At 59.6% G+C, this 115343-nt stretch carries 97 protein-coding genes, 2 tRNA genes, 1 pseudogene and 1 riboswitch (2 of these 101 only partly in view); of the genes and pseudogenes, 33 read left to right on the forward strand and 67 right to left on the reverse strand.

Features of this window, described 5'->3' with window-relative positions; all coding sequences use genetic code 11:
• The 3 genes from AB7M26_RS02395 to AB7M26_RS02405 all read right to left on the reverse strand — a co-directional run.
• Positions 1 to 216: the 5' portion of an esterase/lipase family protein gene (locus tag AB7M26_RS02395; RefSeq protein WP_123499782.1), read on the reverse strand. Its footprint begins 675 nt before the window's first position; 216 of the gene's 891 nt are visible here — the first part of the coding sequence; it begins with the start codon at positions 214 to 216; its stop codon lies off the left edge, out of view.
• Positions 217 to 322: 106 nt separating this feature from the next.
• Positions 323 to 628, reverse strand: coding sequence for a DMT family transporter (locus AB7M26_RS02400; protein WP_123499784.1), 306 nt, complete (start codon positions 626 to 628; stop codon positions 323 to 325).
• A complete protein-coding gene (locus AB7M26_RS02405; RefSeq protein WP_123499786.1) occupies positions 629 to 1267 on the reverse strand; it encodes an FMN-dependent NADH-azoreductase in 639 nt (212 codons plus the stop codon). It abuts the gene before it with no gap.
• A 123-nt stretch (positions 1268 to 1390) separates the two neighbouring features.
• Between AB7M26_RS02405 and AB7M26_RS02410 the strand changes: the two genes are divergently transcribed.
• Positions 1391 to 2332, forward strand: coding sequence for a LysR substrate-binding domain-containing protein (locus AB7M26_RS02410; RefSeq protein ID WP_123499788.1), 942 nt, complete (start codon positions 1391 to 1393; stop codon positions 2330 to 2332).
• A 203-nt stretch (positions 2333 to 2535) separates the two neighbouring features.
• On the opposite strand, the gene AB7M26_RS02415 is transcribed toward AB7M26_RS02410, so the two are convergent.
• The gene (locus AB7M26_RS02415) at positions 2536 to 4611 is read right to left on the reverse strand and encodes an AsmA family protein (protein ID WP_123499790.1); all 2076 of its coding nucleotides are present in this window, start codon (positions 4609 to 4611) and stop codon (positions 2536 to 2538) included.
• Positions 4612 to 4998: 387 nt separating this feature from the next.
• Between AB7M26_RS02415 and AB7M26_RS02420 the strand changes: the two genes are divergently transcribed.
• The 7 genes from AB7M26_RS02420 to AB7M26_RS02450 all read left to right on the forward strand — a co-directional run bounded on the left by AB7M26_RS02420 (position 4999) and on the right by AB7M26_RS02450 (position 10230).
• Entirely contained in the window at positions 4999 to 5427 is a 429-nt protein-coding gene (locus AB7M26_RS02420) for a hypothetical protein (protein ID WP_123499792.1), read from the forward strand.
• Between the two features lie 156 nt (positions 5428 to 5583).
• Positions 5584 to 6216 (forward strand): TetR family transcriptional regulator, encoded by a 633-nt coding sequence (locus AB7M26_RS02425; protein WP_123499794.1) that lies wholly within the window; start codon positions 5584 to 5586, stop codon positions 6214 to 6216.
• A 260-nt stretch (positions 6217 to 6476) separates the two neighbouring features.
• Complete coding sequence (gene ureE, locus AB7M26_RS02430; RefSeq protein ID WP_123499796.1) at positions 6477 to 6977, forward strand: urease accessory protein UreE; 501 nt, start codon at positions 6477 to 6479, stop codon at positions 6975 to 6977.
• The gene (locus AB7M26_RS02435) at positions 6974 to 7648 is read left to right on the forward strand and encodes an urease accessory protein UreF (protein WP_123499798.1); all 675 of its coding nucleotides are present in this window, start codon (positions 6974 to 6976) and stop codon (positions 7646 to 7648) included. The genes ureE and AB7M26_RS02435 overlap by 4 nt, the downstream gene beginning before the upstream one ends.
• 37 nt (positions 7649 to 7685) lie before the next feature.
• Positions 7686 to 8300, forward strand: a complete 615-nt coding sequence (gene ureG / locus AB7M26_RS02440; protein WP_123499800.1) for an urease accessory protein UreG — start codon at positions 7686 to 7688, stop codon at positions 8298 to 8300.
• A gap of 28 nt (positions 8301 to 8328) precedes the next feature.
• Positions 8329 to 8901: a HupE/UreJ family protein gene (locus tag AB7M26_RS02445; protein ID WP_123499802.1), complete on the forward strand. Its 573-nt coding sequence runs from the start codon at positions 8329 to 8331 to the stop codon at positions 8899 to 8901.
• Between the two features lie 201 nt (positions 8902 to 9102).
• Positions 9103 to 10230: an AGE family epimerase/isomerase gene (locus AB7M26_RS02450; protein WP_123499804.1), complete on the forward strand. Its 1128-nt coding sequence runs from the start codon at positions 9103 to 9105 to the stop codon at positions 10228 to 10230.
• A 118-nt stretch (positions 10231 to 10348) separates the two neighbouring features.
• Here AB7M26_RS02450 and AB7M26_RS02455 read toward each other — a convergent pair whose 3' ends face one another.
• From AB7M26_RS02455 to amaB, 8 genes are all read right to left on the reverse strand, one after another.
• Positions 10349 to 11116: an SDR family oxidoreductase gene (locus tag AB7M26_RS02455; protein WP_123499807.1), complete on the reverse strand. Its 768-nt coding sequence runs from the start codon at positions 11114 to 11116 to the stop codon at positions 10349 to 10351.
• A 747-nt stretch (positions 11117 to 11863) separates the two neighbouring features.
• The gene (locus AB7M26_RS02460; RefSeq protein ID WP_007902726.1) at positions 11864 to 12580 is read right to left on the reverse strand and encodes an ABC transporter ATP-binding protein; all 717 of its coding nucleotides are present in this window, start codon (positions 12578 to 12580) and stop codon (positions 11864 to 11866) included.
• Positions 12577 to 13449, reverse strand: coding sequence for an ABC transporter ATP-binding protein (locus tag AB7M26_RS02465; RefSeq protein ID WP_123499809.1), 873 nt, complete (start codon positions 13447 to 13449; stop codon positions 12577 to 12579). The genes AB7M26_RS02460 and AB7M26_RS02465 overlap by 4 nt, the downstream gene beginning before the upstream one ends.
• Entirely contained in the window at positions 13446 to 14729 is a 1284-nt protein-coding gene (livM, locus tag AB7M26_RS02470; RefSeq protein WP_038978730.1) for a high-affinity branched-chain amino acid ABC transporter permease LivM, read from the reverse strand. Before livM ends, AB7M26_RS02465 begins: the two co-directional genes overlap by 4 nt.
• A gap of 3 nt (positions 14730 to 14732) precedes the next feature.
• Positions 14733 to 15647 carry an ABC transporter permease subunit gene (locus AB7M26_RS02475; RefSeq protein WP_123499811.1) on the reverse strand — a complete coding sequence of 305 codons (915 nt, stop codon included), beginning with the start codon at positions 15645 to 15647 and terminating at the stop codon, positions 14733 to 14735.
• 240 nt (positions 15648 to 15887) lie between these two features.
• Positions 15888 to 17021: an ABC transporter substrate-binding protein gene (locus tag AB7M26_RS02480; RefSeq protein WP_123499813.1), complete on the reverse strand. Its 1134-nt coding sequence runs from the start codon at positions 17019 to 17021 to the stop codon at positions 15888 to 15890.
• Positions 17022 to 17384: 363 nt separating this feature from the next.
• The gene (gene amaA / locus AB7M26_RS02485; RefSeq protein ID WP_123499815.1) at positions 17385 to 18668 is read right to left on the reverse strand and encodes an L-pipecolate oxidase; all 1284 of its coding nucleotides are present in this window, start codon (positions 18666 to 18668) and stop codon (positions 17385 to 17387) included.
• Between the two features lie 158 nt (positions 18669 to 18826).
• On the reverse strand, positions 18827 to 20317 hold the full coding sequence (amaB, locus tag AB7M26_RS02490; RefSeq protein WP_095634030.1) for an L-piperidine-6-carboxylate dehydrogenase: 1491 nt from the start codon (positions 20315 to 20317) through the stop codon (positions 18827 to 18829).
• Positions 20318 to 20501: 184 nt separating this feature from the next.
• Between amaB and AB7M26_RS02495 the strand changes: the two genes are divergently transcribed.
• The 3 genes from AB7M26_RS02495 (at position 20502) to nadE (ending at position 23642) form a co-directional block, all read left to right on the forward strand.
• Positions 20502 to 21410, forward strand: a complete 909-nt coding sequence (locus tag AB7M26_RS02495) for a LysR family transcriptional regulator (protein ID WP_123499817.1) — start codon at positions 20502 to 20504, stop codon at positions 21408 to 21410.
• Between the two features lie 173 nt (positions 21411 to 21583).
• A complete protein-coding gene (gene pncB / locus AB7M26_RS02500) occupies positions 21584 to 22810 on the forward strand; it encodes a nicotinate phosphoribosyltransferase (RefSeq protein ID WP_123499820.1) in 1227 nt (408 codons plus the stop codon).
• 4 nt (positions 22811 to 22814) lie between these two features.
• Complete coding sequence (gene nadE / locus AB7M26_RS02505; RefSeq protein ID WP_123499822.1) at positions 22815 to 23642, forward strand: ammonia-dependent NAD(+) synthetase; 828 nt, start codon at positions 22815 to 22817, stop codon at positions 23640 to 23642.
• 191 nt (positions 23643 to 23833) lie between these two features.
• On the opposite strand, the gene azu is transcribed toward nadE, so the two are convergent.
• Positions 23834 to 24280 (reverse strand): azurin, encoded by a 447-nt coding sequence (gene azu, locus AB7M26_RS02510; protein WP_123499823.1) that lies wholly within the window; start codon positions 24278 to 24280, stop codon positions 23834 to 23836.
• Positions 24281 to 24624: 344 nt separating this feature from the next.
• Here azu and AB7M26_RS02515 point away from each other — a divergent pair, with 344 nt between their 5' ends.
• Together AB7M26_RS02515 and AB7M26_RS02520 are read left to right on the forward strand one after the other, a co-directional pair.
• Entirely contained in the window at positions 24625 to 25212 is a 588-nt protein-coding gene (locus AB7M26_RS02515) for an LOG family protein (RefSeq protein ID WP_123499825.1), read from the forward strand.
• Between the two features lie 68 nt (positions 25213 to 25280).
• Positions 25281 to 25469, forward strand: coding sequence for a hypothetical protein (locus tag AB7M26_RS02520; RefSeq protein WP_007902706.1), 189 nt, complete (start codon positions 25281 to 25283; stop codon positions 25467 to 25469).
• Between the two features lie 223 nt (positions 25470 to 25692).
• On the opposite strand, the gene AB7M26_RS02525 is transcribed toward AB7M26_RS02520, so the two are convergent.
• The 11 genes from AB7M26_RS02525 to rnr form a co-directional block, all read right to left on the reverse strand.
• Positions 25693 to 26583 (reverse strand): transglutaminase family protein, encoded by an 891-nt coding sequence (locus AB7M26_RS02525; RefSeq protein WP_123499827.1) that lies wholly within the window; start codon positions 26581 to 26583, stop codon positions 25693 to 25695.
• Positions 26583 to 29069 carry a circularly permuted type 2 ATP-grasp protein gene (locus AB7M26_RS02530; RefSeq protein ID WP_123499829.1) on the reverse strand — a complete coding sequence of 829 codons (2487 nt, stop codon included), beginning with the start codon at positions 29067 to 29069 and terminating at the stop codon, positions 26583 to 26585. Before AB7M26_RS02530 ends, AB7M26_RS02525 begins: the two co-directional genes overlap by 1 nt.
• A gap of 88 nt (positions 29070 to 29157) precedes the next feature.
• Positions 29158 to 32433, reverse strand: coding sequence for a transglutaminase family protein (locus AB7M26_RS02535; RefSeq protein ID WP_123499832.1), 3276 nt, complete (start codon positions 32431 to 32433; stop codon positions 29158 to 29160).
• A gap of 302 nt (positions 32434 to 32735) precedes the next feature.
• Positions 32736 to 35039, reverse strand: coding sequence for a YgiQ family radical SAM protein (locus tag AB7M26_RS02540; RefSeq protein WP_123499835.1), 2304 nt, complete (start codon positions 35037 to 35039; stop codon positions 32736 to 32738).
• A 190-nt stretch (positions 35040 to 35229) separates the two neighbouring features.
• Positions 35230 to 36624: a replicative DNA helicase gene (gene dnaB / locus AB7M26_RS02545; RefSeq protein ID WP_008068885.1), complete on the reverse strand. Its 1395-nt coding sequence runs from the start codon at positions 36622 to 36624 to the stop codon at positions 35230 to 35232.
• 123 nt (positions 36625 to 36747) lie between these two features.
• The gene (gene rplI / locus AB7M26_RS02550; RefSeq protein ID WP_003197251.1) at positions 36748 to 37194 is read right to left on the reverse strand and encodes a 50S ribosomal protein L9; all 447 of its coding nucleotides are present in this window, start codon (positions 37192 to 37194) and stop codon (positions 36748 to 36750) included.
• 19 nt (positions 37195 to 37213) lie between these two features.
• A complete protein-coding gene (locus AB7M26_RS02555) occupies positions 37214 to 38107 on the reverse strand; it encodes a YybS family protein (protein ID WP_007902692.1) in 894 nt (297 codons plus the stop codon).
• 36 nt (positions 38108 to 38143) lie between these two features.
• Entirely contained in the window at positions 38144 to 38374 is a 231-nt protein-coding gene (gene rpsR, locus AB7M26_RS02560; RefSeq protein WP_002551829.1) for a 30S ribosomal protein S18, read from the reverse strand.
• Between the two features lie 28 nt (positions 38375 to 38402).
• The gene (gene rpsF / locus AB7M26_RS02565) at positions 38403 to 38825 is read right to left on the reverse strand and encodes a 30S ribosomal protein S6 (protein ID WP_095052890.1); all 423 of its coding nucleotides are present in this window, start codon (positions 38823 to 38825) and stop codon (positions 38403 to 38405) included.
• Between the two features lie 310 nt (positions 38826 to 39135).
• Positions 39136 to 39903 (reverse strand): 23S rRNA (guanosine(2251)-2'-O)-methyltransferase RlmB, encoded by a 768-nt coding sequence (gene rlmB, locus AB7M26_RS02570; protein ID WP_123499837.1) that lies wholly within the window; start codon positions 39901 to 39903, stop codon positions 39136 to 39138.
• Entirely contained in the window at positions 39900 to 42530 is a 2631-nt protein-coding gene (gene rnr, locus AB7M26_RS02575) for a ribonuclease R (RefSeq protein WP_123499839.1), read from the reverse strand. Before rnr ends, rlmB begins: the two co-directional genes overlap by 4 nt.
• A 226-nt stretch (positions 42531 to 42756) precedes the next feature.
• On the opposite strand from rnr, the gene AB7M26_RS02580 reads away from it, so the two are divergent.
• The 4 genes and pseudogenes from AB7M26_RS02580 (at position 42757) to AB7M26_RS02595 (ending at position 46006) form a co-directional block, all read left to right on the forward strand.
• Positions 42757 to 42843, forward strand: a tRNA-Leu gene (locus AB7M26_RS02580).
• A gap of 165 nt (positions 42844 to 43008) precedes the next feature.
• Positions 43009 to 43095: transfer RNA gene (locus tag AB7M26_RS02585), tRNA-Leu, on the forward strand.
• A 334-nt stretch (positions 43096 to 43429) separates the two neighbouring features.
• The gene (locus tag AB7M26_RS02590; protein ID WP_123499843.1) at positions 43430 to 44440 is read left to right on the forward strand and encodes an iron ABC transporter substrate-binding protein; all 1011 of its coding nucleotides are present in this window, start codon (positions 43430 to 43432) and stop codon (positions 44438 to 44440) included.
• Positions 44440 to 46006: pseudogene (locus AB7M26_RS02595) on the forward strand (ABC transporter permease). The gene AB7M26_RS02590 and the pseudogene AB7M26_RS02595 overlap by 1 nt, the downstream one beginning before the upstream one ends.
• A gap of 96 nt (positions 46007 to 46102) precedes the next feature.
• On the opposite strand, the gene AB7M26_RS02600 reads toward AB7M26_RS02595, so the two are convergent.
• The 12 genes from AB7M26_RS02600 to AB7M26_RS02655 form a co-directional block, all read right to left on the reverse strand.
• The gene (locus AB7M26_RS02600) at positions 46103 to 48037 is read right to left on the reverse strand and encodes a methyl-accepting chemotaxis protein (RefSeq protein WP_123499869.1); all 1935 of its coding nucleotides are present in this window, start codon (positions 48035 to 48037) and stop codon (positions 46103 to 46105) included.
• Positions 48038 to 48186: 149 nt separating this feature from the next.
• A complete protein-coding gene (locus AB7M26_RS02605) occupies positions 48187 to 49479 on the reverse strand; it encodes an adenylosuccinate synthase (RefSeq protein WP_008068879.1) in 1293 nt (430 codons plus the stop codon).
• Between the two features lie 54 nt (positions 49480 to 49533).
• Complete coding sequence (locus tag AB7M26_RS02610; protein ID WP_008068877.1) at positions 49534 to 50721, reverse strand: ATP phosphoribosyltransferase regulatory subunit; 1188 nt, start codon at positions 50719 to 50721, stop codon at positions 49534 to 49536.
• Positions 50722 to 51038: 317 nt separating this feature from the next.
• Positions 51039 to 51908: a protease modulator HflC gene (gene hflC, locus AB7M26_RS02615; RefSeq protein ID WP_123499847.1), complete on the reverse strand. Its 870-nt coding sequence runs from the start codon at positions 51906 to 51908 to the stop codon at positions 51039 to 51041.
• The gene (hflK, locus tag AB7M26_RS02620) at positions 51908 to 53080 is read right to left on the reverse strand and encodes an FtsH protease activity modulator HflK (protein ID WP_401174957.1); all 1173 of its coding nucleotides are present in this window, start codon (positions 53078 to 53080) and stop codon (positions 51908 to 51910) included. Before hflK ends, hflC begins: the two co-directional genes overlap by 1 nt.
• 96 nt (positions 53081 to 53176) lie before the next feature.
• Entirely contained in the window at positions 53177 to 54478 is a 1302-nt protein-coding gene (hflX, locus tag AB7M26_RS02625; protein WP_008009827.1) for a ribosome rescue GTPase HflX, read from the reverse strand.
• A gap of 12 nt (positions 54479 to 54490) precedes the next feature.
• Positions 54491 to 54751 (reverse strand): RNA chaperone Hfq, encoded by a 261-nt coding sequence (gene hfq, locus AB7M26_RS02630; protein ID WP_007902656.1) that lies wholly within the window; start codon positions 54749 to 54751, stop codon positions 54491 to 54493.
• Between the two features lie 94 nt (positions 54752 to 54845).
• Positions 54846 to 55817, reverse strand: coding sequence for a tRNA (adenosine(37)-N6)-dimethylallyltransferase MiaA (gene miaA, locus AB7M26_RS02635; RefSeq protein ID WP_123499849.1), 972 nt, complete (start codon positions 55815 to 55817; stop codon positions 54846 to 54848).
• A complete protein-coding gene (mutL, locus tag AB7M26_RS02640; protein ID WP_185022217.1) occupies positions 55817 to 57715 on the reverse strand; it encodes a DNA mismatch repair endonuclease MutL in 1899 nt (632 codons plus the stop codon). Before mutL ends, miaA begins: the two co-directional genes overlap by 1 nt.
• 8 nt (positions 57716 to 57723) lie before the next feature.
• Positions 57724 to 59154 (reverse strand): N-acetylmuramoyl-L-alanine amidase, encoded by a 1431-nt coding sequence (locus tag AB7M26_RS02645; RefSeq protein WP_123499853.1) that lies wholly within the window; start codon positions 59152 to 59154, stop codon positions 57724 to 57726.
• Entirely contained in the window at positions 59155 to 59625 is a 471-nt protein-coding gene (tsaE, locus tag AB7M26_RS02650) for a tRNA (adenosine(37)-N6)-threonylcarbamoyltransferase complex ATPase subunit type 1 TsaE (protein ID WP_123499855.1), read from the reverse strand. It abuts the gene before it with no gap.
• Positions 59613 to 61112: an NAD(P)H-hydrate dehydratase gene (locus tag AB7M26_RS02655; protein ID WP_123499857.1), complete on the reverse strand. Its 1500-nt coding sequence runs from the start codon at positions 61110 to 61112 to the stop codon at positions 59613 to 59615. The genes tsaE and AB7M26_RS02655 overlap by 13 nt, the downstream gene beginning before the upstream one ends.
• 63 nt (positions 61113 to 61175) lie before the next feature.
• Between AB7M26_RS02655 and queG the strand changes: the two genes are divergently transcribed.
• A complete protein-coding gene (queG, locus tag AB7M26_RS02660; RefSeq protein WP_123499859.1) occupies positions 61176 to 62240 on the forward strand; it encodes a tRNA epoxyqueuosine(34) reductase QueG in 1065 nt (354 codons plus the stop codon).
• A gap of 101 nt (positions 62241 to 62341) precedes the next feature.
• Here queG and AB7M26_RS02665 read toward each other — a convergent pair whose 3' ends face one another.
• On the reverse strand, positions 62342 to 62953 hold the full coding sequence (locus AB7M26_RS02665) for a trimeric intracellular cation channel family protein (RefSeq protein WP_030128339.1): 612 nt from the start codon (positions 62951 to 62953) through the stop codon (positions 62342 to 62344).
• A gap of 223 nt (positions 62954 to 63176) precedes the next feature.
• The gene (orn, locus tag AB7M26_RS02670) at positions 63177 to 63719 is read right to left on the reverse strand and encodes an oligoribonuclease (protein WP_008068863.1); all 543 of its coding nucleotides are present in this window, start codon (positions 63717 to 63719) and stop codon (positions 63177 to 63179) included.
• Positions 63720 to 63826: 107 nt separating this feature from the next.
• Between orn and rsgA the strand changes: the two genes are divergently transcribed.
• The 4 genes from rsgA to AB7M26_RS02690 all read left to right on the forward strand — a co-directional run bounded on the left by rsgA (position 63827) and on the right by AB7M26_RS02690 (position 66927).
• Positions 63827 to 64858 (forward strand): small ribosomal subunit biogenesis GTPase RsgA, encoded by a 1032-nt coding sequence (rsgA, locus tag AB7M26_RS02675; protein WP_007902636.1) that lies wholly within the window; start codon positions 63827 to 63829, stop codon positions 64856 to 64858.
• A gap of 213 nt (positions 64859 to 65071) precedes the next feature.
• A complete protein-coding gene (locus tag AB7M26_RS02680; protein WP_008009843.1) occupies positions 65072 to 65479 on the forward strand; it encodes a TIR domain-containing protein in 408 nt (135 codons plus the stop codon).
• Between the two features lie 3 nt (positions 65480 to 65482).
• On the forward strand, positions 65483 to 66442 hold the full coding sequence (locus AB7M26_RS02685) for a caspase family protein (RefSeq protein ID WP_123499861.1): 960 nt from the start codon (positions 65483 to 65485) through the stop codon (positions 66440 to 66442).
• Positions 66442 to 66927, forward strand: a complete 486-nt coding sequence (locus AB7M26_RS02690) for a toll/interleukin-1 receptor domain-containing protein (protein ID WP_123499863.1) — start codon at positions 66442 to 66444, stop codon at positions 66925 to 66927. Before AB7M26_RS02685 ends, AB7M26_RS02690 begins: the two co-directional genes overlap by 1 nt.
• Positions 66928 to 67313: 386 nt before the next feature.
• Here AB7M26_RS02690 and AB7M26_RS02695 read toward each other — a convergent pair whose 3' ends face one another.
• The 10 genes from AB7M26_RS02695 to motA all read right to left on the reverse strand — a co-directional run bounded on the left by AB7M26_RS02695 (position 67314) and on the right by motA (position 78046).
• Positions 67314 to 67583 (reverse strand): hypothetical protein, encoded by a 270-nt coding sequence (locus AB7M26_RS02695; protein ID WP_123499865.1) that lies wholly within the window; start codon positions 67581 to 67583, stop codon positions 67314 to 67316.
• A gap of 169 nt (positions 67584 to 67752) precedes the next feature.
• Entirely contained in the window at positions 67753 to 69003 is a 1251-nt protein-coding gene (locus AB7M26_RS02700) for an IS256 family transposase (RefSeq protein ID WP_123501454.1), read from the reverse strand.
• A gap of 142 nt (positions 69004 to 69145) precedes the next feature.
• On the reverse strand, positions 69146 to 69580 hold the full coding sequence (locus AB7M26_RS02705; RefSeq protein ID WP_148050161.1) for a hypothetical protein: 435 nt from the start codon (positions 69578 to 69580) through the stop codon (positions 69146 to 69148).
• Positions 69581 to 69628: 48 nt separating this feature from the next.
• A complete protein-coding gene (locus tag AB7M26_RS02710; RefSeq protein ID WP_123500133.1) occupies positions 69629 to 70561 on the reverse strand; it encodes a hypothetical protein in 933 nt (310 codons plus the stop codon).
• Positions 70552 to 71130, reverse strand: coding sequence for a hypothetical protein (locus AB7M26_RS02715; RefSeq protein ID WP_429387810.1), 579 nt, complete (start codon positions 71128 to 71130; stop codon positions 70552 to 70554). The genes AB7M26_RS02710 and AB7M26_RS02715 overlap by 10 nt, the downstream gene beginning before the upstream one ends.
• On the reverse strand, positions 71127 to 73244 hold the full coding sequence (locus AB7M26_RS02720) for a toxin VasX (protein WP_429387812.1): 2118 nt from the start codon (positions 73242 to 73244) through the stop codon (positions 71127 to 71129). Before AB7M26_RS02720 ends, AB7M26_RS02715 begins: the two co-directional genes overlap by 4 nt.
• A complete protein-coding gene (locus AB7M26_RS02725; RefSeq protein ID WP_429375535.1) occupies positions 73241 to 73807 on the reverse strand; it encodes a DUF4123 domain-containing protein in 567 nt (188 codons plus the stop codon). The genes AB7M26_RS02720 and AB7M26_RS02725 overlap by 4 nt, the downstream gene beginning before the upstream one ends.
• Entirely contained in the window at positions 73804 to 75897 is a 2094-nt protein-coding gene (locus AB7M26_RS02730; RefSeq protein WP_429387814.1) for a type VI secretion system Vgr family protein, read from the reverse strand. The genes AB7M26_RS02725 and AB7M26_RS02730 overlap by 4 nt, the downstream gene beginning before the upstream one ends.
• A gap of 271 nt (positions 75898 to 76168) precedes the next feature.
• A complete protein-coding gene (gene motB, locus AB7M26_RS02735) occupies positions 76169 to 77191 on the reverse strand; it encodes a flagellar motor protein MotB (RefSeq protein ID WP_123500127.1) in 1023 nt (340 codons plus the stop codon).
• 3 nt (positions 77192 to 77194) lie between these two features.
• On the reverse strand, positions 77195 to 78046 hold the full coding sequence (gene motA / locus AB7M26_RS02740; RefSeq protein ID WP_008009851.1) for a flagellar motor stator protein MotA: 852 nt from the start codon (positions 78044 to 78046) through the stop codon (positions 77195 to 77197).
• A 155-nt stretch (positions 78047 to 78201) separates the two neighbouring features.
• On the opposite strand from motA, the gene AB7M26_RS02745 reads away from it, so the two are divergent.
• From AB7M26_RS02745 to AB7M26_RS02760, 4 genes are all read left to right on the forward strand, one after another.
• Positions 78202 to 79734: an HDOD domain-containing protein gene (locus AB7M26_RS02745; protein ID WP_123500125.1), complete on the forward strand. Its 1533-nt coding sequence runs from the start codon at positions 78202 to 78204 to the stop codon at positions 79732 to 79734.
• A gap of 260 nt (positions 79735 to 79994) precedes the next feature.
• A complete protein-coding gene (locus AB7M26_RS02750) occupies positions 79995 to 80810 on the forward strand; it encodes a rhodanese-like domain-containing protein (protein ID WP_185022227.1) in 816 nt (271 codons plus the stop codon).
• Between the two features lie 18 nt (positions 80811 to 80828).
• Positions 80829 to 81689: an archaetidylserine decarboxylase gene (gene asd, locus AB7M26_RS02755; protein ID WP_185022225.1), complete on the forward strand. Its 861-nt coding sequence runs from the start codon at positions 80829 to 80831 to the stop codon at positions 81687 to 81689.
• A gap of 232 nt (positions 81690 to 81921) precedes the next feature.
• A complete protein-coding gene (locus tag AB7M26_RS02760) occupies positions 81922 to 83712 on the forward strand; it encodes a molecular chaperone (protein ID WP_123500123.1) in 1791 nt (596 codons plus the stop codon).
• A 99-nt stretch (positions 83713 to 83811) separates the two neighbouring features.
• Here AB7M26_RS02760 and serB read toward each other — a convergent pair whose 3' ends face one another.
• Entirely contained in the window at positions 83812 to 85026 is a 1215-nt protein-coding gene (gene serB, locus AB7M26_RS02765) for a phosphoserine phosphatase SerB (protein WP_123500121.1), read from the reverse strand.
• Between the two features lie 134 nt (positions 85027 to 85160).
• On the opposite strand from serB, the gene AB7M26_RS02770 reads away from it, so the two are divergent.
• Positions 85161 to 86690, forward strand: a complete 1530-nt coding sequence (locus AB7M26_RS02770; protein ID WP_123500119.1) for an AhpA/YtjB family protein — start codon at positions 85161 to 85163, stop codon at positions 86688 to 86690.
• A 377-nt stretch (positions 86691 to 87067) separates the two neighbouring features.
• Here AB7M26_RS02770 and AB7M26_RS02775 read toward each other — a convergent pair whose 3' ends face one another.
• The 9 genes from AB7M26_RS02775 to AB7M26_RS02815 all read right to left on the reverse strand — a co-directional run bounded on the left by AB7M26_RS02775 (position 87068) and on the right by AB7M26_RS02815 (position 96501).
• Entirely contained in the window at positions 87068 to 87781 is a 714-nt protein-coding gene (locus AB7M26_RS02775; RefSeq protein WP_008074671.1) for a PqiC family protein, read from the reverse strand.
• Between the two features lie 176 nt (positions 87782 to 87957).
• Complete coding sequence (gene parC, locus AB7M26_RS02780) at positions 87958 to 90225, reverse strand: DNA topoisomerase IV subunit A (RefSeq protein WP_123500118.1); 2268 nt, start codon at positions 90223 to 90225, stop codon at positions 87958 to 87960.
• A 10-nt stretch (positions 90226 to 90235) separates the two neighbouring features.
• Positions 90236 to 90757, reverse strand: coding sequence for a retropepsin-like aspartic protease family protein (locus AB7M26_RS02785; protein ID WP_123500116.1), 522 nt, complete (start codon positions 90755 to 90757; stop codon positions 90236 to 90238).
• Positions 90754 to 91743 carry an esterase-like activity of phytase family protein gene (locus AB7M26_RS02790; RefSeq protein WP_123500114.1) on the reverse strand — a complete coding sequence of 330 codons (990 nt, stop codon included), beginning with the start codon at positions 91741 to 91743 and terminating at the stop codon, positions 90754 to 90756. Before AB7M26_RS02790 ends, AB7M26_RS02785 begins: the two co-directional genes overlap by 4 nt.
• Positions 91743 to 93647: a DNA topoisomerase IV subunit B gene (gene parE / locus AB7M26_RS02795; protein ID WP_123500112.1), complete on the reverse strand. Its 1905-nt coding sequence runs from the start codon at positions 93645 to 93647 to the stop codon at positions 91743 to 91745. Before parE ends, AB7M26_RS02790 begins: the two co-directional genes overlap by 1 nt.
• A 54-nt stretch (positions 93648 to 93701) precedes the next feature.
• Positions 93702 to 94310, reverse strand: coding sequence for a YqiA/YcfP family alpha/beta fold hydrolase (locus AB7M26_RS02800; protein WP_123500110.1), 609 nt, complete (start codon positions 94308 to 94310; stop codon positions 93702 to 93704).
• A 203-nt stretch (positions 94311 to 94513) separates the two neighbouring features.
• Positions 94514 to 95329, reverse strand: a complete 816-nt coding sequence (cpdA, locus tag AB7M26_RS02805; protein ID WP_123500108.1) for a 3',5'-cyclic-AMP phosphodiesterase — start codon at positions 95327 to 95329, stop codon at positions 94514 to 94516.
• Positions 95330 to 95440: 111 nt separating this feature from the next.
• Positions 95441 to 95893 carry a DUF1249 domain-containing protein gene (locus tag AB7M26_RS02810; RefSeq protein WP_123500106.1) on the reverse strand — a complete coding sequence of 151 codons (453 nt, stop codon included), beginning with the start codon at positions 95891 to 95893 and terminating at the stop codon, positions 95441 to 95443.
• Positions 95884 to 96501 carry an NUDIX domain-containing protein gene (locus AB7M26_RS02815; protein ID WP_123500105.1) on the reverse strand — a complete coding sequence of 206 codons (618 nt, stop codon included), beginning with the start codon at positions 96499 to 96501 and terminating at the stop codon, positions 95884 to 95886. Before AB7M26_RS02815 ends, AB7M26_RS02810 begins: the two co-directional genes overlap by 10 nt.
• A gap of 229 nt (positions 96502 to 96730) precedes the next feature.
• Here AB7M26_RS02815 and AB7M26_RS02820 point away from each other — a divergent pair, with 229 nt between their 5' ends.
• Entirely contained in the window at positions 96731 to 97477 is a 747-nt protein-coding gene (locus AB7M26_RS02820) for an RsiV family protein (protein ID WP_123500103.1), read from the forward strand.
• On the opposite strand, the gene cytX is transcribed toward AB7M26_RS02820, so the two are convergent.
• Entirely contained in the window at positions 97446 to 98738 is a 1293-nt protein-coding gene (cytX, locus tag AB7M26_RS02825; RefSeq protein WP_123500101.1) for a putative hydroxymethylpyrimidine transporter CytX, read from the reverse strand. The two genes, AB7M26_RS02820 and cytX, sit on opposite strands and share 32 nt — an antisense overlap.
• A 152-nt stretch (positions 98739 to 98890) precedes the next feature.
• Positions 98891 to 100780 (reverse strand): phosphomethylpyrimidine synthase ThiC, encoded by a 1890-nt coding sequence (gene thiC / locus AB7M26_RS02830; protein WP_123500099.1) that lies wholly within the window; start codon positions 100778 to 100780, stop codon positions 98891 to 98893.
• A gap of 166 nt (positions 100781 to 100946) precedes the next feature.
• A riboswitch (TPP riboswitch) is annotated at positions 100947 to 101052 on the reverse strand.
• Between the two features lie 194 nt (positions 101053 to 101246).
• On the opposite strand from thiC, the gene AB7M26_RS02835 reads away from it, so the two are divergent.
• The gene (locus AB7M26_RS02835; protein ID WP_123500097.1) at positions 101247 to 102689 is read left to right on the forward strand and encodes a TolC family outer membrane protein; all 1443 of its coding nucleotides are present in this window, start codon (positions 101247 to 101249) and stop codon (positions 102687 to 102689) included.
• 160 nt (positions 102690 to 102849) lie between these two features.
• Here the strand turns inward: AB7M26_RS02835 and waaA are convergent, their stop codons facing one another.
• A complete protein-coding gene (waaA, locus tag AB7M26_RS02840; RefSeq protein WP_429387827.1) occupies positions 102850 to 104130 on the reverse strand; it encodes a lipid IV(A) 3-deoxy-D-manno-octulosonic acid transferase in 1281 nt (426 codons plus the stop codon).
• 22 nt (positions 104131 to 104152) lie between these two features.
• Positions 104153 to 105043 carry a LysR family transcriptional regulator gene (locus tag AB7M26_RS02845; RefSeq protein WP_063341763.1) on the reverse strand — a complete coding sequence of 297 codons (891 nt, stop codon included), beginning with the start codon at positions 105041 to 105043 and terminating at the stop codon, positions 104153 to 104155.
• A gap of 103 nt (positions 105044 to 105146) precedes the next feature.
• Between AB7M26_RS02845 and AB7M26_RS02850 the strand changes: the two genes are divergently transcribed.
• From AB7M26_RS02850 to AB7M26_RS02865, 4 genes are all read left to right on the forward strand, one after another.
• Positions 105147 to 105479: a DMT family transporter gene (locus AB7M26_RS02850; RefSeq protein ID WP_008004867.1), complete on the forward strand. Its 333-nt coding sequence runs from the start codon at positions 105147 to 105149 to the stop codon at positions 105477 to 105479.
• 198 nt (positions 105480 to 105677) lie between these two features.
• A complete protein-coding gene (locus AB7M26_RS02855; RefSeq protein ID WP_123500093.1) occupies positions 105678 to 106853 on the forward strand; it encodes an NAD(P)/FAD-dependent oxidoreductase in 1176 nt (391 codons plus the stop codon).
• Positions 106850 to 107665: an aldo/keto reductase gene (locus tag AB7M26_RS02860; protein ID WP_123500092.1), complete on the forward strand. Its 816-nt coding sequence runs from the start codon at positions 106850 to 106852 to the stop codon at positions 107663 to 107665. Before AB7M26_RS02855 ends, AB7M26_RS02860 begins: the two co-directional genes overlap by 4 nt.
• 79 nt (positions 107666 to 107744) lie before the next feature.
• Positions 107745 to 108710: a metal ABC transporter ATPase gene (locus tag AB7M26_RS02865; RefSeq protein WP_123500090.1), complete on the forward strand. Its 966-nt coding sequence runs from the start codon at positions 107745 to 107747 to the stop codon at positions 108708 to 108710.
• A gap of 153 nt (positions 108711 to 108863) precedes the next feature.
• On the opposite strand, the gene hldE is transcribed toward AB7M26_RS02865, so the two are convergent.
• From hldE to AB7M26_RS02890, 5 genes are all read right to left on the reverse strand, one after another.
• The gene (gene hldE / locus AB7M26_RS02870; protein WP_123500088.1) at positions 108864 to 110285 is read right to left on the reverse strand and encodes a bifunctional D-glycero-beta-D-manno-heptose-7-phosphate kinase/D-glycero-beta-D-manno-heptose 1-phosphate adenylyltransferase HldE; all 1422 of its coding nucleotides are present in this window, start codon (positions 110283 to 110285) and stop codon (positions 108864 to 108866) included.
• A 76-nt stretch (positions 110286 to 110361) separates the two neighbouring features.
• Positions 110362 to 111783: a PIG-L deacetylase family protein gene (locus tag AB7M26_RS02875; RefSeq protein ID WP_123500086.1), complete on the reverse strand. Its 1422-nt coding sequence runs from the start codon at positions 111781 to 111783 to the stop codon at positions 110362 to 110364.
• 16 nt (positions 111784 to 111799) lie between these two features.
• Positions 111800 to 112696, reverse strand: a complete 897-nt coding sequence (locus AB7M26_RS02880) for a GNAT family N-acetyltransferase (RefSeq protein ID WP_123500141.1) — start codon at positions 112694 to 112696, stop codon at positions 111800 to 111802.
• A complete protein-coding gene (gene msbA / locus AB7M26_RS02885) occupies positions 112696 to 114486 on the reverse strand; it encodes a lipid A export permease/ATP-binding protein MsbA (protein ID WP_429387833.1) in 1791 nt (596 codons plus the stop codon). The genes AB7M26_RS02880 and msbA overlap by 1 nt, the downstream gene beginning before the upstream one ends.
• Positions 114487 to 114587: 101 nt before the next feature.
• A protein-coding gene (locus AB7M26_RS02890) for an O-antigen ligase family protein (RefSeq protein ID WP_429387836.1) crosses the window boundary here: on the reverse strand, positions 114588 to 115343 show its 3' portion. Its footprint extends 456 nt past the window's final position; only the last 756 of its 1212 coding nucleotides appear in the window; its start codon lies off the right edge, out of view; its stop codon occupies positions 114588 to 114590.

The following is a 115343-nucleotide window of genomic DNA, read 5'->3' on the forward strand; positions in this document are numbered from 1 at the left end:
GGTTTCACGCAAAATCTCCTCGATCCGTGCCAACAATTGTTCGCCGCGCACCTCGGTGGAGTTGAGCGGCGAGACCTGCACCGCAATCACGGTCGCCCCATCCCGGCGCAGCGCCGAAATGATTCCGTACCAATAGGGATAGAGCAACAAGCGGATAAACCCGAGCATCCCCGGGACCAATACCAACGGGTAACGCGTGGCGGAACCTTGCGACATGGATGAACATCCTTGTGATCGGTGAGATGAAGCAAGGCTGGATGCAAGGCGTCAGCCAAGCATCGTCACCCAAGATGACAACTCAACGACCAGTCTATGACATCGCTTACTTCAACCCCACCACGCCCGTCACTATCAGCCCGACCGACACCAGCTTGAGCGCGGTCAGGCTTTCGCCAAGCAGCGCAAAGCCGAGAAACACCGTGCCCAGTGAGCCGATGGCGGTCCAGATCGGGTAGGCGATGCTCACCGGCAATTCGCGCATGGCCAGCGTCAGAAAGTAAATCCCGCCCACCGCCGCCGCCACCGTAATCACCGAGGGCCAGAGCCGGGTGAAGCCTTCGGCGTACTTCATGCCCATGGCGAAGGTGACTTCGAACCCGGCGGCGATCAGCAAGAACAACCAGGCCATCTAGAACGCCCTGGCCAGCGCCAGCAAACGCTGCTCGGCCTCGGCCACGGACACCTGGAAGGTGCGTTCGGCGGACTCTTCGCCTTCGGCGGCAACAACGGTGACGTCGGTGATGCCGATGAACCCCAACGCGGTGCGCAAAAACGGGTCGGCATGGTTCATCGCCTCAAGTTCACCACCCGGCCCGAAGCCGAACCCGCCGCGACTGGTGACGATCAACGCCTTTTTGCCCTGCACCAGCGGTTCGTACTGCGCGATGCCGTTGTCCAGAGTGTGATTGAACGTCAGCCCGAGCCGCACGATCTGGTCGACCCAGGCCTTGAGCCCGCTGGGCACGTTGAAGTTGTACATCGGGGTGGAAATCACCAACAGATCATGGCCGAGTAACTCCCCCACCAATTCATCGCTCAGTGCCAGATCGGCCTGCATCGACAGCGTTCGCGCCTCGGGTTCCGGGTGAAAAGCGGCTGCCACAAACGCTTCGTTGACGGCCGGAATCAACGCCCGACCGACTTCACGGCGGGTCAATTGCGACTGTGGGTTGCGGACCTGCCAGGCCGAAAGAAACACCTCGGCCAGACGCCGCGAATGAGAACGTTCGCCACGGGGGCTGGCGTGAATGGCAAGAATTCTGCTCATCTGAATCTCCTTGAAGGGCTAAACTGAAACGGCTTGTGGTTGCAGCTTGAAGCGCGTGACCGTCTATCTTCAAATGAACAAAAATCAGTCTGGATGAATCCATTTCATCCATGGAGTTTTAAAATGTTTGCCTCGTTGCCGCTGACCGCCCTACGCGCCTTCGAATCCGCCTCGCGCCTGTTGAGCTTCAAGGCCGCCGCCGAAGAGCTCTCCGTGACGCCGACGGCGGTTTCCCATCAGATCCGCTCCCTGGAAAACTGGCTCGGCGTGCCGTTGTTCGAACGACTGCCACGGCAGGTGCGCCTCACCGAGTGCGGCGAACGGCTGTTCCGCAGCCTGCACGGTGCCCTGCTGGAAGTGGCGCAAAGCGTCGATACCTTGCGCCCGCAACGCAGCGGCACAAACCTGACGATTTCCACCACAGCCGCGTTCGCCGCCCTCTGGCTGGTGCCAAGGCTGGGCCGGTTTTACGCCCGCCATCCAAACATCAGCCTGCGCCTGGACACTCACTGCGAAGTGATCGATTTGCATCAGGACGCCAGCGTCGATCTGGTGGTGCGTTACAGCCTCGACGATTACCCGAACCTGTATGGTTTGTGCCTGTTCGACGAATCCTTCGGGGTCTATGGCTCGCCTGAACAAGTGGCCCTGGCGCCCAGCCGGGTACCAACCCTCATCAGCGTGCGCTGGCACAATTCCAAGCTGTACGCCCATGGCTGGGAGGCTTGGTGCGCGCAGTCCGGCGAAACCTGGCTGGCCGCGCAACCGACGGTTCGTGAGTACGACGAAGAACATTACGCCTTGCAAGCCGCCATCGCCGGGCAAGGCCTGGTGCTGGCGAGCAACATTCTGGTGTCGGAAAGTGTGGCCAGCGGTTTGCTGCTGCCTTATCGAGGGAATATTCAGGTCGACGGGGCCGGATACAGCGCACTGTGCGTACCGGGCCGCGAACGGCATCCGCCGGTGCGGGCATTTTTTGCGTGGCTGCAGGAGGAGGCTCGATTGTCTGGTCTATTGCCAAGATCGCAGCCTTCGGCAGCTCCGGCAGAACGCATTCCAATGTAGGCGCATCGAAGACATCCTGACCTGGGGCGTAGAGCATGCCGATGACAGGGCCGATATTCTGAAAGATCTATAGCGGCTATTGAACCGCCTTCGCGGGCAAGCCACGCTCCCACAGGTTTTGTGTCGCATGCCGACGATAGGCACGACGCAAAACCTGTGGGAGCGTGGCTTGCCCGCGAAGGCGTCATAACAGACGCTGAAAGTTACTGGGTGGGCTTGACCGTCACCGGCGCCTTGCCCGCCTTCATCTGCTCCAGCAACGGCGCACACTGATTTGGCTCACCACCGCTGGGCGCTATCAGCGCCAGCAAGCCCGCCGCCGGCGCGGCAATCACACCCAGCGCAACCATCCCGGCCCCGCGCAGCATCAGCGGCACCGGTTTCACGCCGGCATCCGGCTTGATGAACTTGCCCCGCACATACAGCGGCGAACGCAGCGAAATCAAACGCCAGCCCTTGGATTCCGGGGAGATAGTCAGGTCCAGTTGCTCGGTCGCCATGTTCGCCGTGCCGTCGACATAGACGATTGCATTCTCGGTATCGAAGACGAACAGCCGCGTGGTCGCCAGACCGGCCTTGATCTCGAAATCGGCCGCCGCGCAGTTGATCTTCACTTCCTTGTCGCCAAAGATCTTGCCCACTACATAGTTGCCGACGTTGAGCCCCGCCAACTCCATCAACTCACGACTGATCGCGCCGTCATTGATCAGCATCTTCAAATTGCCATCGGCAGTGCCCAGCAGTTTGGCTACCGAGTTGCCCCGACCGACAAGATCGGCGTCGCCATTAAGCTCACCGAAACTGGTTTTCATCCGCTCCAGGGTGGGAAACAGCTGCTTGAGCTTGAACTTGCGCGCGGTCAGTTTGGCCCGGCCTTCCAAAGGCTCGGTGCGCCCGTCCAGACGAATCTGCGCATCCAGATTGCCGCCAGCCACGCCGAAACGCAGAGGCTCGAGGCTGAGCACACCATCGGTCAGCACCACATGGGTATAGAGATCGTTGAATGGCAGTCTTGCGCTGTGGACGATGCGTTTGCCGGTGAATTCCACGTCAGCGTCCATGTCGCGCCAACGTTCAGTCCTGAACTCCTCGACCGGTAGCAGCTTGTCCGCCGGCTGCTTGCTTTCGCCGCCGCGGGCCTCTTGCCTGGCGTTGGAATCGGCACCGATCAATGGGGCCAGGTCGGTAAACAGCAGTTGATTGGACTCCAGCGCCCCGCTGAGTTTGGGCCTCGGCTGGCTCGCCACGTAGGTCAGGTTGCCATGGATGTCACTCTCGCCGATCTTGCCGTTGAACGCCTCATAGCGGTACACCGCCCCGCCCGGCTCTTGCAGCTTGGCAATCAAGTGCCCGTCGGTGGCATAAGGCGGAGTATCCGGCAGGGTTACGCCGATCAGCGGATAGAGATTACCCAAGCTGGCACCGGCCAGTTTCAGGCGCAGATCCAGGGCGCCGAGGTGCAATGGATCGGTGAGCGTACCGGCCAGCTCCACACTGGTATCGGCGACCTTCATTTGCGCCTGAAGCGGGAACGGCTTGGAGGCGTCCTGTAAAGCCAGCAAACCGCCGGTCTTGCCCTCGCCCGCGAGATTCTGACCGTGGTATTGGCCTTTGACCTTCCATGCGAAGGCGTAATCCTGCGGTGAACCACCCTTCTCAAGGGTTTTTTTTGCCGCTTTGTCGCCAACAATGTCGCTGAACGGAATCGGTTTGCCCAACGGATCGATAAGCAGATCAAGCTGAGTCTTCAGCTTCTGGTCGTCGAGCATGACCTGGCCCTTGTCGAAGCCGATGGCCCCGATGTCCAGCACCCAGTTCGAAGGCTCGGCGTTTGGGTCTTTGGGGTCGAACTTGAACGTCCAGTTGGCGCGACCGTCGGGCAGACGTTGCAGATTCGCATTGGGTTCGCTCAGGTCGATACGCGGGATCACCACCCGCTGCGCCAGCAAGGCCAGCGGCGAAATCCGCAGTTCGACGCGTTTGAGAGTGGCCATCTGCGGTTGTTTCGACCAGTCCGGATTGCCCAGGGTCAGGTCCTCAGCCACCACATGCGGCCACGGCACCCAGGCCCGCCAGCCGCCCTGGTCAGTCTGGCGCTGCCAGATCACCGCAAGATTGCCATTGATGGCGAACGGACGATGCAGTTCTTCGGACACTTTGGCGTTCAGGGGCGGCTTGATCCGGTTCCAATCGTAGAACGCGATGATCAATACCAGGACGGCCAGCAGGACAACAAGGCTGGCGAAGGTCCAGGCGAGAATTTTACGAGTGCGCGTCATTGCACAGGGCTCCTGAATACGACTGAGCGTCCCGACAGCGACGCACTGATGAAACGTTAGGCCAGAACCGGCCTGCCATGAAATCTAGGACTGGGAAATGGCGCGCAGGTTTAACCGAATAGGCACTTAACACTCAAATAATCGGCCGGGGACATCCTGCCCCCTCATCCGGCGTTACCGCACCCGCACTTTTGCGAAGCGAGAGTGGGTCGAAAACACCCACCTCAGTGCAAAAAAGCTCGCCGGAAACAACCGTTCTAGAGCGCTGCGGTCGAACAATCAATTCTGTTGATTATTACCATTGCGGTTATGAACTTTTATATCGATTTCTCGAGAGTAGCATTGTCCTCGTACCCACTTTATCGCCCTCCCAAGGAGCAACCCATCATGAAACGCGAATTACTGCTTAGCCTGACCCTCTCGATGTTAGCCAGCACTGCTTTTGCTTTGCCGGCCGCTGATCAGGCCACTCCACAAGTCAAAGACAGCCACTCGGTGTTCAGCCAGACCGTTGCCGCTGATGGTTCCGACCGCACACCACAAGGTCAGACCCTGGCCGAAGGTGGTAATGATCGCCTGAAAGAAAAAGGCCTGATCACTCAAGATGGCTCGGATCGCACTCCACAAGGTCAAACTCTGGCCGCTGACGGTTCCGACCGTACTCCACAAGGCCAAACCCTTGCTGAAGGTGGTTCCGATCGCACGCCACAAGGCCAAACTCTTGCTGAAGGTGGTTCCGATCGCACTCCACAGGGTCAAACCCTGGCTGAAGGTGGTGGTGACCGTGTGATCGAACGCAACAGCGCTGTGAGCTAAGCCCATGGCGGCCCCGAAAAAAAGCCCAATCCCCGGATTGGGCTTTTGACTTTATAGACGCTGCATTTCCCCGCGTGATCTCCCGATAGTCGTTCGACGCCAGTGAAGCCGATTTGCTAGAGTGCGCCGCTGTCCTGTCCAGAAAACACCCTTGCGATGCTGCCCCGCGCCGAACAGAAACAACAGACCCGCAACGCCCTGATGGACGCCGCCCGCCACTTGATGGAAAGCGGCCGAGGATTCGGCAGCCTGAGCCTGCGCGAAGTGACCAGAACCGCCGGGATCGTACCCACCGGTTTCTACCGGCATTTCGCCGACATGGATGAACTGGGCCTGGTGCTGGTGAGCGAAGTCGGTCAGACCTTCCGTGAAACCATCCGCCTGGTGCGCCATAACGAGTTCGTCATGGGCGGCATCATCGACGCCTCGGTGCGGATCTTTCTCGATGTGGTCACCGCCAATCGCTCGCAGTTCCTGTTTCTTGCCCGCGAGCAGTATGGCGGCTCGCTGCCAGTGCGCCAGGCCATTGGCCGCTTGCGCGAAGACATCAGCTCGGACCTGGCGGCGGACTTGTCGCTGATGCCGAAACTGCAGCATCTGGACATCGCAGGCTTGAGCGTCATGGCTGATCTGATCGTCAAAAGCGTGTTCGCCACCTTGCCGGACATCATCGATCCACCGGCTCAGGCGTTGCCGGAGCATCTGACACCTCAGGCGAAAATCACTCAGCAGTTGCGGTTTATCTTTATTGGCCTCAAGCACTGGCAGGGATTGGGCAGCACCGAGTAATCCCTGTGGGAGCGGGCTTGCTCGCGAAAGCGTCGGTACATCCAGCATCTATGTGACTGGAAGACTGCCTTCGCGAGCAAGCCCGCTCCCACATGGACCCTCAACTTCGCTGCAATTTGGTGCGCTCAACAATAATTCGCACCAAGTTAATCCAGCTTCCCGCCCTCCCACTCCGCCCCGACAGGCATTTCCTACGCTTCACCCGATTGGCAAGCCCCTTGCTCTATCCCTGAGCATTGTCCATTGCTGGAAGCCTTCCGATGCTGGTGATTCATCGCAGAATCGACCCTCAACCCGTCTGGGCCGCCGAGTTGCACCTGACCTTCGAAGCCCGGAGCAAAAGCCGCTTGCGCTGTTTCAGTGCCGAGAATGAAGACGTCGGGTTGTTTTTGGAGCGCGGTCAGCCACCGCTGTATGACGGCGAATGCCTACAGGCTGAAGACGGGCGCGTGGTTCGCGTCTGCGCTCGCCCCGAACAACTGCTGCACGTCACCTGCGCCAACGCTTTCGAACTGACCCGCGCCGCCTATCACCTGGGCAACCGCCATGTGGCCCTGCAAGTCGGCGATGGCTGGCTGCGCCTGCTCGACGATTACGTACTCAAGGCCATGCTCGAGCAACTGGGCGCCAATGCCGAGAACATTGAAGCGCCGTTCCAGCCGGAACATGGTGCCTACGGCGGCGGCCATCACCATTCGCGGCACGGTGACGAGGATTTCAACTACCCGCCGAAACTGCACCAGTTCGGCGTGCGCTTATGAACCCGGCCTGGGCGCTGCTGCGTCTGGCCAGCCCGCAGCTGCCGATTGGCGGCTACAGCTATTCCCAGGGTTTGGAGATGGCTGTGGATAACGGCCGAGTGGACGATCCCGACAGCGCGCAGCGCTGGATCAGCGATCAGTTGCTGCTGAACCTGGCGCGTTTCGAAGCACCGTTGCTGCTCGCCCATTGCATCGCCGCGGCAGAGGAAAACTGGGGTGAGTTGCTGCAACGCTGCGAAGAACATCGCGCCAGCCGGGAAACCCGTGAGCTGCATCAGGAAAGCCGGCAGATGGGCTATTCGTTGAAGCAACTGCTCAACGGTTTACCGGAACTGGATGCGCCGGCCCGGGCCTTTCTCGACCAATGCCCTGAACCACACCTGGCCCTTGGCTGGGCGCTGGCGGCCCGCGCCTGGCAGATCAGCCCGCACGACGCGCTGGCCGCCTGGCTCTGGAGCTGGCTGGAAAACCAATTGGCGGTGTTGATGAAAACCCTGCCCCTTGGCCAGCAAGCCGCGCAGCGCCTGACCAGCCAATTGCTGCCGTTGCTGCAACAGGCGCAGCAAGACGCCACCCGAATCAACCCCGAACACTCTGGCAGCGCCGCTTTCGGCCTGTCCCTGGCGTGCATGGCCCATGAGCGCCAGTACAGCCGTCTGTTCCGTTCCTAGGGCCTGTTATTTTGGGCCTTTTATTTTGGAGAACCACATGAACACACAACCTCTGCGCGTCGGCATCGGCGGCCCGGTCGGTTCCGGCAAAACCGCCCTGACCCTGGCCCTGTGCCTGGCCCTGCGCGACCGCTACAACCTGGCCGTCGTGACCAACGACATCTACACCCGCGAAGACGCCGACTTCCTGGTGCGCAACGAAGCCCTGGCGCCCGAGCGGATCATCGGTGTGGAGACCGGCGGCTGCCCGCATACCGCGATCCGCGAAGACGCCTCGATCAACCTCGAAGCCGTGGATCAACTGAACCGGCGCTTCCCGGGGCTGGACCTGATTCTGGTGGAGTCCGGCGGTGACAACCTTTCGGCGACCTTCAGCCCGGAATTGTCGGACCTGACTATCTACGTGATCGACGTTTCGGCCGGCGACAAACTGCCGCGCAAGGGCGGGCCGGGGATCTGCAAATCCGATTTGCTGGTGATCAACAAGATCGACCTGGCGCCGCTGGTAGGCGCCTCGCTAGAGATGATGGACAGCGACACCCAACGCATGCGCAACGGCAAACCATTCGTCTTCAGCAACCAGAAAACCGGCCTGGGTCTGGAAGCAATCATTGCCTTCATTGAACGCCAGGGCTTGCTGACTGCGGCCTGATCACACTTATCAACAAGGAAGCTTATCCATGACACTGAAACGCATTCTGGGCGCCATGGCCCTGCTGCTGACCCCGGCCATCGCATTCGCGCATCCTGGGCACGGCGACAATGGCTTGGTCGCCGGCATCAGCCACCCGATGGGTGGTCTCGATCATTTGTTGGCGATGGTTGCCGTAGGGTTGTGGGCTGCGCAGCAGAAAGGTGCCGCGCGCTGGGCGCTGCCCTGCACATTCGTGGGCACTATGCTGATCGGCGGGCTGCTGGGCTTTGAAGGGTTGAACCTGCCGGCGCTGGAGGGCGGGATTGCGGCATCGGTATTGGCGTTGGGCCTGGCAGTGGCCTTGGCGGTGCGTCCGCCGTTGAGCCTGGCGGTGGCTGCGACTGCGTTGTTCGCACTGTTTCATGGCGTGGCTCATGGTCTGGAACTGCCGGAGATGTCGAGCCCTTGGGCGTATGCGGCGGGGTTTGTGGTGGCGACGGCAGCTTTGCATGCAGCGGGATATGCGGTGGTTCGCGTCTTGCCTCAGGCCGCCGCACCACTGGTTCGACTGGCGGGTGCGGCTTCGGCGGCGACAGGGGTGTGGTTGCTGGCGGGTTGATTCTCTAGCGCCTGAACCGGCCTCATCGCGGGCAAGCCCGCTCCCACAGGATATTCACCGCCAGCACAGATGATGTGAATACCGATGATCCCTGTGGGAGCGGGCTTGCCCGCGATAGCGTCCGATCAGACACCGCCTCTCTCAAGCCTGCCTCTCTGCTACCATGTCGCGCAATCGCCCCTGCCGTGACGACGCCAGCCAATGCCGCATGTTTCCCGCTCCGCTTTCCAGCCTGAATTGACCGCCCTGTTCGCCTCGGTGCAACAGCACTTTGAGGACGTGATCGTGCCGCTCTGGCAAGGCCCCGGCTGGAACGCCGACATGGCATTGCCTTATGAAGCGCTGGACGCCGAGCATCAGCCGCTGCCACCGCAGCGCTACCGGGCCATGGCTTGCGCGCGGCAGCTGTACCTGTTTTCCAGCCTGATCGGCCAAGTACCTGAGGCCGAAGAGCGTGCAGCGGCGCTGTTCCGCTCCTTGCAACAGCATTTCCACGATGCCGAGCATGGCGGCTGGTTCTACAGCATCGACCCGCAAGGTGAGCCGCTGGATCAGCGCAAAGACCTCTACACCCACGCCTTCATCCTGTTCGCCTGCGCCCATTATTGGGACAAGGTTCGCGAACCGCTGGTGGAGTCGGTACTCAACGCCACGCTGGAAGTGTTGGCGCAGCGCTTCGCCACAGGCGACGGCCTGTACGAAGCCAGCCTGGACCGTGATTGGTCCTCGCTCAACGCCGGGCCGCTGCAAAATCCATTGATGCATTTGGCCGAAGCCTTCCTCGCCATCCTTTCGGTGCGTGAGGACGTTACTGTGCAGGGCGCGCTTGTCGAGTTATGCACAGCCATGCAACAGCGTTTCATCGACCCGCAACACGCGGTGTTGATGGAAAAGCCGCTTGGGGCTGTGGATAACTGGTTCGAGCCGGGCCATCAGTTCGAATGGTACTTCCTGCTGGAGTCCTCACCCTTGCTGCGCGGCTCCAAATTGCATGCCTCGCTGGATCGCGCCTTTACGTTCACCGAGCAATTGGGTGTGGATCAGCAGACCGGTGCGGTGCGCGCGATGCTGGAACTGGACGACCATCCTCGTGATGCGACCCAACGCATCTGGGCCCAGGCCGAATACCTGCGCGCCCTGACCTTGCGCCCGGGCAGCGAAGCCTCTGTGCAGCGCCAATTGCAGGCGCTGCAACAGCGCTTTTTGCATGCGGGCGGCTGGTATGAGTGTCGCGATGAGCAGGGCGAAGTGAGCCGCAAGGACATGCCTTCGACTACGCCTTATCACTTGGCGACCTGCTATCGCGGGCTGGCCGACTATTTGCGCTGACTGAGAGATAGCTATCGCGAGCAAGCCCGCTCCCACAGGGTTTGTGTCGTTCGCAAAATGGCGATTCAACACAAACCCTGTGGGAGCGTGGCTTGCCCGCGATGGCCGTTACGCGGTCTTAAGCCTTCGTATTACGCTCAATCGCAAACCCGCTCCAGGTCTGGCTCACCGGCATCAGCTCAAGGCTGTTGATGTTGATGTGGGCCGGTGCGTTGAGCACCCAGAAAATGGTCTCGGCGATGTCTTGCGGCTGGATCGGCTCGGCACCCGCATAAGTGGCGTTATAACGCTCCTGATCACCGGCGAAACGCACCAGCGAGAATTCACTCTCGCACAGGCCCGGCTCGATGTTGCTGACCCGCACGCCAGTCCCTTGCAGGTCGCAACGCAGGTTCAGGGAGAACTGTTTGACGAACGCCTTGCTCGCGCCATACACGTGGCTGCCCGGGTACGGGTAGTTGCCGGCGATGGAACCGAGGTTGACGATGCTGGCGCCACGACCGTGAGCGATCAGACGCGGCAACAACAGGCGAGTGCTGTACATCAGGCCTTTGATATTGGTGTCGACCATGGTGTCCCAATCATCAAGATCGCACTTGGGAGCCGGGTCCACGCCCAAGGCCAGGCCGGCGTTGTTGATCAGCCCGCGCAGCTTGGCGAAGGACGGCGGCAGGTTGACAATCGCTTGCTCCATGGCCTTGCGATCCCGCACGTCGAGCACCAGGCCATGAACCTCGGTCTGCTTCGACAACTCGGCGCACAGGGCATTGAGGCGCTCTTCACGACGACCTGTCAGCACCAGTTTCCAGCCGGCTTCGGCAAAACGACGGGCGCAGGCTTCACCAAAACCGGAAGTCGCGCCGGTAATAAACAGGGTGTTGGACATCGTGTTCTCCTTGCTTCGGCTGATCGACAGCCCTTGGAATAGAAAATCAGTTGCCAGCATGCCCGGCCTTGTCCATAGCGGCAACCATCGCAAAAACCGTACAAAAAACAATCAACACCGGCAACGCCATATGGGCTGTGGCTTGCAGCCATGTACGCGCACCTTATCCACAGGCCGGTCCACAGTTTCCGGGGGCAAGTGCAAAAGCTGCAAGCCGCTGCCTATAAGGCTTTGCGGGCAGATTAGAAAGTTTTTTGCTTGACCCTCAGGTGCCTGCTGTGTAACCCCGGGCAATTTGCACGACCGGGCGGTCAAACCGACGATGGCTCCAAGCCAGTAACTACGGCCCTCAGCCGACTCTTTCCAGAGTTTAACCACAGACTTATCCACAGACTTGTTCACCTCGATTCATGCCAGGATTGCCCCTAACAAAAAGGTTGACAAAGTCGGCTCGAGGTCCAGCAAAAACACCTGATCAAAAAACAATCACATCGCTGCAAGCCTCGGATTCAAAGGCTTGCAGCCAGCTACTCCCACGTTATTCACAGCCAGCTCCACAGCAAACGGGGACAAGTCAAAACCGTGATAAAACAGCAATTTGCAGCGGCTTTATGTCGCGCTTTGAGAGGTCGTGAATATTGTTTTCCACAATTTCCAAAAAGCACACGCAGCCGTGTGGGAGGTGTTGTACAGATGTAAAAAAGCCCCGGCGATTCCTCGTCGGGGCTCGTTGTTGCAACGCAGAACTCAGTGCCCGCCAAGGTAGGCGTTACGCACCTCATCGTTCACCAGCAGCTCCTTGCCGGTGCCGCTGAGGCGGATCTCGCCGTTGACCATCACGTAGGCCCGGTCCGACAACTTGAGGGCGTGGTTGGCGTTCTGCTCCACCAGGAAGATGGTCATACCGGTACTGGCCAGTTCCCGCAGGGTCGCGAAGATCTGTTTCACCACAATCGGCGCCAGACCCAGGCTGGGCTCATCGAGCAGCAACAGCTTTGGCCGGCTCATGAGCGCCCGGGCGATGGCGAGCATTTGTTGCTCGCCGCCGGACATGGTCATGGCGCGTTGGGTACGCCGCTCTTCGAGCCGTGGAAACAACTCGAACATGCGCTGCATGTCTTCCTTGGCGTACTTGTCACCGATTGGAATCGTACCCATCAACAGGTTTTCCTCGACGGTCATGTCAGGGAACACCCGCCGACCTTCCGGCGATTGAGCGATACCGTTGGACGCGATGTAGTGGGACGACTTATGGGTGATATCCACACCCTGATAGACGATTTGCCCGTCAGCGGCCCGCGGCTGGCCGAAGATCGACATCAGCAGGGTCGATTTGCCGGCGCCGTTGGAGCCGATCAGGCTGACGGTTTCACCTTCATTGATGTGCAACGATACTTTCTTCAGGGCCTGAATCGGCCCGTAGAACACGTCCAGATCCTTGAGTTCGAGGATGGGTTTACTCATACCACTTCCTCTTCTTCGGCGCCCAGGTAGGCGGCAATCACTTTCGGATCGTGTCGAATCGCTTCAGGCCCGCCCTCGGCAATGACAACGCCGTGGTCCAGTACAACGATGTGGTCGGAAATACTCATTACCATGCCCATGTCGTGTTCGATCAGCACCACGGTCAGATCGTGCTCGTCGCGCAGCAGCCGGATCATCGCGCTCAGCGCTTCGGTTTCCTGAGGGTTGAGGCCGGCGGCCGGTTCGTCGAGGCAGATGATCTGCGGCCGGGTACACATGGCCCGGGCGATCTCCAGACGGCGTTGCTGACCGTAGGACAGCTCACCGGCCAGGCGGTTGGCGCAGTCCACCAGATCCACCACTTCCAGCCAGTAGAACGCATGGTCCAGCGCATCGCTTTCGGCCTTGCGGTAACCCTTGGTGTTGAGGATGCCGGCCAGCATGCCGCGGTTGACCCACATATGCTGGGCCACCAGCAGGTTTTCCAGCACCGACATTTCCCTGAACAGGCGAATGTTCTGGAAAGTCCGCGCCAGACCGGCACGGTTGATCAGGTGCGTGCCGCCGAACATCTTGTAGCGGAGTCGGTTGATAAAGCTTTTGGGTGAAACGAAATCGACGGCCTTGAACGGTTCCCCGAGCATTTTGATGACGTCGGTTTTCACACCGCGGGTGTTGAGTTCGATATGCCCGCCGGACGCTTTGTAAAACCCGGTCAAGCAGTTGAACACGGTGGTCTTGCCGGCGCCGTTGGGGCCGATCAGGGCGAAGATCGAGTTGCGCTTGACCTTCAGGCTGACATTGCTCAGAGCCTTGATGCCGCCAAAGTGCATCATCAGTTTGTCTACCGAGAGTACGACTTCGCTCATGGCGCTACTCCTTTACGCGGGGTCACACCGGTACGGCTGATCCGGATCAGGCCGCGCGGTCGCCAGATCATCATCAACACCATCAGGATGCCGAACAGCAGCACGCGATATTCCGCGAAGCCACGCAGCAGTTCCGGGGCGACGGTCAGCACGAACGCCGCAATCACCACGCCGATGGTCGAGCCCATGCCGCCGAGCACCACAATGGCGAGGATCAGCGCCGACTCGAAGAAGGTGAACGAGGTCGGGTTGACGAACCCCTGATAGGTGGCGAAGAACACACCGGCCAGGCCGGCAGTCGATGCGCCGATAGTGAACGCCGACAGCTTGACCAGTACGTGATTCAGGCCCATGGAACGGCAGGCGATTTCGTCTTCGCGCAAGGCTTCCCACGCGCGACCGACCGGCATGCGGGTCAAGCGGTGCTTGATGTACAGCACGGCCAGAACCACCAGGAACAACACCGCGTATATGAAGTAGTACTTCACGTCCGGGTTATAGGCGATGCCGAAGAACTCATGGAACGGGACGCCTCCCTCCTTCGCTCTTTTGCCAAACTCCAGGCCAAAGAACGTTGGCAACGGAGCCGCCATACCGTTCGGGCCGCCAGTCAGGGACAGCCAGTTATTGAGGATCAAGCGGATAATTTCACCGAACCCCAGGGTCACGATCGCCAGGTAGTCACCGTGCAGGCGCAGTACTGGAAAACCCAGGATGCAACCGGCCAGCCCGGCCGTGATTGCCGCCAGCGGCAGCACCGTCCAGAAACCCAGCCCCAGGTATTGATAACCGAGCGCCAGGCCGTAGGCACCAATGGCGTAGAACGCCACGTAACCGAGGTCGAGCAGGCCGGCCAGGCCGACCACGATGTTCAGCCCCAGGCCCAGCAGCACATAGATCAGCCCGAGGATGACCACGCCCAGCAGGTAGGAGTTGGAGAAAAACGGGAACACCACGGCGATGACGATCATCACCGGGATGATCCAGCGCAAGCGGGATTTGTAATCAGGCGGCAGTACATGAACCCCGGAGCCAGTGCTTTCAAAGCCTTCGAGAATTCTCAGGCCCTTGGGGGTTTGCAGGAACAGGCTCAAGGCAAAGCGGCCGGCCATGACGATGGCGACAATCCATGCCACCCGGGTCGCTTCCAGGTTGAAGCCGTAGCCGTCGAGGACCACGCCAACAATCGGGCCGAACACAATCAGGGCCACCAGGCCGGCAAGAATCGCGTCAACCAGGCTTCTTTTGAGATCAATGGTTTTTTTAGTGGTTGAAGACATCGCTTACACCTTCGACACAAGAGGACGGCCGAGCAGGCCTTGGGGCCGAAAGACCAGAACGAGAACGAGCAGCGAGAAGCTGAAAACGTCTTTGTAGTCCGAGTTGACCAAGCCAGAGAACAGCGACTCGGAGATCCCGAGAATGATCCCGCCAAGCATTGCCCCTGGCAGAGAGCCGATCCCGCCAAGTACCGCGGCGGTGAACGCCTTGATGCCAATGATGAAGCCCGCGTAGAAGTCGAATGTGCCGTAGTTCATGGTGATCAGCACGCCGGCCAGGGCCGCCATCGCCGCACCGATAATGAACACGTAGGAAATGACGCGATCGGTGTTGATCCCCAGGATCGAGGCCATCTTGCGGTCTTGCTGGGTGGCGCGGCACATACGGCCGAGCTTGGTGTACTTGATGATGTAGGTCAGCAGGGCCATCCCGACAAACGCTGCGACCAGAATGAAGATCTTGGTGTAGGTAAGCTGGACGAAGCCGGTCCCGACTTCAACTCGCCATGCACCGGTCAGCAGTGTCGGTACGCCTTGTTGACGGGCGCCCTGGGAAATCTGTGCATAGTTTTGCAGGATCAGCGAAATACCGATGGCGCTGATCAGGGGTGCGAGTCGGGTGGAGTTGCGCAGCGGTTTGTAGGCGACGCGCTCGATGACCCAGCCATACACCGCCGTGACGATGATGGTGAAAACCAGGGTGCCAAGCATCAGCAGGGGGAAGGATTCAATACCGAAGTAAGCCAGCAGAGCCAGACTGATTGCCGCGAGGTAAGCGGAAATCATGTAAACCTCGCCGTGGGCGAAGTTGATCATGCCGATGATGCCATAGACCATTGTGTAGCCGATGGCGATCAGGCCATAGACCGACCCGAGGGTCAGGCCGTTGACCAGTTGCTGCAGGAAAATACCATCCATAACGCAATCTCACGCAGTGAGAACCTGCACACCAGTGATGTGCGATTCTTCTAGGAAAAATACAGATTTACGTCGGAGTAATGTCAGCCACGATCAGCCTGGCCCCACTGATTCCGTGTGGGAGCGAGCCTGCTCGCGAAAGCGGTTGAACATTCAACAAATCTGCTGTCTGTCAGTCCGTCTTCGCGAGCAGGCTCGCTCCCACAGGGACTTGTGGGGTTCAACTGATCGTGTCAGCCCTTACTTCTGTTTTTCCAGCTGGTGGTATTTGCCATCCTTGTCCCACTGGTAAACCACGTAGTCGGAGACTTTCAGGTCGCCCTTGGCGTCCCACTCTTTCTTGCCCATTACGGTCTGGACCGAGTTGGCCTTCAGCCATTTGGCCGCCGCTTCGCCATCATTCTTCTTGGCGCCATTGAAGGCAGCCGCGAGGGTCTGGACCGAAGCATAGGCGTACAGGGTGTAGCCTTCAGGCTCGGTGCCCTTCTTGCGGAACTCGTCCACTACGGTCTTGCTGTCTGGCAGCAGGCGTGGGTCGGCACCGAAGGTCATCAGTACGCCGTCAACGAATTGCGGACCGCCAGCGGTGGTCACCAGTTCGTCGGTTACGATACCGTCGTCGGACATGAACTTGACGTCTTTGAGGCCTTGCTCACGCAGTTGACGAACCAGAGGACCGGCTTCCGGGTGCAGGCCACCGAAGTAAACGACGTCGGCGCCAGCGCCGCGGATTTTGGTGACGATGGTGCTGAAGTCTTTTTCGCCGCGGGTCAGGCCTTCATACAGCACTGGCGTTACACCGCGCTTGGCCAGTTGAGCCTTGGTAGCATCCGCCAGACCTTGGCCGTAGGTGTCCTTGTCGTGCAGGACCACCACTTTCTTGCCCTTGAGCACGTCGACGATGTAGTCGCCGGCCACGATGCCTTGCTGGTCATCACGCCCGCACATACGGAACATGGCACTCAGGCCACGCTCGGTAACCGCCGGGTTGGTGGAACCTGGAGTGATCGCGATGATGCCCGCTTCGTCGTAGATCTCGGAGGCCGGGATGGTCGACGAGGAGCAGAAGTGACCGACTACGCCAGCGACTTTCTGGTTGGTCAGGTCCTTGGCGACCGTCACAGCCTGTTTCGGTTCGCAGGCGTCATCGCCTTTGACCAGTACGATTTTTTCCCCGTTGACACCGCCAGCGGCGTTGACTGCATCAGCCGCTGCCTGCGCACCCTTCATGTACTGCTCGCCAAATGCGGCGTTGGCGCCTGTCATCGGCCCCGCCACACCAATTTTCACATCAGCCTGTGCAAACGCAGAAACACCCAACGCAGTTGCCACTGCGAGGGCCAGAAAGCCTTTCTTGTAAAACGTCTGGGACATGAGGTGGTGCTCCAAGGTTTTTTTTAGTTGGCACTGCGACTTCTCTGAATGCTCAGAGCAAGGGCCGTGCCATCGGTTTTTTATTCTGAAAAAAGTCGCTGCCTTATTGTTATTTCGACTGTTTCGGGCCCATTTTCATTGGGCGTGCAACCGTCTAAACCGCGGGAGGTGAAACCTTTTACATTTAAAGGCGCAACCCGTATGCGCCATCATTGCAACCGCAGCGCCAAACGATGTGCAACCAGCCTGTAACAGCCCGCGTCACCGAACTGCACACTGCTGGTGCGGGACTGCTACAACCCGCACCATTACAGGCTAGCCGCTTCGCTGAAAAGCGCCGCTTCCAGCAACATATTTCAACAATCAGATGACGATCCGCAGGCACTGGCCCGCGTGATACAGCGAAAACCCAGCCTCATAAAGGCAGCTTCGCAGCCCCACACCCGCCAATGGCTGCATGGGTGCGAAAGGAATCGGCAAGGCCCGAGGATTTCCATTACACAAATAATCGGCAAAGGCTTTGCCGACGACTGTGCCGGTAGTCACGCCTCGACCGTTGTAGCCGGTGACGGCCACCAGACCCGGTGCCGGCTCAAACAGGCGCATCAAATGATCCGGCGTGAAAGCGATACAACCGGTCCAGGTGCATTCCCACTCCACCGGTTTCAGATACGGAAAGTAATGCTGCTGAACCCGGTCGGCCCAGGCTTTCAGGAACCAGGTCGGTTTCTGGTTGCCATTGCCGAGACTGCCGAGTAACAGTCGCCCGTCCTTGTCTCGCCGAATACTACTGAGCACTTGTCGGGTATCCCAGGAACCCTGGCCGCCGGGCAGAATCTGCTTCGCGGCGTCTTCGGTCAGCGGCACCGAGGCCACTTGATAGTAATAACCGGGGAAGAAATTGCGCCGCAGCTCTGTCCAGTCACCTTCGGTATAGGCGTTGGAGGCGATGACCACCTGTTCGGCCAGCACCGAACCCTGGGCGGTTTGCACCGACCAGCGCTGACCCTGACGTTCGAGTCGGGTGACCGGGGAATGATCGAACAGCTGACCGCCGAGACTGATGGCCGCGTTGGCCAGCCCCGTGGTGTAGGCCATCGGGTTGATCGTGCCGGCACGCCGATCGAGCAGAGCGGCGGCGATCTTTTTTGTGCCGGTGGCTTGTTCGCAGGCTTGACCGGTCAACAGTTCCACCGGTGCGCCGCGACGTTTCCATTGTTCTTCGCGACTGCGCAGATCCGCCTCGCCACGCGCGTTGTGCGCCATGTGCAGGGTGCCTTCGCGGCGTAACTGGCAATCGATGTTGTATTTGTCGACCAGGCTGAAAACCAGCGACGGCGCCGCACCCAGCATGCGGTTGAGCTGACTGCCGACCGCCTCGCCAAAACCGGCTTCGATTTCATCCGGTGGAATCCACATTCCGGCATTGACCAGCCCGACGTTACGCCCCGAACCGCCATGCCCGGCGCGATGCGCTTCCAGCACACAGACACTTTTACCTTGTTCCAGCAGATGCACCGCCGCCGACAAACCGGTGAAACCGGCACCGATGACGCAGACATCCACCGTCACCTCGCCCTTGAGCGCCACGTTGTCGGGCCTTTGCGGCGTCAGTTTTTCCCACAGACACTCTTCGCGTAACGGCATTGCCAGACTCCAACAGAAACCTAACCAACACACCATTCCTCTGTGGGAGCGGGCTTGCCCGCGATAGCGTCAGCACATTCAACATCTGAGTGACTGACAGATTGCTATCGCGGGCAAGCCCGCTCCCACAGTGTTCTTCATGGGTTCAAAGGAGGCCGTCAGTCGAACGTAATCCCCTGAGCCAACGGCAACTCCAACGAATAGTTCACGGTATTGGTCTGACGACGCATGTACCCGCGCCATGCATCCGAACCGGATTCACGACCACCACCGGTCTCCTTCTCGCCGCCAAACGCACCTCCAATCTCCGCGCCGCTCGGGCCGATGTTGACGTTGGCGATCCCGCAATCACTGCCCACCGCCGACATGAACCGCTCGGCTTCACGCACGTCGGTGGTGAAGATGCACGACGACAGGCCTTGTGGTACGGCGTTGTTCAGGCGCAGCGCCTCTTCGAAATCGTTGTAACCAATCACGTACAGAATCGGCGCGAAGGTTTCGCTGCACACCACATCGCTCTGCTCCGGCATTTCGACGATCGCTGGCGAAACGTAGTAAGCGTTGGGGAATTTGTCTTCCAGCTGACGCTTGCCGCCGAATACCCGGCCGCCTTCACTCAAGGCCTGCTCCAGCGCGTCCTGCATGTTTTCGAAGCTGTGTTTGTCGATCAGCGGCCCAATCAGATTGCCTTCCAGCGGATGGCCGATGCGCACCTTGGAGTAAGCGGCTTTGAGGCGGGTGACGATTTCCTCCTTCACCGACTCATGGGCGATCAGGCGACGCAACGTGGTGCAACGCTGACCGGCGGTGCCGACGGCGCTGAACAGAATCGCCCGTACGGCCATGTCCAGATCGGCGCTTGGGCCGAGGATCATCGCGTTGTTGCCGCCCAGCTCGAGAATGCTGCGGGCAAAACGTGCCGCGATTTTCGGCGCCACTTCGCGGCCCATGCGGGTGCTGCCGGTGGCGCTGACCAGCGCGACACGTGGGTCATCGACCAGCGCTTCGCCGGCATCGCGGCCGCCGATAATCACTTGGCTCAGGTGCGGTGGTGCGTCGCTGAAATTTTTCAGGACGCGGTCGAACAACGCCTGGCAGGCCAACGCGGTCAGCGGGGTTTTCTCCGACGGCTTCCAGATCACCGGGTTGCCGCAGACCAGCGCAAGCGTGGCGTTCCAGGCCCAAACGGCGACCGGGAAGTTGAACGCGCTGATCACGCCGACGACGCCCAGCGGGTGCCAGGTTTCGCGCATGTGGTGGCCAGGACGCTCGGAGGCGATGGTCAAACCGTACAGCTGACGGGACAGACCGACCGCGAAGTCGCAGATGTCGATCATTTCCTGAACTTCACCCAAACCTTCCTGAGTGATCTTGCCAGCTTCCCAGGACACCAGTTCACCGAGGTCGGCCTTGTACTCGCGCAAGATGTCGCCCAATTGGCGCACCAATTCGCCACGGCGCGGCGCCGGAACCTTGCGCCACAGTTCGAACGCATGATCTGCGCGACTGATGTGCTGCTCGACTTCAGCGGCGCCTTCCCAGTTCACGGCAGCGATACGGCTGCCATCGATAGGCGAATGCACCGGCACTTTGCCGTTCTGGTACAGGGCCGGGTTCACACCAAGACGATCAAGCAATGCGGCAACCATGGGTCACTCCTCAAGCAAAAAACAGAAAACGTGCAGCCGGATTCATTCGGCTGATCAGACCTGTAGTTTTAGCTCCCCGGAGGTTACCCAACAAACGACCTTTAAGAGAGATATCATTCCGTTTATTCATGCTGCGAATCTGCCGGTAAAAAAGAGCATAGAGAAACAAGAAAAAGGACCACCCATGCTGAATAAACGCTACTTGCCGTCGATCACCGCGTTGCAGTGCTTCGAGGCCGTGACCCGGCATTTGAGCTTCACCCGTGCCGCCGAAGAGCTGAACCTGACGCAGAGCGCTGTCAGCAAACAGGTCGCGCAACTCGAAGAGTTGTTGCAACACCTGTTGTTCCGTCGGGTGCGCCGACGTCTGCAAATGACCCCCGCTGGCGATTTGTACCTGGTGGAGGTGCGAAAAATCCTCACCCAAGTCGAAATGTCGACCCATTACCTGCGCTCCTACGGCGGTGATACCGAAGTCTTGCGAGTCTCGACACCTCCGACCTTCGGTGCACGCTGGCTGGTGCCACGCTTGAAAGGCTGGCGCCTGCGCCATCCGTCGATCCATCTGGATCTGTGCAGCGAACAGGAAGCGGATGATCTGTTGCAAGGTCGCAGCGACTTGGCGTTCTACTTTGGCCAGGGCTCACGGCCCGGCACCGAATGCCTCAAGCTGTTTGGCGAGGAACTGGTGCCGGTCTGCGCACCGGGCAGCCTGCCGGATACGCCGTTTACCGACCCTACGCAACTCACCGACCTGGTCCTGCTGCAGAACGCTTCCCGGCCTCAAGCCTGGCACGACTGGTTCGACAGCCAGGGCTACCACACCGAACACAGCTACCACGGCCCGCGCTTCGAAACCTTCTACATGTGCATCCGCGCCGCCCAGGTCGGCTGCGGCGTGGCGCTGCTGCCGAAGTTTCTGGTGGAAGAGGAATTGGCCGACGGCAAACTGGTCATTCCCTGGAAGCATGCGATGCCCAGCACCGACGCCTATTACCTGGCGTATCCGGAGCATTCGGCGGAAGTGCCCAAGGTGCGGGATTTTGTGAAGTGGATGCTGGAGCAGATCGATAATTCCACATCTAACGATTAACTCTCCGCAGGCGCTATGTAAGAGCTGTGCACTCGACAGCTCCTACAGAGGCAATTCGCGCTGATGCAAAAATCGCTGGCAATCCTCACCGCTGATATGCGCCACTAGCCCCATTCATTGAAACAGCTGCAACGTCGCTGCCACGGGCCGCGGCCAGCCTGGAGAACCCCGTTATGAGCGAGAGTGTGTTTGCCGATCGCATCGTGCAGAACCTGCTCGACACCGACTTCTACAAACTGACGATGATGCAGGCGGTGCTGCACAACTACCCTAATGTGGAAGTCGAATGGGAGTTTCGTTGCCGTAACAGTGAGGATCTGCGCCCGTACCTGGCGGAGATCCGTTTCCAGATCGAGCGCCTGGCCGAGTTGAGCCTGAGTGCCGATCAATTGAGCTTCCTGGAGCGCATCAGTTTTCTGAAACCGGATTTCCTGCGGTTTCTCGGACTGTTCCGCTTCAACCTGCGCTATATCCACACTGGCATTGAAAACGGTGAGTTGTTCATCCGTCTGCGCGGGCCGTGGTTGCACGTGATTCTGTTCGAAGTGCCGCTACTGGCCATGGTCAGCGAAGTACGCAACCGTTATCGCTACCGGGAAATCATTCTGGAACAGGCCCGTGAACAGCTCTATCGCAAGTTCGACTGGCTGACCGCCAACGCCAGCGCGGACGAATTGTCCGAGTTGCAAGTAGCCGATTTCGGCACTCGCCGTCGCTTCTCGTACCGTGTGCAGGAAGAAGTGGTGAACGTGCTCAAGCATGACTTCCCCGGTCGCTTCGTCGGTACCAGCAACGTGCACCTGTCCCGGGAGCTGGACATGAAGCCGCTGGGCACCATGGCTCACGAATGGATCATGGCCCACCAGCAACTCGGTCCACGGCTGATCGACAGCCAGATTGCCGCCCTCGACTGTTGGGTCCGCGAATACCGGGGTTTGCTGGGCATCGCCTTGACCGACTGCATCACCTCCGATGCCTTCCTCAACGATTTCGACCTGTTCTTTGCCAAGCTCTTCGACGGCTTGCGCCACGATTCCGGTGACCCGGTGCAGTGGGCGGAAAAAGCCATCGCCCACTATCACAAGCTTGGCATCGACCCGATGAGCAAAACCCTGGTGTTTTCCGACAGTCTGACGCTACCCAAATCTCTGGAGATTTTTCGGGCATTGCGCGGTCGGATCAATGTCAGCTTCGGTATCGGTACTAACCTGACGTGTGACATTCCGGGTGTCGAACCGATGAGCATCGTGCTTAAAATGACGGCCTGCAACGGCCAGCCAGTGGCCAAGATTTCTGATGAGCCTGGCAAGACTCACTGCAAAGACCCGAATTTCGTCGCCTACTTGCGACATGTTTTCCAAGTACCTGCCGCCATTTCCAGCCCATCTAGCAAGGAGTGAATTCATGCAAGCCGTACAGCGTGAGATTGCTGAACAGCTCAAGGTCCAACCGCCGTTTGCGGATCAACTCGCCCTCGAGGTTGAAGTTGCCCGGCGGATCACCTTCATTCAGGACTGCCTGGTCAATGCCGGGCTCAAGACGCTGGTGCTGGGCATCAGCGGCGGCGTCGACTCCCTGACCGCCGGCCTGCTGGCCCAGCGCGCCATGCGTGAACTGCGCGAGCGCACTGGTGATGCCAACTACAAGTTCATCGCCGTGCGCCTGCCTTATGGCGTCCAGTTCGACGAACATGATGCCCAGGCCTCAGTGGACTTCATTGCCCCCGATGAGCGCCACACTGTAAACATCGGCCCGGCGGTCAAATCCCTGGCCAGCGAAGTGGCGGCCTTCGAGGGTAAGGAGGCGGTGCAAAAGGATTTCGTGCTGGGCAACACCAAGGCGCGGATGCGCATGGTCGCGCAATACACCATCGCTGGCGCGGCTCACGGCCTGGTGATCGGCACCGATCACGCGGCAGAAGCGGTGATGGGCTTCTTCACCAAATTCGGTGACGGCGCCTGCGACCTCGCACCGCTGAGCGGCCTGGTGAAAAATCAGGTCCGGGCGATTGCCCGCAGCTTCGGCGCGCCGGAGTCGCTGGTGGAAAAAATCCCGACTGCCGACCTTGAAGACCTGTCGCCGGGCAAACCGGACGAAGCGTCCCACGGGGTGACCTATGCCGAGATCGACGCCTTCCTGCACGGCGAGCCGGTGCGTGAGGAAGCGTTCAAGATCATCTGCGACACGTACAAAAAGACCCATCACAAGCGCGTGATGCCGTTTGCGCCTTGAGGACGTCGGCGTCTGTACCGACGCCTTCGCGGGCAAGCCACGCTCCCACAGATTTTGTGTCGGACGCCGGTAATGGGCACGACGCAAATCCTGTGGGAGCGTGGCTTGCCCGCGAAGAACGATGACGCGGTCAACCGTCAGACACAAAAAAAGCGTCCCTAGCGGACGCTTTTTTTATGCGCTTGATTCGATTACTTCAGGGTAACCGTACCTTTCATCATCGAGATGTGCCCCGGGAACGAGCAGAAGAAACCGTATTTTTCAGCAGCATTGAGCTTCGACACGTCGAAAGTTACCGAGTCGGTTTCCTTCGCGCCGATGACTTTGGTGTGGGCGATGACGCGGGTATCGCCGTCTTTCAAGTAGTTCTTGTCGATGCCTGCCGCCAGGCCGTCAGTGGCGATCGGCTGCATGTCGGCTTCTTTGCTCAGCACCCAGTTATGGCCCATGACGTTTTTTGGCAGGCTGCCAGAATGTTTCAGTTCCACGGTGAACGTCTTGCAGCTCTTGTCGATGGTGATGTCCTTGGTATCGAAGGACATCTGGTCAGTGGAGTCGACAGTGACCTTGCATTCCGCGGCCATCAATTGGCTGCTGGCCAGTGTCAGCAGGGATACCGCAACAAGTTTGGCAAACATGGTGAATCTCCAAGGCAGGGTTAACAAAAGTGCTTATGGACAGAAGACTGCCTGAAATCTTCGCAAGTTCCTATGACCTGAATCAAAAATTGTATACAACTTTCGGGCTATGACCCTCATCGAAACAATCTACCAGCCAGACGTCTGGCACGGCCCTATCATCAGGACCGTCATCTCTCATCCGGAGCGTCTGTCATGTCTTTCAACAGTTTATTGAGCAGTTTGCTCGCCGCTTATGCCTGTGGCGCCAGCGGTACCTACGAAACACCAGAACACGAGGTTTAACCCTTGGAACGAGGCAGGCCTGCCTTTACTCTGTGGCCCTGATGACCATGGAGTAAGGCATGTCTTTAGCGTCCGTTTGTGTATTTTGCGGTGCCAGCACTGGCACTAACCCGGTTTATCGTGAAGCGGCTGTCGCCTTGGGGCGAGCATTGGCCGAGCGCAAGCTGACTCTGGTCTATGGCGGCGGCGCCGTCGGGCTGATGGGGATCGTTGCCGATGCCGCGCTGGCGGCCGGCGGTGAAGTGATCGGGATCATCCCGCAGAGCCTCAAAGACAAGGAAATCGGCCACAGCGGCCTGACTCGCCTGGAAGTGGTCGACGGCATGCATGCGCGCAAGGCGCGAATGGCCGAGCTCAGCGATGCCTTCATTGCTCTGCCCGGCGGCCTGGGCACACTGGAAGAGCTGTTCGAAGTCTGGACCTGGGGCCAGCTCGGCTATCACGGAAAACCGCTGGGTTTGCTGGAAGTGAACGGTTTCTACAGCAAGTTGACGTCTTTTCTTGATCATATCGTCGGCGAAGGCTTCGTTCGCGAAGCGCACCGTGACATGCTGCAAATGAGCGAATCGCCGCAAACCCTGCTCAATGCACTGGACGCCTGGCAACCCTCGGTACCGCCAAAATGGACCGAGCAAAAACCCAGCTAACGGCTCGGCATCGATACAGGGCAGAATATGCGCCGCTCAACCTCACCTTCGACCCCAGAGGATCGCCCATGGCTAAACCTAATTATTCCTTCGCCAAACGTCAGAGAGACTTGGCCAAGGAGCAGAAGAAAGAGGAAAAGCTTCAGCGCAAGAAAGCTACAGCTGAAGAAGAAGCAGCAGCACTGAACCCGGATACCGAAGGCGAAGTGGCTACAGACGAAACTGAAGCACCGAAAGATCAGGCGCCCGACGCCTGAGACCCTCAGGGCCCGATGATCTGATCAGGCCCACCGGATCTGTGTCCAGGGTCAGCAACGATGTTGCTGACCCTCACAGACCAATCTGAAAATTCCCCATCCAGAACTGACTTGCACATCCCCATGTGGGAGCGAGCCTGCTCGCGATGACGGCGGCAATTTAGCAATTATTTGACTGATACACCGCTATCGCGAGCAGGCTCGCTCCCGCACTGGATCTCCACTATTCCAATGGCATTACCGTGACCCGAACCTCCGGATCATGGCTGCCACCGCCCAGGATCACCCCACGCAACGGCGACACATCGGAAAAATCCCGGCCCCAGGCCAGGGTGATGTGTTCCAGCGCTGGTTGCACATTATTGGTCGGGTCGAAATCCACCCAGCCCAGCACCGGACAAAATACCGACACCCAGGCATGAGATGCATCGGCGCCGATCAGCCGAGGCTGGCCCGGTGGTGGCTGGGTCAGCAAGTAGCCGCTGATATACCGCGCGGCTAATCCACGGGAGCGCACACAAGCGAGCATCAAATGTGCAAAGTCCTGGCAAACCCCGCGCCGCCTCTCCAGCACTTCCACCAGCGGCGTCGCCACTTGGGTCGCTTCAGCGTCGAAGGTGAATTCGCTGAAGATCTTCTCCATCAACGCCTGAACCCCCAGCAGCAATGGCCGGCCAGGAGGAAAACAACTTTCCGAGAACTCGACGAAGTTGCGCTTCAAGTGCACATAGGGCGATTCGAACCGGTAACGGCAGGCTTCAAGTATCTCGGATGACAGCGGCTGACTGCTGTAGGTCAGTGCGTTGCAGGTCTCTTCCCAGGCTGGCGATTGATTGAAGTCCAACGATGGCCGGGCCAGCACTTCGACCGTCAGGCTGGCATTGACCAGCAACTCATCGTGCGGCCGCTCGAATGCCAACCGGGTCAGCGGATTACCAAACACATCCAGCTCATCCCGGCGCGAGGTCGGATCGGGACTGATCTGCAATTGCTGATCGGTGCAGCGCTGCCAAACGCAAGCCCGCGGCCACAGGTGCGCCAGTTGCTGGGCCAGGGACACCGGGCTGTCATAGTGATAGTGGGTGTCGTGGAAAATCTGGTAACGGGCATTCATCAGACGGACACCGTGCGCTGGCTGACATCATCGACATGGGCGAAATGGCGCAACGCCAGGCGATCCGATACTTGGCCGCTGGCATCGGCGATCTCCTGCAACAGATCGGCCAGCCCCTCTATGGCGGCGCGAACACTGGCCTCGCCAAACAGTGGGTTTTCCAGGCAACCCAGATCGAAGCGCGCCAGCCGCTCCACCAACTGCGGCAGACCTGTTTCGCGCGGCGCACCAAAGTCGTCGTTCAAGCGTTTCAACGTGCGGGTCACCAGTTTCAACTGGAACAACACCGCGTGAGGGTTCTGCTCGTCGAGTAGCAACAGGTCCAGCACCGGGATCAATTGTGCCATCGCCAGATACCGCGAGCGGTAGGTGATGCTGCTGTTGCCCAGCTCCAGCAGCCATTCCAGCCCGGCCTGATCGAAAGCCCCGGCGCCACGCAGAAACGCTGCCAGGCTGCCGCTGAGAAACTGCAGCCGTTCGATCCGCCGCCCCATCATCAGGAAACGCCAGCCTTCGTCCCGGGTCATGTCGTCGAGGGCAAAACCGGACAGCGCCGCCAGCGACATCACCAGTCGGTTGAGGAAATCCAGCAGCTCGCCGAAATCCGGCTCTTCGGTTTCCAGTTCCATGGCCTCGCGCTGCAATTCCACCAGCGCTTGCCAGTTCTCTCGCGAGAGCTTGCCGCGTACTTGCGAAGCGGCCCACTGCAAGCGTTGCAGGTTGGAGCGCAGGCTGAACGGCCAGTCATCGCCGAGCAGCGCCGCCAGCAACCGCTCCGGCAACTCGCCCTCCTCCGGCAACAGATTCAAGCGTTCACCGAGATCGACTGCCGCCTCCAGGGCCTGCGGATCATCGCCATCGACATAGCGCGCGAGCATAATGCGCAGCAGCCGTGCACTGTCATCGCAGCGCTCGCAGTAACGGCCGAACCAGAACAGGTTCTCGACCACCCGCGATGGCAGATACGGATCACGTCGTACCAGATCGTGAACGCCAATGTTGCGCTGGGCTTTCCATTGTTCGCCGTTGGGCGGGCGATCGCCCAACACCCAAGTGTCCTTGCTGGCGCCGCCGCGCTGCATCGACACCACTTCGGCGTCGGCTTCGGCGGCAACCCGCGTCAGCCCGCCGGGCAGTACTCGATAGCCGTCCCGACTGGCCACCGCATACACGCGCATGCCAATGGCCCGCGGTTGCAATTGACCACCTTCGGCCTGCCAGATCGGCGCCTGGGACAGTTGCGCCAATTCTTGCGCAACATAGGCGTAAGGCCGTGCCTGCATGCGCTCAGCCAAGGCTTGACGCTGTTTTTCACTCAAATCACGACCAAACACTGGGGCGAAGCTCTGCGACGGAAACGCCGGTTTGATCAACAGCTCCGGCAGCTTTTCCAGGGCCTGGGCCAGCACCGGCGCTTCGCCGCACCACCAGGTCGCGATGGACGGCAGAATCAGCTCTTCGCCGAACAGATACTGATTAATCTTCGGCAGGAAACCCAGCAACCCTGGCGACTCCAGCACGCCGCTGCCGAGGGCATTGGCCACCAGCACCCGACCCTGACGCACCGCTTCGAGCAGCCCCGGCACGCCGAGGGCCGAGTCGGTGCGCAGCTCCAGCGGGTCGCAGAAGTCATCGTCGAGCCGACGCATGATCGCGTGGACCCGACGCAGGCCGCTCAAGGTTTTCAGGTAGACCGTGGCATCCCGGACGGTCAGGTCGCCGCCCTCTACCAATGGATATCCGAGCTGGCGAGCCAGGTACAGGTGTTCAAAATAGCTTTCGTTGAAACGCCCCGGCGTCAGTAGCACCACCAGTGGCGCTTCGTCATCGCTCGGCGCCTGACGAGCGAGCGTTTCCTGGAGCGTGCGAAAGAATCCGGCCAGGTGCTGCACCTTCAAATCGCGGTACAGCTCGGGAAAGGCCCGGGACACGATGGTGCGGTTTTCCAGCGCGTAACCGGCACCGGATGGCGCTTGCGTGCGGTCCGCCGTCACCCACCAGCGACCATCAGGCGTGCGCGCCAGATCCACGGCATACAGATGCAAAAAGGCCCCGTCGGGCGGCGCAATACCCTGACAGGGCCAGAGGAAGTTGTTGTGACCGAACACCAGCTCAGCCGGCAGCAGGCCTTCGGCGATCAAGCGCTGAGGGCCGTACAAATCCGCCAGCACAGCATTGAGCAAGCGCGCCCGCTGAGCGATCCCGGCCGATAACTGTTCCCACTCATCGGCGGCGATCACATGGGGCAACAGGTCCAATTCCCAAGGTCGGTCAGCGCCCTTGGGGTCGGCGTAGACGTTATAGGTCACGCCGTTTTCCTGGATCTGCCGGGTCAGCAGCGCCTGACGCTGCACCAGTTGCGCTGGCGTGCTGCGTTGCAATTGATCGAACAGCCGCCGCCAATGCGGGCGCACGGCGCCGCTGTCGTCGAGCAGTTCGTGATAAGTTCCCGCGGTCAGCGGGTAGCGATCAAGCAGGTCAGGCATGGAAAGCTCGGCAGACAGCAAAGAACGGTCAGACTAACGCAGGCTCATGACGCCCGGATATACGAAAAATCCGAGCGTCGTGTACGGTTTAGAAACGTCGCAAATCGAGAGTCATCGGCAGCTCGTCATTGATTTCCAGATTCGGTATAGGAAGTTTCCCTGGCGTGTGTCCGAGACGGAAGAAACGCGCCATCCGCCGGCTCTCGGCCTCATTGGCGTTCACCGGCAGGCTGTCGTAGTTGCGTCCGCCCGGGTGGGCCACGTGGTACTGACAACCGCCCAGCGAACGCCCCATCCAGGTGTCGAGCAGATCGAACACCAGCGGCGCGTGGACCGGGATGGTCGGTTGCAGGCAATTGGCCGGCTGCCAGGCGCGAAAGCGTACGCCGGCGACGAACTCACCGACCCGCCCCGTGGGTTGCAACGGCACCGGAATGCCGTTACAGGTCAGCAGATATCGCTGAGGCGGCAGGCCGCTGAGTTTGACCTGCAAACGCTCCAGCGACGAATCCACGTAACGCACCGTGCCACCTGCTGCGCCTTCCTCGCCCAGTACATGCCAAGGCTCCAGCGCCTGACGCAACTCCAGCTCAATCCCGCTGACCGCATAGTCGCCGACCTTGGGAAAACGGAATTCCAGATGCGCTGCGAACCACTCGGCCCGCACGGGATAACCGGCGGCATTGAGGTCGACAATGACGTCAGCGAAATCCTGCTCGATAAAGTGTGGCAACAGGAACCGGTCGTGCAGCTCTGTGCCCCAGCGCGCCAGTTTCGGCGGCGCATAAGGCTCGCGCCAGAACCGCGCCACCAGCGCCCGCAGCAACAACTGCTGAGCCAGGCTCATGCGCGCATGGGGCGGCATTTCAAAGGCCCGCAGTTCCAGTAATCCAAGGCGCCCGGTGGCGCCGTCCGGCGAATAGAGTTTGTCGATGCAAAACTCAGCGCGGTGGGTGTTACCAGTCACGTCGATCAGCAAATTGCGCAGCAAGCGATCCACCAGCCAGGGTGGACACTCCTCGCCCGGCTTCGGCATCTGGGCGAAGGCGATTTCCAGTTCGTACAGCGAATCGTTGCGCGCCTCATCCACCCTCGGCGCCTGAGACGTCGGGCCGATGAACAATCCGGAAAACAGGTAGGACAAGGACGGATGGTTGTGCCAGTAACTGATCAGGCTGCGCAGCAGATCGGGACGGCGCAGAAACGGTGAGTCAGCCGGGGTCGCGCCACCCAAGACGAAATGGTTGCCGCCGCCGGTGCCGGTGTGCCGGCCGTCGATCATGAACTTCTCGGTGGTCAGTCGCGTCTGGCGCGCCTCTTCATAAAGAAACTCGGTGCGCTCCACCAACTCATCCCAGGTGGCGGACGGCTGGACGTTGACCTCGATCACGCCCGGATCCGGAGTAATGCGAAAGTTGCTCAGGCGCGGATCGCTCGGCGGCTCATAGCCTTCCAGCAACACCGGGCAATGCAATTCCTCGGCGGTGGCTTCGATGGCGGCGACCAGTTCCAGATAGTCCTCGACCCGCTCCAGTGGCGGCATGAACAGGTACAACCGGCCTTCTCGCGCTTCGGCGCAGAAGGCGGTGCGGGTCAGCCAGTCGGCGGACTCGTCGATCTTCGGCGCACGCTCGTTGGCCGTTTGTGGTTGAGCGTGATGCTGTAGCTGGTCGGTGCCTGGCAGCTCAGGGAAATCCTGATTCGGGTCGACAGGGTGAATGAACGGATACTCCGCCGCCTTCACCCAAGGCTGCGAACCGAGTGGCAAGCGATACCCCAACGGCGAATCCCCCGGCACCAATCGGCAATGCTCTTCCCGCAGATACCAGCGACCGCTCTGCCACTGATCGCCCTTGGCGGTGCGCGCCAGCGGGAGGACCTGGCCAATCACCTTATCCAGCCCCTGGCTGAAGACTTTGCGCAGACGCGCCCGCTCCAAAGGCTCTTCCAGCCGTGAGTCTTCGGCGCTGACGTTCTGCGGCAAAGCGCCTTCGCGCCAGAGGTAATAGAAATTGTCTTCATAGGCCGGGAACACAAAGCGTGTCGGAATTTTCAGGCGTTCGGCGACACTCGCCAGAAAACGCCCGGCCAACTCGCCATCGGCGCCATAGTCTTCCTGCTCATCGGCGATCAATGCGCTGTTGTGCCAGATCGGTACGCCATCGCGGCGCCAGTAGCAGTTCAGCGACCAGCGCGGCAGTTGCTCGCCCGGATACCACTTGCCCTGACCAAAATGCACCAGTCCCTTGGGCGCGTAATGCTTGCGCATGCGCTGGAACAGCTCGGCCGACAGCCTACGCTTGTCTGGCCCGAGCGCCGCGGTATTCCACTCGGCGCCGTCAGGGTCATCGATGGAAACGAACGTCGGCTCGCCGCCCATGGTCAGGCGCACGTCGCCTTCAAGCAGGTCGACATCGATCTGCCGGCCCAATGCCTGAATCGCCAACCATTGGTCTTCCGTGTAGGGCTTCGTGACTCGCGGCGCTTCCCAAATCCGCTCGACCGACATTTCGTGGGTGAATTCGCACTCGCACGGTTCCACCAGGCCACTGATCGGTGCCGCAGAGGACGGATCGGGACTACACGCCAACGGAATGTGTCCTTCGCCGGCAAACAGCCCAGAAGTCGCATCCAGGCCGATCCAGCCAGCGCCAGGCAAATAGACCTCGCACCAGGCGTGCAGATCAGTGAAGTCCACTTCGGTGCCCGAGGGGCCGTCGAGGCTTTTGACATCGGCGGTCAACTGAATCAGGTAACCGGACACGAAACGCGCCGCCAGGCCGAGGTTGCGCAGCAACTGCACCAGCAACCACGCCGAGTCGCGGCAGGAACCGGAGGCATGCTCAAGAGTGTGTTCCGGGGTCTGTACGCCTGGTTCCATGCGAATCAGGTAGCCGATGTCTTCGCTGAGGCGCTGGTTGAGCGCGACCAGGAAATCCACGCTCGGTAGCGGCGTGCGATCGATGCCGTCCAGATAGGCCTTGAATTTCGGCGTCAGGGGCAAGGTTTCCAGGTACGGCGCCAGCTCTTTGCACTCATCCGTGGCATAGGCGAAAGGGATCTTTTCGGCGTAGGGCTCGAGGAAGAAGTCGAACGGATTGAACACCGCCATCTCCGCCAGCAAGTCGACCTCGATCCGCAGCTCATCGGTTTTCTCCGGGAACACCAACCGCGCCAGGTAATTGCCCTGGGGGTCCTGCTGCCAGTTGATGAAATGCTGCTCGGGCGAGACTTTCAGCGCATAGGACAGTATCCGCGTGCGGCTATGGGCAGCCGGGCGCAGGCGAACGATCTGCGGACCGAGCTCGACGGCGCGGTCGTAGCGGTAATGCGTGACGTGATGCAATGCGACATGGATCGACACGGCGTGCCTCCTGCGAGCCTTAAGCGTTATCGAAAGCGCGCAAGACTTATGCCATCCGGCAGGCTGGCGCTTTCACAGATTTGCTCAGGGCAGTACAGCACCAAAATCGGGCGGGAGGAGATTTTGCGTTGGGGCATTTGCACATAATTGTGGCGAAGATCAAAAGATCGCAGCCTTCGGCAGCTCCTACGCAGGAATATGCGTTTCCATGTGGAGCTGCCGAAGGCTGCGATCTTTTGATCTTCAGGCCCAACGCAAAACGCCAACCCGAAGGTTGGCGTTCTGTTCAGCTCAAACGAGACTTAGCGCGGCACTACCGGCTTGCGCGCAGGCTTGGGCCCCTTGCCTTTGGCCGCATCCTTGCGCTCCTTGGCCGCCTGCTGGTTGCGGGCGAATGCCGCAGCCTTGGCCTGTTCACGCTTGTCCCACGGGTTACCGCCATCGCTGGCACGCGGTGGCAGGCCAGTGTGCTGGGTCAGGATCTTGGTGGTCTTTTCCCCGGCCACTTTGTGGCTGCCGGCCGGCGTCGAGTTCTTGCGACGGGCGCTCTGGTAGCTGTCGGTCGCCGGTTGATGCAGCGGGATCAACTGGTTCTTGCCCGGCCCGATCAGGTCGGCGCGGCCCATGCGGGTCAACGCTTCACGCAGCATCGGCCAGCCTTTCGGGTCGTGATAACGCAAGAACGCCTTGTGCAGGCGACGCTGTTCTTCGCTCTTGACGATGGTCACGGCGTCACTCTTGTAAGTGACCTTGCGCAACGGGTTCTTGCCCGAGTGGTACATCGCGGTAGCGGTAGCCATCGGCGACGGGTAGAACGCCTGCACCTGGTCGGCACGGAAACCGTTGCCCTTGAGCCACAGGGCCAGGTTCATCATGTCTTCGTCGGTGGTGCCCGGGTGAGCGGCGATGAAGTACGGAATCAGGTACTGCTCTTTCCCGGCTTCCTTGGTGTACTTCTCGAACATGCGCTTGAACTTGTCATAGCTGCCGATGCCCGGTTTCATCATCTGGTTGAGCGGACCTTCCTCGGTGTGTTCCGGGGCGATCTTCAGGTAACCACCAACGTGGTGGGTCACCAGCTCCTTGACGTATTCCGGCGACTCGACCGCGAGGTCGTAACGCAGGCCGGATGCGATCAGGATCTTCTTCACACCCGGCAAGGCACGGGCGCTGCGATAGAGCTGGATCAGCGACGAGTGATCGGTGTTGAGGTTTTCACAGATGCCCGGGAACACGCAGGACGGCTTGCGGCACGCGGATTCGATGACCGGGCTCTTGCAGGCGATGCGGTACATGTTCGCGGTCGGGCCGCCGAGGTCGGAGATCACCCCGGTGAAGCCTGGTACCTTGTCGCGGATCTCTTCGATTTCGCGAATGATCGACTCTTCGGAACGGTTCTGGATGATCCGGCCTTCGTGCTCGGTGATCGAGCAGAACGTACAGCCACCGAAGCAGCCGCGCATGATGTTCACCGAGAAGCGGATCATGTCGTAGGCAGGAATCTTTTCCTTGCCATACGCCGGGTGCGGAACCCGTGCGTAAGGCATACCGAAAACGTAGTCCATTTCTTCGGTGGTCATCGGAATCGGAGGCGGGTTGAACCAGACGTCCACTTCGCCATGCTTCTGCACCAGCGCACGGGCGTTGCCCGGGTTGGTTTCCAGGTGAAGCACGCGGTTGGCGTGGGCGTAGAGCACCGAGTCACCACGGACTTTTTCCATCGACGGCAGGCGGATGACCGTTTTCTCCCGGGTGAGGCGCGGGTTCGGCAGCAATTGCACGACCTTCGCTTCGTTCGGATCTTCCGTCGGACCCTTTTCCTGCTCGATGGCGCAGGCCTGGGTATCTTGGGTGTTCACGTACGGGTTGATGATCTTGTCGACCTTGCCCGGACGGTCGATACGCGTGGAATCGATCTCGAACCAGTCTTTTGGCGTGTCACGACGAATGAACGCGGTGCCGCGCACATCGGTGATGTCTTCGATCTTGTGACCGAATGACAGACGCTGGGCGACTTCGACGATCGCACGCTCGGCGTTGCCGTAGAGCAGGATGTCGGCGCAGGCGTCGATCAGGATCGAGTTGCGCACCCGGTCCTGCCAGTAATCGTAGTGGGCGATGCGGCGCAGGGAGGCTTCGATGCCACCGAGCACGATCGGCACGTGCTTGTAGGCTTCCTTGCAGCGCTGGCTGTAAACCAGGCTCGCGCGGTCAGGACGTTTGCCCGCCAGGCCACCGGGGGTGTAGGCATCGTCGGAGCGGATTTTCTTGTCGGCGGTGTAGCGGTTGATCATCGAGTCCATGTTGCCGGCCGCGACGCCGAAGAACAGGTTTGGCTCGCCGAGCTTCATGAAATCGTCTTTTGACTGCCAGTTCGGCTGCGCAATGATCCCGACGCGGAAGCCCTGGGCCTCCAGCAGCCGGCCGATGATTGCCATGCCGAACGACGGGTGGTCGACGTAGGCATCACCGGTGACGATGATGATGTCGCAGGAATCCCAGCCAAGCTGATCCATCTCCTCCCTGCTCATCGGCAGGAATGGCGCTGGCCCGAAACATTCGGCCCAGTACTTGGGATAGTCAAATAACGGCTTGGCTGCTTGCATGTCGATAACCGGTGTTGGCTTTCATTGAATTTCGCGGGCGCGGAATATAGCACAAAATTTGATCAATTCCGACGGCTATGGTCGGAAATTGTGGCGACCCCATCGCGGGCAAGCCCGCTCCCACAGGTTCGGTGTGATCCCTGTGGGAGCGGGCTTGCCCGCGATGGGGCCCTCTCAGGCGCAACACAACCTACTCGTCGTCGAAATTGTAGCTGCCCGGCGCCAGGTTTTCGAAGCGGGTGTACTTACCGATGAACGCCAGTCGTGACGTGCCGATCGGGCCATTCCGCTGTTTGCCGATGATGATCTCGGCGATGCCTTTATGCTCGGTTTCCGGGTGGTACACCTCATCCCGGTACACGAACATGATCACGTCAGCATCCTGCTCGATCGCTCCGGATTCCCGGAGGTCGGAGTTGATCGGGCGTTTGTTCGGTCGTTGCTCCAGGGAGCGGTTGAGCTGGGACAGCGCCACTACCGGGCAGTTGAATTCCTTGGCGAGGGCTTTCAAGGAACGGGAGATCTCGGAAATCTCGTTGGTCCGGTTGTCTCCGCCGGAACCTGGAATCTGCATCAACTGGAGATAGTCGATCATGATCAGGGCGATGTCGCCGTGTTCACGCACCAGACGCCGGGTCCGCGCGCGCATCTCCGAGGGGCTGATACCAGCCGTGTCGTCGATGAACAGCTTGCGATCGTTCAGCAAGTTGACCGCCGAGGTCAGGCGCGGCCAATCGTCGTCGTCCAGGCGACCGGCCCGGACCTTGGTCTGGTCGATACGCCCAAGGGACGAAAGCATACGCATGATCAGCGATTCGCCTGGCATCTCCAGCGAGTAAACCAGTACGCACTTGTCGCTGCGCAACACGGCGTTTTCCACCAGGTTCATCGCAAAGGTGGTTTTACCCATGGACGGACGGCCGGCGACGATGATCAGGTCGGCAGGCTGCAAGCCGCTGGTTTTCTCGTCGAGGTCGGTATAACCGGTGGACAGGCCGGTAATGGCGTTGTCGGTGTTGAACAAGGTGTCGATGCGGTCGATAGCCTTGGTCAGCAGGTCATTCACACTCACCGGACCGCCGGTTTTTGGCCGGGCCTCGGCGATCTGGAAGATCTGCCGCTCAGCTTCGTCGAGAATCTCTTCAGCCGTGCGGCCTTCAGGGTTGAAAGCGCTGTCGGCAATTTCGGTGGCGATGCCGATCAGTTGCCGCAAGGTCGCCCGCGCACGAACGATTTGCGCATAGGCCTTGATGTTGGCGACGGACGGCGTGTTTTTCGCCAGCTCACCCAGGTAGCCGAGACCACCGACTTGCGAGGTCTGACCTTCCTTGTCCAATTGCTCGGCAAGGGTCACGACGTCGATGGGGGAGTTCTGGTCGGCGAGCTTGGCGATCGCACGGAAGATCAGGCGGTGGTCATGCCGATAGAAATCGCCGTCGGAGACTTGATCCAACACGCGTTCCCAGGCGTTGTTGTCCAGCATCAGACCACCGAGCACGGCCTGTTCGGCCTCGATGGAATGCGGCGGCACCTTCAGGGCAGCGGTTTGCAGATCGTATTGCTCGGGGGCGGAAATATCGTTCATGGCCACTTGGAATTAGTTTGTAGAGAATCAGGAACCGCAGAAAGACAAAGGGCACGACCTGTAAACAGGATCGTGCCCGATGTTACCGGCAAGCACCCGAGGGTGCCAGCCGACAAGTGCTGCTTAAGCTGCTACCACGACAACGCGTACGGTGGCTTCAACTTCGGCGTGCAGGTGCACGGCTACGTCGAATTCGCCTACGTTGCGGATGGTGCCGTTCGGCAGACGAACTTCGCTTTTTGCAACTTCAACGCCAGAGGCGGTCAGTGCATCAGCGATGTCGTGGGTGCCGATCGAACCGAACAGCTTGCCTTCGTCACCAGCGGTGGCAGTGATAGTCACTTCCAGCTCAGCCAGTTGGGCGGCACGGCTTTCAGCCGAAGTTTTACGGTCTGCTGCGGCTTTTTCCAGCTCAGCGCGACGCTCTTCGAACGCAGCCAGGTTGGCAGCGGTCGCAGCGGTAGCTTTGCCGTAAGGCAGCAGGTAGTTACGACCGTAACCAGCCTTAACGTTCACTTTGTCACCCAGGTTGCCCAGGTTGGTGACTTTTTCCAGAAGGATCAGTTGCATGTGAAAATCCTCTTAACTTTTAACCTTCACCGTTCGCGTTATCGGCATCTTTCGGTGCCGAACGACCGCGAAAATCAATCAGGCTGTCGACGATGGCCAAGACCACCAGCAACGGATAGATCAGTTGCATGAACAGCAACAGCGTGACGTACAACCCCACCAGCCAGAATTTGGCCAGTCGCTTTTGCGCCACCAGCCCGTGAATCAGGGCCAGCCCGGCGAACACCAGCGGTACGCTGCACAACGGTGTCAACATGGCCATCTGCGAGCCTAAGTTAGGCCCCAGAAGCATCAACACCAGCAGCAACATCGCCGGTAAAAGCGGGATTCGGATGGCGCGAAACTCGCGACCAAAACCACCCGGGTTGTACAACAACGCCTGCCAGTAGCGCCCGACAATCAGGCTCAGCACACTGACGATTTGCAACAAGGCCGCAATCAGGCCGGTCAGGACCGGTGCAATCAGGGACGCGAAACGCGCTTGCTCGTCTACCGACAATTGCTGGTAGACATCACCGAGTAGCGACGGCATGACTTTTATCAAAGCCTGCGCCAGCATCTCGATCTGGGGCGCAAAAGCCGCCCCCAGCACCACTGAAAACACCAATCCCATCGCTATGCTGACCAGCAGCACGCGGTTCCAGGACTCGCTTGCGCGCAAAACCAACGCAAGGCTCGAAGACCCCAGCAGCACCAGAAGTGCCCGTGGGTCGTCGGAGTAAAGCCACCAGATCAACGCCGGCAGCAGTCCCAGAGCAAGAACGCCCAAGGCGTCCTTCAATCCGCGCCGCAGGAGCACAAGGCATCCGGCGGCAGCACCCAACCAATACAACAACGGCAACGTTGCGCATCCGGCCACTACCAGAGTGGCCTGCATACGGCCGCGCATGATGAACTCAGCTAAGGCGCGCATGCATTCAATCCTTTGCTACGTGTCGACTGCCCGGTCTCAGCGGCCGTGGCTGTCGGTGTAGGCCAGCAGGGCCAGGAAGCGGGCGCGCTTGATAGCGGTGGCCAGCTGACGCTGATAACGAGCTTTGGTACCGGTGATGCGGCTTGGAACGATTTTGCCGGTCTCGGATACGTAGGCTTTCAGAGTGTTGAGATCTTTGTAATCGATCTCTTTCACGTCTTCAGCGGTGAAGCGGCAGAATTTACGACGACGGAAGAAACGTGCCATGTAATAGGCTCCTCAAAAGGTCCGTGGATTACTCGTCAGCGTTATCGCTGGCGTCGCTGTCATCACCATCAACGCTATCAGCGTCGGAGTGCTCAGGACGGTCGCGACGCTCACGGCGCTCACTGCGGTTTTCTTCAGCCTTGAGCATCTCGGATTGGCCGGTAACGGCTTCTTCGCGACGGATGACCAGGTTACGGATCACTGCATCGTTGTAGCGGAAGTTGTCTTCCAGCTCGGCCAGGGCCTTGCCAGTGCATTCAACGTTCAGCATCACGTAGTGAGCCTTGTGAACATTGTTGATTGCGTAGGCCAGTTGACGACGACCCCAATCTTCCAGACGGTGGATTTTGCCGCCGTCTTCTTCGATCAGCTTGGTGTAACGCTCAACCATGCCGCCGACTTGCTCGCTTTGATCCGGGTGGACCAAAAAGATGATTTCGTAATGACGCATGAATGCTCCTTACGGGTTGTAGCCTGCCGCTCAAAAGCGGTCAGACAAGGAGTGAATGACACTTATGGACTTGCTTGCGATAGACACATGCGTGCCTGCCGTCACAGCAAGGGGCGCAATTGTAGAGAAGGGACAAGAGAGGCGCAAGGCAATTGGTGATTATTTGAACAACCACGATTATTTGCCCAAAACACAAACCACTGTGGGAGCTAGCCTGCTAGCGATGAGGAAATAACATTCAATATTAATGCCGAATGTTACTCCGCCATCGCTAGCAGGCTAGCTCCCACAGGAGGGGTTTACCGCTGAATCAGGACTTCTTGGCAGCAGCCTTGGCCTTGGCACCACGCTGACGCAGGGCCTCGAACAGGCACACGCCAGTCGCCACGGAAACGTTGAGACTGCTGACGCTGCCCGCCATCGGCAGACGCACCAGGTAGTCGCAAAGATCGCGAGTCAGGCGACGCATTCCGCTGCCTTCCGCGCCCATGATCAGGATGGTCGGGCCGGTCAGGTCTTGCTGATACAGATCCTGCTCAGCCTCGCCCGCCGTACCGACAACCCACAAGCCACGTTGCTTGAGTTTTTCCAGGGTGCGCGCCAGGTTGGTCACGGCCACCAACGGAATCACTTCCGCCGCGCCGCAGGCGACTTTCCGCACCGTCGGGGTCAGAGTGGCTGACTTGTCCTTCGGCACGATCACCGCCAGCGCGCCCGCCGCATCGGCAGAACGCAGGCAAGCACCGAGGTTGTGCGGATCGGTCACGCCGTCGAGCACCAGCAACAGCGGTGCGCCTTCAGTGCGATCGAGCAATTCGTCAAGCATCGCTTCGCCCCAGACCTGACTCGGACTCACGTCCGCGACCACGCCCTGGTGCACGCCATCTACCCACGCATCCAGCTCACGACGCTCAGCCTGACCGACCGCTACGCGATTTTCGGCAGCGAGTTCGATAAGTGTCTGTACCCGCGGATCACTGCGGCCTTCAGCCAGCCAGATCTGCTTGACGCGTTTTGGGTGGTGACGCAGCAACGCTTCTACAGCGTGCACGCCATAGATCTTTTCCAACTGACTCATGACTTGGCCTTAGGTTTACGCGCCCCGCCGCTTCTGGCGGCTGGAGCGGAACCCGCTTTTGGCGGGCCTTTACGGTGTTTGCTCGGTTTTGCTGGCTTGCCGCCGGAGGCCTTCTCAGGCGCCGACCGCCCGGTCTTTCCCCCAGACGCCGCTTTACCGCCGCTTTTCGCTTCAGACAGCAACGCCTGTTTCATTTCACGACTTTTGCGCAACTCGGCATTCTTTGCCGCGGCATCGCTCGGACGATAGGCCTCGACAGCCTTTTCCTTGGCAGGACGACGGCCGGTTTTCGCCGGAGCCGGTTCTGCAGTGGATTTGGCAGCAGGAGCAGCGGTTTCAGCCCCACGCTTCTTGCGGCCGATCGGCGCGCTGATGGTTTTTTCAGCCATCTCGAAGTCGATCTTGCGCTCGTCGAGGTCGACGCGCATGACGCGAACTTCAACGGTGTCGCCAAGGCGGAAGCTGCGACCGGTACGCTCACCGGCGAGGCGGTGGTGTACAGGATCGAAGTGGTAGTAATCGCCCGGCAGCGCGGTGACGTGCACCAGGCCTTCGACGTAGATATCGGTCAGTTCGACGAACAGACCGAAACCGGTCACGGCGGTGATCACACCCGGGAACGACTCGCCCACGCGGTCTTTCATGAACTCGCACTTGAGCCAGTTCACCACGTCGCGGGTGGCTTCGTCGGCCCGGCGCTCGCTCATCGAGCACTGCTCGCCGAGCTGCTCCAGGATCGCTTCGTCGTACGGATAGATGCGTGCTTTCGGGATGGTCATCGCACCGGCACGGCGAACGTGCGGGGTGTCCATTTTCGAATGGATGACGCTGCGAATCGCCCGGTGCGTGAGCAAGTCCGGGTAGCGGCGAATCGGCGAAGTGAAGTGGGTATAGGCTTCGTAATTCAGGCCGAAGTGGCCCTGGTTATCAGCGCTGTACACCGCCTGGCTCAACGAACGCAGCATGACGGTCTGGATCAGGTGGAAATCCGGACGGTCCTTGATACTCGCCAGCAAAGCCTGGTAATCCTTCGGCGACGGACCATCCTTGCCTTTGTGCAGGGACAGGCCGAGCTCGCCAAGGAAGGCGCGCAGTTTTTCCAGACGCTCCGGTGGCGGGCCGTCGTGAACGCGATACAGCGCAGGGATTTCGTGCTTCTTCAGGAACTCTGCAGTGGCCACGTTGGCCGCCAGCATGCACTCCTCGATCAGCTTGTGGGCGTCATTGCGAACGGTCGGACGGATTTCGGCGATCTTGCGCTCGGAGCCGAAGATGATCCGGGTTTCCTGCGTTTCGAAATCAATCGCGCCACGCACGTGACGGGCCGCCAGCAGAACCTTGTACAGCGCATACAGCTGCTTGAGGTGCGGCAGGACGTCGGTGTATTCGCCACGAAGCTGACGTGCTTCGGTCGCTTTGGGCGTTTCCAGCATGGCGCTGACTTTGTTGTAGGTCAGGCGGGCGTGGGAGTGAATCACCGCTTCGTAGAAGCAGTAGTCGGTCATTTCGCCGGATTTGGAGATGGTCATCTCGCAGACCATGGCCAGGCGATCGACGTGCGGGTTCAGCGAGCACAGGCCGTTGGACAGCTGCTCAGGCAGCATTGGCACGACGCGCTCGGGGAAGTACACCGAGTTGCCACGAACCTGGGATTCGTTATCCAGCGCCGAACCGATTTTCACGTAGCTGGAAACGTCGGCGATCGCCACGTACAACTTCCAGCCACCGGAGAACAGGCGCAGCTTGCCCGGCTTGGCTTCGCAGTAGACCGCGTCATCGAAGTCGCGCGCATCTTCGCCGTCGATGGTCACGAACGGCAGGTGACGCAGGTCGATGCGCTTCTCTTTGTCTTTCTCTTCGACTTCCGGCTTGAGCTTGGCGGCTTCCTTGAGCACCGCTTCAGGCCAGACGTGAGGAATATCGTAAGTGCGCAGGGCGACATCGATTTCCATGCCCGGCGCCATGTAGTTACCCACGACTTCGACCACGTCGCCTTGCGGCTGGAAGCGTGGCGTCGGCCAGTGAGTGATCTTCACCTCGACGAATTGACCGATCTGGGCATTGGCGTTACGGCCCGGCGTCACCAGCACTTCTTGCTGGATCTTCGGATTGTCCGCGACGACGAAACCGATACCGCCCTCTTCGAAGTAACGACCAACGATGGTCTCGTGGGCACGGGACACCACTTCGACGATCATGCCTTCACGGCGACCGCGACGGTCCAGGCCGGAAACACGCGCCAGGGCACGGTCGCCATCGAACACCAGGCGCATTTGCGCCGGGCTCATGAACAGGTCGTCACTGCCGTCGTCCGGGACCAGAAAGCCGAAGCCGTCACGGTGACCGCTGATGCGGCCCAGGATCAGGTCGAGCTTGTCCACCGGCGCATAGGTGCCGCGACGGGTATAGATGAGTTGAGCGTCGCGCTCCATGGCGCGCAGGCGACGACGCAGGGCTTCGATCTGGTCTTCTGTGGTCAGACCAAACTCTTCGACCAGCTGCTCGCGGTTAGCAGGCGAACCTCGATCAGCAAGGTGCTGAAGGATCAGTTCGCGGCTAGGAATAGGGTTTTCATATTTTTCCGCTTCACGAGCGGCCTCGGGATCGAGGGACTGCCAATCGGCCATTAGAGAGTTTTCACCTTGTCTATATGCGGGTTAGTTTGGCATAGGCGTAATGAAACGGGAAATTTCAGGCTATGACAGCCCATCTAAAGCCCTTTATCGACATCGCAAAGCTGATTTGAATACCACTGGAGAAATTTTCCAGGTTTTTTCGATGCCGGGGGTTTACAGTTAAAAAGACGCTCCGTATAGTGCGCGCCATCGACGACGCACACGCGCTGCCGATACTGCCCAGATGGTGAAATTGGTAGACACGCCAGCTTCAGGTGCTGGTGACCGCAAGGTCGTGGAAGTTCGAGTCTTCTTCTGGGCACCAATTTCGAGCTTGAGATTAGAACAATTTCAAGGCTCACACAAAAACCCGCGAAAGCGGGTTTTTGCATTTAAGGCTTCCGGTTTATTAAAATTAAATCAGGGGTTTACAGATCAAAATGCTCTCCGTATAGTGCGCCACATCAACAGCGGCAACGCTGAAGATTATGCCCAGATGGTGAAATTGGTAGACACGCCAGCTTCAGGTGCTGGTGACCGCAAGGTCGTGGAAGTTCGAGTCTTCTTCTGGGCACCAATTCAAATTCAAGGTCACGATCTTGAATTTCACAGAAACCCGCGAAAGCGGGTTTTTGCGTTTCTGGCTTTCGAAAACCCCAAGCCATTACTTCCTGTGGCGAGGGAGCTTGCTCCCGCTGGAGTGCGAAGCGCTCCTCATCATTCCAATAGTTACACCGCACTCTCAGGACTTACGACTGCTTCGCAGCCGAACGGGAGCAAGCTCCCTCGCCACAAAAACTCGCCCCCGCCCCTCTAGCAAACACTCCTCAGACCCGCAAGACGCACATGAGAAACAATATCGTTTATCATTGTTACAAGTTTTTGCAATGCGACAGTGAGGAACCCTGCGAATGATGTTTCGAAATACCCTGCGCCGCGGTCTGACCATCACCCTGCTCGGCCTGACACTCGCCACTCCCCTCACCCAAGCCGCCGATCCGGTTTCCCTGACACTCTATAACGGCCAACACAAGGAAGTCGGCGACGCCGTCGCCAAAGCCTTCGAAGCCAGGACCGGGATTCACGTCAATGTGCGCAAGGGCAGCAGCAACCAGCTCGCCAGCCAGATCGTCGAAGAAGGTGATCGCTCCCCCGCCGACGTGATTTACACCGAAGAATCCCCACCACTGAACAAACTCGGCGAACAAGGCCTGCTGGCTCAGACCGACGCCGCCACCCTCGCCGTTCTGCCAAAGGACTATGTCGCCGGCAACGGCACCTGGATCGGTATCACTGCGCGAGTCCGCGTAGTTGCGTTCAATCCCAAGTTGATCGATGAAAAAGACCTGCCCAAGTCGGTAATGGAGTTCTCCGATCCGAAATGGCAAGGCAAAGTCGGCTTTGTGCCCACCAGCGGCGCATTCCAGGAACAGGCCGTGGCGATCATTAAAGTCCACGGCATGGACGCCGCCGAAGAATGGCTCACCGGCCTGCGTGCATTCGGCAAGACCTACAGCAACAACATGGTCGCGCTGAAGGCCGTGGAAAACGGCGAAGTCGCCACCGTACTGGTGAACAATTACTACTGGTTCGCCTTGCAGCGTGAAAAAGGCCAGCTCGATTCGAAACTGCATTACTTCACTGGCGGCGACGTCGGCGGGTTGATCACCGTTTCCAGCGCCGCCGTACTGAAATCCAGCAAACATCCAAAAGAAGCCCAGCAATTCCTCGCCTACATGGCCAGCGAAGAAGGTCAGCGCGTGATCACCCAGACCACCGCCGAATACCCGCTGCACAAAGGCATGGAATCGGATCGCGGCCTCAAGCCGTTCAGCGAACTGCAAGCACCGAACGTCACGCCCGCCGATCTCGGAAACGCCGAAGAAGCCCTGGACCTGGAACGTGACGTTGGCTTGAACTGATGAGCGCATCGTTATCTGCCCCCGCCTTGCGTGGGGGGTACGTGCCACGGCGCAAGCGGCCGTCGATCTGGTTGTTGCTGCCGGTTTTGCTGCTGGTGGTGCTCAGCCTGTTGCCACTGGCTTATGTCGGCCTCAAAACCTGGCAAGCAGGCTGGGCCGAGGCGCTGCATCTGCTGTGGCGACCTTACGTGTTTGGCCTGCTGCGTAATACGCTGGCGCTGATGGTGGGCGTCACGCTGGCCTGCGGCGTGATTGGCCTGTCGCTCGCCTGGTTGCTGGAACGCAGCAATCTGCCGGGTCGACAGCTATGGGGCGTGATCCTGTGCCTGCCGTTCGCGGTGCCGGCGTTTGTCAGCAGCTTCACCTGGGTCTCCCTGAGCGCTCACTTCGAAGGGCTAGGCGGCGCGATTCTGGTGATGACCCTGTCCAAATACCCGCTGATTTTTCTGCCAGTGGCGGCAACCCTGCGCAATCTCGATCCGTCCCTGGAGGAGTCCGCACGAACCCTGGGGCAGAATCGCTGGGGCGTGTTCTTTAAAATCACCCTGCCGTTGCTCTGGCCGTCACTGCTGGCCGGTTCGCTGCTGATTGCGCTGCACATGCTGGTGGAGTTCGGCGCGCTGTCGATCATCGGGCTGCAGACTTTCACGACAGCGATCTATCAACGAGTTCGAGCTGGAATTCAGCAACGCTAACGCAGCGATGCTCTCGGCGGTGCTGTTGGCGCTGTGTCTGGTGCTGCTATGGCTGGAGCTACGCGTGCGTGGCAAGGGCCGACATGTGCGCACCGGCCAGGGCGCGGCGAGGCAGGCGCAACAGGTTCGCCTGGGGCCATGGACGACTGTCGGACAGCTTTACTGCCTGCTGCTGGCGATCATCGGCAGCGGCATTCCGCTGGGGATGCTGGTGTACTGGCTGATGGTGGGTTCGTCGGCGGCGTTCCCGGTCGCCGCGATCAGCGAGGCGTTGTTGTCGTCTCTGGCGCTGTCTCTCGGTGGTGCGGCGCTGTGCCTGGTGCTGGCGGTACCGGTGGGATTGTTGGTGGTGCGCCATAAAGGCCGACTGGCAATCTGGGCCGAGCGCCTGCCGTATCTGCTGCATGCGCTGCCGGGATTGGTGATTGCGCTGACTCTGGTGTATTTCGCCCTGCATTATGTGCCGATGCTGTACCAGACCTCCGCGCTGCTGCTGATTGCTTATGCGCTGTTGTTTCTGCCGCTGGCGCAGGCACCGATTCGTACGGCGCTGAACAAGGCAGCACCGCAACTGGAAGAGGCCGCACGCACGCTGGGAGCGTCGTCCTTCAGCGCGTTTTGTCGAGTGACGCTGCCGATCATCTTCCCTGCCTTGGGGGCAGCCTTTGCGCTGGTGTTTCTGGATGCGATGAAGGAGCTGACGGCGACGCTGCTGCTGAGTCCCACCGGACTGAATACCCTGGCGACGGAAGTCTGGGCGCATACCGCGAATGTGGAGTTTGCGGCGGCGGCGCCTTATGCGGCGTTGTTGATAGTGGTGTCGGGGTTGCCGGTTTACTTGCTGACGACGCGGATGTATTTGAGCCGTTGAAAAGCTTCGCGGGCAAGCCTCGCTCCTACAAGGATTGCGCACCCCCTGTAGGAGCGAGGCTTGCCCGCGAAGGCGTCAGACTTGCAGACAAAAAACTTAAGCCCTGAACTGCCCCAAGCTAGCTTTCAACTGCGCCGCCAAGCCATCCAGTACCTTGCCACTGGCCGTGGTTTCCACCACCGCCTGAGCAGCCTTTTCGGCTTGAGCATGAATGGTCTCAACCCGCCCACGCACGGCCTGCGCACCTTGCGCCTGATGCGCCGCAGCCTGTGTCGCCAGACCAATCGCCGCATGCACCTGCTCGACCGACGCCTGCACCGACTGCTGCAACCGCGCACTGTCGCGCAACACCAGCAAACCCTCACTAGCCTGACGTCCGGCCTGCCCGATTGCCGCGACCGCCTCGCGCGCGCCCTGCTGCAACGCAACAATGTGAGCCTGAATGTCGCCGGTTGAGCTCTGAGTCTTGCTCGCCAGTGCCCGCACCTCATCCGCCACCACGGCAAACCCGCGACCGGTCTCGCCGGCACGCGCCGCCTCAATGGCCGCGTTCAACGCCAGCAAGTTGGTTTGTTCGGCGATCCCGTGAATCACCGTCAGCACCACTTCAATCTGCTCACTCTGCTGCGCCAGGCGCTCGATGACTTTCGCACCGGTGTCGACTTGTCCGGCCAATGCCTCAATGAGACTGCCAACTTTCGCCGAGGTCCGAGTGTTTTCATCCGTGGCCTGACGAATGCCCACCACCTGCTGCAAAGCGGCCTGCATGGCGTGGCTTTCAGACTGAGCTTCGTCAGCCATTTGCGACAACGCGCGCAAGCTTTCGGCTACTTCATCGCGCTGCATGCCCGCCGCTGCATCGGCACCGGCATTGCGCAAAGTCATGGCACCAATTTCCACGCCGGTACGCTGGGCCACATCGCCCGCCTCCCGCACGATCGGCTGCAACTTATCCACAAAGCGATTGACCGCCGAGGCCATGTCGCCAATCTCATCCTGGCTGTTGATCTGCACACGCTTGGTCAGATCACCCTCACCTGCCGCCAGGTCATCCATGGCGGCGATCAGCAGCTTCAAGCGATTGACCACTCGACGACCCAGCACCACCGCGAGCAACAGCAGCACACCAAAACCTACCAGCGCCAGGCCCATGCCGATGCGCCAGCGCAAAGTCCCGGCAGCTTCCTGCACGGCAGTGGTGGTATTGGCTTTCATTTCAGTGGCGGTGGACTGTGCCGATTGCAGACGCCCGCGCATCGCCGCCGCACTGTCAGCCGCCGCGCCTTTGAGACTGTCACCCACCAGTTGATCACTGCTGGCGATCAGCGCCGAGAATCGCTTGTCCAGCGCCGCCACATCGGTTTCCACGGAGGCGGTCGAGACGCCCATCAACACCTTGCCGATCTCCACCCCATTGGGATTGATCGAGGCTTCAAGGTAGTAGACCGACGGATCGTTCTTCGCCGCATCCAGCACCTTGTCCAGCGCCCGCTCGCCCTGGCCTTTTTCCAGAAGCGCCTTGTTGATCGGGTTCTCCCGGTTGAGGTAGCGCGTCAGGTGCTGGCCCGTGGCGTCGTCGTAGACCACGAACAACACATTGGGATTGCGCTGGGCACGGCGAGCGAATTCGGACAGGGTGGGGATGTCGCTGTCCCACATGGCGCGGGGTGCGACCGAGGCCAGAAGCTGCGCCATGTCGTTGGCCGAATCCTTCAGGTCCTTCTCCAGCGTCGCACGCAGTTGCGCCTGCTCGTCCTTCAGACGCGAAGACAGCCCGGCCGTCAGGCGCTGACGGGTACTGGTGGACAGGTTATCCAGGCTCGACGTGACTTCACGCCCTGCCTGCTCAAGTTCACCCGAGAGCTTTTGGCTATCGGCGTCCAACCGCATACCCAAATCAGCTTCCAGCGCAGTCACTGTGCTCCGGGTCAGAGCGACAGCTACCAGCACCTGCACCAAAAGGGCGATACCTAGGGTAACGAACACGGGCCGCAAGAGACGGCTTTGTAACAGTGAGAGAACGGCCGACACTGAAAATCCCTCTGCTTTGACGCCATCAAATTGATAGCACGTCAGAAACGATGCTTTTTCAATGTTCACAGCAAAGGTCATGCCGTTCGACAGGCATAAACGACAAAGGCCCCAATTAAGGGGCCTTTGTGTTTTACATCAACGACTTATTAAGCGAACGGGTGACGCAGAACGATGGTTTCGTTGCGGTCCGGGCCCGTCGAAATAATGTCGATCGGAGCACCGACCAACTCTTCGACGCGCTTGATGTAGTTGCGTGCAGCCTGAGGCAGCTCTTCCAGAGTCTTGGCACCGACGGTGGATTCGGTCCAGCCTGGCATTTGCTCGTACACCGGCTCCAGGCCAATGTAGCTATCGGCGTCAGTCGGTGCGTCGATCACTGCACCGTCCTGGTTCTTGTAGCCCACGCAGATGTTGATGGTTTCCAGACCGTCCAGCACGTCCAGCTTGGTCAGGCACAGGCCCGAAATGCTGTTGACGTCGATGGCGCGACGCAGGATGACGGCATCGAACCAGCCGCAACGACGGGCACGACCGGTAGTAGCGCCGAACTCATGGCCACGCTTGGCCAGGAAAGCACCGACGTCGTCGAACAGTTCAGTCGGGAATGGGCCCGAACCCACGCGAGTGGTGTAAGCCTTGGTGATGCCGAGGATGTAATCCAGGTACATCGGGCCAAAACCCGAACCGGTGGCGATGCCGCCCGCGGTGGTATTGGAGCTGGTGACGTACGGGTAGGTGCCGTGGTCGATGTCCAGCAGGGAGCCTTGGGCGCCTTCGAACATGATGTCTTTGCCAGCGCGACGCAGCTCGTGCAGTTCAGCGGTGACGTCGACCATCATCGGCTTGAGCAGCTCGGCGTATTCCATGCACTCGTCGAGTGTCTTCTGGAAGTCGATTGCTGGCTCTTTGTAGTAATTGACCAGTACGAAGTTGTGGTAATCCAGCAACTCGCCCAGCTTGGCGGCGAAACGCTCGCGGTGGAACAGGTCACCGATGCGCAGACCGCGACGGGCAACCTTGTCTTCGTAAGCCGGGCCGATGCCACGACCGGTAGTACCGATCTTCAGCTCGCCACGGGCCTTTTCACGGGCCTGGTCCAGCGCTACGTGGTAGGACAGGATCAGCGGGCAGGACGGGCTGATACGCAGGCGCTCGCGCACCGGTACGCCTTTTTCTTCCAGCTTGATGATTTCCCGCAGCAGCGCGTCGGGTGCAACCACCACGCCGTTACCGATCAGGCACTGCACGCCTTCGCGCAGCACGCCCGACGGGATCAGGTGCAAGACGGTTTTTTCGCCGTCGATCACCAGGGTGTGGCCAGCGTTGTGGCCACCTTGGTAGCGCACTACGGCGGCAGCATGTTCGGTCAGCAGATCAACGATCTTGCCTTTGCCCTCATCACCCCATTGGGTGCCCAGGACTACGACATTCTTACCCATAACACTTGTCCTCATTCGCGCAAACTTGGTGCCGGCGGCGGCCGGCAGGAAAACTCAAGAAGCCAGCGGCAATACTTGCCAAAGCCCGTTCTGCTGAATCAATTGCCGGTCGCAGTCCGCTTCACGGGCGGCGGCCAAAAGCTGCCCAGGCAATGCCTGAACGACACGCTGACCCTCACTGCGCAACTGGCAAACCTGCTGCCAGAGTGCTGCATCCGTACTGTCAGGCATCCAGATACCGCCAGACGGTAGCTCGATTTCAGCACGCCCCAGGGTCACCAGGGTTTTCAAATCGGTAGAGAAACCAGTTGCCGGACGGGCACGACCGAAGTCAGCGCCGATGTCGTCGTAACGACCGCCTTGAGCAATGGACTGGCCAACACCCGGTACGAACACGGCGAACACTACACCAGTGTGGTAGTGATAGCCGCGCAACTCGCCCAGGTCGAAATACAGCGGTAATTCCGGGAAACGCGTGGACAGACGTTCGGCAATTGCCAGCAAATCGTCCAGGGCCGCCAGCACGGGCGCCGGCGCATTGGCCAGACGCTCGCGCGCTGCGCTCAACACTTCACGACCGCCACACAGGTCGACCAGCGCTCGCAGCATGCCCGACAGATCGGCAGGCAAGCCTTCGGTCAAGGTAATGACCTCGTCGATGGCTTTACGTTGCAATGCATCGAACAACTGTTGCTCGACTTCACCGGACAAACCGGCGGCGCGGGCCAGGCCGCGGTAGATGCCGACATGGCCGAGGTCCATGTGCACATCCGGCACATCGGCCAGTTGCAGCATGGCCAGCATCAGGCTGATGACTTCTACGTCGCTGCTCGGGCTGGCATCGCCGTACAACTCGGCGCCCAGTTGAATCGGGCTGCGTGAGGACGACAAGGCACGTGGCTGAGCGTGCAGCACGCTACCGGCATAGCACAGACGGCTCGGGCCTTCGCGACGCAGGGTGTGCGCATCGATGCGCGCCACTTGCGGCGTGATGTCGGCACGGAAACCCATCTGCCGGCCCGACTGCGGGTCGATGACCTTGAAGGTGCGCAGATCGAGGTCCGAGCCCGCGCCGGTCAGCAGGGATTCCAGGTACTCGATATGGGGAGTCACGACAAACTCGTAACCCCAGCTCTGGAACAGATCCAACACCTGGCGACGCGCTATTTCGATGCGCGCAGCTTCTGGTGGCAGTACTTCTTCGATGCCATCTGGCAGCAGCCAGCGGTCTACCGTTGCCATTACGCCATTCCCCTATGATCCGGGCGACAAGCCTTTGGGCGAGCCTTGAGTGAAGCAGAAAATGATCGGCCCATGCACACAAACCGCGGGCATGGACAACGGGGCGAAAAGCCTGAAACCGGCTTCGCCAACCACTTTCCTCGAAAAACCTGTCGAGTCATTCAACTCGGGTGCCTGCATAAAAACAGCAATCAAACGTGCAGACGCAAAAAAGCCGGGAATTTCCCGGCTGCCGCATCATACACACGTTTTCCCAAAGGATCACCCCGCCCGAGGTTTTAGCCGCCAGGCGGGGGATGATTCAGGTCAACGCCGTATCAAGGCTTGGCTTTTTCCAGGTAACGGAAGAAGTCGCTGCCCGGGTCCAGGACCATGACGTCGGATTTGTTCGCGAAGCTTTCACGGTAGGCACGCAGGCTACGGTAGAACGCGTAGAACTCCTGATCCTGACCGTATGCCTTGGAGTAGATCGCAGCAGCCTGGGCATCACCGTCACCGCGAACCTCTTCAGATTCACGATAGGCTTCAGCCAGCAGCACACGGCGTTGACGGTCGGCGTCGGCACGGATGCCTTCAGCCAGCTCGTTACCCTTGGCGCGGTGCTCGCGAGCTTCACGCTCACGCTCGGTGCTCATTCGTTCGAACACGCTGCGGTTCACTTCCTTCGGCAGGTCGATGGTTTTGACCCGGACATCGACAACTTCGATGCCCAGCTCTTTTTCCGCCATCTTGTTCAGCGAGTTGGTGATGTCAGCCATCAGCGCATCACGCTCACCGGACACTACTTCGTGCAGGGTGCGCTTACCGAACTGGTCACGCAGGCCCGACTCCAGACGACGGGAAAGACGCTCGTCGGCAATCTGCTTGAGGCCGGAAGTCGCGGTGTAGAAGCGCTCGGCATCTTTCACGCGCCATTTGGCGTAGGCATCGACCATTACGGCTTTCTTTTCCAGCGTCAGGAAGCGTTGCGTCGGTGCATCCAGTGTCATCAGGCGGGCGTCGAATTTGCGCACCTTGTTCACGTAAGGCACTTTCATGTGCAGGCCCGGTTGAACATCGGTCTGGACCACGCGACCGAACTGCAGCATCACCGCGCGCTCGGTCTGAGCCACGATGTAGAAGCAGTTCCAGGCAACGATCGCCACGACGACGCCGATAATAAGGGCGATCAGCGATTTATTGCTCATCAGCGACTCTCCCTGGTACGTGCTTGCTGTTGCTGCAGATCAGCTGCCGCACGCGCATTCACTTCATTGCTGCTGGCTGCTGCGCCGGTCACCGGAGCGCCGGAGCTGCGACCACTGTCGATCATCTTGTCCAGCGGCAAGTACAGCAGATTGTTCTGGCCATCCTTGTTGCCGGTCACGAGAACCTTGCTGGTGTTGCTGAAGATTTCCTGCATGGTGTCCAGATACAGACGCTGGCGGGTGACCTCAGGGGCCTTGCGATACTCGGCCACCAGCTTGGTGAAGCGATCGGCCTCACCCTTGGCGCGGGAGACGGTCTCGTCGCGGTAACCGTTGGCATCCTCGAGGATGCGCTGGGCCTGACCACGGGCTTCCGGCACGACGCCGTTGGCGTAGGTTTCAGCCTGGTTTCGCGAACGCTGCTCATCTTCACGGGCGCGGATCACGTCATCGAAGGCTTCCTGGACTTCACGCGGTGCAGCTGCGCTCTGTACGTTGACCTGGGTGACGGTGATACCGGTGCGGTAGGTATCGAGGAAGCGTTGCAGACGCTCCTTGATTTCGCTGGCCATCAGCTCACGACCTTCGGTCAGCACCTGATCCATGGCGGTAGAACCCACCACGTGACGCAAGGCACTGTCGGTTGCATGTTGCAGGCTGATTTCCGGCTGATCGACGTTCAGCACGAAGTCTTGCAGGTTGCTGATCTTGTACTGCACGGTCAGCGGCACTTCGACGATGTTTTCGTCTTCAGTCAGCATTTGACCCTGCTTGGTATAGGCACGCTCACGCGTGACATTTTCCATGTACTTGCGATCGATCGGCGGGAAATAGATGTTCAGGCCCGGGCCGACGGTTTCATAGTATTTGCCGAAGCGCAGCACTACGGCTTGCTCCTGCTCGTCGACCACGTAGACAGCGCTGTACAGCCACACAGCCGCCAGCACGACCAGGCCGATGCCGAGCAGGCCGCCGAAGCCGCCGCTCTTGCCCGGGCGACCGCCCTCGTCACCGCGTTTTTTACCACCACCGAACAACCCGTTCAGGCTTTCCTGCAGCTTTCGGAAGGCCTCGTCGAGATCCGGTGGTCCCTTGCGGTCGCCGTTATTGCGGCGCTTGCCACCCCAAGGATCCTGATTATTCGAGTTGCCACCCGGCTCATTCCAAGCCATAGCGCTCTCCATCTGATAAAGCAAAGACGCACCCACGGCGCGCCGACCAATGCTACAGAATGCCTGTCACCGCGGCACAACCGCTTTCTCAGGCTTTTATTGCAAAGTGTGTTGCTCGATGAATTCCATCGGTTGCAGACCTTCGCGGCTCACGAGTCGATTCAGTTCGATCCGTGGCAAGCGAACGGCCAGCAAACTAATGCCTTCTTCGTCGTGTTCTTCTTTTTGCACCGCACCGAGTTCGAAAAACTGCGCACGCAGTCGAGCAAAACGTTGCGGCAAGCGCAAGGTACCAACAAACAAATCACTGCCTAACAGTTCGGCCACGGCCTGCTTGAGCAGGTCAAGACCGGTACCGTCCTTGGCCGACAACCAGACCCGCTGCGGCTTGCCATCGGCATCGCGCTGGATCTGCGGCTCAACACCCTCGAGCAAATCGAGTTTGTTGTATACCTCAAGGATCGGCAAGTCTTGCGCCCCGATCTCTCCGAGCACCACCATGACCTGTTCAATCTGGGCCATACGCTCAGGCTCATGCGCATCGATCACATGCAGCAGCAGGTCGGAGTTGCTCGACTCTTCGAGCGTAGCCCGAAATGCCTCGACCAGTTTGTGCGGCAGGTGGCGAATGAAGCCTACGGTGTCGGCCAGCACGATCGGTCCGAGGTCGTCGAGTTCGAGTCGGCGCAAGGTCGGGTCGAGGGTCGCGAATAACTGGTCGGCGGCGAAGACGTCGGAATCGGTGACCGAGTTGAACAGCGTCGATTTGCCGGCGTTGGTGTAACCCACCAGTGAAACCGTCGGAATGTCAGCACGTTTGCGCCCGCGACGAGATTGCTCGCGCTGGCTGCGGACCTTTTCCAGGCGCCCCTTGATCTGCCGCAGGCGAACCCGCAACAGGCGCCGGTCGGTTTCCAGCTGGGTTTCACCCGGGCCGCGCAGACCGATACCGCCCTTCTGCCGCTCAAGGTGAGTCCAGCCACGAACCAGCCGCGTACTCATGTGTTCAAGCTGAGCCAGTTCAACCTGGAGCTTGCCTTCATGGGTGCGGGCGCGTTGGGCGAAGATATCGAGAATCAAACCCGTGCGGTCAATCACGCGGCACTCGAAAATACGTTCGAGGTTACGTTCCTGACTGGGCGTGAGGATGTGATTGAAAATCACCAGATCGACCTGTTCGGCGCTGACCAGATCGCGTAACTCTTCGACCTTGCCGCTGCTGATCAGGGTTTTGGCGGTTGGCCGATGACGCGGCACGTTAAAAAACGCGACGGTCTCGGCGCCAGCCGAAATTGCCAACTCCTGAAACTCCTGCGGATCTTCGCGCGCCTCAGGGTCCTGACCATCCAAGTGAACGAGAATTGCCCGTTCACCACCACCGTGGCGCTCAAAGAACAAAGGAGACTCCTATCAGGCGTTACCTGGCTCAGCGTCACCTGCTTCGGATTCGGTTGCGCTAGGCAGACGAATTGGACGAACCGGCACCACTGTAGAGATAGCGTGTTTGTAAACCATTTGGCTAACGGTGTTTTTCAGCAGGATAACGAACTGGTCGAAAGACTCGATCGTGCCTTGCAGTTTGATCCCGTTGACCAGGTAGATGGAAACCCCCACTTTCTCTTTACGTAAAGTATTCAAGTAAGGGTCTTGTAGCGAATGCCCTTTTGACATGTGCCGCACTCCTTTAAGGATTCAATATAAAAAATAGGTAAACAGATGGCTTGGGGCCGTCACACCCCCAAGGATAGACGGCAATTGCAAGGACTCAGCTCAATATGGAGATGGTCCCAAGGTATTTCAAGGCGCGCGGCAGATTGTCGCAATCGAGGCTGTCCAACCAGTGTAAATCAGCCCAACTGCGTAGCCAGGTGAACTGGCGCTTTGCCAATTGGCGCGTGGCAATGATTCCACGCTCCTGCATCTCGGCTTGCGTCAGCTTGCCATCCAGGTAATCCCAGACTTGTCGATAACCTACAGCACGTATAGACGGCATCCCCGAATGCAGGTCACCTCTATCTCGCAGGGCTACGACCTCGTCGATGAATCCCTGTTCCAACATATTTGTGAATCTTTGTTTAATACGCTCGTGCAGTACCTGGCGATTTGCCGGGGCGATAGCCAAGTTCGCGACAGTATAGGGCAATTGTTGCAGTCCCGAAGCGGCTGCTTCAGTACTTTGCGCAGATTGTCGCAAGCGTAGCTCAGTCATGCTCTGACCACTGACGCGATAAACTTCCAGCGCGCGACTAAGGCGCTGCGGATCGTTCGGATGAATTCGCGCGGCCGATTGCGGATCGATGACCGCCAATTGATCATGCAGGGCTTGCCAACCAAGGCGTGCAGCCTCTTCTTCGATTTGCGCGCGCACCTGCGGATCGGCCGCCGGCATGTCGGCCAGACCTTCGAGCAAAGCCTTGTAGTAGAGCATTGTGCCGCCTACCAGCAGCGGAATTTTGCCCCGCTCGGTGATCTCGGCCATGGCCTCAAGCGCATCCCGACGAAAATCCGCAGCGGAATAACTCTCGGCCGGATCGAGAATATCGATCAACCGATGCGGAAATTCGGCCAATAGCTCTTTGGAAGGTTTGGCAGTGCCAATGTCCATGCCACGGTAAACCAGCGCCGAATCGACGCTGATCAGCTCGCAGGGCAGAACCTTGGTGAGTTCGATGGCCAGGTCGGTCTTGCCGGCAGCCGTCGGCCCCATCAGGAAAATCGCAGGAGGGAGCTGGCTCATCAACGACCGCGCAAAAACAGTTTGTCCAGATCGTCCAGGCCCAGTTGGGTCCAGGTCGGTCGGCCATGGTTGCATTGACCGCTGCGTTCGGTGTTTTCCATGTCCCGCAGCAGACCGTTCATTTCCGGCAAGGCCAGACGCCGATTCGCGCGAATCGCGCCGTGGCAGGCCATGGTGCCGAGCAGTTCGTTCAGGTGTGCCTGAATCCGGTCGCTGGTGCCGTATTCCATCAAATCCGCCAGAACGTCGCTGACCAGCCGATTGGCTTCCGCCTGCTTCAGCAAGGCGGGAATTTGCCGGATGGCCAGCGACTCCGGGCCAAGGCGCTGCAATTCAAAGCCCAGCCGCTGGAACCACGCGACGTGTTCTTCGGCGCAATCGGCTTCGCGCTGACTGACCGCCAGGGACTCTGGCACCAACAGCGGCTGACCGCTCAGGCCTTCGCTGGCCATGGCGATTTTCAGGCGTTCGTACATGATCCGCTCGTGAGCGGCGTGCATGTCCACCAGCACCAGGCCTTGGGCGTTTTCCGAAAGAATATAGATGCCCTTGAGCTGCGCCAACGCATAGCCCAGCGGCGGAATGTCATCCTGCCCGGCCGGCAGCGCGACCGCGTTGGCTTCGGGCAAAGGCGCGAAGAACTCACGGTAGGCCGCTTGAGCTTCGGCGACGGGCACGCCGGACTGAGGCCGCGGCGTGTATTGATACTGATAACCGGCGCCAGCACCCGAGCCAGCCGGCGTGTTGAATGACGGCTGGGCCTGAGGCTGCTCCAGCAGCGCATTGGCCGCCAGACGCATTTCGCCCTGCGGACCGAACTCACCGGCTTCGATGCCGGTCGGCCGCACCATCGCGGTCGCGACAGGCGCGGCCAGATGATCTTCCGGCCGCACATCGCCGAGAGCGCGGTGCAAAGTGCCATAGAGGAAATCGTGAACCATGCGTCCGTCACGGAAGCGTACTTCGTGCTTGGTCGGGTGCACGTTGACGTCGACGCCCGCCGGATCGACTTCGAAAAACAGCACGAACGTCGGGTGCCGACCGTTGAACAGCACGTCGCGATAAGCCTGGCGCACCGCGTGGGCCACCAGTTTGTCGCGCACCGCGCGGCCGTTCACGAAGAAATACTGCAAATCCGCCTGGCTGCGGTTGAAGGTCGGCAACCCGACCCAACCCCACAAATGCAGGCCATTGCGCTCGATCTCGATCGGCAGCGCCTGCTCCAGGAAACCCGCCCCGCAGATCGCCGCCACACGCCGGGCGCGGGCCGCGTCATCGTGGGCTTCGTGCAGGCTGAGGATGGTTTTGCCGTTGTGGCGCAGATGGAACGCCACGTCGAACCGCGCCAGCGCCAGACGCTTGATCACTTCTTGCAGGTGATCGAATTCGGTTTTTTCGGTCTTGAGAAACTTGCGGCGCGCCGGCGTATTGAAGAACAAATCGCGCACTTCCACCGAAGTCCCCACCGGATGAGCTGCCGGTTGCACCCGCGGCGCCATGTCCCGGCCTTCGGTTTCCACCTGCCACGCCTGATCGGCATCGCGAGTGCGGGACGTCAGGGTCAGGCGCGCCACGGAGCTGATGGACGCCAGCGCCTCACCACGAAACCCCAGGCTCATCACCTGTTCAAGGTCTTCCAGGTTACGAATCTTGCTGGTGGCGTGACGGGCCAGAGCCAAAGGCAGGTCATCGGCAGAAATGCCGCTGCCATCGTCGCGCACCCGCAGCAACTTGACGCCGCCCTGCTCCACATCGACATCGATGCGTTTGGCACCGGAGTCGAGGCTATTCTCCAGCAACTCCTTGATCACCGAGGCCGGGCGCTCGACCACTTCACCGGCGGCAATCTGGTTCGCCAGCCGCGGGCTGAGCAGCTCGATGCGCGCAGCATTGGTCAGCACCTGGTTCATTCTTTGGCCGCCAGTTCAGTGCCGGGGATGGTCAACGTCTGACCAATCTTCAGCTCGTCGCTCTTAAGGTTGTTAGCGCTGCGCAAGGTGGCCGGAGACACCTGATAGCGCACGGCGATCATCGCCAGGGTCTCACCGGGATTGACGCGATGGTCACGCGGGCCCTGGGCGATTTTGCCGGAATCGCGCAACCAGGCAATGTAGGTGCCCGGCGGTGGATTCTGCTGGAAGAACTGCCGCACGCCGCTGCTGATAGAACGCGCCAGCGCTTGCTGATGGTTCGCAGCGGCAAGCTTGGACGCTTCGTTGGCGTTGGAGATGAACCCGGTTTCCACCAGAATCGACGGGATGTCCGGCGACTTCAGTACCATGAACCCGGCTTGCTCTACGCGCTGTTTGTGCAGCGGCGTGACGCGGCCGATGTTGCTCAAGACTTTCTGGCCAACGTTGAGGCTGGACGTCAGGGAAGCGGTCATCGACAAATCGAGCAGCACGCCGGCCAGCATGCGGTCCTTGTCGTCGAGGCTGACGTTGCCGGCACCACCGATCAAGTCGGAACGGTTTTCGCTGTCGGCCAGCCAACGGGCGGTCTCCGACGTCGCGCCACGGTCAGACAAGGCGAACACCGAGGCACCAAACGCAGCAGCCGAAGGTGCGGCGTCGGCGTGGATCGAAACGAACAGGTCAGCACCTTTCTTACGGGCAATTTCGGTACGACCGCGCAACGGAATGAAGTAGTCGCCGGTGCGAGTCAGTTCGGCGCGGAAGCCTTTCATGCCATTGACCTGACGCTGCAGTTCACGGGCGATGGCCAGCACCACGTCTTTTTCACGCTGACCGCGAGAGCCCGAAGCGCCTGGGTCTTCGCCACCGTGGCCGGCATCGATCACCACAATGATGTCGCGCTTGCCGGCCGGGGCGGGCGGCAATTTGATCGAAGGCTCGGAGGGTGCGACAGGGACCGCAGGCAACGTCGCCACAGCCGGCGTTGGCGCAGGCGGTGGCGCGGCATCGGCCGCATTGTCGAACAGGTCGACGACCAGGCGATTGCCATATTGGGCGTTTGGCGCCAAGGTGAAGCTTTTTGGCGTGACGGCCTTTTTCAGGTCGATGACCACCCGCAGGTCAGTCGGCGTACGTTGAGCCGAGCGCATTGCGGTGATCGGAGTGTTCGAGGTATTGACGTTCAGCGGCGCCCCCAGAGTTGCGCCATTGATGTCGATCACCAGCCGATCCGGGGAGGTCAGGGTAAAAACGCTGTGCTGGACAGACCCTGTCAGGTCAAACACCAGCCGCGTGTTGTCCGGCGCCCGCCACAGGCGAACACTGTTGACCTTCGTCTCGGCCACAGCGTCGACGGTCACCGCCAGAAACAACAATCCTACGGCAGCAACCAACGCGCGAAAGCGCATACCTAACCCCATCATTTAATTGAATTCCAATGCCAAAGCGGCACACCACGACTCGCCACGCGAGCCCTGGGGCAAAATTTTCAGCGAACGCCCGCTGTCTTGCGGGCTAATGGTAATGGTCAGGTCGGGCTTTGGCAAAAAGCCTGCACCGTTACGGGGCCATTCGATCAGGCACAACGCGTCGTCTTCGAAATAGTCGCGGATGCCGAGGTACTCCAGCTCCTCCGGATCGACCAGTCGATACAGGTCGAAATGGAAGGCGCGGATGTCGCCGATCTCGTAGGGCTCGACCAGGGTGAAGGTCGGACTTTTTACCGCGCCTGTATGTCCCAGGCCACGAATAATGCCCCGGGACAGCGTGGTTTTCCCCGCACCCAAATCCCCCTCGAGAAAAATCAGACCGTGCCCTTCAGTGGTTTGTGCAATGCGCGCACCAAATGCGGTCATCGCCTCTTCATCAGCCAGGTACAGGGTTACTTCAGACACGGTGCTTGCTCCTCCAACAACTGACGAATGGCTGGAATCAGATCACTGGCCGCCAGCCCACGGCCGAATTTACCTTGTTGCGCGCCGGCATTGGCGTGCAGCCAGACCGCCAGGCATGCCGCGTCATACGCATCCATACCCTGAGCGAGCAAGGCGCCGACCAGACCGGCCAGCACATCGCCCAAACCGGCAGATGCCATGGCCGGATGGCCCTGATGACACAGCGCCAGGCGCCCGTCGGGGCTGGCGATCAGGCTGCCGGCGCCTTTGAGCACCACGACAGCTGTATATTTTTTGCTCAATGCATGGGCAGCGGCAGGACGATCGGCCTGAACATCGGCCGTCGATAGCCCCAGCAATCGCGCCGCCTCGCCAGGGTGCGGCGTGATAACACAATGGGCGGGCAAACTCACGCCACCTTCGGCCAACAGGTTCAACGCATCGGCGTCCCAGACTTGCGGCAGCGGCGCATTGGCCGCGGCCGACAACAGACTGCGCCCCCAGGCGGCCTGCCCCAGCCCTGGGCCGACGACCAGCACCGTGACCTTCGCAAGCAGCCCCATCAATTGATTGGCCGACGAAATGCCGAGCACCATCGCTTCAGGCAACCGCGCCAATGCAGCTGAAACATGCTCGCTGCGAGTGGCCACGGACACCATGCCGGCACCGCTGCGCAGGGCGCTTTGTGCACCGAGCAGGATGGCGCCGCCAAAACCGCGATCACCGCCGATCAGCAATACGTGGCCAAATTTGCCTTTGTGGCCAGTTGGTGCGCGACCGGTCAGATGCGGCACATTACCTGCCGTCAGGCGACGAGCACTGACCGTGGCCCCGATAAACGTCTCAGGGGCGGCTAGCAGATCATTGAAGACCAAATCGCCAACCACATCCGCAGCGTCACCGGTGAACAGGCCCAGCTTCAAGCCGATGAACGTCACCGTGAGGTCCGCTCGAACCGCAATGCCGAGCTGGCGCCCCGTATCGGCGCACAGCCCCGAGGGGATATCCACCGCTGCAACCGGTAACCCACTGGCGTTGATCGCGGCGATGACACTGGCGTATGGCTCGCGCACTTCACCGGTCAGGCCAGTGCCAAGCAAGGCATCCAGCACAATGCCACGTAATTCGCAGTGCGCATTCCAGTCTTGAATGGCGACGCCTTCGGCTACCGCCTCGGCATGGGCCGATGCGGCATCGCCCTGCAGACGCCCGGGATCACCGACGGCCAGCACCCGCACGTGCCAGCCGGCACGTCGGGCCAGCACGGCCACCAGGTAACCGTCGCCTGCGTTATTGCCGTGGCCGGCCACCACGCTCAATTCGTGGGCCGTGGGCCAATGGCGGACCAGCGCGCGCCAGGTCGCCCGCGCTGCACGCCGCATCAATTCGAAGCCCGGTGTACCGGCCGCAATCAGGCTCGCATCGAGCCCTCGGACTTGCGCGGCGCTATACAGCGCGTCGGGTAATTCATCTTTAGTGTGCGGCATGCGTCTTCAGGCTCCGATGTCTGGCAGAATTATACGCACCTCAGCTCCGGTTTCTCTCGTCTCATGCCCGCTATTACCACAGACCTGCCCGCCCTCGCCCAATCCATCAAGGACTGGGGCCGCGAGCTGGGCTTTCAGCAAGTCGGCATCAGCGGCCTCGACCTGGCCGAGCATGAGCAGCACCTGGAGCGCTGGCTCGAAGCCGGCTACCACGGCGAAATGGAGTATATGGGTGCCCATGGAAGCAAACGTTCGCACCCGGAAGAACTAGTGCCGGGCACCTTGCGAGTCGTTTCCCTGCGCATGGACTACCTGCCGGGCGACACCGAAATGGCCAAACGCCTGGCCGAACCGGAAAAAGCCTACGTCTCGCGTTATGCCTTGGGCCGCGATTACCACAAATTGATCCGTAAACGCGTGCAACAACTGGCAGAAAAAATACAGGCAGTGATCGGCCCGTTCGGCTACCGCGCCTTTGTCGACAGCGCCCCGGTGCTGGAAAAAGCCATCGCCGAACAGGCTGGTCTGGGCTGGATCGGCAAAAACACGCTGGTCTTGAATCGCAAGGCCGGCAGTTATTTCTTCCTCAGCGAACTGTTCGTCGACCTGCCGCTGCCGGTGGACCCGCCCCACACCACGGAACACTGCGGCCGCTGCACCGCCTGTCTGGATATCTGCCCGACCAACGCCTTCGTCGGTCCGTATGTACTGGACGCCCGACGCTGCATTTCGTACCTGACCATCGAACTGAAAAGTGCGATCCCTGAAGATTTGCGGCCGCTGATCGGCAATCGGGTGTTCGGTTGCGATGACTGTCAGATCGTCTGCCCGTGGAACCGCTTCGCCCGACCTTCCGGGGAAAGCGATTTCAAGCCAAGGCACAATCTGGACAACGCCGAACTGGCCGAACTGTTCATGTGGGACGAAGAGAAGTTCCTCAGCAGCACCGAAGGCTCACCACTCAGACGTGCGGGTTACGAGCGTTGGTTGCGCAATCTGGCGGTCGGCCTGGGTAATGCGCCATCCAGCATTCCGGTGCTGGAAGCGCTCAAGGCACGGCGGGACTATCCGTCGGAACTGGTGCGCGAACACGTCGAATGGGCCCTGAAACAACACGGACTCCTGTAGCAGCTGCCGAAGGCTGCGTTCGGCTGCGCAGCAGTCGTCATTTCGCAAAGCGAGTCCTGCGGCCTCGAACGCAGCCTTCGGCAGCTGCTACAGAGACCGTGTCAGGCCTCGTCGTTATAAACGAACTTGGGCATTTCCCAATGGAAACGGATCGCCAGCAAGCGCAGCAGGAAGCCGCCGAACAGGGTGATCAGGATCGCCTGTTCACCGGGTAATTGCAGGTAAATGCAGAGCAGATAGCACCATGCCGCGGCAAACGAGACGCTGGCGTAGAGCTCGCGGCGGAAGATCAGCGGGATGTCGTTGCAGAAGATGTCCCGCAAGATGCCGCCAAACACGCCCGTGATCACACCGCTGACCGAGGCCACCAGCATGCCGTGGCCCATTTCCAGGGCCGTCATGCAGCCGATCAGGGTGAACGCCACCAGACCCACCGCGTCGAGCACCAGAAACAGTGAACGCAGATGGCGCATCCAGCGGGCAATGAAGATCGTCAGCATCGCCGCAACGGAGGTCAACACCAGGTATTCCGGGTGTTTGACCCAAGTCAGCGGGTAGTGGCCGAGCAGCACGTCGCGTACCGAACCGCCGCCCAGCGCCGTGACGCACGCAATCAGCACCACGCCAAACCAGTCCATGCCGCGACGGCCCGCAGACAGGGCGCCCGTCATGGCTTCGGCAGTAATGGCGATCAGATAGAGCATCAGCAACATGGTGGCGGTCCTGGCAGAAAGGCGCGCAGTCTACTCAGATCGTCAGGGCACCAAAAGGGGGCAAGAGAACCTGTGGCGAGGGAGCTTGCTCCCGCTGGGCCGCAGAGCGGCCCCATTTGCTAACAACGCAATTCTTCAGATAGACCGCGCCGGCTGACTTTACGACTGCTACGCAGCCGAGGGGGAGCAAGCTCCCTCGCCACAAAAGCCCACTCATGCCCAATCAGAACTTGATGAAATTCTTGCGGTAGTGCTGAAGCTCGGCGATCGATTCGCGGATGTCGTCCAGGGCCAGGTGGGTGCTGCCCTTTTTGAAGCTGTCGCGTACGTCCGGTGCCCAGCGCGCGGCCAGCTCTTTAAGAGTCGACACGTCGAGGTTGCGGTAATGGAAGTAGCTTTCCAGCGACTTCATGTGGGTATAAAGGAAGCGACGGTCCTGGCAGATGCTGTTGCCACAGATCGGTGACTTGCCCTTCGGCACCCATTTTTCCAGGAAGGCGATGGTCTCGGCTTCGGCTTCGGCCATGCTGATGCGGCTGTCGCGAACCCGTTGGGTCAGCCCGGAGCCGCCGTGCTGACGGGTATTCCACTCGTCCATGCCGGCGAGGATCTCGTCACTGTGATGGATGGCGATCACCGGACCTTCGGCCAAGGTGTTCAAATTACTGTCGGTGACGATAGTGGCCATCTCGATGATGACGTCGGTATCAGGGTTCAGACCGGTCATTTCCAGGTCGATCCAGATCAGGTTCAGCGGGTTTTGCATGAGTCGGCTCCTCGGCGTAGGTGCGCAGTTTAGCCTAGGGAGGCCACCGGGCGTGCTAAACTCGCGGCCGTTTTACCTAATCGCTGCATTCTCGATACGGAACACCCATGGCCAAACGCCAACTCAATCGTCGTCAAAACTGGCGCATCGAAAAGATTCAGGGCGAGCGCGCTGCCCGCGCCGCCAAACGCGAGTCCTCGGCTGTCGAGGCACTCGAAGGCGGCGACCTGGGCCCGGAACAGACGGGCCTGGTGATCGCGCACTTCGGTGTGCAGGTCGAAGTCGAGGCCCTCGATGGCGAATTGGCCGGCCAGGTGTTCCGCTGCCACTTGCGCGCCAACCTGCCAGCGTTGGTGACCGGCGATCAGGTGGTATGGCGTGCCGGCAACCAGGGCATCGGCGTGATCGTGGCGCAACTGCCGCGAAAAACCGAGCTCTGCCGTCCGGACAGCCGTGGCCAGCTCAAGCCGGTGGCGGCCAACGTCGACTTGATCGTGATCGTCTTCGCCCCGCTGCCCGAGCCTCACGCCAACCTGATCGACCGTTACCTGGTCGCTGCGGAACACGCCGGTATTCGGCCGTTACTGCTGCTGAACAAATTCGACCTGATCGACGAGCAGAACGCCCCGGCGCTGAATGCCTTGCTGGCGGTTTACCGCACGCTGGGTTACCCGGTGCTGGAAGTGTCGGCCCACCACGGCAATGGCATGGAGCAGTTGCAAAAGCAGCTGGACGGGCACATCAGCGTGTTCGTCGGCCAGTCCGGTGTCGGCAAGTCGTCGCTGGTCAACAGCCTGCTGCCGGAAGTCGACACCCGTGTCGGCCCGCTGTCCGAGCTGTCGGGCCAAGGCACCCACACCACCACCACCGCGCGACTGTTCCACTTCCCCGGTGGCGGTGAGTTGATCGACTCCCCGGGTATCCGCGAATTCGGCCTGGGCCACGTCAGCCGTGCCGACGTCGAAGCCGGTTTCATCGAGTTCAACGACCTGATCGGCACCTGCCGCTTTCGCGACTGCAAGCACGACCGCGAGCCGGGTTGCGCCTTGCTCAAGGCATTGGAAGAAGGCCGCGTGCAGCAGCAGCGGATGAACAGCTACCGCTCGATCATCGCCAGTTTGCCTGAAAGCAGCTATTAAACAGACGTGCCAACCGCTCCTGACTATTACGGGGCGGTAGGTCGTTCGTGGCGTCCTACAAAAACCCCCTCAGTTAAACGTCAGACCTCTCTGTAAGGTTTCTTCGCGCCTGCCTGAAGGACGCGTCTCTTTAACCGCCAAGGCCTTGTTGCGGCCACTCAAGTGCATACATTCGAGCCCTCATCGCATCTCTGGCGATACCGAGGGACAGCCATGCAAACCTATCATTTGTTCATCAGCCACTCGTGGAACTACTCAGACGCCCACGACAATCTGGTTCGCCTGCTCAATGCAAAGCCCGGCTTCACGTTCAAGAATTTTTCGGTGCCACCGGACAACCCGATCATCGGCGCGAAAACCGACAAACAACTTGAAGAAGCCATCGAAAACAAGATTCGGCTTTGCTCGGCAGTGCTGATCATGGCAGGGATGTATTCGACCTACAGCAAGTGGATCAACAAGGAAATCGAGATCGCCAGGCGAATGGGCAAGGTCATCATTGCGATAAAACCGTTTGGCGCCGAACGGATTTCCACGGTGGTACGCCGGGCGGCGCACGCGGAGTGTGCGTGGAACACCAACAGCATCATCGATGCCATTCGCACTCACGCGGCGGGCTGAACCATGCGCAAGGGACTGTTCATCGGCATTAATAACTACAGCCATGTTTCGCAATTAAGTGGCTGCAACAATGACGCGATGGCCATGGCTTCGGTGCTTAAAACCGACGCCAATGGCGATCCGAATTTCAAGAACCTGGTCCTGACCTCCGCCGAAGATTATCTGAGCCGTGAAAAGCTCGAAGGGCATATCCAGGAATTGTTTTCAGGCGATTGCAGCGTTGCACTGCTGTACTTCGCCGGTCACGGCAACTTCGACGTCGATACGGACGAAGGCATGCTGATCCCCCAGGACTACAAATCCGCCAAGGATGGAATTCGCATCAGCGACATCCTGAATTGGGCGACCAAAGCCGTAAAAATCAAAAACAAAGTGATTATTCTCGACTGCTGCCAGGCGGGCTCGGCGGGCGAAGTGCGGGCGCTACGCAGCGAAAGCAGCATGGTGTGTGAAGGCATGACCATTCTCACCGCGTGCAAAAAAGAAGAGCCGGCGATGGAAGGCGCCAACCACGGCGTCTTCACAGGGCTGTTGCTGCAAGCACTGCACGGCGGCGCCGCGAACATATTGGGAAAAATCACCCCCGGCAGCCTCTATTCATTCGTCGACAACGCTCTCGACGCGTGGGAACAGCGCCCCGTGTTCAAGACCAATGTGTCGCAGTCCATTTCATTGCGAGAAGTCTCGCCGCTAATACCCAAAGAGATCCTGCGCAAACTGCCTGATTGGTTCGAAGAGGCGGAGTCAATGTTTGCCCTCGATCCGAGCTACGAACCTACCGAAGCCACGTTCGACCCGGAACACGGCGAAGTCTTCGCCCAACTGCAAAAGTGCAATCGCCATAGCCTGATCGAACCGGTGGACGCCGAGCACATGTACTACGCGGCCATCCACTCCACGGGCTGCCGCCTCACCGCCCTCGGCGCCTATTACCGCGAACTCGCAATCAAGGGACATTTCTGATGCCAGTGTTTATCAGCTACCGCCATAGCGATCGGTCCCACGCCATCGCCATCAGCACCCGCCTGAAGCAGGCAAACATCAAAACTTATCTGGATGTGCTGGATCCGGAGTCCCAGACAACCGACGACATCACTGGAGTGATCACCCGCAACATCACAGAATGCACACACTTGCTGGCAGTCGTTTCTGAGAGGACCGCACACTCCTGGTGGGTGCCGTTCGAAATCGGTGAAGCGACCATCAGCAACCGACGGATTTGCTCATTCAAGGTCGGCCCGGCAGAACTGCCGTTGTATCTCGATAAATGGCCAAAGCTCAGCACCGACAAGGATATGGAGTTTTTCATTGATGCTTATCGTGAAGAAGTGGCGACCAAGCGCTCAATGACGCTGGGTTCGATCAATGAATCCCTTTACGGCACCTACAAGCGCAATGCCGAGCTGTTCCACGACCAGCTCAAGAACCGCATCCGACGTGGTTTCTGACAGGCGCAAAAAAGTCGCGGTGATCACTTAAGAAAGTCTTGAATCAAAGAAACCTGTGGCGAGGGAGCTTGCTCCCGCTTGAGTGCGTAGCACTCACAAAAATCGGCAATGGTTGTCAAATTTTTGGGGCCGCTACGCAGCCCAACGTCGGAGTTCCTCTTGGAGCTAGCTCGCTCGCCACAAAGGCAGGCATGACCATTCAAGAAGCCTTCAGCCTCAATTAATTCATTTTTTTCGCACGGTATCACTAGCGCTGATAGCGTGCGTAAATCCTGTTATTTGGCCGTTAAGAGGGCTCTATAACGCAGATTTTGGGACGCTTACTGCTCATCAGCATCGAAGACCGGCCGCGATCGTCGCGCAATGCGATCGCGGCTTTTCAGTCTTCAGCGTGCGGCTTTTTCCAACTTCCAGCCCAGCGCATCCAAGGCGTCACAGCCGTCCTGAATCAGCATGTGTGCAGCATTGGCGAAATGCTCCAGGTCATGACCTTCGGCGTTTTTGATGCACAGGCAGGTGACGCTGTTGAGCAGATTACGGGCGGCTTTTATGCGGTGTGTGTCGGTTTCAAGAAGATCGGAAGCTTTGGCTTCGGTGTCGATGAACAACGTCGGGCCGACGCTGAAATTGCCTTGGAGCGGGTGGTACTTAGCCATGGGTCAAAACTCCAGATAATTTCGAGAGGTTTCATCTTTGTTTCGACCGGCTAAGATCGGTCGCCGAGCTGGTGGGGCGACATTGGAACTATAAACAGCTACCTAGATGGGACTGTCAGATTTTTTGTGTGCGGGCCGGTAACGGCCTGCCGTTAGGCAGGCCATGCTTTTACCAGGTTGGCCTGATAAATCGATCTCCGTACAGAATCGCGAATTGATTCATCGCACTTTTCCAGTCATGGGCCGCTGAGCCCCAGTTTGCTGTGATATTGCGCAGCCCAAGCCAGATCAGTTTTGTCGCCGCATCGTCGGTCGGGAAGTGACCTCGGGTTTTGATGATCTTGCGCAGTTGAGCGTTGATGCTCTCAATGGCGTTGGTCGTGTAGATCACTTTTCGGATCGCAGGCGGGAAAACGAAAAATGGGATCACACGATCCCAAGCGCGGCGCCAAGCAGCCACTACCGTCGGATACTGCTTGCCCCATGGCCCGCTTTCAAACGCATCCAGCGCCTGCTCGGCCGCTTCGGCGGTGACTGCCTGATAGATCGGTTTGAGCGCCTTGGCCAGTTCACGACGCTTATCCCAAGCCGCGTAATCAAGACTGTTGCGGATCAGATGAACAATGCATGTTTGCAGTGTCGTTTCTGGAAATACGGCGCTGAGAGCTTCTGGCATGCCTTTAAGGCCATCGGTCACAGCAATCAACACGTCTTCGACGCCGCGTGTCTTGAGGTCGTTGAAAACCTTCATCCAGAATTTGGCGCCCTCGGTAGTTTCGATCCAAATGCCGAGAATATCGCGTGTTCCGTCAGGCAAAACACCCAGGGCCAAGTAGATCGCCTTATTGCGAACCAGCCCCTCTTCGCGGATTTTGACCCGCAGAGCATCGAAAAAAATAACCGGATACATCGGCTCCAAAGGCCGCTGTTGCCATGCACCGATCTCTGCCATGACCTCATCGGTTACAGAGCTGATGAAGTCGGGAGAAACGTCCGTACCGTACTGCTCGGAAAGAAACGCACGGATCTCTCTGACAGTCATTCCGCGGGCATACATGGCGATGATCTTGTCGTCGAATCCGGTGTAACGGCGCTCGTGCTTGGGAATCAGGATGGGAGAAAAACTGCCGTCCCGGTCGCGAGGAATATCCAGTCGGAGCGGGCCATCGCCGGTTAGAACCGTCTTGCCGCTTTTGCCATTGCGCTGGTTGGTTTCATCCTCTGGGCGCTGTGCGCCCGGCGGATAGCCCAAGTGGTGACCGAGTTCAGCATTCAGGGCTCTCTCGATCAAAGCCTTCTTGAACGCCGCAGAGGCGTCCTCAATGGCTTCAGCGGTCATCGGTCCATCGGTGAATTGCTCGAGCAGCTCTTTCGGGATTTTCGGTAGCTCTCGCAACGCGGGTTTCTTCTTGGTTGGCATACATGCACCTCTTACTCATGTTATGCCCGAACACAAAATTTCTGACACCCCCACCTAGATGATGAAAACCCCACCCGACAATTTCGGAAAGCTCCTACAAATCCACTTTGAGAGACATCAACACGACTAAAAAAACCAAAATTTAATAACTTATTCGAGATTGAGCGCATTCAACAAAGTTTTGTGGCGCGATCATATTACTAAACGAAAATCTCTGATCATCCTTCAGCTCAATGACGAGTGAATCGAAAAATATATTCCTTGTGACTTTTATTTTTAGTATCTCATCGCTATGAATTAGAACCCGACGACAGTAACCAGCAGCTTCATCACGAAAATCCAGCCCCTCCGGAACAATTTCAACAGCGACCTCTCTGTCGCGCCACCCAACCGTAAAATATGAAAACAATATTATATTCATCAGAACAGACAATACTAACGCTCGACCCAGCACAACATCCTCCAAGTCAAAAAGAGGATCCAATATAAACTTAATCACTGCATAGGTTGGAACCAAGCTCACACAAGCCCAAGCTCTGATTCTTAAGCCCACACGTTCATTCCAAATCACACGCATAAAGACTTCACACCCTATCAAACAGATTTATAACCAATCGACCTCCGATCAACTCATCAAGTCCACAAGTCGCGAAGAAGGGCCATTGGCCTTCAGTCGTTCGGTGACGACTTTCGGCCACTGGTTGCGGGAGCGGCGTTTGGCGAGGTTGTAGGTGAGTTCTTGAATGCGACAGGTGGGATAGAAGCAAAGATCGAGTACCAAACCCAGTACATCAATGCCACGTAAAAAATTCTTGCCTCCACTTTCTTGCTTCGCGTGTTTTATCCGTTCCAGTGTTTGCTTGAAGCTGTGGCTCATTCTAGGCCGCACGGATAACTGACTTTGTACAAATGCATCCGACTCACTGTGATTACCGTGCTCGTCGAACCAGGGGCCATTGTTCATATATGAACGAATGTACTCCCAAAAACCTTTTTGCATTGCCAGTGATTTACCAACGGGGGCACCTAGGCTGACCATCAAAGCCGTTACCGGTTTTTCGAAGCTGTACATGCGAATTTCCAGCGATGCGCTTTGCATGCCACCGATGTGGGGACCGACTAGTTGAAATTCATTAGCTATGGCAGAGATGCCTTCCCACGGAGTGTGGAACAGTTCGCCGTCGTGATCGAAATATACTTCGCGGGTGCGACGGTTAAACAGAATAGGTAGCGGTAGCGGGCGCAGAGTTTCCCATAGAAATGGCACTACAAATAGCGGAGTACATATTGAAAGCATTATGAAAAGCCCATCGGCTTCACCGCTGTGTACAAGACTGACAAATCCAAGCCCGATTCCTGCGACCCCACCAATACCGCCCAACACACCCGTCATCAGCCCTCGGTAAGAATCACCTCCTGATTGCAACGCCAAGTAATGCTCGGTGTGTTCATCGGTAATAAATAACTCCATCGGCTGTTCGCCAGTGGACTTGTTCGCCTCAAGCGCGACGGTGGGCGTAGAACTGTAACGTGGTTCTTCTAGCATATTCATATCCATGCTCGTTCCATGATTTTTACTGCTGGCAGCGTCAGCCCTTCTTGTGGGGAATAGATCAACTCGCCCTCAATACACTTCAAGTCCCGCACTCCGTTCTCATGGTACACACGGCGATAAGGGGTGATGCCAACGGGTACAGGAATGCGACTGCCACTATGTAGAGCAAAGTCTTTGCCCGTCCATTCGACCTTTTTAATTTGCTCAGAGTGATAGCCGAGCGTATCACCCCACACTTCGATGCCCTTGAAGTGAATCATCGTGTCGGTCAACGGTACGTTTTCACCCGGCAGTTTCAGCATCAGATATGTGGAAGTGACCTGTCCTTGATAAGGATGCATTTCCGCCAGCCGGCGAGCATCAAAACTGATCGGAAACAAAATGGGGTACAGCTTATCCATGGACAGGGTGTAGCTGTTCGACCAGGTGTCGTCTGGACGGATCCCAAAACAGCTGTTTTTTACCCACTGTTCCAGCGGCGAGTCTGCTGTATAGAGCCGGGCAACAACCCCGGTGACAATCACCAAGGTGAGGCCAAGTATTTTTATAGCCACATGCGGTGCAACATTCATCCCCCCGCAATGGCTGCAGCCTCACCGACCATCACGGCGACTTGTGCGGCACGGTAAGCCCGGAAAAGTTTTACATAGAGCACGATGCCGGCCAGTTCGGCGCTGGCGATAGCCAAATTGGTCGCCATAGTGTCGAAATCGCCTTTTTGGTACGCCTCAAAGGCTTCTATCCCATAGAACACAACGTCGAAGGCCAACACGGCAACCTGCGCCCCCGCGGTAATCGCTGCACGCCCCAAGGTTTTAATCAACATTAGCCTTGAGGAGACTGAAAACTTTCCGGTCTGGCGGACTGACTCCGCCCAATCAAGTTCGCCGACTCGCTGCCACACAGCTGCGCCTGCCGCACCAACTCCAAACGCCGCCCCGACTGCGCTAAAACCGTTTTTGACCGTTTTGTTATCAAGAAACGCATTGCCCGATGAAACAAAATTCACCCCCGCCACCAGCGTCACAATCGACTTGATCGGCGCTTTACTCAGCGCGCCTTTCAAATCAAACACACTGCTCAATTCAATACTCGCCGCCAGATTCACCGGCAACGGTGACAGCTTGGTGCTGGCGGGGACCAAATGCATGAACGGGATACCGTCAGCCACCCCGCTGGCCAGCGGTGTAACACTCAAATGCGCAGGCATTGACTGGCGAGTCCCCATCAAATCGCTGTACCACTCGCCCAGCTGACGCGATGTGACGCCCGAGGTCTGGATGCGCTGGTCGCTGCGGGCCAGCGCTGCCGCCATGTACAAACGCCCCGCCGCACCAGTGCCCTTTTCACCCTGATGCAATTGCAACCCAGCCACCGGGGCAAGAGACAGAAATAGGGCCTCAACGCTTGAGGCCGGCTTGTGTTGCTTCAGTTTGTCGGCGGTCTTGTTCAGCGCATCGGTATAACCAAAGGCTCTGGCGAGTTTGCTGGCGCCTTCTTGAATAGCAGCCTGGTTATCTCGGGCCACATCGCTGAAGTCCACAAGGTATTTGATTTCGCCAACACCCAGCCGTGACGGCAACCCGAGCAATGCCCAAAGCAACCATGGCTTACCGGCCTTGTTACCTTCAAGACTGAGGGTAATGGCCTCGGCCCCGACGCTGGTGCTGGCCGGTCCCAGGCAAGCCGCTGCGAAATGCAATTCCAGTGCCTCACGGGCAACCGACTGGGTAATGTCGAAATGGCCGCAAGCGGTGTCCATGCTCGACGCACCGGTCACTTGCAGGGTGTTAAACCACGCCACCCAGAGTTGGGCCAGACGTTGCAGGTCGGCGGTACATCGGTCGCTCTGGTTCTCTTGATCCTTCCACGCCCGCTGGAGTTCGTCATAGCGGGTGATGGACGGCAACTGTGCGCTCAGTTGCCGGTCGCCTTCGCTCAGTGACTTGATGACACTGGCCATCGCCCACTCTTCAGCGTGATGTTCCTGGTAATTGTCGAACGCTTCTTTACGCACACGCAGCAGCGCGGCAAGATCGAGCAGCACGCCCCATGCGTCATCAATCACGGCATAGGCCTGCTGTTCGCAAGCCTTCATCTGCTTCAGCACTTTCAACCAGTCGGGTGCGTGCTCAGTTTCGGGATCCGCGCTCCAGCCATAGTTAGTTGCATCGTTGTATTCGCCAATCTGCTTGGCGACGGTGTCGACCTTGCCACTGAACGGTGCGACACCTGGCACAAAACTTCGCATGATGCGCTGACGTACGGCGGGGTCTGTTTTGGCGGCCCGATACTGCGCCTCACTCCAGCGAACGGGCGACCAGACCAATCCGGCAGGGTCGCCAGCTCTTAACACTAGATGGGGTTTGACCCGGGTGTCGATCACCCTGCCCGCGCGCGGGGTCTGGGTGAGCTGAGCTTTTTCGACCTGATACTCCACCAACTTGGGTGGGCTGCTCTCCCAGACGTAGAGCCAACCGTCGCGCAACAAACGCGAGGTGTATTTGAGCGCATGCCCGGTCAAGTCAGGATGCCGAGGCCCCAATTCGGGAAACGAGCCGCGCAATGCCGGCAAGTCGTAGGCTTCGGAATCGACAGCGACGGTTGGGCCAAGGGCGTATCGCAGAGGCAAAACGGCAGCGAACAGCGGGCAGGTTCCAACGCGGATTTTACTCTGGGTACTCATGCGTTCTTCTCCGGGTTGGCTGGAAGGCTCAGTGCCTCCAGAACCGGCTCAGGCAGGGTGATTTGCGCGGCCAGACCTTTATTGGCCGGTGCTGAGTCATATTCAGGCGCTTCGTTTTCCCAAGCGCACACTGGCGCGTTGCCATGGCGTAGCCAGACGCTTTCCACACCAAACCAAAAGCCTGCTGGCCATTGCACGCCGGCCAACCAGGCGCGTCGCAGAACCGAGCCATCCGCCAGACGCAACCACAGCTCTCGCTGCTGCTCATCAAAAATGCGCAACCGACGTTGCAGGATCGGTAGCCATTGTTGGGCGCTCCGTGGAGAAGCCAGCCAAACACCATGTTGCAAGTCAGAGCCGCCCCACCACGCGGCATACGATGCGCCGCCAATCGAGGCATTCAGCAGAAAAGGCCCCGCGGCGCTGATCGGCTCATAAGCGGTCCCCTTGAATAGCGGCTGCGGAGAATCTGCGCCGTAGTGCTCGTTAAGCCAATCGATAGCGCCTTCGTACTGGGCGCCATCAAGCAGGAGCAGTCCTTTGTTCGGGATGACTGGTGTCATGCTTCACCCCTCTCTGCTTCCTGGGATTCCTGGGCAACGTTGCATACCGGGCAAACACCGGAATTGGCCTCGCGAAAGACGATGTTCTGTTTGAGCAGGGCTTCCATGGGAAGGGTGTCGATAACCACAGCTTCGGCGACTTGGGGAGCTGCTGACAGTGCCGCCTGCCCGGGTAGGCCAGTTAGCGGCGAACCACCCACGACAATGGCCACACTGCTGAATATCCCGCTGGAGTTAATGACGATGAAATGACCGTCACATTCCCACGTCAGGCTCTGGTCAGCCTTGATAACCACATTGGCCGCAGTGACATGGGCGCGAGGCCCGGCCTGAATCACCAACGTGCCCTCTGCCGTCGTGCTGCTGTTGCCGGTGATGGAGATCACCTCGTTGCCGCCGATCAGCGTGTTGCGCGCACCTTCGGTGGTGTGCAATTCGTCGCCCTTGATCAGGCTAGCGCTGTTGTTGTCCACCTGTTCAAAGCGGTCGTTACCGATCAGGCTGTGGCTATCACGGATAATCTGTTCGCGGCGGTCGTTGCCAATTTTGGTATCGCTGTCGTTGAGGATCAGCTGTTCCAGGTCGCGTTCGGCGCGCAGGTAGATTTGTTCCTGCCCGGCGCGATCTTCAATCGACAGTTCGTTGTAACCGCCCGTGCTGGGGGAGCTGTGGCTACGCAATACGGTTTTGGTCTTGTTTTCGGGCAAGGGATAGGGCACTGCATTGACCTTGTTCGGCACGCATCCGGTAATGAGCGGGTTATCGGGATTGCCGTCCAGAAAGGTGACCATGACTTCCATGCCGATACGCGGAATGGTCACCGCTCCAAAATTTTTACCTGCCCAGTGGGTAGATACCCGCAGCCAGCAACTGCTTTTTTCGCTGTTGAGTTCGGCCCGGTCCCAAGGGAACTCGACTTTGACGCGACCATACTCATCGCAATAGATCTCCTCGCCGGCGGGGCCGGTGACGCGGGCGGTCTGGCTGACCAGCGTCGGTCTTGGTGCAGGTAGCGGTGGCCGGTAAAACACATCCCATGGAATGACGCTGAAGCGGTTGCGGTAGCCTTGGATGAAGCCGTCCTCGGGTTTGGTGTCGCTGGTGATCACCTCTTCCAGTGACTGGGGTTGCTTTCCGGCGTGCGACACACTGAGCAGCAGCCACAAATCGTTGCAAGTTTTATCCGGATGTTCCGTCAGGTCGAAGAAGTGACCGCTGCGCAGGCTTGGCTGATCGCTTTTACCTTCGACCAACTGGTAATCGGTACGGTGCCGTTCCAGCGCCTGCCGGGCCAGCTGTTTGCCGCGCTTTTCGTTTTCGATAAAGACCGGATAGCGATAGTCTTCAAGCTCAGGGTGAAACTCAGCGGTGAAGCGGCTTTCCAGCAATAGACTCGGGCGTTGGAAGTCGTAGTACCGATGCGTGGTGGTGCTGGGGCGGGTGCTGAAACGCATGGAGAACTGGCTGACGACCGGGTGCTCCGCCACCATGCCGGAGTCTTGCAGATAGGGGGTTGCACCCAGTTTGGGGAACCAGGTCTGGTCATCGGTGAACACCAGCACATGGCCTTGCGGTGAATGCTGGTGATGCCACGCGATGCCGTCTTCGGCGCACAGGCGCTGGACGAACTCGTAATCACTTTCCCCATACTGCGTGCAGTACTCGCGCTCGGGGCTGGTACTGACATGGAAGGTAAACGCATCGGCCTGAATGCCGTGGCCTTTGAGTACCTGAGCGATGATTTGCGGCACCGTCAGCTTCTGGAAAATCCGCTGATTGTGGCTGAACTGCAGGTAGTGCAGCGTCGGTACGAGGGTCAGGTGATAACGGGTCAGGCGTTTGCCGGTTTCCCCCCTGAACACATCTTCGATACGACCGTGAAGACCTTCCCCGTTAAGGCCAAACTGGAGAAAAGCAGGCTGACTGAGCAGGCTCTCCAGATCGAAAGCAGGGTGTTCACTGACCAGTTCAATCTGGATCGCATACAAGGCACTGATGGCTTCAGTACCTTCAAAGGTGAGGACTTTGAAATCGTTAGGAACAGTCGGGATCAGTAACGTGAAGTGAGCAACATTGGCGGGGGCGAACATGCGCTTATCCTTTTGCTTTTCCGTGGCTCGTCCTTAAGCCGAATGAGGATACAAATCGCGATGCCCATGCCATCCCCGGCGTGAGCAAACGCAAACTGCCGAGTACGTTAGCAAGAGGAAAAAGGGATTTATGTAGGATGCATCTTGATATCCCATCCGAACCTTCCGGCGTTTCAGAATGTTACGTCTGCGACCGAAGGGGCAGCGAATACTGATGTGGAGCAGCGTACAGGCACAAAAAAGCCGACATCGCTGTCGGCTTTTTTGTAGGTCACTGCTTGGGGGCTGGTTTCGGCACCGGATCATCAAACAGATTCAACCGCTCCCGAAGCTCATGTGCCGGAAGCGGCTCCTTATCCGCCGGCAAGGCATTCGGATCGGCTGGCGGCGTGGGCACTTCGCCCGGGCCGCCCTGCCCTTGCGTCGGCACTGGCGCAGGTTCGGCACCTTGCGAACCTTCGATGGCACGCTGGGCTTTTTTGGTCAGCACGACGATGTCGATGCGGCGGTTGACCGGGTTGAACGGGTTCTCCCGATCGAACAATGCCGACGAAGCGTAACCGACGACCCGCGCGACCTGAGCGTCCGGATAGCTGCCGGCGATCAATGCACGGCGAGCCGCGTTGGCGCGGTTGGCCGAGAGTTCCCAGTTGCCGAAGTCGCCGGTGCCCGAGTACGGCTTGGCATCGGTGTGGCCGCTGATGCTGATCTTGTTCGGCACCGCTTTGATGGTGTCGGCCATGGCCAGCAGGATGTCTTCGAAATACGGCTTCAGACGCGCACTGCCGGAGTCGAACATCGGGCGGTTTTCGGCGTCCACGATCTGGATGCGCAAACCGTCCTGGGTAATCTCGAAGAGAATCTGATCCTTGAACTTCTGCAACTGCGGGTTTTCTTCGACCTTGTTCTGCAACTCTTGCAGCAGCAATTCCAGGCGCTCTTTCTCAACCTGCTCGGCCATGCCTTCGACCTGTTCGGCGTCGATAGTCACCTTGTCCGGTTGAGGCTGGGATTTCACCTCGGGGTTGAGGGTGTTCTCCGGGGCCAGGGTCGGCGAGCCGCCCAGATCGATGATGTATGGCGTGCCGCTTTCGCTGAAACCGACCGGGTCCTTGAAGTAACCGGCAATGGCGATCTTCTGTTCCGGCGTTGCCGTGGACAACAGCCACAACACCAGGAAGAACGCCATCATCGCCGTCGCGAAGTCCGCGAAGGCGATTTTCCAGGAGCCCCCGTGATGCCCGCCCGCGTACTTTTTTACGCGCTTGATGATTATCGGCTGGTTATTTTCCATGACTTAGCGACCGCGAACCGCTTGTTCCAGCTCAGCGAAGCTAGGACGGTGCGCCGGGTACAGAACCTTGCGACCGAATTCCACTGCCAGCGATGGCGGCATGCCGGAAGCCGAAGCCACCAGCGAGGCCTTGATGGCTTCGTAGACGTTCAGTTCTTCCTTGGCATCGTGGCCCAGAGCGTGGGCCAGCGGGCCAAAGAAACCATAGGCCGCGAGAATACCGAAGAAGGTACCTACCAGAGCTGCACCTACGTGCAAGCCAATCATTTTCTGGTCGCTTTCACCCAGCGAAGCCATGGTCACCACGATACCCAATACCGCCGCAACGATACCGAAACCCGGCATGGCATCGGCGATGCCGTTGACGGCGTGGGAGGGGTGATCCAGGTCTTCCTTGAGGCTGGTCAGTTCCATGTCGAACAAGCCTTCAAGCTCATGGGGAGCCATGTTGCCGGAGGACATGATTCGCAGGTAATCGCAGATGTACGCCGTCATGCGGTCATCTTTCAGGACTGCCGGGTACTTGGCGAAGATCGGGCTCGCAGCGGCATCTTCGATGTCGCCTTCGATTGCCATCATGCCTTCGCGACGGCTCTTGTTAAGAATCTCGTAAATCAGCCCCAACACTTCCAGGTAGAAGGTGTGGTTGAAACGCGAACTGAACATGCCCAAAGACTTCTTGAGCACGTGCATCGTCATATGACCGGGGTTGGCCTGCAGGAATGCACCAAGGGCCGCGCCACCGATAATCATCACCTCGAAAGGCTGAATGAGGGCGGCAATCTTGCCGTGGGAAAGCACGTATCCGCCGAGCACGCTCGCGAATACGACGATGATGCCGATAATTTTAGCCATAGGTAGGAGAGCACTTACTGAGTCGGGTTCAAGGTCATATTCGGAAGTTAAAAAATCTCTTCTTCTCCTTATCGGCAAAACTGCGCCAGACTATAGCCAGATAAGGCGAAAAGCCAATTTGGCCCACGCAGGGATAGGTAAAGCAGCGTCCAGACATGGCTAACGAAACGAACGTCCCAACGCCAAAACCGACCACGCTCGAAGGCTGGGTCAAGCTGCTCGATGGTGTGCGCCTGCCGGTTCCGCAAGCCAGTCACGACCGCGTCTGCAAAGCCATCCGCGATAGCCGCAGCGCGCTGCGCGACATTGCCGAAATGATGCAGGACAGCCCGGCCCTGGCCTTGAGTGTGATTCGCGAAGCCAATCGCCACACTCATGGCAGCATGGCCACGCCTGCTGAAAATCTCGAAGTGGCAATTAATCGCCTTGGTTTGAAACGCACCGAAGAATTGCTCGAGCGCTTACCCGCCGAACCCCAATCGCAGATCCCCGTTGCCCTGCGCCAGCTTCAGCTGATCAGTCAGCACGCCACTCAACAGGCCAATGGTTTTTTTGCCAGTCGCCTGGCGCGGTTGTGGCAGGACATCCACTGGGGCAGCCTGCTGTTTCTTTCGCCACTGTGGCCCATGGCGTTGACCCATCCGCAGATGCTTGAAGAATGGGAACTGCGGGTCATCCATAAAGGCGAGTCGGCGCGCAAAGTCGAAAAGCAATTGTTCGGCGTGCGTCTGCTGGAAATCTGTATGGCGCTGGTGGATGTCTGGCGTTTGCCAATCTGGGTCCAGCAGGGTTATCGGCTGCTGCTCAATGAACAACGCGAACTGGTGAAAGTCCTGCGCATTGCACGGGACGATGATCACCCGCTACGCCAACAGAATCGTCTCGATGACGACCCGACGTTGCGGCGCTGGCTTAATCAGCCCGCCAACACCGTGCTGCTGGCCAATGGTCTGGCGTTGTCGGCACAACAGGCCTGGGACAGTCCGCACTGTGAACGCTGGCAGTACCTGACCAGCCTTTATCTGCAAATGCCGATGGATGAAGTGCAGCAACAGTTGCACCAACAGGCTGCCAACAGCGCCCGGCAACATGCCATGCCGGACCTCTGGCACCCGGCCGAAGCGTTGATCTGGCCGGCGGGCATGAACCGCGTTCACGCCGGCTTGCTGCCGGCCCCGGCGCCCACCGCCGAAGACCTGGCGAAGTGGCGTAAACAATGCGCCGAATTGCTGGTGGAGCCGAGCCGGTTTACCAATGCCATGCACTTGACCACATCGGCCCGAGATGCCTTGGTGGCGTGTGGCATGCGGCGTGTGATGATCCTGATGGCCGATCGCACACACGCCAGTCTGCGCGTGCACCAGATTGCCGGGCTGCCCAAAGAAGTGGCCGGCCTGAACCTGGTGGTCAGCCAGAGTGCGGTGCTTCAGCGTCTGCTCGCACAACAGGCTCAGGTGCGCCTGACGCCGGCCAACAACGCCCAATTCTCGGCCCTGTTGCCGGCCAGCCTGCGTTCGCAGTTCTGCGGTGAACACCTGCTGCTGCGCTCCCTGGTCAACAATGGTCGAGTGATCATGATCGTGGTGGCGGATCAGGGCGGCGGGCCGTTCTCGGAAATCACCGTGCAGGCGTTCGGCAAAACCGCGCAGTGCATTGAAAAAGCCCTGCACAGTTTTAGCCAGCGCTAGGGGCTGATGCCAGTCAGTTAAGTGAAGATCAAGACCTGTGGCGAGGGGGCTTGCCCCCGCTGGACTGCGAAGCAGTCCCAAAACCTGCAACCTCGTTCTACCAGGCACACCGCATGCAGCGGATTTGCGACTGCTTCGCAGCCGAACGGGGGCAAGCCCCCCTCGCCACAGATTCAGTTATTTCCTGCGCCGAAATAACTGATAACAGGCCCTCATGACGCTGCGCTACAATCCTCCCCTTTGTGCTCTGGAGACCTCACATGTCTGACTTCTCTGGCTTGGCGCTGGTGATCGAGCCGAGCGACCTGCTCCCGCGTCTCGACTCCCGCGAACTGATTCTGGTGGACCTGACCAGCAGCGCCCGCTATGCCGCAGGGCATATTCCCGGGGCACGCTTTGTCGATCCAAAACGCACTCAACTGGGTCAGGCGCCTGCGCCAGGCCTGCTGCCGACCCAAGCCGCGCTTGAAGCATTGTTCGGCGAACTGGGACACAACCCCGATGCGGTCTATGTCGTCTATGACGACGAAGGCGGCGGTTGGGCCGGGCGCTTTATCTGGCTGCTGGATGTCATCGGCCACAGCAAGTATCACTATATCGATGGTGGCCTGAAGGCCTGGCTGGCGGAAGGCATGCCCATGTCGATCCAGATCCCGCCAGCGGTCGGTGGACCAGTCGCCCTGACGCTGCACGACGAACCCACCGCCACCCGCGAATACCTGCAAAGCCGTCTCGGTGCCGCTGACCTGGCGATCTGGGACGCACGCGGGCCGCAGGAATACTCCGGCGAAAAAGTGCTGGCAGCCAAGGGCGGGCACATTCCGGGCGCGGTCAATTTCGAATGGACAGCCGGCATGGATCAGGCACGCAACCTGCGCATCCGCACCGACATGCCAGAAATCCTGAAACAACTCGGTATCACCAAAGACAAAGAAGTCATTACCCACTGCCAGACTCACCATCGTTCTGGCTTCACGTATCTAGTAGCCAAGTCGCTCGGTTATCCGCGAGTCAAAGGTTACGCCGGCTCTTGGGGCGAATGGGGCAACCATCCCGACACGCCCGTAGAGATTTAAGTTTTTCAAGGACAGTTAATGAATAAGCGTTTGTTTATCCTCAGCCAATACCTGCTGCCTCATCACTTGCTCTCGCGACTGGCCGGCTGCATTGCCGAATGCCGCGTGCGCTGGTTCAAGAACGCCTTAACCGCCTGGTTCGCCAAGCGTTATCAAGTGGACATGTCCCAGGCACTGGTCGAAGACCTGACGGCTTACGAGCACTTCAATGCGTTCTTCACCCGCGCCTTGAAAGACGGCGCGCGCCCGCTGGACCCAACCCCAGGCGCGATCCTCAGCCCGGCCGATGGCGCCGTCAGCCAGCTTGGCCCGATCGAACACGGTCGCGTTTTCCAGGCCAAGGGTCACAGCTTCAGCGTGCTGGAACTGCTGGGGGGTGACGCGGCCAACGCAGCGCCATTCATGGGCGGTGATTTCGCCACCATTTACCTGTCGCCCAAGGATTACCACCGCGTGCACATGCCGCTGGCCGGCACTCTGCGCGAGATGGTCTACATCCCCGGCCGCATCTTCTCGGTCAACCAGACCACCGCTGAAAACGTACCGGAGCTGTTCGCGCGCAACGAGCGTGTGGCGTGCATTTTCGACACCGAACGTGGCCCGATGGCCGTGGTGCTGGTGGGCGCGATGATTGTGGCGTCGATCGAAACTGTCTGGGCCGGGCTGATCACGCCGCCAAAACGCGAACTGAAAACCTTCCGTTACGATGAAGCCGCCCGTGCGCCGATCCATCTGGAAAAAGGCGCGGAGCTGGGTCGCTTCAAACTCGGCTCTACGGCTGTCGTGCTGTTCGGGCCGGATCAAGTGAAATGGGCTGAAGGACTGGGCGCTCTTTCGCCAGTGCAGATGGGTCAGAGCATCGGCTTGCCAAGCGCCTGATCCCGGGCCCGCCGCCCCGAATTTCTTCCGGGCGGCGCATTCCCCCTGTAGGAGCTGCCGAAGGCTGCGATCTTTTGATCTTGATCTACGGCGCGCTCTGAAAAAAATCGCAGCCTTCGGCAGCTCCTACGAAGGCAAGCGTGACGTAAATATCGCGACACCCCCTCCGCGTTCATAGCTGCTACAGTCAAGTCATTCACTGCCCATTTCCCGGTCGGAGTTTGTCTACGGCATGAATGAGACCAATCCTGTCCTGCTGCTACGCGCACCGATCCCGACGCAGTCGCGTTTGTCTTTCTGCGAAGCCACGCCTCGCGACCTCAAGCGCTGGATCGCCAACCTGCCCAAAGCCAACATCGGCGAAACCGCTCGCCAGTTGTATCAAGGCTTGAGCGAACTTAATCAACTGCTCACACCCAGCGATAATCGCCTGCAATTGCTCGAATTGCTGCGGCCCGAGGTGTATTACGTCTGCAAGCATCTGGAGCGGCATTTCCTGCATCAGGCCATTGTGCTCGACGAGCGCTCGCGCAAGATCGCCAACCTTTGCCAGGCGCTGCAGAGCCACTTGGCGATCGGCTACAAGCAAATCGTCATTCGCGTCACGCCGCGCTTCACTAAGGATCGCGCGCCGCTGCTGACCCAGGCTTTGCAGCGGGCAATCCATTGCCTGAACGGCGCATTGATCCGCGCCACTGAACTCTATTGCCCGGTGCCCGAAAACCTGTGGCTGGAACTGCATCAGCTGTATCGGATTGGCTGTCAGTTCCAACTGCAAAATCTGAGTGTGCGCGATGAACTGGCCAGCCAGACGCAAAAGCTGAGCATCGAGCAAACCTATGTCGTCGCCCTTCTGCTGGGTGCTTCACGCTGCAATCAGCTGCGCCAGAACCAGATCGCCCGGCTCGCCGAGGTGCTCGAACCCTGGAGCCAGTGGATCAAGCTGCAACCGGCCAAACTGGACAACGGGCTGTTTGCCATCGCCCCGGATCTCGACACCGGGCCGCGCTACCGCTCCAAATTCCTCGCCGAACAACAGGAGCGTTTGCTGGGGATCGACCCGCAACCCTTGGTCATGGCCATCGAAAACCATCTGCAGCAGTCGGCCGACAAGGTCTCGCCGTTGCCCATTCCGGTGGGGCTGAATCTGGATACGCTGCAACACCTGCATGCCGCCTGGGGCCAGGCCGCCGAGCGCAGTTTCCAGCGCACTGTCGGCCACGGCACGTTGACCCTGTGCGTGGGTATGAGCGCTTTGCACTTTTATCTGGGCGGGCAACGCTCGTTCAACGACATCCTGAAAAAACCCGGCGCCCGCCCCGCGCAGTTCTCGGCGACCGACCCGACAGCTCGCGCCAAAGACCAATGGCGCCACGCCTTCGACGCCGCCCCTCATGGCACGGCAGACACGCTGCTGCCCTACGAAGAGATCGAATACCCGCACCTTCAAAACGATGACAGCCACGAGGCATCCGACCGCCAGCAGCATTTCCCGACCTATGCGCTGCCGGTGATCAATCACAGTCCTGGCGGCTATTGCCTGGCTTGGCCCGGCGCGGTGCCCGCCGAGCTACAGGCTGGCGAAATGGTCGGTATCGAGGATACCGCCGGTCAAGGCTGGAGCATTGCAGTGGTGCGCTGGATCCGACAGGTGCGGGGCGGCGGCACGCAGATGGGTATCGAGCAAGTCGCGCCTTGCGCCGAACCCTGCGGCCTGCAGCTGATACGCTCCCACGACGAGCACAGCCAGTACTTGCGCGGGCTGTTGCTGCCCGCCATCAGTGCCATCGACCTGCCGGCCACCCTGCTCACGCCGCGCCTGCCGTTCCAGGAAGGCAATAAGGTGTTGATCAATACCAACGGCGAGGAACGCCGGGCCGGGCTGGAGCGGCGGGTGTCGAGCACCAACAGCTTTAATCAGTTTGCCTACCGTTCGCTTGAGACAGCCAGAAACGAAAACGCCGCGGGGAGCGGCGTGGTCGGGGTAGCGGAAGAATTTGATTCGTTGTGGAAGTCGCTGTAACGGGGAGCCCAAAAGCAAAAGATCGCAGCCTTCGGCAGCTCCTACTGGTGTCCACATACCCATGTAGGAGCTGCCGAAGGCTGCGATCTTTTGATCTTTTTAGAGCTGCCCGTCGCGATCCCGGAAGCCCAGCAGATACAGCACGCCATCCAGCCCAAGGGTGGAAATCGCCTGCTTCGCTGATTGCTTGACCAGCGGCTTGGCACGGAACGCTACACCCAGCCCGGCAATCGCCAGCATCGGCAGGTCGTTGGCACCGTCACCGACGGCAATCGTCTGCTCCAGACGCAAACCTTCCTTATGCGCCAGCTCACGCAGCAGATCCGCCTTGCGTTGCGCATCGACAATCGGCTCGACTGCCACGCCAGTAACTTTGCCATCGACCACAGCCAGTTCGTTGGCGAACACGTAGTCGATGCCCAACTTGGCTTGCAGTTGCTTGGCGAAGTAGGTGAAGCCGCCCGACAGAATCGCCGTCTTGTAGCCCAGCCGCTTGAGTTCGGCGAACAGGGTTTCGGCGCCTTCGGTCAGGCGCAGCGAGGCGCCGATGGAGTCCAGCACGCTGACGTCCAGACCTTGCAGCAAGGCCAGGCGCTCTTTGAAGCTGGCGCGGAAGTCCAGCTCGCCGGCCATCGCCCGTTCGGTAATCGCAGACACCTGATCGCCCACACCGGCGGCCTTGGCCAGTTCGTCGATGACTTCGGCTTCGATCAGCGTCGAGTCCATGTCGAACACCGCCAGACGGCGGTTACGGCGGAACAGTGAATCTTCCTGGAAGGCGATGTCGACGTTCAGTTCTTGAGCGACGCTGAGAAATTCGGCCCGCAGCGCTTGCGGGTCTGCCGCCTCGCCGCGCACGGAAAACTCGATGCAGCCTTTGCCTTTGTCGGCCGGAGTGTCCAGCGGCATGCGCCCGGACAGGCGATCGATATGATCGATGTTCAGCCCATATTTTGCGGTGATCGAGCTCACGCGCTGCAATTGCTCGGCGGTCACTTTGCGCGTCAGCAGGGTAACAATGTGGCGTTTCTTGCCCTGATTGCCGACCCACTGCTGGTAATCCTCTTCGGACACCGGCGTGAAACGCACTTGTTGCTCAAGCTCATAGCCTTTGAACAGGATGTCCTTGAGCACCGAGTTACCTTGTTCGGTATCGGGAATTTCAACCAGGATGCCAAACGACAGGGTGTCGTGGATCACCGCCTGACCAATGTCGAGAATGTTCACACCACCCTGGGCCAGAACGCCGGTAATGGCCGCAGTCAGACCCGGACGGTCGACTCCCGTGATGTTTATCAGGACGATTTCGCGCAAGGCGCACCCCCGCAGGTGGAAAAAAACCGCATTCTACCCATTTTCAGTGACCATCGGGCACCGCGAGCGCTTTGACGGCCTAGGGCCTGTCGCTATACTGCGCGTCAACTTCACGGACAAAGAGCCGAGCTCAAGTGAACCGGCCCACGCCAGTAAAAACCGATAACTTCTTTCTGCTGATCTTCCGGGCACTGCGTCATCGCCGTGTACCGATCGCATTGCGCATTGCCAGCCATAACGTGATCCTGGTCGCTCTGGCCCTGGTGATCTATGCCTGTGTGATGGGCTTGCAGTTCAAGCAGGCCATGCACGAGCAGGCGGATGCCCTGGGCGAAAGCCTGACCACCCAGACCGCGACCTCAGCCACGGAACTGTTGGTGTCCAATGACATCCTCAGCCTGAACGTGCTGCTCAACAACCTGACCAAGAACAAACTGGTGGCCCATGCTGCCATTTACAGCGTGGATAACCGCATCCTCGCCGAAGCCGGTCAGCGTCCCAAGCATAGCCTGCTGGGCGAAGCCGAGGGCATGTACCAGAGCAAGATCACCTTTCAGGACGTGACCGCCGGGCAACTGCGCATCAGCCTGGACATGGACCAGTTTCAGCAGCCGATGACCATCAGCCTGCAAAGCATGGGCATCCTGAGTGCGATTCTGCTGGCGCTGTCCCTGGCCTTGAGTCTGCGCCTGGGGCGCAATATCTCCACGCCGCTGCTGCAGCTGCGGGTGTGGCTGCGCAATATCGACGAATACACCCCGGCCACCGAGCGTCAGGATGAAGTTGGCGATCTCGCTCGTCAGCTACACGCCAATTTCGCGCCGGAGCCTGCCGAGCCCGAGCCCGTGCCAGAACCGGAGTTCGACGACAGCGATTACGACGACGAAACCGATCCGGCCTTCGAAGTGCGCAACCTGCGCGATCCGAGTTTCGACGAAACCAGGCCTGTCGCCGGCCTCAAGCCTGCGCCGCGACGCACTGTCAGCACCGTCGAAGACGATGAGGACGACGAAGATCCGTTTGCCGATCTACGTGACGACGCGACAGACAGCGCACAGAAACCAGTCGTAAAGCCGAAGGTATCGAACCTGCCGCAGCACAGCGCGGTACTGGCCGTGCAGCTGGGTGCGCAAGATCAATTGCGCCGCCTGCCCCGCGCACGTCTGGAAGAGCTGCTGAAACGCTACCGCGATTGCCTCGATCAGGCTGCGTCGCTTTACCAGAGTGAGCTGCACACATTGAATGATGGCAGCACGCTGATGCTGTTCCACACCGAAGACAGCGGCGACGATTACCTGACCAACGCCATCTGCTGCGGCGAGTTGCTGCGTGCCTTGGGTCATCAGTTGCAGATCGAAGTCGCCGACAGCGGAATCACCCTGCAATTGCAGCTGGGTCTGACGCTGGGTGACGAGTTGTTCGGTCTGAGTCAGATCGACCTGCTGCTGACTGAAACCGCACAGGATGCCCTGGCCCTGTCGCAACACAGCCGCAATCTGCTGCTGGTGGAGCGCAAGATCAGCGACGACGCGCTGATTCGCCAGCGTGCGCGGATCCGCCCGATCGCCAGCCCTGAAGGTGCATGTTGCGTAGAGCGCTTGATGGAGCCTTATCCGTCGATGCTGGAACGGCAACTGGCGCGGATGCACGAGCGCCGGGCGTAAGCCTTAGCCCTGCTGTAAAGAAGCCCGCAGATGAGTGATCGTCTGCGGGCTTTTTGGTGACCGTCTGAAAAGATCGCAGCCTTCGGCAGCTCCTACAAAGTTCGCATGCACCTGCAAGGCCGCGGTCTACACGGTCCCTGTAGGAGCTGCCGAAGGCTGCGATCTTTTGATCTGGGCTTTTTGTTGCCTGTCCCGACGCCTTCGCGGGCAAGCCCGCTCCCACATTGACCTCTGCGAATAAAAAACCTGTGTACGACAGAAATCCCTGTGGGAGCGGGCTTGCTCGCGAAGAGGCCATCAGAAGCACTGAAAATTTCATTCTGCAGAAGCAACAAAGCCCGCATCAATGGCGGGCTTTGCTTTGGATCAATCCAGGCTTAGAACCTGAACACTTCCATATCCGTGCGAATCGGCGAAGCCATCGGGATTTTCGGCTGCTTCTCCGGTTCTGCTGCCGGTGTCACAGGTTTGGCAGCTGGCTTGCGAGGTGCTTCGGCGATCGGCGGCTGGTTCGCCAGTGGCTTGAGCGCCGTCGACAGCTGCTCGGCCAGACGCTGCAGCAACACACCCTGAGCCTGAACCTGAGCCGCAGTCCCGCCGGTGTGCTGTTCCTGCAGATGAATGATGCGGTTATCACGCACCTGACCACGACGGTCAATCAGCCGCCATTGGGCATCAAGGATCGCCGGTTGCGATGCACCCGAGTCCAGACGCGTGATCGTCAGCAGCACCTGAACATCCGGCGTGAAGCCTAATGTCGCCGGTGCCAGGACAACGCGCTGGCTGTCCAGATGGCCGGCGACCTGACGCAGCAACAGCTGATCGATGTCGGAAGACAGGCTACCCGCCCAACGACCATCAGCCGAAGCTTGCAGGCTGCCATCGGGCTGACGCTGCAACAAGGTTTCGCGTTGCAGGTAGTCGGCAACCGTTACCGGGCCCAGCAATACCGCCATGCCAGCGCTTTGCGCAGGCTGAGCCGGACTTCCGCTGTCCAGCTGATACAGCGACACCGGTTGGTGAACGCTGCAACCCGCCAGGCCAAGTACGCCGGCGAGCATCAAAATAAAAGGAAGGCGCAGAGCAGTCATCGTCCCATCCAGGTGGCTGCCACAAGGCTAACCACAGTGAAAATACTCAAAAAATATGAAGAACGCTCGGCTACGCCGGCGCTTGAAAGGCCATATCATCCGTGAATATGCGTTCCGACTCCAGCGGCAAAGCGTCGATCTACGCTTTAAATCGTAGATCGAGCGCTCTAGGACGCTTAATTGAGGTTTTCGACGAACAGCGCATCAACCCTCTGAAAGCCACGTGGCAGTTTGTTACCGCGACGTCCACGCTCACCTTTGTAGTGTTCGAGGTCGTCCGCCTTCAGTGACAAGGTACGTTTTCCGGCCTGCAGCACCAAAGTGGCACCCTCGGGCAAAACGGCAATGTCCGTGACATATTCTTCGCGACTGGCAACACGTTCACCGGAAATCCCGATGATCTTATTCCCTTTTCCTTTACCTAATTGTGGCAGATCGCTGATTTTGAAAATCAGCAGCCGACCTTCGGTGGTCACCGAGGCCAGCCAGTTGTGCTCACGATCGGCTACCGGGCGCGGCAGAATCACTTTGGCGTTGTTCGGCAAACTCAGCAGGGCCTTGCCCGCCTTGTTCTTGGCTTGCAGGTCTTCACCCTTGACCACGAATCCGTAACCGGCGTCGGAGGCGATCACGTACAGCGAATCGTCTTCAGGCATCAGCACACATTCGAAACTCGCCCCTGGCGGAGGCGTCAGGCGGCCGGTCAGCGGCTCGCCCTGGCCACGGGCCGAGGGCAGCGTGTGTGCAGCCACCGAATAGCTGCGACCAGTGGAGTCGATAAACACTGCAAACTGGTTGGAGCGACCGGGCGCTAAGGCCTTGAAACCATCCCCGGCCTTGTAGGAAAGCCCGGTGGCGTCGATTTCGTGCCCCTTGGCAGAGCGAACCCAACCTTTTTCCGACAGAACTACGGTCACTTTCTCGTTCGGCAGCAGATCGTGCTCAGTCAAGGCCTTGGCTTCTGCACGCTCGACGATTGGCGAGCGACGGTCGTCGCCATACGTTTCGGCGTCCTTGATCAGCTCGGTGCGTACCAGCTTTTTCAGCTTGGCTTCGCTGCCCAGCAGGGCTTGCAGCTTGGCCTGCTCCTTGAGCAGTTCATCCTGCTCAGCACGCAGCTTCATTTCTTCCAGTCGCGCCAACTGACGCAAACGGGTGTCGAGGATGTAATCGGCCTGGATTTCGCTCAGGGCGAAACGCTCGATCAGTGCGGCTTTCGGGTGTTCCTCGGTGCGGATGATGTGAATCACTTCATCCAGATTGAGGTAAGCGATCAACAAACCGTCCAACAGGTGCAGGCGACGCTCAACCTTGTCCAGGCGGAATTGCAGACGACGACGCACGGTCTGCACCCGGAACTCCAGCCACTCGACCAGCAAGGCCCGCAGGTTTTTCAACTGCGGCTTGCCATCCAGACCGATGATGTTGATGTTGACCCGGTAGCTCGACTCCAGCTCGGTGCTGGCGAACAGGTGCTGCATCAGCGCGTCGTGATCGAAGTTTTTGCGGGCACCGGGAATGATCACGATGCGGCACGGGTTTTCGTGGTCGGACTCGTCGCGCAGGTCAGCGATCTGCGGAGCCTTGGAGGGCTTGGCCTGCATCATGCCCGCGATCTGTTCCAGCACCTTGGCACCGGACACCTGGTGCGGCAGCGCGGTGACGATGATGTCGCCGTCTTCAATGTGGTACACGGCGCGCATGCGCACCGAGCCCTTGCCGGTTTCGTAGATTTTCAGCAGGTCGGCGCGGGGCGTGATGATTTCCGCTTCGGTCGGGTAATCCGGGCCTTGAATGTGTTCGCAGAGCTGCTCGACCGTGGCTTTAGGCTCATCGAGCAAGCGCACGCAAGCGGTCGCGACTTCGCGCAGGTTATGTGGCGGTACGTCGGTGGCCATGCCCACGGCGATACCGGTGGTGCCGTTGAGCAGGATGTTCGGCAAACGGGCCGGCAACACCAAAGGCTCTTCCAGTGTGCCGTCGAAGTTCGGGCCCCAGTTCGCGGTGCCCTGGCCCAGTTCGCTGAGCAGCACTTCGGAATAACGCGATAGCCGCGCTTCGGTGTAACGCATGGCGGCGAAGGACTTCGGATCGTCCGGCGCACCCCAGTTACCCTGGCCGTCGACCAACGTGTAGCGGTAGCTGAACGGCTGGGCCATCAGGACCATGGCTTCGTAGCACGCCGAGTCGCCGTGCGGGTGGAACTTACCGAGCACGTCACCGACGGTACGCGCCGACTTCTTGTGTTTGGAATCGGCGTCCAGCCCCAACTCGCTCATCGCATAGATAATGCGCCGCTGTACCGGTTTCAGGCCGTCGCCGATATGCGGCAAGGCACGGTCCATGATCACGTACATGGAGTAGTTGAGGTAGGCATTTTCGGTGAAGTCAGCCAGTGACCGGCGTTCTACACCGTCCAGGCTGAGATCAAGGGAGTCGCTCATGCGGGCCTCATCAGTTCGTTGTCTGGCGCAGCAGCATGGTGCCACCGCGCTGGGTAAATTCAAGTTTGTTCAGTGCGCTCATACCAAGCAGCACCTGATTGCCGTGCAAACCGGGCGCCACCAGCGCGCGAACGTCACGCAGCACGATGTCGCCCAATTGCAGGCGGTCGAGCCGGGTTCGATAACCCTCGCTCAAGCCATTGGCCGTGCTCAGGGTCACCCCGAAGCCTTTTTCCAGTTTCAGTCGCTCGGCCATTTCGGCCGGGATCGCCACATCGGTCGCGCCGGTGTCGAGCATGAAATCCACCGGCTGGCCGTTGATCTGGCCAGTGGCGACAAAATGCCCCTGACTGTTACTGATCAGCTTCACTTCGATAAAACCTTCGCCCTGTTCGGAGCTGACCACCCCATTCGGGTTTTGCTGGCGCTCTTCCCATTGACCGAAAAACCGTGTTGCCAGAAACAACGCCGCGCACCAGGCCAGTACCATCAATACTCGACCGGCGCGTTTGCCTGGCGGTTGTTGACTCATGGCTTGGCACTCCAGCCACCTTCAGGCGCGGCAAAGCGCCAGACTATCGGGCGTTTCTCGCCGTCGACGCGCGCACCATTATTGTTGTCGATACCGATCCAGGCACCATCGGCGTCCACGATCAACGCTTCCGCCAGCCCAAAGGGCTGCGAATAACGACGGTTTTCCTGCAAGGCCTCGTCGGCAAACGACCAGCAGCGCTCCACCTTGGCTGTCACTGCATCACGGCGGCAAACCTGAAAGACGTTGCGCTCAAGGGTAAACAGCTTGCCGTCGAACAATGACAGATCGGCAAAATCCCGGGAGCGCGTTCTGGCCTTGGGAAATTGCGCTGGTTGCATCTCCACCCCGGCTTCACTCAGCAGCACACACCCCCCCTTGCAGTCCCAGACCGTTTGCTGGCGCTTGATCATCAGCAAACCGCGGCGCTCACGTTCGGCGGCCAGCCACAGCGTGTCACCGGCCGGATTGATCGCCAGCCCTTCGAACAATGCATTGAAGTGCAGCAGCATGCCGCTGGCCCGTGCTTCGCGTACCAGCAACGGCGAGATTTTCAGCCAGGACGCAGGCCCGATTGGCGGAACTTGCAGCACCGCGGCGCGCGCTTCGCTGACGATGTAACGATTGCCGACGCTGTCGCAGGTGATACCTTCGAAATCCAGGTTCCCGCCCCGCACGAACGATGCCACCCAAGTCCGTGAACGCAAGCCCCAAGGCAAACCGCTATCGGGCGCCACGGGTACGTCGATGCGCACGGTTTCGGCTTGCCAGGTGTTGTTGCGGGTGTCGAGGCGATAGATTTGATCATCGTCCCGATCCGAAACAGTCCACAGGTCCTTGCCGCACTGGGCCAGCCCCGACAGATTGCCGCCGCGCATGCCGTCGACGGCATGCTCGGATAACAGGCGCAGCTCGGGCGCAGGCTCCGCCGAAACCGTTACCGAGGTCAGCAGCAACGCACACGCCAGGGCCCAGCCAAATCGCATCAGCCCAGAACCTCGGCCAGGTTGCCCTTGGACTCCAGCCAGGACTTGCGATCACCAGCGCGTTTTTTCGCCAGCAGCATGTCCATCATTTCCGAGGTCGCGTCGAAATCTTCCAGCGTCAACTGCACCAGACGCCGCGTGTTCGGGTCCATGGTGGTTTCGCGCAACTGCGGCGGGTTCATTTCACCCAGACCTTTGAATCGGGTGACCTGTGGTTTGCCGCGTTTCTTCTCGGCTACCAGACGATCGAGGATGCCATCGCGCTCGGCTTCGTCCAGGGCATAGTAAATTTCTTTGCCCAGGTCGATACGGTACAGCGGCGGCATGGCGACGTAGACGTGACCGGCATCCACCAGCGGGCGGAAATGCTGGACGAACAAGGCGCACAGCAACGTGGCGATGTGCAGACCGTCGGAGTCGGCGTCGGCGAGGATGCAGATCTTGCCGTAACGCAGCTGGGCGATGTCCGCCGAGCCCGGATCGACACCGATGGCCACGGCGATGTTGTGCACTTCCTGGCTGGCCAGCACTTCGCCGCCGTCGACTTCCCAGGTGTTCAGAATCTTGCCGCGCAACGGCAGGATCGCCTGAAATTCTTTGTCCCGCGCCTGCTTGGCCGAACCGCCGGCGGAATCACCTTCCACCAGGAACAGCTCGGAGCGCATCGGGTCCTGCCCGGCGCAGTCAGCGAGTTTGCCCGGCAGTGCCGGCCCTTGGGTAATGCGTTTACGCTCGACCTTCTTGCTGGCCTTCAGACGACGGCCGGCGTTGTTGATCGCCAGTTCCGCCAGCAGCATGCCGGTTTCCGGATTGGCGTTGAGCCACAGGCTGAAGGCATCCTTGACCACACCGGAAACAAAGGCCGCCGCTTCACGGGATGACAGGCGCTCCTTGGTCTGACCGGAGAATTGCGGTTCCTGCATCTTCATCGACAAGACGAACGCGATACGCTCCCAGACGTCTTCCGGCGCCAGCTTCACGCCACGCGGCAATAGGCTGCGGAACTCACAGAACTCGCGCATCGCATCGAGCAAGCCCTGACGCAGACCGTTGACGTGCGTACCGCCCTGGGCTGTCGGGATCAGGTTGACGTAGCTTTCCTGAACGCTGTCGCCGCCCTCGGGCAACCACAGCAACGCCCAATCGACCGCTTCTTTGTTACCGGCCAGGCTACCGCAGAACGGCTCGTCCGGCAGGCGTTCGAATTCGCTGACCGCGTCCACCAGATAGGAGCGCAGGCCGTCTTCGTAATGCCATTCGACTTTCTCGCCGGTGGCCTTGTCTTCAAAACTGACCAGCAGCCCCGGACACAGAACGGCTTTGGCCTTGAGCACGTGCTTGAGGCGGCTGATGGAGAATTTCGGTGAATCGAAATACTTCGGGTCCGGCGCAAAGAACACGCTGGTGCCGGTATTGCGCTTGCCGACGGTGCCGACCACTTCCAGCTCGGTCTTTTTGTAACCATCGGCGAAAGTCATCTGGTATTCGTTGCCGTCGCGTTTTACACGCACCCGGACTTCGGTCGACAAGGCGTTGACCACAGAAATACCCACCCCGTGCAGACCGCCGGAGAACTGGTAGTTCTTGTTGGAAAACTTGCCGCCCGCATGAAGCTTGGTGAGGATCAGCTCGACACCCGACACACCCTCTTCAGGGTGAATGTCCACCGGCATGCCACGGCCGTCATCGCTGACTTCCAGAGAGTGATCGGCATGCAGGATGACCTGTACCGATGTCGCATGCCCGGCCAAAGCTTCGTCGACGCTGTTGTCGATGACTTCCTGGGCGAGGTGGTTCGGCCGACTGGTGTCGGTGTACATGCCGGGGCGTTTGCGCACCGGGTCGAGGCCCGAGAGGACTTCGATGGCGTCTGCGTTATAAGAGCTAGCGCTGGGAGTGGCCATGGGGTCTCGTCGTCCGCCTGTAAAAAGAGTGTTCGGTGAAAAAGAGGCGACAAATCACAGTGCAGTGAAATCAATCGCCTGATACAAATCTGCGCCGATGCCGGCGAAACTCAGCATTGCCGGCAATTGCTCGGCAAAACCCTGGAAACTATGGTCGCCGCCCGCCTGGATGCGCAAGGCACAGGCCCGGTAATACTGCTGGGCGAGGCGATAATCCAGCGTTTCGTCGCCAGTCTGCAACCATACTTGAAACCGCTGCGGATCCTTGGGCGCCGGCACTTCCAGCTCGGCCAGGGCCGTTATGTGGTCGTGGGTCAATTCCCAAGTCTCATCGGTGTACAGATTTTTCTGCGTTCCCAGGAACCCGTCGAACATCCGGTGTGGGCTGACGGCAGGGTTGATCAACAGGGCTTTCAAGCCATGGCGCTCGGCCAAGTGAGTCGCATAGTAGCCGCCGAGTGAGCTGCCGACCAGCAGTGGCCGCCCCAGCTCGGCAATCGCCTGCTCCAGCTGACCGATGGCCTCGCGGGGATGGTGATGCAAGGCCGGCACACGCAACTGATCGCTCAAGCCCAGCCGTTCCATCACATTAATCAACTGACAGGCCTTTTTCGACGCCGGCGCGCTGTTGAAACCGTGGATATAAAGGATCGAACCGGACATTTGAGCTCCCTGTGCGTCGGGTAAAGAGGCGCAGTTTACAGGGTGTCGGGAAAATCGGGGATATGCGTGGAAATCAGGTTGCCTGAGCGAACACCATCGCGGGCAAGCCCGCTCCCACAAGGATCTTAGGCGCTCACAAATCCCCTGTGGGAGCGGGCTTGCCCGCGATGGCCGCGCCTCGGTCTTTGGAAATGACAAATAAATCAGTAGCCGTTAGAGCCGTAATCGATTTGAAAATCGAAACCGGTGACACGCTCAACGCCTGTTTCGAGCTGGCCATCCGGCAACAACCGCAACCATCGATACCCCGGCGCCTGCTCGCTCACCTTGAAATCATCACTGCCCGGCTCGAACTGAATGCAGGTCGAGGGTGATGCGATCAGGCGCACACCGTTGCGCACCTGGTCAATTTCCTGATGCACATGCCCCCACAACACCGCTCGCACCTGTGGAAAGCGATCCAGCACCGCAAACAACGCTTCTGGATTGCGCAAGCCAATGGGCTCCATCCAGGCACACCCGATCGATACCGGATGATGATGGAAACACACCAGATGATGCCGCTCCGGTGCCTCACTCAACGAGCGAGCGAGTAACTGCAATTGCTCATCCTGCAAATACCCCGGCACCGACCCTGGCACCGCCGAATCGAGCAACGTGACCCGCCAGTTGCCGATGTCCACCACCGGCTCCAGCAGCGCACTTTGCACCGCTGCTTCGGCCATGATCTGCGGCTCGTCATGATTACCGGGAATCCAGCGGGCCGGCGCATCGATCTGCCGGGTCAGGTCACGAAACAGCTGATACGACTCCAGTGTCCCGTCCTGGGAAAGATCGCCGCTGGCAATCATCAGATCAATCTGCGGCTGCTGCTTCAATACCAGCTCAATGACCTGTTGCAGGCTGTCGCGGGTATTCATGCCCAGCAATGTCCCGTTCGCCTCGGCAAACAGATGGCTGTCGGAGAGTTGCACCAGCAACGCCGGATCGGCGGTGGTTAATGTGGATACGCTCGGCAAGGCGTTCTCCCAGGGCGTGATCACGGGATGGGTAAGTGCCGCAATTATGCTGGGGGGCGATCAAAAGAGGAAATCTGTGAACCGGACGCAGTTCACAACTACACAGGGCTCTTAGCGCACAACAGCGTACTCGTGACCGCAAGCCAGGCAATGGCTCAGCCATTCCCCCAGGAACAGATTGAGCTGAGCCTTTTCATCCGGCTGATGCATTGCGGCGTTCGGGTAAGGATAGATGCCCCGGAAGCGTCGTGCATGTTCAGCGCTGACCACTTCGGCCATGCACGCGTCGTGGTACACCTGAACTTCCAGTTGAGGCACCGGCAGCCACGGCAGGCTGTGTTCCTGGCGTATTTGCAGGGTCGTGGTGTACGGACAGACCTGCAGCACTTCGAGAGCCAGCACGCCCAGCATCTGGTCGCCATGGGTGACGGCGATGCGCCGCGCCTCCGGTTCGCTACGCATATCCGGTAGCAGTCGCATCAGGCGCGCGTAGTTGGCCTCGCAGGAGGCTTGCAGCCCCACGAGGTCGATCCGGTAGCGATCGCGCAGCTTGTTTACGACCATAACCCCCTCACTTCAACGCGGTTCAAAGCCAGCCATTGCAAGGCAATGATGCTTGGCGCGTTGGCAATACGTCCGTCGCGTACGGCTTGCAGGGCATCTTCGAACGCCCAGACCGTGACGCGAATATCTTCTGCCTCTTCCTCCAGCCCATGCAGGCCGCCAACCCCGGTTGTCTCGCAACGCCCCAGGTACAAATGCACAAATTCGTTACTGCCGCCCGGCGATGGAAAATATTTGGTCATCGGCCAGAGCGCCCCGAATACAAGCCCAGCTTCCTCCTGCGCTTCGCGGTGAGCAACTTCTTCCGGTACTTCATCCTTGTCGATCAGACCGGCGACCAGTTCGATCAGCCACGGGTTATCGATCTTGCCCATGGCGCCGACGCGAAACTGCTCGATCAACACCACTTCATCGCGCTGCGGATCGTAAGGCAGCACGCACACCGCATCATGGCGAACAAACAGTTCACGATTGATCTCGCGACTCATGCCACCGGCGAACAATTCGTGACGCAAGTGCACGCGGTCGAGCTTGTAGAAACCCTCGTAGCACTTTTCGCGCCGAACGATATCAACGGCGGTCGGAATGGCGTTGGCAAAATCAGTCATGACAATCCTCGTTTACTACAAATCCGTTACGAGGCTCCTTTTTGTTACTTGCAACCTCGACTTCGCGCCATCCTAACGCGCCCGCGATGTTTGATGCAGCCCCTTTCCAGTCAGCGGGATAGACGGTGAGGGCGAAACCAACTCTAATTAGCTTAGTGGCGAACTGACTGCTTCGTTGAGAGTCGAAGCGGGTAACTTTTCGCCTTTCCCTGTTTTATGAAGGACGCCCATGTCGCTTTTTAAAATCGCCTCCGTGGCCGCCATCGCCCTGACCCTGGGCGCCTGCCAGAGTTTGTTCCAGCCCAACTATCGGGCGCCGCTGGAAACTACCCGCGACGCATCGGAACAGTTGAAACCAGGCTGTGCCAACCCTGAATGCCCGTTGGTGAATATCGATACGCTGCGTTTCCCCGATGAGCCTGCACTTGACGGCATCATCGAAAAACGCCTGTTGCAAATGACCCGCACCTCACCCGAAGCCCCCGTAGCGCCAACGCTGGCGGCGTATCGCGAGCAGTTCTTGAGCAGTGCCGGGCCGCGCTACAGCAGTTACCTGCAAGCCAAGGTACGTGAGCAGCATGACGGCTTGGTGATCGTTGAATTATCCAGCTACCTGGACACCGGCGGAGCCCATGGCACGCCGGGCCGCGGTTTTATCAACTATTCACGTCAACAGCATAAAGTGCTGACCCTCTCGGACATGTTGATCCCGGGACAGGAAGAGGCGTTCTGGAAAGCCGCCCAAGTGGCGCACAACAGCTGGCTGATCAGCACCAAGCTCGATCAGGAACCGGAGTTCGTGAAGAGCTGGCCCTTCGTGAAAACCCAGAATGTGGCGCTGACCTACGGCGGGGTGATCCTCAAGTACGAAGTGAGTACCCTTGCGCCTTACGCATTGGGCCACGTCGAACTGAAGATCCCCTACCCGCGCCTGAACGGTATTCTCAAGCCTGAACTGTTTCCCGGCCGTAGCTGAAGGCCCGACCGAGCAGCAGTTGCAGCAACCCTGCCAGTACCAGCGACGGCAGGGTTGCGCCGATGTCCGGATAGAGATTGGCCAGCAGATGATAGGTGCTCACCCCGCCCAACCAGGCGAGCAATGCTGGCCAGCGCAATGCAGCTGACACTACGTGAGCGCTGCGCCTGCGCAGGATGAAATGATCCACCAGCACCACGCCGAACAGCGGCGCAAACACCGAACCGATCAACAACAGGAAGTTCTGGTACTGGGCCAATGGCGCCAGGCAGGCGATCAGCGTGCAGATGACGCCGATGGCCAAGGCCAGATGCTCGACTTTCAAGCGCAACAGAATCCCGCTGGATACCGCCGCCGAGTGAATATCGGCAAAGGCATTTTCCGACTCATCCAGCAAAATCAGCAGCAATGGAATCCCCAGGCCTGCACCGGCCAATGCCAGCAGCAAGGCATTCACTTCGCCGCTCGGCGCGAACGCCAGGGTGTAGGCCACGCCCAGGCTCATCAGCCAGAAGTTACCGATAAAGAAGCCCAGCGCCGTACCGCCGAAGACGTTTTTCGCACGCTTGCCGAACCGCGAATAATCGGCAATCAGCGGCAGCCAGGACAGCGGCATGGCGATCGCAATGTCAAAGCCCACGGCGAACGGCATCGAACCATCACCGGCCTGCGCCCACAACGCCGCAAGGTCGGCTTTGGCGAACAGGTTCCAGGTCAGCCAGATACACGCGGCCAGCAGCAGCCAGATACCCCACTTGCGCAAGATCTTGCGCACGAAGGTCAGTGGCCCGCTGACGGCCAGCAAAGTCGCCAAACCACCGAAGAAAACTGTCCAAAGCAGCGCACTCGACAACAGGCTGCCTTCGCTGAATGCGCGGGCGCCGAGCAGGCTGGCAGCGTCGCGCATCACGATGATTTCGAACGAACCCCAACCGATCAGTTGCAGCAGGTTCAACACCGCCGGAAGACTCGCGCCATGACGGCCCAAGCTGAGTTTGAGTGCCGCCATCGACGACAGGCCGGTGTCGCTGCCGATCACACCGACGGCGGCCAGCAACAGAACGCCGACCAGCGTGCCGAGAAAAATCGCCAGCAACGAGCCAGACAGGCCCAGACCCGGTGCGAGCAAAGCGCCGGTCTGCAACACCATCAGGCCGATGCCAAGGGAGAACCACAGGGAACACAGATCACGGCCGCCGAAGACACGTTTGTCGATCGGCACCGCGGTATCCGGGGAGTAGGTGCTGGGTTGGATGCTCAAGGGGTGTTATCTCAGAGGGACATTTGTTGTTTTTGGGATCGCTATCGCCAGCAGGCTGGCTCCCACAGGGGACTTGTGAACACCACAAATCCAGTGTGGGAGCCAGCCTGCTGGCGATGAGGCCCTTTCAGGCCCCACCTTTTGAGGTTAGATCAAACCTTCTTGTACAACTGACTGCCTTCCTGCTTGAACCTCTCGGCCTGTTCCGCCAAGCCCTGGGCGATTTCCGCATCGACGGTTTCGATCCGCTGGTTGGCCGCGTATTCACGGACTTCCTGGGTGATCTTCATCGAACAGAATTTCGGCCCGCACATGGAGCAGAAGTGCGCGACCTTGGCCGAATCCTTCGGCAGCGTTTCGTCGTGGTACGAGCGCGCAGTGTCCGGGTCCAGGCCCAGGTTGAACTGGTCTTCCCAACGGAATTCGAAACGCGCCTTGCTCAGGGCATTGTCGCGAATCTGCGCGCCCGGATGCCCCTTCGCCAAGTCGGCAGCATGGGCCGCGATCTTGTAGGTAATGATCCCGGTCTTCACGTCATCCTTGTTCGGCAGGCCCAAGTGTTCCTTCGGGGTCACGTAGCAAAGCATTGCGCAACCGAACCAGCCGATCATCGCCGCACCGATACCCGAAGTGATGTGGTCGTAGCCCGGCGCGATGTCGGTGGTCAGCGGGCCGAGGGTGTAGAACGGCGCCTCGTCGCAGCACTCGAGCTGCTTATCCATGTTCTCTTTGATCAACTGCATCGGCACGTGGCCCGGGCCTTCGATCATGGTTTGTACGTCATGCTTCCAGGCGATTTTGGTCAGCTCGCCGAGGGTTTCCAGCTCACCGAATTGTGCCGCGTCGTTGGCGTCGGCAATCGAGCCCGGACGCAGGCCATCGCCCAGGGAGAAGCTGACGTCGTAGGCCTTCATGATTTCGCAAATCTCTTCGAAATGCGTGTAAGCGAAGTTCTCTTTATGGTGCGCCAGGCACCACTTGGCCATGATCGAACCGCCACGGGAAACAATACCGGTCACGCGTTTGGCGGTCAGCGGCACGTAGCGCAGCAATACGCCGGCGTGAATGGTGAAGTAGTCGACGCCTTGCTCGGCCTGTTCGATCAGCGTGTCGCGGAACAGCTCCCAGGTCAGGTCTTCAGCGGCGCCGCCGACTTTTTCCAGGGCCTGGTAGATCGGCACAGTACCGATCGGTACCGGCGAGTTACGGATGATCCACTCGCGGGTTTCGTGAATGTGCTTACCGGTGGACAAGTCCATGATGTTGTCCGCGCCCCAGCGAATGCCCCAGGTCAGTTTCGCCACTTCTTCTTCGATGGACGAACCCAGCGCGCTGTTGCCGATGTTGCCGTTGATCTTCACCAGGAAGTTACGGCCGATGATCATCGGTTCCAGTTCAGTGTGGTTGATGTTGGCGGGAATGATCGCGCGACCGCGGGCGATCTCTTCACGGACAAATTCGGGGGTGATGATTTTCGGCACGCTGGCGCCGAAGCTGTGGCCGGCGTGTTGCTGGTCCAGCAAGCCAGCGGCGCGGGCCACTTCCAGCTTCATGTTTTCGCGGATGGCAACGTATTCCATCTCGGGCGTGATGATACCTTTGCGGGCGTAGTGCATCTGGGTGACGTTGCCACCGGCCTTGGCGCGGCGCGGGTTGTTCACATGAGCGAAGCGCAGCTTGGTCAGCTCCGGATCTGCGAGGCGTTCCTTGCCGAAGTTCGAACTCAAACCCGGCAGACGCTCGGTGTCGCCACGGGCTTCGATCCACGGCGAACGCACGTCAGCGAGGCCTTTGCGCACGTCGATGATGACGTTGGGATCGGTATAGGGGCCCGAGGTGTCATACACCACCACCGGCGCGTTGATTTCGCCGCCGAAGTCGGTCGGGGTCACGTCCAGGCTGATTTCGCGCATCGGCACAAGGATGTCGGGGCGAGAGCCCTGGACATAGATTTTTTGCGAGCGGGTAAACGGCTGAACCGATTGCTGATCGACCTTGGCCGACTCACTCAGATTGGTTTCGATTTTTGATTTTGTAGTCATCACGGGCTCTCCAGACACACATCCAGGCAGTGGATTTTTGTCGGAGCGAACCTGTAAACGAATGGACGCACGGGCGCTGGGAAAACCAGCTGGTGCTGTGCTCGGTGCTCGAGGGGTGTTCGATTGTCGAACAACATCCCGGACGAAGCACAAGAGGACTCGCCGGGTGACGAGAAATCTTGTTCCCTACGCAGGCGCTAACCTGATCAGGTTCAACGGGATCCGAAATTATTCGATCTCAGCCTCATAGCAAGGCACCCCGACAAGAACCCGGCCAGTCTAGACACAACCGGCAAAGAACGCCAACTCCGCAGCAAACACCATGATGAATGGCGCAATTACCGGATTGTTGCCGTGCCTGCGTGCAACTACACTCGCTACGCCGTGCTGCGCCTTGACGCTGCAGGGCGCCGCGCCGTAGCCTTGGCGCTCAAATTATCAGCGTAATTTTTTTAGGGATGGCCTCATGCTGCGCAAACTCTCACTGGCCCTTGCCGTGTCTTGTGCGTCCAATGGAATGGCCTGGGCAGCTGAAGCGCCTTTATCGACCAAGACTGACCTGGTCAGCGTCTATCAGGAAGCGGTGGACAACAACGCCGATATCGCCGCTGCCCGCGCCCAATACGGTGCTCAGAAGGAAGTCGTACCCCAGGCCCGCGCCGGGCTGTTGCCCAACCTGTCCGCCGGTGCCGACCTGAACAACACCCGCACCTCGCTCGACCAGCCATCGCTGACCTCGACCCGCAGTGGCACGGTGTATCAGGCGACTCTCGCGCAACCGATTTTCCGCGCCGATCGCTGGTTCCAGTTACAGGCCGCCAAGGACGTTAACGAACAGGCAGCCTTGCAACTCTCGGCCACCGAACAGAACCTGATTCTGCAAAGTGCCGAAAGCTACTTCAACGTGCTGCGCAGCCAGGACACTTTGGCCTCGACCAAGGCTGAAGAAGCGGCGTTCAAACGTCAGCTCGACCAGTCCAACGAACGCTTCGACGTCGGTCTGTCGGACAAGACCGACGTGCTGCAGTCCCAAGCCAGTTACGACACGGCGCGGGCCAACCGGATTCTTGCTCAGCGTCAGGTGGATGACGCGTTCGAAGCTCTGATCACCCTGACCAACCGCCAGTACAACTCGATTCAGGGCATCGTCCATACCTTGCCGATCCTGCCGCCGGCACCGAACGATGCAAAAGCCTGGGTCGACACCGCCGCCAAGCAGAACCTGAATTTGCTGGCCAGCAACTACGCGGTGAGCGCCGCCGAGGAAACCCTCAAGCAGCGCAAGGCCGGACACGCGCCCACCCTGGATGCGGTCGCGCAATACCAGAAAGGTGACAACGACGCCCTCGGCTTTACCAACCCGAACCCGAACGGTGTGCGTTACGGCGGCGATGTCGAGCAGCGCACGGTTGGCCTGCAACTGAGCATCCCGCTCTACAGCGGCGGGCTGACCAGTTCGCAGGTGCGTGAGTCCTACTCGCGGCTGACTCAGTCCGAGCAGCAACGCGAAGCGCTGCGTCGTCAGGTCGTGGAAAACACCCGCAACCTGCACCGGGCGGTGAACACCGACGTCGAGCAGGTACAGGCCCGCCGGCAGTCTATCATCTCCAACCAGAGCGCGGTGGAAGCGACCGAAATCGGTTATCAGGTGGGAACGCGCAACATCGTTGACGTGCTCGATGCCCAGCGTCAGCTGTACACCTCGGTGCGTAATTACAACAACACCCGCTACGACTACATCCTCGACAACCTGCGCTTGAAGCAGGCTGCCGGCACCTTGAACCCGGGGGATTTGCAGGACCTGACGCGTTACCTCAAACCCGACTACAACCCGGACAAGGACTTCCTGCCACCGGATCTGGCCAAGGCTGCGGCGGAGCAATTACGGGCTAACCCCGCTCATCAATAAAAAGTAAACCTGTGGCGCGGGAGCTTGCTCCCGCTGGGCTGCGAAGCGGCCCCAAATCCTGAGCATGCGGTCTGTCAGTTACATCATATCGGCTGATTCCACGACTGCTTCGCAGCCGAGCGGGAGCAAGCTCCCTCGCCACAATCGGTCAGTGACAAATTCAGGACTTGTCGATCAACCGCCCCAACCCATCCAGCAACCGCTGCAACGCGCCCTGATTGGTGCGCATCACTTTCAGCCCCGCCTCTGCCATCCGCTGCGCATCGCTCGGCAATTCGAACAGTCGCTGCACCGCCAGCGCCAGACCTTCGGCATCATCGACCTCGGCCAATGCCCCGGCGCTACGCAACTGCGCGGCGATCTCGAGGAAGTTGAACAGGTGTGGCCCGCTGAGCACCGGTTTGGCCAGGGCCGCCGGTTCCAGCAGGTTATGGCCGCCGTTGGGCACCAGGCTGCCGCCGACGAAAGCGCTATCGGCCAAGGCATAGAGAAACAGCAACTCGCCCATGGTGTCGCCCAGCAGCACCGAAGTACTGGCGGTAACCGGCTCGCCCGTCGAACGCCGCACCGTGGCGAAACCCTGCTGCCGGCACAACTCGAACACCGGGTTGAAACGCTCCGGATGACGCGGCACCAGAATCAGCAAGGCATCGGGATGATTGGCCAGCAGCCGACGATGGGCAGCCAGCACCACGTCGTCTTCGCCTTCATGGGTACTTGCGGCGATCCATACCGGGCGATCCTGCGCCTGCCACTGCCCACGCAACTCGCCGGCACGTTGCAGCAGTTGCGGGTCGATGGTCAGGTCGAACTTGATCGAACCGGTCACTTCGACGGTTTCCGGGCGCGCGCCCAAATCGCGGAAGCGCTGTGCCTCGGCTTCGGTCTGTACCGCGAACAGGCTCATCTCGGCGAGCATCGGCCCGGTCAGTTTATGGAAGCGGCCATAGCCCTTGGCTGAGCGTTCGGACAGTCGTGCATTGGCCAGCGCCACGGGAATCCCGCGTTTGGCGCATTGGTGGATATGGTTGGGCCAGAGCTCGGTTTCCATGATCACCGCCAGTTTCGGCCGGGCTCGATCAAGGAATCGCGCCGCGGCGCAGGGCAAGTCGTAAGGCAGATAGCAGTGCTGAATGCGCGGCTCGTTGGCGAACAGTGCCTGGATCCGTTCGGACCCGGTCGGGGTCATGCAGGTGACGGTGATCGGCAGCGAAGGATAACGCTGCAGCAAGGCGCGGATCATTGGCGCCGCGGCGATGCTTTCGCCCACCGACACCGCGTGTACCCAGATGCCGCCCGGCTTCATCGCCGGTAGCGCGAGGGAGAACCGTTCGCCAATGCGCTTGGCGTACGCCGGCGCCTTGCGCGCCCGCAGCCAAAGCCGAATTGCTACCAATGGCAGCCCCAGGTAAAACAGCGCGGTGTAGAGAGTTCTATTCATGGCGGCGGAGTTTATCGGTTTTTTAGCCGATCGCCTGCAAGTGCACGGCAAAACGTTCAGCCAGCCAACGGGCCGCCGGGCCGAGGGGCTCATCACGACGCCAGACCAGTTCGACAATCAACGCTGGCGGCGTCCATTCGCTGGCCAGTTCGACCATCTGATTCTGATACGCCGGGTACTGCACCACATGTCGCGGCAACCAGGCCCAACCAAGACCGCGCATCACCCATTCAGCCATCACATAGAAACTGTCGGCGCGCCAGACCTGCGGGCTGGCCGGCTCACTGCCGGGATAGACGCTGGATTGCGTGGACATCAGCAACTGTCGATGCTGCGCCATTTGCTGGCAATCGACCTGCGCCTGCTTCGCCATGGGATGCCCCACGCCGCACACCGTCACCATTTCGACGCTACCCAGCACCCGCCGCTCGAGGGCTTCGGGTATTTGCTCATGATAAAACAGCAAGCCCAGATCAGCCCGGCGCTCCACCAATTTGCGCGCGACATCACCCTGGGCGGCGCTGGTCAGCTGCACTTCGAGGCTGGGAAACTTTTCTGCCAGAGCCTCGAAGCTTTCAACCACCGCTTGATAGGGCATTGCTTCGTCCTGAGCCACACGCAGACTCGCTTCCTGGCCGCGCATCATCGCCAGCGCCCGGCCATTGAGGCGCTCGCATTGACGCAGCACTTCCCGCGCCTCCTCAAGCAGGGCGGTGCCGGCTTCGGTGAGTTTCGGCTGACGACCACTGCTGCGATCGAACAGGCTGACGCCCAGGTCCTCTTCCAGCAGTGCAATCGAACTGCTGACCGCCGACTGTGCCTTGCGCTGATCCCGCGCCACCGCGGAAAACGAACGTTGTTCCGCGACGCTGACAAACAAGCGCAGTTGTTCCAGATTCCATTGCATGTTCATGGCTCAACCCATCTTCAGAACAGATAGGTAATGACTTTACCGCATCTGGCGAATCTCTAGAATGCCGACCTCAGAAAGCAACGCTTCACACGAGGATTGACCCATGACCGCTTACTACTACCTGGCCATCGCCATCTGCGCCGAAGTGATCGCTACTGTTTCGATGAAAGCGGTCAAGGGTTTCAGCACGCCATTGCCGTTGCTGTTGGTCATCGTCGGTTACGGCATTGCTTTCTGGATGCTGACCCTGGTGGTGCGCAGCGTCCCGGTGGGCGTGGCCTACGCGGTGTGGGCCGGTATGGGGATCGTGATGGTCAGCGTCGCGGCGCTGTTTATCTACGGGCAGAAGCTGGATGTGCCGGCGATGTTGGGGATGGCGCTGATTGTGCTGGGCGTTGTGGTTATTCAGCTGTTCTCGAAAACCGCGGGGCACTAAGGCCCTAAGCACTTTCCATTGTGGGAGCGAGCCTGCTCGCGATAGCGGTCTTGCATTCAACCCTTATGTTGTATGTGCCGGCCCCATCGCGAGCAAGCCCGCTCCCACAGGTTTTGCATCCATCCGATTGATCACCAACAATCCCCTTTTCTTCGAGTCTGTATACTGCGCCCTCGTCTTGAACACTGAGGTCGTTGCATGCCATCCGTTATTTCCACCGACGTTCTGATTGTCGGCGCTGGTGTCGCCGGCCTCTGGCTGAATGCGCGTCTGCGCCGCCAGGGTTTTTCGACCGTGCTGGTGGAAAGCGCCAGCCTCGGTGGCGGGCAGAGCGTGAAGTCCCAGGGCATCATCCACGGCGGCGCCAAGTACGCGTTGCACGGCGCCCTGACCGGCGCCTCGGAAGCCATTGCCGACATGCCGCGTCGCTGGCGTGAAGCGCTGGCCGGCGACGGTGAGCTGGACCTGTCTGGCGTGCGTCTGCTGTCCGACGCCCATTACCTCTGGTCCCCCGGCACCCTCGCCGGCAACCTCACCAGTTTCTTTGCCAGCAAAGCCGTGCGCGGTCGGGTCGATCAGGTCAAGGGCGAACAATTGCCGCCAGCCCTGCAAGACAAGCGCTTCAAGGGCAAGGTCTATCGCCTCGCGGAACTGGTGGTCGATGTGCCAAGCCTGATCCAGCGCCTGGCCGATTTGGCCGGTGACGGCTTGCTGGCCGGTCAGCACATCGAACCGTTGTTGGAAAACGGCGAGCTGGTCGGTTTGAAAGTCGACGAGCGCGAGATTCGCGCCCAGCGCATCGTCCTCAGCGCCGGTGCCGGCACCGCCGATCTGCTCACGGCGCTGGGCCTGAGTCAGCCGGCCATGCAGCGCCGCCCCCTGCACATGATCATCGTCAAAGGTCCGGGCCTCAAACCGCTGTACGCCCATTGCCTGGGCGGCGGGCCGAAGCCACGCATCACCGTGACCACCCACCCGGCCGCCGATGGCCAATGGGTCTGGTACCTGGGAGGCGATATCGCCGAAGCCGAAGGCGTGGCGCGCGATCCTGCGGCGCAAATCGCCACGGCGAAAAAAGAACTCGGCAACCTGCTACCGTGGATCGACTTGAGCACCGCGCAGTGGGCGACCTTGCGAGTCGAACGCGCCGAGCCGCTGCAATCGGGCCTGACCCGTCCAGACAACGCCTTCCTGGCCGAGCAGGACCGCCTGCTGGTGGGTTGGCCGACCAAACTGGCCCTGGCGCCGGATTTCGCTGACCGCGTCCTCGCCGCGCTGCAACGCGACGGCATCCAGCCGAGCCATCCGGCACCGCTGCCGGAACTGCCAAAACCGCCGATGGGCGTCCCTGCCTGGGAGCAACTGCTGCCATGAGCCAACCCACCCTGCACGATCTGCATCGCCCTTTGGGCAGCACCGGCCTGCTGGTTTCGCCCCTGGGCCTGGGCACGGTGAAACTTGGCCGCGATCAAGGGGTGAAATACCCCAATGGCTTCCAAATCCCCGGCGATGACGAAGCGCGCATGCTACTTAAACTCGCGCGCGACCTGGGCATCAACCTGATCGACACCGCGCCGGCCTATGGCCGCAGCGAAGAGCGTCTTGGCCCGTTGCTGCGGGGTCAACGCCAGGACTGGGTGATCGTCAGCAAGGTTGGCGAAGAATTTGCCGACGGCCAGTCGCACCACGACTTCAGCGCCGCCCATACGCGCCTCTCGGTGGAACGCAGCCTGCAACGGCTGGAAACGGATGTTATCGATCTGGTGTTGGTGCATTCCGACGGCAACGACCTGGCGATCCTCAATGGCAGCGAGGTCTATACGACCCTCGCCGAGCTCAAGCGCGAAGGCAAGATTCGCGGTTTCGGTTTTTCCGGTAAAACCGTCGAAGGCGGCTTGAAGGCTCTGGAACAAGGTGATTGCGCGATGGTCACCTACAATCTGAACGAGCAGAACGAGAAGCCGGTCATTGACTATGCTGCTGCTCACGGCAAAGCGATCCTGGTCAAAAAAGCCTTGGCCAGTGGCCACGTCTGCTTGAGTCCGGGTGTGGACCCGGTGCGCGCCAGCTTCGAGTTGTTGTTTGAACACCCGGGTGTGGCCAGTGCTATTGTCGGGACCATCAATCCGCTGCACCTCGCCCACAACGTCGCGACCGTTGCCCAGGTCCTTCGTAGGGTCTGTTGACGTTTGGTGACGACCGCCACCAAACGTCAACAGACCCTAGCCATTGATGCCGCCCACGCGGCCTTAAGCAGGAGCCGACATGCCGCGTACGCTGATAAGAAAGAACCCGAGCAACTTCAAGACCCTGCCGTTATTCGTCGAAGCGACACCCGAAGGCCTGAGTTACCAGAGCGTCGGGATGCCGCTGAATTTCTCCCAGACCCTGCAACGTCGCCGCCCGGTGACGGTGCCCGACAGCGAGCGGTTTGCCCTGGAACTGGCGAATCTTGGGGTTTCTGTGCGCCTGACCCTGCATTGGCAGAATCGCGATTACTGGGTGTTGGTGCGTCAGCGTCGGCAGGACCGCGGCGATGTGGTGCTCAAACTGATCTCGGGTTACGTGCCGGCCCATGAACTGACCCTGCCGCTGCACACGGCGACCCAGGAAATCGCCGAAGAGTGCCTTCTGGAAACTCCGGAAGGCTGGCTCAGCGGGCGTTTCAACGACACCTGGCTGCCCGCACCCTACTCATCAGCCCTGCATTACCGCGAAGCCCTGCCGTTTCGCCTGACACCGCTGTCCGGCTCGGCACGGCCGGTGCGCTGCGCCAACATGCCGCTGATCGAGCGTCCTCGGGCCTACGTGCATTTGCCGACCGCGTCGCTGCAATTGATCTACGACTTGCGCCTGGATGTGCCCAAGGAAGCCAAATCCCTAAGCCTGTTTCATGTCGACGAACGACTGGAAGGCGATCAACTGGTGGCCCGGCTCGATCGCAAACGTCCCGATTTGTATCTGATGCCACTGCAGGACGGCCAGCCGATGGCCGAGCTGTATACCCTGAAAAAAGATCAGCTGTACCCGGCGAGTACCCGCGGGCTCTATCTGGCGGAGAGTTTTGCCCGACAGGAAGGATGGCTGGTGAAGGATGAGCGGATTCGCTGGAAAGACTGGGTGCGGCAACAGGGTTTGAGCCCGCCGGGGAAGGATTCGGGTTTAGCCCGCCTGCATGGAAAAGCAAAGCAACTGCTGAAAAGAATCGTGCCGCGCAAGGCCGCACGATAAAGAAACCTGCGGCGAGGAAGCTTGCTCCCGCTCGGCTGCGTAGCAGTCGTAAAACTCGCGACGCGATCAATCTGAAAAACCGCGGTCTATGGCTTTGGGGCCGCTTCGCGACCCAGCGGGAGCAAGCTCCCTCGCCACAGTGACCGCGCCGTTTCAGTGATTGCGGATCTTCTCGACAATCGCCGTGGTCGAGCTGTTTTCTACCAGCCCCAGCACTTTCACAGTCCCGCCGTAAGCAGTGACGATGTCTGCGCCAACCACTTGCTCGATCCCGTAATCGCCGCCCTTGACCAACACATCCGGCTTGACCTCGCGCAGCAGGTTTTCCGGGGTGCCTTCAGCAAAGCTGATGACCCAATCCACGGCGCCCAGACCTGCCAGTACGGCCATGCGACGGTCGACGCTGTTGATCGGCCGACCCGGCCCTTTCAAGCGGCTCACCGACGCGTCGTCGTTGACCGCCACGATCAGGCGATCGCCTTGGGCACGCGCTTGCTCGAGGTAGGTCACGTGGCCGGCATGCAGGATGTCGAAGCAGCCGTTGGTGAACACAATCTTCTCGTTGTGTGCACGTGCGTCGTCGACCGCCAGCAACAGCTGCTCCAGCCCCAACACACCACGCTCGGAACCTTCTTCACGCTGGATCGCACGACGCAATTCCGGGGCACTGATGGCCGCGGTACCGAGCTTGCCGACCACGATGCCCGCCGCCAGGTTGGCCAGGGCTACCGCGTGGGGCAGTTCTTCGCCAGCGGCGATCGCCGCCGCCAGGGTAGAAATCACTGTGTCACCGGCGCCGGTCACGTCGAACACCTCACGGGCGCGGGCCGGCAGGTGCAGTGCCGGATGATCCGGGCGCAGCAAGGTCATGCCGTGCTCGCCACGGGTCACCAGCAAGGCGCCGAGGTCGAGGTCGTGCATCAGCTGCGCGCCCTTGCTCACCAGCTCGTGCTCATCGGCGCAACCACCGACAATGGTTTCGAATTCGCTGAGGTTCGGGGTGATCAGGCTCGCGCCGCGATAGATCGAGAAATCCTTGCCCTTGGGATCGGCCAGCACCGGAATCCCACGAGCACGGGCAGCCTGGATCAGCACCTGATGGTTTTTCAGCGCGCCTTTGCCATAGTCGGACAGCACCAGCACCTTGATGCCTTCGAGCAATTCGTCGACTTGCTCGCCCAGCGCCAGGGCGTCGGTTGCGAAAGGTTCTTCGAAGTCGATACGCAGCAATTGCTGGTGACGGCTCATCACCCGCAGCTTGACGATGGTCGGCTGGTGCGGGATACGCTGGAACAACGCCCGCACGCCGGCGCCTTTGAGGCTGTTGACCAGGCTGTCGGCAGCCTCGTCGTCACCGGTCACACCGACCAGCGAGGCCGGCGCACCGAGCGCGGCAATGTTCAGGGCAACGTTGGCGGCACCGCCCGGGCGGTCCTCGATTTGCTCGACCTTGACTACCGGTACCGGCGCCTCAGGGGAAATCCGTGAGGTACCACCATGCCAGTAACGGTCGAGCATGACATCGCCGACCACCAGGACAGGGGCCTGATCGAATCGCGGCATGGATAACTTCATGGAAACTCCAGGGGCAATAAAAGCGTCGCGGATAATAACATAGCGAAAGAATGCGGCCGCACCCGAGCACACAGGCTCAGCGGCGGTCATTCTGTGGAGGGGCATCCAGCGGACGCACCCAGAAAAGTTCATGTCGGCGCACCGCTTTGCGGAAGAACTCGTCTTCACCTGTGCGGGGCCAGCAACGCCCGGCCAACAACCGCTGAATCACCCGGCGCAGACGTCTTTTGAGCGGTGGACGGCCCTGCAAGTCGTGCTGCATGCCCAAGGCCATGGCTTTGTCCATGCGGGTTGGCGCGTCCAGCAACGGACTCCATAGTCCATCAGCCGGCAACGGCTCGATGGTCGGCGGCAGGGCAATGCCATAATCCGCCGGGCCCATCGGCCAGCGGTCATTGTCGTGCAGGTGATTGGCATAGAGCAGCAGGGTGCGCGGGCGCCAGGTACTGAGTTCAATCGCGTCCATCAAGGCGCGCGTGCTGGCGACATGATCGCTGTGGGGATCCAGTTCGGGATGGGGTGTCAGCACCGCATCGGGACGGTGATGCTCAAGCAGATGCGCCAGATCAGCTACCAGGTTGCGCCAATGGGGCTGACCATCGACGTCACCCGGCAGGCGCAGGGTATTGTGCCGACGCACGTCACGTATATCGCTCTCCCCCGACTCCCGGGAACCGAAGTTTTGCTCCGGCTGCTGCGCCATCGCATTCAGTTGTAAGCAGTAATAGCCCAATTGCACACACTGTTGTTGCGCCACCCCACCCCACAGCGGCACCGCCAGGCTATCCCAACTGCGCAGGCGCCCCTTCAGACGGGCGGCCTGAGCGGTGTCGAGGCCCATATCGCGATAGTTTTCGGCCTCAATCTCGCCTTGGGTCAGTGTGACGATAGCCACCTCGGACGCCCGGCTATAAAGACCAAAAGCCGCCAGTTCAGCATCATCGGCATGGGGGGCGATGATGAGCAGACGCTGCTGAGCAAAATCCGGATTATTCAGGGCGTGCAAAGTGGCCTGTGGCGCCAGGCTGCAAAAGCGTCCACGTAAGGTCAGGGTCCCGGCAGCCAGCGCCGAACCTTGCCCGGACAGATTGAGAAAACGCTCTCCCGCGACACCGCGCTCCAGATCCTGACGGTCGTCACCGATCCATACCTGGGGGTCAAGAAAGCGACCCAACCAATGGCTCTTGACCCGCACCTGCAAAACCAGGGTTTGCGCCACGCCGAAGTCCCCCGTCACCTGCAAGGCACCATTGACCAGTGTGGTGGGGAACTGCGGCGTATCCGCCGGGAAGTCATAGCGATAATCGTCGCCCGGGGCATAGAACAGATGGTCGGCGAACCAGGCTTCATGGGCGATCCAGCCCAACAGCAGGAACAGCGGCAACGGCCACCAGGCGACAAAAATGCCAAATGATAATGCAGCCAACAACGCACCGATCAGCACCACACGTTTGCGTTGGCGATGGCGTTTAAGCAATTGTTGCTTGCGTGCGCTCATGACTGCCTGTCCTCGCTCAAACCTGATAGACCGGAACCCGGTGACACCAGCGATCCTTGTATTCGCGATCGGCGCGGCCGAACGAGTAACGCAGCGGCTTGCCCACGGCGCGGGCCTGCTCCCATGCGGCTTGGGTGTTGACGAAACTGAGTACACTGCCAGGGCTGAACTCGCGGTTTTGCGGGTCGACACCGCCGTTAATGTATTCCAGGCTGACCCACTTGGGCGCCTCGACCCGGTACAGAATCTGGATCGCCACCGGTTCGTCGTTCAGGTAGATCAAGGACCCGGTCATAAACTCACGCAACAGGCTGAACACTTCAGAAAGACGCGCCTTGCCCGGTGCTTCAAAGTTCCAGCGGCGCTGGAACAGGTCAGCATAGATGGTGGCCTGTTCGCTGGCGCTCAGCTCCAGCATCGGTCGGATGATGCCACCCGCCTCTTCAAGCAAACGCTGGTCACGACGCTGGTTGTAGCGAAATTTCTTGCTGTAGTCCTCTGGTTCACGAGCCAGCGCCAGGCCTTCAGGTTGCTCAGCGAGACCGGTGATGTTTGGGGCATTGAGTTCGGACACATAACGCGCGCGATGCCGCACACGAACCTGGACGTCCTCGGCAACCGGCAGGATGATCTCGGCATTGCCAAGATCGAGCAGGCCACGTTTGCCTTCACGCTTGAGCACGTCCTTGGACAAGGCCACATGACGGCCCCAGGTCGGCATCGCGGCGCACAACTCACCGTCGACGAACCAGCCCAGATAACGCACCGGGATGCCTACCAGCCCCGCCAGACGCTCAACCACGTCGGGATGAGTCGCCACGCTGCCGCCGAACTGTTGCCAGGCCTGGCTATAAGCCGTTGCATCGATGGGCGCCCAGCCGCTTTCTCTCCAGGCTCGCCAGTAACTCAAAATCAAACGTGGGACTCCGTCATCGCCTCGTCGGTGCTTTCGACGAAGTCCTTCTCGTGCAGGCGTGCATAGTGACCGTTCAACGCCAACAACTCGGCGTGGGTGCCGCGTTCGACGATGCGGCCCTGGTCCATCAACAGGATCAGGTCAGCCTTCTCGATGGTCGACAAGCGGTGAGCGATCACCAGCGTGGTGCGGCCCTTCATTACTTGTTCCAGAGCTGCCTGAATGTGGCGCTCGGATTCGGTGTCGAGGGCCGAGGTAGCCTCATCGAGAATCAGCAATGGCGCATTCTTGAGCAGTGCCCGGGCAATCGCCAGACGCTGGCGCTGACCGCCGGAAAGCAGCACACCGTTTTCGCCCACAAGAGTGTCGTAGCCTTGAGGCATTTGCTCGATGAACTCGGCGGCGTAGGCATCTTCGGCTGCCTTGCGCACATCTTCGAACGGTGCGCCGGCGAGGTCGCCGTAGGCAATGTTGTTGGTGACACTGTCGTTGAACAGGGTGACCTGCTGGGTCACCAGGGCAATGTGACGACGCAGGTTGGTCAGCTTGTATTCCTCGACATCCATACCGTCGAGCAGGATCTGGCCCTTGTCGTGGTGATAGAAACGCGGAATCAGGTTGGCCAAGGTGGATTTGCCGCTGCCTGAACGCCCCACCAAAGCAACCATCTGGCCCTCTTCGGCGGTAAAGGAAATATCGTTGAGCACGAGTTTCTCGGTGCCCGGGTACTGAAAGCTCAGGTTACGCACTTCCAGGCGACCGCTGACGCGCACCATTTCCTTGGTGCCCGTATCGACTTCCGGTTCTTCGTCGAGCTGCTCGAAGATGCTCTCCGCACCGGCCAGTCCTTTCTGGATCGTGGCGCTGACTTCCGACAACTGACGAATCGGCTTGGGCAACAAACCGGCTGCGGTGATGTAAGCAACCAGTTCGCCAGCAGAGGCATCGCCGCGAAGGTAGAGCACCAGATACATCAACACGGCCATACCGATGTAAATCACCAGTTGCAGCATTGGGGTGTAGATCGATTGGGTGCGGGTCATGCCCAGGCTGCGGTTCATATTGTCGGCGCTGGCCTTGTGGAAACGCTCGATTTCGTAAGCCTCACCGCCAAAGCTGCGAACCACGCGGTAGCCCTGGATCGTCTCCGACGCCACATGGGTCACATCGCCCATCGCCACCTGGATTTTCTTGCTTTGCTTGCGAAATTTTTTGCTGGCGCTACTCACCAGAATCGCGATGACCGGCAGGATCGCCAGCAATACCAGGGTCATTTTCCAGTTGCTGTACAGCAGGTAACCGAACAGGAACACCACCGTCAGGCCTTCACGGATCACCACTTTGATCGCATCGGTGGCGGCACCGGTGACCATGGTCACGTTATAGGTAATACGGGAAATCAGGTGACCGGAGTTGTTGTTGTCGAAGTAGCGGTTAGGCAGGGTCAACAGGTTGTCGAACAAGGCGCAACGCAGGTCGTGGACCACGCCACGGGCAACCTTGGCCAGGTAATAGTTACCCAGAAATGAGCCGATACCCTGGTAGACGGCAATTAGCACAATCAATAACGGTACGCCGAGTACCAGCGAGACACCCAGAAACTTGGTGTCATTGGGTTTTTGCAAGGCGTCGAGAAAATGTTTGAGCATATCCGCCAGCATCGGCTGGCTGGATGCGAATAGCACGAAGCCGACAATACTGAGGGCGAAAGCGCCCCAGTACGGGAGCACGTATTTCAGCAACCGCAGGTAAATCATCATGCTTGATTGCTGGTCGGAATTGGCCATTCGGCACGCCTCGTACGTTTGAAAAAGACAGACAACCTGTGGATTGTAACAGCGAACGAATTACAACATAGGCTCAGCCCGGACGCGGTGCCGAAAACGCTTCAGCACTTCGCTACCGGGCCAGGAGTATCAGTAGCTGAAACACTCCAGAGGGACGTTTTGGTTTGATTGCTGCCACGAGTGGCCAATACGATACTCAAGGCAATCGGTAACCAGGTGATCAACCAGTCCGCGTTGGGCTTGAGCCAGAGGCCGATGCCATCGGTCATCAACGACGTCCCGGAAAACACCCAGAGCGCCAGCAACACCTGCCCCAGTGGCTGCGCGCGCGAAACCCAGCCACGCCAGCCAACCACCAGCCACAGCCAGCCGAACAGCAGTAGGCCAGGCACACCGAGCCGCACACCGATATCCAGAAAAAGATTGTGGGGATGTTTGAATGCCTGTCCGATTTCAGGGACAGGAATCAGGTACTCATGAAATCCCAACCCCATCACCCAGTGGTCCAGCATCAATTGAACGCCACCGCGCCACAGCTCGGGACGAAAAGAAACGCCACGCTGCATGAGGATTTCCGGCTTGAATACAGCGATGGACGCCAACCCCAAAACCGTCAAAATCATCAGTCCGCTACCCAGGCGCGTCGGTCGCGCCACGCCCATCACGAACAGGCAGGCCAGCAAGCCGATCCATACACCACGGGTCTGGCTAAAGCCCAGGAATAACGTATACCCCAGCGCCGGAATCAGCAGCAACACCATCACCCAGGGATTGAAGCGCTTGGTCTGCAGCGTGAAAACGCCAAGAATCGCCAGAGCCCCCACCCCGTGCGCGGCCATGATCGCAGTGTCCCACAA

Source organism: Pseudomonas sp. F-14 TE3482 (assembly GCF_053629455.1).

What these genes read in the sequence shown, in the direction of transcription:
- AB7M26_RS02400 (WP_123499784.1), bottom strand. Translation starts at nt 628, where the DNA reads ATGGCCTGGTTGTTCTTGCTGATCGCCGCCGGGTTCGAAGTCACCTTC.
- AB7M26_RS02405 (WP_123499786.1), bottom strand. Translation starts at nt 1,267, where the DNA reads ATGAGCAGAATTCTTGCCATTCACGCCAGCCCCCGTGGCGAACGTTCT.
- AB7M26_RS02410 (WP_123499788.1), top strand. Translation starts at nt 1,391, where the DNA reads ATGTTTGCCTCGTTGCCGCTGACCGCCCTACGCGCCTTCGAATCCGCC.
- AB7M26_RS02415 (WP_123499790.1), bottom strand. Translation starts at nt 4,611, where the DNA reads ATGACGCGCACTCGTAAAATTCTCGCCTGGACCTTCGCCAGCCTTGTT.
- AB7M26_RS02420 (WP_123499792.1), top strand. Translation starts at nt 4,999, where the DNA reads ATGAAACGCGAATTACTGCTTAGCCTGACCCTCTCGATGTTAGCCAGC.
- AB7M26_RS02425 (WP_123499794.1), top strand. Translation starts at nt 5,584, where the DNA reads ATGCTGCCCCGCGCCGAACAGAAACAACAGACCCGCAACGCCCTGATG.
- ureE (WP_123499796.1), top strand. Translation starts at nt 6,477, where the DNA reads ATGCTGGTGATTCATCGCAGAATCGACCCTCAACCCGTCTGGGCCGCC.
- AB7M26_RS02435 (WP_123499798.1), top strand. Translation starts at nt 6,974, where the DNA reads ATGAACCCGGCCTGGGCGCTGCTGCGTCTGGCCAGCCCGCAGCTGCCG.
- ureG (WP_123499800.1), top strand. Translation starts at nt 7,686, where the DNA reads ATGAACACACAACCTCTGCGCGTCGGCATCGGCGGCCCGGTCGGTTCC.
- AB7M26_RS02445 (WP_123499802.1), top strand. Translation starts at nt 8,329, where the DNA reads ATGACACTGAAACGCATTCTGGGCGCCATGGCCCTGCTGCTGACCCCG.
- AB7M26_RS02450 (WP_123499804.1), top strand. Translation starts at nt 9,103, where the DNA reads ATGCCGCATGTTTCCCGCTCCGCTTTCCAGCCTGAATTGACCGCCCTG.
- AB7M26_RS02455 (WP_123499807.1), bottom strand. Translation starts at nt 11,116, where the DNA reads ATGTCCAACACCCTGTTTATTACCGGCGCGACTTCCGGTTTTGGTGAA.
- AB7M26_RS02460 (WP_007902726.1), bottom strand. Translation starts at nt 12,580, where the DNA reads ATGAGTAAACCCATCCTCGAACTCAAGGATCTGGACGTGTTCTACGGG.
- AB7M26_RS02465 (WP_123499809.1), bottom strand. Translation starts at nt 13,449, where the DNA reads ATGAGCGAAGTCGTACTCTCGGTAGACAAACTGATGATGCACTTTGGC.
- livM (WP_038978730.1), bottom strand. Translation starts at nt 14,729, where the DNA reads ATGTCTTCAACCACTAAAAAAACCATTGATCTCAAAAGAAGCCTGGTT.
- AB7M26_RS02475 (WP_123499811.1), bottom strand. Translation starts at nt 15,647, where the DNA reads ATGGATGGTATTTTCCTGCAGCAACTGGTCAACGGCCTGACCCTCGGG.
- AB7M26_RS02480 (WP_123499813.1), bottom strand. Translation starts at nt 17,021, where the DNA reads ATGTCCCAGACGTTTTACAAGAAAGGCTTTCTGGCCCTCGCAGTGGCA.
- amaA (WP_123499815.1), bottom strand. Translation starts at nt 18,668, where the DNA reads ATGCCGTTACGCGAAGAGTGTCTGTGGGAAAAACTGACGCCGCAAAGG.
- amaB (WP_095634030.1), bottom strand. Translation starts at nt 20,317, where the DNA reads ATGGTTGCCGCATTGCTTGATCGTCTTGGTGTGAACCCGGCCCTGTAC.
- AB7M26_RS02495 (WP_123499817.1), top strand. Translation starts at nt 20,502, where the DNA reads ATGCTGAATAAACGCTACTTGCCGTCGATCACCGCGTTGCAGTGCTTC.
- pncB (WP_123499820.1), top strand. Translation starts at nt 21,584, where the DNA reads ATGAGCGAGAGTGTGTTTGCCGATCGCATCGTGCAGAACCTGCTCGAC.
- nadE (WP_123499822.1), top strand. Translation starts at nt 22,815, where the DNA reads ATGCAAGCCGTACAGCGTGAGATTGCTGAACAGCTCAAGGTCCAACCG.
- azu (WP_123499823.1), bottom strand. Translation starts at nt 24,280, where the DNA reads ATGTTTGCCAAACTTGTTGCGGTATCCCTGCTGACACTGGCCAGCAGC.
- AB7M26_RS02515 (WP_123499825.1), top strand. Translation starts at nt 24,625, where the DNA reads ATGTCTTTAGCGTCCGTTTGTGTATTTTGCGGTGCCAGCACTGGCACT.
- AB7M26_RS02520 (WP_007902706.1), top strand. Translation starts at nt 25,281, where the DNA reads ATGGCTAAACCTAATTATTCCTTCGCCAAACGTCAGAGAGACTTGGCC.
- AB7M26_RS02525 (WP_123499827.1), bottom strand. Translation starts at nt 26,583, where the DNA reads ATGAATGCCCGTTACCAGATTTTCCACGACACCCACTATCACTATGAC.
- AB7M26_RS02530 (WP_123499829.1), bottom strand. Translation starts at nt 29,069, where the DNA reads ATGCCTGACCTGCTTGATCGCTACCCGCTGACCGCGGGAACTTATCAC.
- AB7M26_RS02540 (WP_123499835.1), bottom strand. Translation starts at nt 35,039, where the DNA reads ATGCAAGCAGCCAAGCCGTTATTTGACTATCCCAAGTACTGGGCCGAA.
- dnaB (WP_008068885.1), bottom strand. Translation starts at nt 36,624, where the DNA reads ATGAACGATATTTCCGCCCCCGAGCAATACGATCTGCAAACCGCTGCC.
- rplI (WP_003197251.1), bottom strand. Translation starts at nt 37,194, where the DNA reads ATGCAACTGATCCTTCTGGAAAAAGTCACCAACCTGGGCAACCTGGGT.
- AB7M26_RS02555 (WP_007902692.1), bottom strand. Translation starts at nt 38,107, where the DNA reads ATGCGCGCCTTAGCTGAGTTCATCATGCGCGGCCGTATGCAGGCCACT.
- rpsR (WP_002551829.1), bottom strand. Translation starts at nt 38,374, where the DNA reads ATGGCACGTTTCTTCCGTCGTCGTAAATTCTGCCGCTTCACCGCTGAA.
- rpsF (WP_095052890.1), bottom strand. Translation starts at nt 38,825, where the DNA reads ATGCGTCATTACGAAATCATCTTTTTGGTCCACCCGGATCAAAGCGAG.
- rlmB (WP_123499837.1), bottom strand. Translation starts at nt 39,903, where the DNA reads ATGAGTCAGTTGGAAAAGATCTATGGCGTGCACGCTGTAGAAGCGTTG.
- rnr (WP_123499839.1), bottom strand. Translation starts at nt 42,530, where the DNA reads ATGGCCGATTGGCAGTCCCTCGATCCCGAGGCCGCTCGTGAAGCGGAA.
- AB7M26_RS02590 (WP_123499843.1), top strand. Translation starts at nt 43,430, where the DNA reads ATGATGTTTCGAAATACCCTGCGCCGCGGTCTGACCATCACCCTGCTC.
- AB7M26_RS02605 (WP_008068879.1), bottom strand. Translation starts at nt 49,479, where the DNA reads ATGGGTAAGAATGTCGTAGTCCTGGGCACCCAATGGGGTGATGAGGGC.
- AB7M26_RS02610 (WP_008068877.1), bottom strand. Translation starts at nt 50,721, where the DNA reads ATGGCAACGGTAGACCGCTGGCTGCTGCCAGATGGCATCGAAGAAGTA.
- hflC (WP_123499847.1), bottom strand. Translation starts at nt 51,908, where the DNA reads ATGAGCAATAAATCGCTGATCGCCCTTATTATCGGCGTCGTCGTGGCG.
- hflK (WP_401174957.1), bottom strand. Translation starts at nt 53,080, where the DNA reads ATGGCTTGGAATGAGCCGGGTGGCAACTCGAATAATCAGGATCCTTGG.
- hfq (WP_007902656.1), bottom strand. Translation starts at nt 54,751, where the DNA reads ATGTCAAAAGGGCATTCGCTACAAGACCCTTACTTGAATACTTTACGT.
- miaA (WP_123499849.1), bottom strand. Translation starts at nt 55,817, where the DNA reads ATGAGCCAGCTCCCTCCTGCGATTTTCCTGATGGGGCCGACGGCTGCC.
- AB7M26_RS02645 (WP_123499853.1), bottom strand. Translation starts at nt 59,154, where the DNA reads ATGATGGGGTTAGGTATGCGCTTTCGCGCGTTGGTTGCTGCCGTAGGA.
- AB7M26_RS02655 (WP_123499857.1), bottom strand. Translation starts at nt 61,112, where the DNA reads ATGCCGCACACTAAAGATGAATTACCCGACGCGCTGTATAGCGCCGCG.
- queG (WP_123499859.1), top strand. Translation starts at nt 61,176, where the DNA reads ATGCCCGCTATTACCACAGACCTGCCCGCCCTCGCCCAATCCATCAAG.
- AB7M26_RS02665 (WP_030128339.1), bottom strand. Translation starts at nt 62,953, where the DNA reads ATGTTGCTGATGCTCTATCTGATCGCCATTACTGCCGAAGCCATGACG.
- orn (WP_008068863.1), bottom strand. Translation starts at nt 63,719, where the DNA reads ATGCAAAACCCGCTGAACCTGATCTGGATCGACCTGGAAATGACCGGT.
- rsgA (WP_007902636.1), top strand. Translation starts at nt 63,827, where the DNA reads ATGGCCAAACGCCAACTCAATCGTCGTCAAAACTGGCGCATCGAAAAG.
- AB7M26_RS02680 (WP_008009843.1), top strand. Translation starts at nt 65,072, where the DNA reads ATGCAAACCTATCATTTGTTCATCAGCCACTCGTGGAACTACTCAGAC.
- AB7M26_RS02685 (WP_123499861.1), top strand. Translation starts at nt 65,483, where the DNA reads ATGCGCAAGGGACTGTTCATCGGCATTAATAACTACAGCCATGTTTCG.
- AB7M26_RS02690 (WP_123499863.1), top strand. Translation starts at nt 66,442, where the DNA reads ATGCCAGTGTTTATCAGCTACCGCCATAGCGATCGGTCCCACGCCATC.
- AB7M26_RS02695 (WP_123499865.1), bottom strand. Translation starts at nt 67,583, where the DNA reads ATGGCTAAGTACCACCCGCTCCAAGGCAATTTCAGCGTCGGCCCGACG.
- AB7M26_RS02700 (WP_123501454.1), bottom strand. Translation starts at nt 69,003, where the DNA reads ATGCCAACCAAGAAGAAACCCGCGTTGCGAGAGCTACCGAAAATCCCG.
- AB7M26_RS02705 (WP_148050161.1), bottom strand. Translation starts at nt 69,580, where the DNA reads ATGCGTGTGATTTGGAATGAACGTGTGGGCTTAAGAATCAGAGCTTGG.
- AB7M26_RS02710 (WP_123500133.1), bottom strand. Translation starts at nt 70,561, where the DNA reads ATGGATATGAATATGCTAGAAGAACCACGTTACAGTTCTACGCCCACC.
- AB7M26_RS02715 (WP_429387810.1), bottom strand. Translation starts at nt 71,130, where the DNA reads ATGAATGTTGCACCGCATGTGGCTATAAAAATACTTGGCCTCACCTTG.
- AB7M26_RS02720 (WP_429387812.1), bottom strand. Translation starts at nt 73,244, where the DNA reads ATGAGTACCCAGAGTAAAATCCGCGTTGGAACCTGCCCGCTGTTCGCT.
- AB7M26_RS02725 (WP_429375535.1), bottom strand. Translation starts at nt 73,807, where the DNA reads ATGACACCAGTCATCCCGAACAAAGGACTGCTCCTGCTTGATGGCGCC.
- AB7M26_RS02730 (WP_429387814.1), bottom strand. Translation starts at nt 75,897, where the DNA reads ATGTTCGCCCCCGCCAATGTTGCTCACTTCACGTTACTGATCCCGACT.
- motB (WP_123500127.1), bottom strand. Translation starts at nt 77,191, where the DNA reads ATGGAAAATAACCAGCCGATAATCATCAAGCGCGTAAAAAAGTACGCG.
- motA (WP_008009851.1), bottom strand. Translation starts at nt 78,046, where the DNA reads ATGGCTAAAATTATCGGCATCATCGTCGTATTCGCGAGCGTGCTCGGC.
- AB7M26_RS02745 (WP_123500125.1), top strand. Translation starts at nt 78,202, where the DNA reads ATGGCTAACGAAACGAACGTCCCAACGCCAAAACCGACCACGCTCGAA.
- AB7M26_RS02750 (WP_185022227.1), top strand. Translation starts at nt 79,995, where the DNA reads ATGTCTGACTTCTCTGGCTTGGCGCTGGTGATCGAGCCGAGCGACCTG.
- asd (WP_185022225.1), top strand. Translation starts at nt 80,829, where the DNA reads ATGAATAAGCGTTTGTTTATCCTCAGCCAATACCTGCTGCCTCATCAC.
- AB7M26_RS02760 (WP_123500123.1), top strand. Translation starts at nt 81,922, where the DNA reads ATGAATGAGACCAATCCTGTCCTGCTGCTACGCGCACCGATCCCGACG.
- AB7M26_RS02775 (WP_008074671.1), bottom strand. Translation starts at nt 87,781, where the DNA reads ATGACTGCTCTGCGCCTTCCTTTTATTTTGATGCTCGCCGGCGTACTT.
- parC (WP_123500118.1), bottom strand. Translation starts at nt 90,225, where the DNA reads ATGAGCGACTCCCTTGATCTCAGCCTGGACGGTGTAGAACGCCGGTCA.
- AB7M26_RS02785 (WP_123500116.1), bottom strand. Translation starts at nt 90,757, where the DNA reads ATGAGTCAACAACCGCCAGGCAAACGCGCCGGTCGAGTATTGATGGTA.
- AB7M26_RS02790 (WP_123500114.1), bottom strand. Translation starts at nt 91,743, where the DNA reads ATGCGATTTGGCTGGGCCCTGGCGTGTGCGTTGCTGCTGACCTCGGTA.
- parE (WP_123500112.1), bottom strand. Translation starts at nt 93,647, where the DNA reads ATGGCCACTCCCAGCGCTAGCTCTTATAACGCAGACGCCATCGAAGTC.
- AB7M26_RS02800 (WP_123500110.1), bottom strand. Translation starts at nt 94,310, where the DNA reads ATGTCCGGTTCGATCCTTTATATCCACGGTTTCAACAGCGCGCCGGCG.
- AB7M26_RS02810 (WP_123500106.1), bottom strand. Translation starts at nt 95,893, where the DNA reads ATGGTCGTAAACAAGCTGCGCGATCGCTACCGGATCGACCTCGTGGGG.
- AB7M26_RS02815 (WP_123500105.1), bottom strand. Translation starts at nt 96,501, where the DNA reads ATGACTGATTTTGCCAACGCCATTCCGACCGCCGTTGATATCGTTCGG.
- AB7M26_RS02820 (WP_123500103.1), top strand. Translation starts at nt 96,731, where the DNA reads ATGTCGCTTTTTAAAATCGCCTCCGTGGCCGCCATCGCCCTGACCCTG.
- thiC (WP_123500099.1), bottom strand. Translation starts at nt 100,780, where the DNA reads ATGACTACAAAATCAAAAATCGAAACCAATCTGAGTGAGTCGGCCAAG.
- AB7M26_RS02835 (WP_123500097.1), top strand. Translation starts at nt 101,247, where the DNA reads ATGCTGCGCAAACTCTCACTGGCCCTTGCCGTGTCTTGTGCGTCCAAT.
- waaA (WP_429387827.1), bottom strand. Translation starts at nt 104,130, where the DNA reads ATGAATAGAACTCTCTACACCGCGCTGTTTTACCTGGGGCTGCCATTG.
- AB7M26_RS02845 (WP_063341763.1), bottom strand. Translation starts at nt 105,043, where the DNA reads ATGAACATGCAATGGAATCTGGAACAACTGCGCTTGTTTGTCAGCGTC.
- AB7M26_RS02850 (WP_008004867.1), top strand. Translation starts at nt 105,147, where the DNA reads ATGACCGCTTACTACTACCTGGCCATCGCCATCTGCGCCGAAGTGATC.
- AB7M26_RS02855 (WP_123500093.1), top strand. Translation starts at nt 105,678, where the DNA reads ATGCCATCCGTTATTTCCACCGACGTTCTGATTGTCGGCGCTGGTGTC.
- AB7M26_RS02860 (WP_123500092.1), top strand. Translation starts at nt 106,850, where the DNA reads ATGAGCCAACCCACCCTGCACGATCTGCATCGCCCTTTGGGCAGCACC.
- AB7M26_RS02865 (WP_123500090.1), top strand. Translation starts at nt 107,745, where the DNA reads ATGCCGCGTACGCTGATAAGAAAGAACCCGAGCAACTTCAAGACCCTG.
- hldE (WP_123500088.1), bottom strand. Translation starts at nt 110,285, where the DNA reads ATGAAGTTATCCATGCCGCGATTCGATCAGGCCCCTGTCCTGGTGGTC.
- AB7M26_RS02875 (WP_123500086.1), bottom strand. Translation starts at nt 111,783, where the DNA reads ATGAGCGCACGCAAGCAACAATTGCTTAAACGCCATCGCCAACGCAAA.
- msbA (WP_429387833.1), bottom strand. Translation starts at nt 114,486, where the DNA reads ATGGCCAATTCCGACCAGCAATCAAGCATGATGATTTACCTGCGGTTG.